The organism is Streptomyces sp. NPDC001410, from assembly GCF_042895235.1.
In the GTDB taxonomy this organism is placed as follows: domain Bacteria; phylum Actinomycetota; class Actinomycetes; order Streptomycetales; family Streptomycetaceae; genus Streptomyces.
In genome coordinates this window covers 261,767-374,497 of the sequence record NZ_JBIAWE010000008.1, presented here as the reverse complement: position 1 = coordinate 374,497, position 112,731 = coordinate 261,767, and the positions used below count along the sequence as shown (strand labels likewise).

Sequence of the window (112,731 nt, the reverse complement as noted above, 5' to 3'; positions counted from 1 at the left end):
GGAGCTACGAACCGATGCTCGTCGCCGGCCTTCTTGTGATGATCGTGCTGACCGTGGTGGCCGCGACGCCTCTGATCCGTCGCCGGCAGAGGCTCGTCAATGACCGTGAGGCGGCGATCGCCCGGGTCTCCGGCCACGTTGCCGACAGCCTCGTGAACATGGAGACCATCCGGGCGTTCGCGGCCGAGCGGCGGGAGGCCGACGAACACCGCAGCCGTGTCGCGGACTCCCGGCGCCTGACGCTGAGGTCGTGGGACTACGGCAATCTGCGCGTCGACACCCTGATCGCCCCCATGTCCGTGCTGACCAACGTGCTGGGCCTGTTGGTCGCCATCGCCTTCGGTGGCCCGGGCCAGGGAGTGGAGGAGGTCGTCATCGCTTTCACCTACTACTCCAACGCGACCCAGATCATGTTCGAGTTCAACCAGATCTACCGGCGTCTGGAAAGCTCGATGACCGAGGCCGCGCAGTTCACCGAGCTGCTGTTGGATCCGCCCACCGTGCTCGACCCGACGGAACCCGAACCGCTCGCACCGCAGGACACCGGCATCCGCTTCGAGGCGGTGACCTTCGCTCACACGGGCGCGAAGCCGATTTTCCAGGGACTCGACCTGGACGTGCCCGCAGGCGCACGTATCGGTCTGGTCGGCAGGTCCGGCGGCGGCAAGACCACACTCACCCGGCTCCTGCTGCGGATGTCGGACATCGACGACGGACGCATCCTGATCGGTGGGCAGGACATCAGCCGGCTGCGCCAGACCGACCTGCGTTCACTGATCGCCTACGTCCCGCAGGAACCCGCCATGTTCCACCGCAGCCTGCGGGACAACATCGCCTTCGCCCGCCCCGGCGCCACCGACGAGGAGATCCACGCCGCGGCCGCGGCCGCGCACGTCACGGAGTTCGCCGACCAACTCCCCGACGGCTTCGGCACTCTGGTGGGGGAGCGGGGAGTGAAACTCTCGGGCGGCCAGCGCCAGCGTGTCGCCCTCGCCAGGGCCATCCTGCGCGACGCCCCGATCCTGCTGCTCGACGAGGCGACCAGCGCGCTGGACTCGGAGAGCGAACTCCTCGTCCAGGACGCCCTGTGGCGGTTGATGGACGGACGTACGGCCCTCGTGGTCGCCCACCGTCTGAGCACCGTCGCCGGTATGGACCGTCTCGTCGTCCTCGACCGCGGAAGCGTCGTCGAGCAGGGCACCCACGAGGAACTGCTCGCGGCGGACGGTGCCTACGCCAAGCTGTGGCAGCACCAGTCGGGCGGCTTCCTCGGCGAGAGCACCGAGTCGGCCCTCGGACGCCCGGTCCCAGAAGCCGGTCCCGGCGGGCTGCCCGGACCGGCCGAGCCGGCGCCGGACGGGGGCCGCAGGACGTCGTCCCACGTTCGTTCGAGCACCGGGTCCACGTGACCGAGTCGGTCACGGAAGACACGTTCACACTGGGCCCTGCGGCGACCAGGAGGGTCGATCAGGCGGGGGAACGTCCGATCGACGCAGGCGTGCGCCCGAAAGGGATGGACCGCCGAGGCGGTGGCCACCGTGGGAGAGAGCGCTGCCCAAGTGGTCGCGCGTCTCGCGGACCCCACTGATGCTGCCGCCTACCAGTCCAAGGGTTTGGTCATCGGTTACGTCCAGTCCGGGAAGACCGCCAGCATTACTGGGGTCGTCGCCAAGGCTGTCGATGCCGGCTACCGATTGGTCATCATCCTCAGTGGCTCTCTCAACATCCTTCGCGCCCAGACACAACGGCGTATCGACAAGGAGTTGGTCGGTCGCGAGAACATTCTGCGCGGAGCCCCCGAAGAGGACTGCGAGTACGCCTTGGACCCGGAGTGGAGGGCGGGAGAGTTCTTGACTCACGGCGGACTTCCATCCCTCCACGGAGCGTTCGACGTTCTCCGACTCACGACCCTGAACAGCGACTACCAGTCCCTGCAACAGGGGATCGCCGCGCTCGAGTTCGAGAAGCGTGACCCCACGCTGCCGCTGTATCACCCGGCCAACCTGCATCGCACGGCCGCCCGGCTCATGGTGGTCAAGAAGAACAAGGCCGTGCTCGGCTCGGTTATCAGGGACTTGCGCAGACTCGGTGCCCAGTTGCAGGAGATACCGGCACTGATCGTGGACGACGAGTCCGACCACGGATCGGTCAATACGCTGCACCCTGGGCATCAACGTGAAGGCCGTGAGCGCAGCGCCATCAACGGACTCCTCTCCGAACTGCTTGGCCTGCTTCCCCGAGCCCAGTACGTTGCGTATACGGCTACGCCGTTCGCCAATGTCCTCATTGATCCGCACGATGCGGAGGACGTCTTCCCAAAGGACTTCGTGCTCTCGTTGCCCCGCCCGGCTGGGTACATGGGGGCGCGCGACTTCCACGACGTGGACTCTGCCATTCCTCCTGAGGAGCGAACGGTCGCCAACTCCCAGGAGATGGCCCATGTGCGCGCCATCCACGAAGCCGAACCGGGCGACGACTCCTCTCTGCAACAGGCCCTCGATGCCTTTGTCCTGTCAGGCGCCATCAAGCTGTACCGCGAAGCCCTCGACCCGAGAAGTGTCGCTTACCGTCACCACACCATGCCGGTCCACGAGTCCGTGCGCATCGCCGACCACCGCGAGCTCATGGATCGTCTCCTTAAGCTCTGATACGTCCCCGGCCCACTTGAGGCCGAGGCTCTTCATCGGCTGAGGGCGCTCTACGACCTGGACTTTGCCCCCGTATCCGCCCACCGGGCCGAAGACCTCGCACGCCCTGTCTCGTTCGACGAGCTGATCCCGTATATCGATGCCGCGCGTGCCCGCATCGCCGACGGCTCAGAGAAGCCTGTGACCATCGTCAACGGCGACAGGGATATCGGGCGCACCAGCGTGGACTTCGACCAGCGCCCCGTATGGAAGATCCTAGTCGGGGGCGCCAAGCTTGCCCGAGGCTTCACCGTCGAGGGCCTCACCATCAGCTACTACCGTCGTGCCGCCTCACAGGCGGACACCCTGATGCAGATGGGCCGCTGGTTCGGCTTCCGCGAAGGCTATGCCGACCTGGTCCGGCTCTACATCAGTCGCGGTGAAGCTGCTGGGAACAAAGAGATCGATCTCTACGAGGCGTTCGCAACGATGTGCCGCGATGAGGAGGAGTTCCGGTCTCAACTCGCCGACTACGCACACTTGGTGGACGGCAAGCCGATGATCACTCCGGCGCAACTCCCGCCATTGGTGGCCCAGTACCTGCCCTGGCTCAAGCCGACGAGTCCCACCAAGATGTACAACGCCGAACTCGTGGAGGTCCGGTCACCGGGGAACTGGATCGAACCGTCGGGCTACCCCCTGGACATCGGCGCGAAGCGCCGAAACACGGAACGGTGGCGCGCGATCCTTGGCACCTTCCAGAGCCCCCTGGTCCCCGTCTCCGTGCCGGCCGACGGCAGCCGGCAGGAGACCTCCTTCTCCGCGTACACGACTGTCATCGGACACACGCAGTTCCTTGAGGTGCTCAGCAGGCTGGAGTGGCTGGCCCCTGGCAATTTTGCACCGCACCTCGCCTATCTGCAGACCGCAAGCACGACGGGGGCAAGCATCGAGGATTGGCTCATCCTCGCCCCCCAGCTAGCTCCGCCGCAGCGCCGGGCCGGATCTGTGCTGGGGTCCCCGGAGCTCTCCCTCTTCGTCCGCAGTCGGCGTAGGGGGCCGCTCTTCGGCGCCATCAGCGGCCCCGCACATCGCCTGGCCGCCCGGGCTCTTCGTGCGAGCCTTCCGGATCGCAGGGGGATCGCATTGCTCTACCCGGTCCTGGAGGCGGGTGACGCCTACCAACACACCGCGTACCTGCCCGGTACACCGGTCGACCCGTCCCTGGTCTCTCTTGCCTTCACCCTGCTCCCGCCTGGCGACTCGAAGGACGAAGCGGCTCCGCAACCTCCTCTGGTCCGATTCCGCGCCAAGGACTCCTCGTTGCCCGATCGCCCCATCATCGACAGGTAGGCGAAAGCGTCTTGTGCGGTTCAGGCAGTCCCGACGGTCCGCGGTCAGCGGCCTGCCGTCTCCGCTCCAGGGAAGACCTTCGCGCCAGGACCCGCCGAACGACGTCACAGTCAGGCAGGGGAGGAGCCTTCGGCTCGGAGCGCTTGTTCGGCAGTGGCAGCGATGCGCTTGACGTACTCGCGGAGTTGATGGAGTTCCGCGGCCTGCTGCTGGCTCCATGAGCCAGGGCAAGGGCGGCGATGACGGTCTCCTGATGGCCGGCGGTCCCGAGCGCGCGTGCCGCACGGTCGAGCAAGGCGATGTCCAGCTCGACGGAGCATGTCGGCTCCGTGACGGCTGGCGACGGGGGGTGAGGACGTGGACGGGGTACGCCACAACACCAATCGCTGTCACGGAAGCCGGTGCGCTCCATGCTCGCTTCGGCTCAGGCAAGCGGTTACTCGAGCCGCCGCTCGGGCTGTTCCTCGTCCTCGTCGAGCAAATGAACATCGCCGACCGCGATGTTGACCTCGACAACTTCCAGACCGGTCATCCGCTCGATGGCAGCGATCACGTTCTCTCTGGCGTCGCCCGCGACATCGATGATGGAGACGCCGTACTCGACGACGATCTCCAGGTCGACCGCGGTCTGTACCTCGCCGACCTCGACCTTCACCCCGCTGGTGACGGACTTCCCGCCGGCACCGGGCATACGTTCACGCATCGCCCCCATGCCACGGGCGAACCCACCGCCCATCGAATGGACGCCCGGCACATCCCGGGCCGCCATCCCGGCGATCTTCGCCACCACGCCGTCGGCGATCGTTGTACGGCCACGCGATCCCGGATCGCTTCCGTGCGGCACCCCCGCACTCTTCCCGCCGCGCTCGCCCAATGATTCCGCGCGAGGGGTCTCGGGCCGGTTCGGCAGTCCGGTATCCGTCATCTTCGGTCACCACTTTCCGACGCACAGGCGGCCTGTCGTGCCCCTTCCTTCACGCTAACGGCGAGTGCCCGACGTCGCTCAGGCAAGTGGCATGCGAGCGATGTCGGGCACGGCGCCAGGAGACGGTGGTACGCCACGCAGAAGGGCAGGTCGGGTGGCCGATCGGGCCGCTCTACCGGACGCGGGGTCGGCGGCTGCGCCCCATGCGCGTTCTGAGGAGGACAAGGTCGGCGATGAGCACCATCACCCCGATGATCAGCAGGTAGAGCGTGTCCCTGCCGAGCGCCCCCATGACGCCGAGCGCAACCGCCACGATGAGCAGCAGAAGAAACAGCACCACGTCAGCCTCCGGGCGTCAGCGGCGGGTCAGTCGTTGTCCGCCGTCCACGTGGACGGCGGACTGATCTCTCGGCCCTTCGGGTCGACGACGTCGCAGTTGCGTCACTCGCGGAGATCGGCCGAGTGGATCACACCTTCTCCCTGTGGCATGGGCCGGTGACGCAACGGCCCCGGCGTATACACACCGGGGCCGCCCTTCCGGGTCGTTGCACGTGAGAGTGCACCGGCCCACTCACCAGGGTATGCCCAGGATGCCATTTCGGTCATATGGGAGGACATAGCCGTTATGCGGCCGGCCGCAGGCCTGAGGTGGCCTGGGCAGTGTCAGTCACTGTCCTTCTCCTCGGTCTCCATGAGCTGGATTCCCTTGTGCGTCAGCGTGACCATCGCGGGTGTGTTTCCTCGGGCCCGGTCGACCTGGATCAGTCCCTCGGCCGCCAAGTACATACAGGCGGCGGCCAGGTCCTCCTCGGGCATGGCGAGATCCTCGCGCGACTGCGTCCCGGTGAGGCCGAGGAGGCGATTGCCTTCGATGGCCTCGTACAGGGTCTTCATGATCGACTCGCGGTAGTGCTGCCGCTCGTGCAGTGTCGCCATGGTCGCCCGCCTCTCGTGCCGGCACCGACGGAAACCCGTACGTCTGGGGCGGTGTCCTCCTCCCCCTCTGAGGGGCATCCTCCTCGGATTTCGTCCGGCTGTGTGTGATCGTCCCGGGAGGACTGGCTGGTCAACAGCCAGGAGCGCACCGGCTCCGCCATGCGTGTGGTGTCCACGGTGAGGTGGAGGCGTGTTCCGCCGTCGGGGCCTGCGGGGTGGCTGCGCGCTTCTGTGGCGGCGAAACAACGGCGGAGAGTCTCCGGCGGCCGGCAGATCCAGACCGTACAGCGCCAGTCCTACGCCCTGCGGAAATCACTGGTTCGGCTCCGTCGCGTGGTCCTGCCCATGCGGGAGGTTGTCAACGCCCTCATGCGCCCCGACCTCGACGTCGTCGACGACCTCTTGCTGCCTTACTGCCGAGATGTGTACGACCACGTGCTGCGTGCCGGCGAGTGGACTGAGTCGCTGCGCGACCTGGTGGCCGTCGGTGATGGAGACCAACTTGTCGGTGCAGGCGAACCGGATGAACCTGATCATGAAGAAGGTGACGAGCTGGGCCGCGATCATCGCCGTGCCCACGGCGATCACTGGCTTCTACGGACAGAACCTTCCCTACCCCGGCTTCGGACACCAGTCGGGATTCATCGTCTCCAGCGCCGGGCATGATTTGGTGTTTCGGCTGTCGGGGTGGCGGGATTTGAACCCACGACCTCTTCGTCCCGAACGAAGGTCACGCATCGGGGCGCCTCAGCGTCGGCACTTGGCACTCGGCATTGCAGCGGCGAATTTATGCCTTGCTTCGGGATCCTGGTTCGAAGCGGAACCTGCGACACCCGCTCTAGGAGTGGGATCGGATCCTTACCGGGGGGTTCCTGGCCGTGCCGTGTGGTGGTGTTCTTCCTGATCAGCGCCACGCGGTACAGGGGGAGGAACAGGTGTGTGACGGCTCGTCCCAGACCGTCCGCTCACGCATTGCTCACGCATGCGGGGCGTTCTCACCTGCGGCGGAGTGGGCGTCTCTGGGCAGGGCGCGAGGGAGGGGCGTACTCATCACACCGCAACCGCCGTTACCTGCGGCGTCGGCAGATCAAGCACATCGTCCCCGAACGCCGTGACCAACAAGCCCACAGCCAACGCCGTGGCAACAGCGGCGGAAGATCCGCCAGCGGCCGCGCTCATCGTCAATGCGCTGCTGACCCAGGCTGGGAGGCTGGTGCAGAACAGTCCCAGGATGCGAAGTCCTGACGAACCGCGTCGGTGTATCAGGGGCAGGCCGGTGTCGCTGGGAGGGAAGTTGTACAGGCGTGCTCTACCAGTAGTGGCGGCGGCCGCCGACCGCGTGGCCGAGGGAGCCGAGGAGGAACAGGACGACTCCGATGAGGAGCAGGATGATCCCGATTGTCCACAGGATGCCGATGTTCAGGACGAATCCGACGACGAGCAGGATGATGCCAAGTGCGATCACGGCGTTCTTCTTTCTCTCCGGCCGGTGTGCCGGCCGCTGTGAGGCGGGATGCCGTTCACTTCCTGGACCCGTTGCGCCTCGCCTCACGGGTGTGTTTGTCAGGTGGTGAGCAGGCGGTTGAAGAACGAGCGATAGTGGCGCAGGGCCCTGCGCAGAGCTTCGGTGTCGACCTGCTCGCCTCGGCTCCACTGCTCTTCGAGGTTCTTCTTGTGCTCGTCGAACGTCGCGGCGAGCGTCTGCATGACCTTGGCGACCAGGTTGTCCGCAGCCTGTACCGCCTGGCGAGGATCGTCAACGAAGGCACCCTGGATGTTCTCCCACTCCTTACGGAAGTCTTCCTCGTCCTGCGATGTCAGCAGTTGCGGCATCTCGTCGGCGTCTGTGGTCCGTGCGCCCGCCGCCTCGTCCGCCGCGGGGGTGGCCCCGTCGCGGGACACGAGGTCGTCGGCCGCATCCGTTCTGTCGTCGCCCTCGCTCGGGTAGACCGGGGGCGGTGGAGTGGTGTTCGACGCTGCGTCGGCCTTGCGGGGCTGGGCGAGGTCCTCCGTGGACAGCCCGCTGTCACGAGTGTGCGGTGTGTCGTCGCGGCTCATGTCTCCTCCGTGTCCGTTCGGTCCCGGCTGCCCGAAGGTCAGGCCGGGGCGTGGCGGGTCTGGCCGCCGTCGGAGAGAAGTTCGTCGAACAACGCCCGGTAGTGCACCATGGCGCCGCGCAGTTGCTCGGTGGTGGCCTTGTGACTCGCGCTGAGTGTGTCGATCTCGTGGGCAGCTCGGTAGTGCTCGAGGGTGCGGCCGTGCTCGACGGAGAGATCCTTGAGCTGCTGGTCGTAGCTTTCGGTGGGGTAGCCGCGGTCCTGCATCAGTGAGGTCACCAGATGGTCCGCGTCGTGTACGGCGTCCTCGGGCCGGTCCACGAACTCGTGCTGCACGTGGTCCCAGTCCCGTGAGTAGCGCTCGCGGAGACGGTCGGGCAGAGGCTTGATGTCGAGTTTGTCGTGCCGTTTCTCGCGTGCGCTGAGCTCCCGCTCGGCGGCGAGCCTGCTGTCGGCGCCGTCGACGGTCCGCTCGTACTCGGGGCCGAAGCGCTGACGCAGAGCCCGGTGCCGCAGGAAAAGAGCCAGGGCCGCGGCAATCAGCACGACGACCACTGCGATGGGAATGACGATCGCCAAAAGCATGCCGGTAGACATCTGACCGACCTCCTCATGGATGGGCGATATCCACTGTGTTCCCAATTTCTGTTAATTGGTGCTTCACAGTCGGGCTTTGGGCCTCCTCCCTGCGGCAGGCGCCGACGCATGAGATCCGGAACGCAAGCCCGGCTTCAGCATCGGACTCTCAAGACCGACCCCAGCAGCTCAGATCCCGCCGGCCCAAACCTCCCTGACAGCGAATGCCGGTCCGCCGCCGGTGTTGCGTGTTCTGGCGACGGCTGCGGTGAGTTGCTGCTGGACCGGGTTGGGCAGGGGCGCGCCTTGGACGGTGGTGACGACGTCCTCGGCGAGGCGGTGCAGTTTCGTGTTGGTGTTCTGGGACGCTGTGACCAGTACCTGCCACGCCTCGTCGGGGTTCAGACCGAAAGAGGCCATGAGGATGCCGCGTGCCAGGTCGATGTCCGGGTGGGTGCGCAGCGCGTGCCTCAGCTGGACGACTTCGGTCCGCAGGAGGTCGTCGTCGGTTTCTTCACGCGGCGGCCCGGGCTTTCGGGCGGGCGGGTCAGCATGCTCGTGGGCGGGGGAGAAGAGGCTGTGGGTGTCGGTATAAGTCAGCAGTCGTTCGACGGCGGGGCTGGCCGTGGTGACGGTGACCGTCTTCCCCGCCGCGGCTGCGTCGCGGCGAGCGGTCAGCAGCACGTTGAGTGCAGAACAGTCCGCGAAGTGAAGTTCGCTGAGGTCCAGGTCCACACCCTCGGCCGACCGCATGATTGCATCACGCAGGGCGTGCCGGAGGCTCTGGCAGTTGTCGAGGCAGATCTCTCCGCTCACGGTGACGGTCACGCGGATCCCGGCCGGCCCTGCCTGCACCGGCAGCGCGCCGGTGGACGGCGGTGTGCGGTCGGCTTCGTCGCTGGCGAGCGGTGTGTCCGGGGACGGTAGCGTCGTCATGCTCGCCTCCTCCGGTCCTCCGGGTTGCTCTTCTCCAGGCTCAGCCGCCTCTACGTGACGCGTCAACCCCTACACGAATCTATCTTCGTGTTTTTGGGTGCGTGAATGTGTGGTCGTAACATGGAGTCGTGACGGAATTCCATGGAGTGCCCGAGCCGCACACGGGGTGGACGTTTCTGACCAACCACGCGCGCGTGCTGGCCAGCATCGCCGACAACCACCACGCGCGGGTCCGTGACATCGCGGCGCGATGTCGGCTCACGGAACGGGCCGTCCAGAAGATCATCGCGGACCTGGAGCAGGACGGATACCTCTCCCACACCCGCCACGGCCGCTCCAATCGGTACAGGATCGACCCGGACAAGGTGCTGCGCCACCCGGCCGAGGAGGGCGTGACCGTGGCCTGCCTGCTGTCGATGCTGGCCAGGGACGAGGACGAACGCCACGGCGCCAGCGACCATGCCCGGCGCGGTTCGTGAGGGGATGCGGTCTGCCGCGACCTACAAGTTCTGCCCGCCGGTCAGGGAATGAGCCGCCGGTTGGTTGTCCGACGACGAGGAGACCGTGATGGAACCTGTAGGCGACGGCGCGACGGCCCACCCGTCGGACACCCCCTAGTACTCCAGTCAGACATCGTGCTCTGAGCTGGTTCTTCTTCCGTATCGGCAGCGGCGGGCGATGGCTTGGTTGATGAGTCCTCGGTTCTGCAGGGCCTGTGCGCTGACCTTGTACGTGCTGTCCGGCCAGACTCCGTCGGGACACCCCTGGTTCACCCAGCCGAGCACGGCCTGCTGCCGCTCGTCGAGGACCTGGTGCATGCGGTCCTCCAACGATTCCCCGGGCGCGCTGACCCGGAGACAATGCCCGTCCCTTCTGCGGGAATTCACGGTGGCTGCGAGGACCCCTCGTTCGGATGAGACGCGCCTGTGTACTTGAGTTGGCGCCTCTCGCCGATTCAAGTGCACAGGCGGGGACATCTTGCAGTGGCCGGCTGACGCGGTGGTGGTCCGCCCCCAGCCGCTCCTTGGTGGCGGCCAGACGCGTTAGGAGATGACGAGACGAACGCGCGCCAGCCAGGCCCTGATGGCGCTGTCCCCTTGTGTGACCTCTTCGCCCCGAATCGCCAGACCATCGGCAAAGGCTGCACCGCGGCATGAGGCTGCGTAGTCGCGGCGCGTGGTGCCCAGGCCGCTCATGGCGTGGGTGGTGAAGGGAATGATCCCGAGCGGCTGAGCACCGAGGCGTCTTTCGCCGCGCTGTGCGGAGTCAGTCCCATCGAGTACTCCTCGGGCGGTCGGAGCTCACGGAGGCTCAACCACGGCGGCGACCGGCAGGCGAATGCCGCTCTGCACCGCATCGTGTTCACCCGGCTGCGCCACGACCCGCGCACCCAGGCGTACTACGAACGCCGCACCCAGGAGGGCAAGACCCGACGTGAGATCATCCGATGCCTCAAGCGATATGCCGCCCGAGAGGTCTTCAACCTGGTCAGGACGGTATCCAGCGTCCCCCCGTTATAGGGGCGTCCGTGACACGTGATGGGTCACTGAGGCCCCTGCCGGGCAGTTGATGGCGGGGGCCTCAGCCTTCCTGAGCAGCGAGCGTCCGCTCCTCGATCCTGCTGCGGCGTCTGCGAACGCCTCCTGAACCAAGATGTCGGTCTCTGTGCCGCGGAATGATCGGCTGACCTGGACGAAAAACACTCCCGTTCTCTGGCAAAGCCCGGATCCCGCCTCGCTTCCCGCCCCCATCTTCCCTACCTGGGCAACCGCGCAACTGGCTGGGATCCAGGTCGAGCGCCAGCCCGCGATTCGCTCCGTCCACACCGCTCTCGGTCTGCCGGAACGCTGGCCGACCGGCGACGCCTTCCCCCGGAGTGACCCGAGATGACGGCAGCGGCACCGTCAATCTCGACAGCGGCACCCCGGTGAGATCACCTCATGCGCACGGCAACGTTCGGTGGGGGCCTCTGCGTGGACTGGGGAGGCCGCTCGACCGGGTTCGGGGAGCATCCGTCGTGCACCGGGTGGACGCCCTGATCGGCCAGCCGACGCTGTGCCGCATCCGAACGAAGTGGCCCGCGGCCGCGGGCCGAAGGCTGGGAGACGGATGTGGCTTGCGGGCGGGTACTCGCCCGCAGGTCCGCGCTTTAGACTGCGACCGCTCCGAAATCTGGCGATCTTTTGGAGGGTGTGCAGGATGAACCGAGCTCTCATCACCGCATTGGTGGCAGCAGCGTTGGTCGTGTCCGGGGGCAGCACCACCGCCTCCGCTTCCGATGCCCCGCCGCGAACCACGCACGGTCCTTGCCGGTACACCCAGACACCGAACGAGCCGGCGGCGCGGCCGGTTCCCTTGCCGCCCGACCCGCGGCACACCCCCAGTCACGGCACGGTCGATATGGCTGTCCCGACCAGCCAGGGCCCGCTCCCGCTGCATCTGGACCGGGCGAAGGCGCCGTGCACGGTCCAGAGCTTCGTGCACCTGGCGCGGCACCGGTTCTACGACCGTACGGTGTGCCATCGGCTGACGGCGTATCCGACGCTGAAAGTCCTGCAGTGTGGCGACCCGACCGGCACTGGCGAGGGTGGGCCGGGGTACGAGTACAAGGACGAGCTGCCGGTGGACCTGCCGCCGGCACCGAGCGATCCGACCGGCGTCCGTCGCCTTTACGGGCGCGGTTTGCTGGCGATGGCCAACGCCGGGCCGAACACGAACGGTTCGCAGTTCTTCGTCGTCTACGGCGACTCCGCGCTGCGACCGAACTACACGGTGTTCGGCACGGTCGGTGCCGCCGGCCTGAAGACGCTCGACAAGATCGCTGCTGGCGGAATCGAGCCAACTACGCAGGACCCGGCGCCTGTCGACGGCATGCCCGTGCTGCGGACCGAGCTGCTCAGCGTCCGGCCGTCCTGCCGGCCCTGATGAACTCTGGTGCGGTCACCGTGGGTCCAGCTATGTGCCTGGTCTGTCTCACGGTGATGTGAAGTAGCCGTTGCCGATGTCCGCCCAGGTGACCTCGCCGATGCTGTCGTAGAAGGTGACCAGGTCAGCTGGGAGGAGGTTCACATGTAGGCCAGGCCGCTGCCGTTCGAGCCGATGACCACTTGCCCTCCAAGGATCTTCGTGGAGCGACTTCTGGGAGCGGAGATGGTGCGGGCCCTACGCCGCCGAGGACTGGTTCACGTGGCCGGCACGGTGGCACCCGCTGCAGCCCCGGCGTCGAGAGTGTCATTCCAAGCGGGCGGCCCTGCCAGCGCAGGGTCGCGGGTGCTGCAGGCCACCCGGATCACGCTGGGCCTGCTGGCATCCCGGATCGGCCAGCTCTCCGAGCAGATCCGTGAGGTGGACGCCCGTCTGACGTGGCTCGTGGAACGTCATGCCCCGCAGCTGCTCGAGGTGGTGGGGGTCGGCCCGGACACGGCGGTCACGTTGCTGATCACGGTGGGGGCAACCCGGAACGGCTGGACAGCGAGGCGTCCTTCGCCATGTTGTGCGGTGTGAGCCCGGTCGAGCGTTCCTCGGGACGCCGGCAGTTCCGTCGTCTCAACCGTGGTGGCGACCGTCAGGCGAATGCCGCGCTCCATCGCATCGTGTTCACCCGTCTGCGGGTCGACCCGCGCACTCAGGACTATTACGAGCGCCGGATCAAGGAGGGCAAGACCCGACGCGAAATCATCCGCTGCCTCAAGCGCTACGCGGCACGCGAGGTCTTCCACCTGGTCAAACAGCTACAGCCAGCACCCCGCTCATAGGGGCTGTGTGTGAGAGCGCCGGTGAGAGCTGCGCTCGACGGCAAGCTCCTACAGGCGCGGCCGGCGGGGGCTTCCGGGCGGGTGTGCTGCAGCTCCGGCGTCGGCACCGCTGCCCCCGGGTTCTCCTCCCTGCGCCCTCGCGTCGAGTGCTCGGCAAAAATCCGGCCGGGGCCCTTGGCGACCAACAGTCATAGCCTTCGCCCCTGCAAAGTCGAACGCTCCGGGAGGCGTCTGAGGCGATGCCTGCCCCCGCCGAGGGGCGCACGGGCTTCTCGTCCGCAGGCTGTTCATGGTCGCGGAAGCTGCGACCTGTTCCGCCTGATGGACGCTGCCGACCGACATCGTCCGCCCCCTGCAGGCCCGCGAGGTGCGGGTGGACCGCGAGATGCTCGCCCTCGGGTACGCGGGCGTGTACTCCGGGTTCCTCCAGCACGCCGTTGCCGCGGCGCGCCGTCACGGCCTGGACACCCGGGCGATCCCTATCGAAGCCGGCCGGCGCAGGATGGTCGGCGGCCAGGCGGGCATGATCACGGACATTGCGCTCGACCTCGCGGCGGCCGGTTGCGTCGACTGACGCGAGTGATCGGTGCGGTGGCTGTGGCGGCCCGGCGGGGCCGGTGCCACCGCCGTCCACGTCAGAGGACGGACGGCGATATCAGCGGCTCGTGTCGGCGTCACCTTCGTCATTCGGAGGGTCTCCCCGTCTCCTGCCGCCCGGAGGGGAGCCGTCCCCGTGCTCTTCTAGCAGCTGGAGAAGCGCGGCGTCCGCTCTCCTCTGATCTTCCTTCGTCAGCTCGACCGGTGCGTTGTTGTAGACGGTGTAGCGACCTGGATCGATGATGTTGGCGGCCCTCAAGATGAACGTCAGCAGGGGGTGCCAACCCTTGCGGTGGCCGACCCGCACCTGTATCTGGGCCTTGTAGTCACGGGCCTCCGGGAGGAAGCCGGAAAACGGTGCCTCGAACTCGAGGAAGAGCTGTTGCGCTTCTCTGCCTGGCACGACGAATCCGGCGGGCAGCTTCACCTCCTCGTCCGGCCCCGGTTGGAGCCGGGACGTGGAGGACACCCACAGGAGGGGCAGATGAGAGGCGGGCTCATCGGGGAAGGTCAGGATGAGGTCCTGCACGACGATCGGCTTGGGACCGGTGTTGTGCAGGACGAGAGGCAGTCGTAGGCGTGCCGTGGAACCGTGGACGATCGCCGCGAAGGAATGAGGTTCCCACGCCTGCAGGCGTCCCTGTCGGGCGTTGAGCCACCAGAACGACGCGACGGTGAAGAGCAGTGCGCAGACTGATACCACACTGGCGCCGGTAAGCGATGAGGACGCGATCCGATCCGCCGCGACCGTCAGCGGAACCACAGAGTCAGTCTGCCAGCCCCGCCGTGGGCTCGCTAACAGGACGAGTAGCCGCCGACAGTCTCCGGGAACGGGTCAGAGGCCGACGAGGAGTGCGAGATACCAGGCGACCAGGGCCGCGCATGTCACCGCGGGGAGGAGTTTGGTCAGCCCGTCGCGTTTGCATACGTGCGTGGTCACGGCACCGGCGAGCAGCATCAGCAGTCCGATGCCGGCCAGACCGCCGCACAGCGGTACGACCGGGCCGAGGGCCACGCCGATGGCGCCGGCCAGCTCCAGGCCGCCGATGACCCGGTAGGCCGCGGTGGTGAAGCCGGCGTGGGCGGCGAGCTCGGGCATCGGACCCAGGGCCAGGATCTTGGCCGCGCCCAGCAGGGCGAAGATCAACGCGATGAGACAGGTCAGCGAGGCGGAGAGGATCAAGAGACGCCCTCGGGGGTGTGCGGGTGACGGGCCTGGCGGCGTTCGGCTCCCAGGTCGGCGAAGTAGGCGATCAGGTCGGGGTTGTCGACGGCGGAGGGGTTGAGGACCTGGTCGGCGGGGGCGCCCTGGAGGAGGCGCTTGACCGGGACCTCGAGCTTCTTGCCGGTCCTGGTGTGCGGGATGGCCGGTACGGCGAGGATCTCGTCGGGGACGTGGCGGGGTGAGGCGCCGGTGCGGAGGGCGTTGCGGATCTTCTCCCGCAGGGCGTCGTCCAGCGTGACTCCGGACGCGGGGACGACAAACAGGGGCATCCAGTAGCCGCCGTCGAGTTCCTCCGCGCCGATGACGAGGGCCTCGGTGATCTCGGGGAGGCGTTCGACGATGTCGTGGATGTCGGCGCTGCCCAGGCGTACGCCGTTGCGGTTGAGGGTGGCGTCGGAGCGGCCGTGCACGATCACCGAGCCGTGGGAGGTGAGGGTGATCCAGTCGCCGTGCCGCCACACGCCCGGGTAGGCGGTGAAGTAGGCGTCGCGGTAGCGGCTGCCGTCGGGGTCGTTCCAGAAGTACAGCGGCATGGAGGGCATCGGGCGGGTGACGACCAGTTCGCCGACCTGGTCGACGACCGGCCGTCCCGCGGCGTCGTACGCCGCGAGCGCCACGCCGAGGTTGGGGGTCGACAGCTCACCCGCCCACACCGGGGTGGTGGGGGCGCTGCCGGCGAAGGCGGAGACGACGTCGGTGCCGCCGCTGGTGGAGGCCAACTGGATGCCTGCGCCGACGTGGTCGCGGACCCAGTGGTAGGCGGAGTTGGGCAGGGTGGAGCCGGTGCTGCCGATGGCGCGGACGGCAGACAGGTCGTGCAGGGAGGGTTCGATGCCCAGCTTGGCCATGGCCAGCAGGTACTGGGGGCTGGTGCCGAAGACGGTGACCTTGTGGCGGGCCGCCAGCGCCCAGAGGACGTCCGGGTGCGCCACCGGCGCGGGGCTGCCGTCGTAGGTGCAGGTGGTGGCGCCGGTCAGCAGGGTGGAGACGACGAGGTTCCACATCATCCAGTGGGTGGTGGTGTACCACAGCAGGCGGTCGCCGACGCCCAGGTCGCTGTGCAGGCCCAGGGTCTTGAGGTGCTCCAGCAGGACGCCGCCGTGGCCGTGGACAATGCCCTTGGGCAGGCCGGTGGTGCCGGAGGAGAAGACGATCCACAGCGGGTGGTCGAACGGCACCGGAGTGATCCCGAGGTACTCGGTGCGGCCGGCCGCGTCCTCCCAGGGAACCGTCAGGCCCGCGGCCCGGGTCGCGGACCACGCACGGCCCAGGTGATCCACGACAACCGTGGCCTTGAGCGTGGGAAGGGCGTCGGCCAGTTCGAGGGAAGCGGCGCGGCGGTCGTGGCGGGTGCCGTTGAAGAGGTAGCCGTCCGCCGTGATGAGCACCGTGGGTTCGAGCTGGGCGAAGCGGTCAGCGGCGGCCTTGGGCGCGTAGTCCTGGCCGCACACCGACCACACCGCGCCCAGGCTGGCCGCGGCGAGGAAGGCGATGACGGCGTGGGGCGTGTTGGGCAGGTAGCCGACCACCCTGTCGCCCTGTCCGACGCCCAGGTCGCGCAGGGTGGCGGCGACGGAGGCGACCTGGGCGCGCAGCTGTCGTCCCGTGATCTCGTAGGCGGCTCCGGTCTCGTCCAGCGCGGTGATCGCGGGTGCGTCCGGGTGCAGGTTGCGCAGGGCGTGGTGGGCGTAGTTGAGGGTGGCGCCGGGGAACCAGCGGGCGCCGGGCATGGTCTCCTCGGCCAGCACCCGCTCGTACGGTGTGGCGGCGTCGATGTCGAAGTACTCCCACACCGCGGCCCAGAAGCCTTCCAGGTCGGTGACGGACCAGTGGTGCAGGGCCTGGTAGGCGGTGGGGTCCTGGATGCCGTCGGTGCCCTGGTGCCGGGCGGCCCAGCGGGCGAAGTCCGCGATGCGGCTGCCGGCGGCCGCTTGGGGGTCGGGCGGCAGGAAGGGCTCCGGATAGGGCGTGGAGTGCGGGGTGGTCATGGTGTGGTGTTCCTCGTCAGGGTGCGGGCCGGGCTTCGGCGGGGCGGCGGGCCGTGTGCAGCAGGGGAGCCCAGGCGGCGGCGTCGGTGAAGTCGCCGGTGCCGGTGGGGACGGTGTCCATCACGACGCGGTCGGGGCGCAGCAGGACGGCGTCCGCCCGGCCGCGTGCCAGCCAGGCGGCCAGCGTGCCGTCGTCGTCCAGGTCGCCGACATGGATCACGGATGCGCCAAGGGCCGTGGCCACGCCCGTCATCCGTGCCGTGGGCGGCACGGCGGTCAGCACGGCGAAGGAGTCCCCGAGGATGTCGTCGAGGCGCTCTCGCCTGCCGTCGACCATCACCCAGGGCTGCGGGCAGAAGGTGCCGGCCAGTGAGCGGCCGGTCAGCCGGGGGCGGCGTCGTACCAGCGGATTGGCGGTCAGTGAGGGACTGAGGTCGCGGCTCACCGCCGCGGTCACACCGGGGATGCGGCAGGCCGCGCCCACCACGGCCCGGCGGATGGCCGCACCGCGGTCCTGTCCGCCGGTCATGGCCCAGCCGACGGCGACCGCGACACGGATCACGTGGCGGGCGTGCGGCTTGCGCTCCTGCTGGTAGGTGTCCAGCAGCCGGTCGTCCGCACCCTGCTGAAGGACGCGGGCGAGTTTCCAGGTGAGGTTGCGGGCGTCGCGCAGGCCCGCGCACAGGCCCTGCCCGATGAAGGGCGGGGTGAGGTGGGCCGCGTCGCCCAGCAGGAAGACGCGTCCCCGGCGCCACCGGTCGGCGAGGCGGGCCCGGAAGGTGTACCGCGCCTGCCGGATCACCTCGAAGTCGTCGCCCCCATGGGCGGCGGACGGCAGGTCGACCCAGGGGGCGACCAGCTCGTGCAGCTGCTCCAGTCCTTCCGGGCCGTCCAGGGACTCGCCCTCGGCCAGCCGGAACTCCCAGCGGTAGCGGTCCTCGCCGACTCGCATGAAGGTGGCCGGGCGGGTGGGGCAGCAGATCTGCTCGGCGCCTTCCCAGGTGCGCACCGGGAGGCTGGTGCGCACGTCGATGACCCGCCAGCTCTCCTCGAAGTGCAGGTCCTCCCACACGGCGCCGATGGCGTCGCGGGTGAGGCTGCCGGCGCCGTCGCAGCCGAGGACGGCGTCGGCCCACACGTGCTCGTCCTCGTCGCTGCCGTCGCGGCGGAAGGTGACCCGGACCGGAGCCGTTCCGTCGGTGTCCTGGGTGACGGACACGACCTCCACCCCGCCCCACAGCTCGCACTCGGGGCGACGAGCCAGGGCGTCGCGCAGCAGCCGTTCCAGCTCCGGCTGGTCGAACATGCTGGTCTGCGGGAAGCCGTGGTGTCCGTGCAGGGACCGAGGGAACTCGGCGATCACGCGGCGCCGGGCGTCCAGCAGCCGCAACCCGGGCGCCGGCCGGGCGAGGGCGGCGAACTCCTCGTGGACGCCGACGCTCTGCAGGATCCGGCGGACCTCGTCGTCCACGACGACGGCGCGCGGCAGGGGGTAGATGTCCCGGTGGCGTTCGAGGAGCAGGCTGGGCACTCCGTGCCGGGCGAGCAGGAGCGCGGCCGTGACTCCGACGGGTCCCGCGCCGATGATCACTACCGGTCTCCGGGATGCGGCGCTCACGTCGCGTCCGCCACAGCGGTCTGCTGCTCGCCGAGGTCGATGCGCCCGTCCGGGGTGGCGATCGAGGCGGTGACGAGGTCACCGTCGCGCAGATACCGGGGGTTCTTGGCCTGGCCGTTGAAGAACGCCTTCCACTTCAGCGCGGGCGGCAGCAGCGCGGCGATCTTCTCGACCGGCTTGGGCGGGGCCTTCAGGGCGGTGCCGCCGGGCGTACCGGTCAGCAGCAGGTCGCCCGGGTCGAGGGTCTGGAAACGGGCGAGCAGGGTGAGCGCCTGCGCGGGCCGCACGATCATGTCGGCCAGTGTGCGGTCCTGACGCGTTACGCCGTTCACCGACAGCCGCAGTCGCAGGTCGATCAGACGGTCGAAGTCCTCCGGCTCCAGCAGGGCCAGGTACGGACCCGTCGGGGTGAAGGTCGGGTAGGACTTGCTCTCGTAGAACTGGGTCTTGGTCAGCTGAACGTCGCGGGCGCTGACGTCGTTGGTGAGGACGAGCCCGGCGACGTACGAAGGAAGGTCCTGCTCCTCCACAAGTGTGCCCACCGGGAGTGTCGCGCCCATGACGAGGCCGAGTTCGACTTCGTAGTCGAGGAAGTTCACGTGTGCCGGGCGGACGATCGTGTCGTGCGGGCCGCTGACCGAGCCGGACGCCTTGCGGAAGAAGGTGGGCGGTATGTCGCCCGTGAAGCCCGAGTCCTTGGCGTGGCTGCGGTAGTTGACCATCTGGGCGACCACCCGGCAGGGGGTGGTGACCGGGGGCAGCGCGACCAGGTCGGCGACGGGTGTGCCGCTCTCGTCGGAGGCGGCGGCCTCCTGGACGGCGGCCCGGTCGGCGAGCAGTTCGGCGGTGGTGACCGCCTTGGTCTCGATGCGGACGGCGCGCTCGTTTCGGACGGCCCACCAGCCGTCGGGGGTGCGCAGCACGTTGGTGCTCATGAGCTCATCGCTTTCATCAGGCCCAGCAGGCGTGCGGGGTCGAGTTCGTTGTCGTCGCGCAGGGCCGTCATGACCTCGCGGAGCTTGGCGGGGGAGGGGCTGGTGCCCAGGAAGTCGCGGGTGACGGGCGGTCCCCACTGGGCCAGGCCGCTCGCCGACATCGGCGCCCATCCGGGTTCGAGGTCGCAGGAGAACAGGTCGCCGTCGGCGAAGTGCTCCAGCATGAAGCGGTCGGGGTCGCGCCAGTAGTCGAAGAGCTGGCTGCCCTGGATGTGCCGGCCGATCCCCCAGCTGCGCTGGTAGCCGCGCTCGGCCAGGTACTCCCCGCCGGCGGCGATCGCGTCGAGGTCGGTGACCTGGTAGGCGGAGTGGACGTAGCCGGTGCCCGGCCCGAGGTGCAGGGCGAGGGTGTGGTGGTCCACGGGCAGGCTGCCCTGGTCGCAGCGGATGAACGCCATGGTCGGCCCGCGCTGGCGCTGCCCGTCCAGGAACAGGAAGTCGGACACGATCATGCCAAGGGTGTCCAGGTACCAGTCCAGGGTGCGGGTGAACGTCCGCGTCTCCAGCACTACGTGGCCGAGGCGCTGGATGCGGGACGGCTCACGGGGCGGGCGCTGGGTGGTGTTCGTACGACGGCCTTCGATGCCGGTGTTGAGGATCAGCGGCTGCTGCCCGGGCAGCGCGGGCAGCGGTTCGGCGCAGTGCACCACCCGGACCGGGAGTCCCGAGGGATCGAACAGGGCGACCGACCGACCGCCGCCGGGGACGTCGATGTCCCGGACGGTGTGCCCGACGGCGGCGGCCAGCCGGTCCACATCGGCCCGCTCGGCCGCACGGAACGCGGGCCCGAGGAAGCGGGAGGCGCGGCCGCGCCGGATGACCATGCAGGGGGAGCCCTCGAACGTGCCGCGCAGCCACAGTTCGTGATCGGTGCGGGCGGCGATCGCGAAGCCGAAGTCACGGGCGAACACCTCGGCCCGGTCCAGGTCCGGCTTCTCGAACTCCAGCCAGGCCAGATCCGCCACTTTGATCACGGGATTGCGGGCTCGTCCGGGGTGTTCACCGCGTAGGGCGCCCTGCTCACTGTGGAGGTCTTGGTGGGGCGTCAGAGGACCGCCCTTGTTAACGGGGATGTGGGACATGGTGTCCTCCAAGCAACACTGCCGTAATGAGGAAATCATCAACTCTGCTGATTCTCGTCGTCAATAGGCGCAGCCCCAATAATTGAGGATCTCATCAGTAATGGCAGTGTCATCGTTGCGACGGTTACACTGGCCCGTATGCCGACGTCAGCCCCGCCCAAGAACCGCTTCGAGCGACGCCGTGCCGAGACCCGCCAGGCGCTCGTCCGCGCGGCCCGGCAGATCCTCGCGGAAACCGGGGACACGAGCGCAAGCATCCAGGCCATCGCCGAGCGCGCCGATGTCGGCTTCGGGTCCTTCTACAACCACTTCGAGTCGAAGACGGAGCTGTTCGACGCGGCGGTGACGGACGCCTTGGAGGAGTTCGGGCAGGTCATCGACGCGCGTGTGGAAGGTATCGACGACCCGGCCGAGCTGGTCGCGGCCGGTTTCCGGCTCACCGCCCGGATGGCCGACTCCCACCCGGAACTCATGCGGATCCTGCGCGACCGCGGCTTGTCCCACATCCACTCCGACAGCGGTCTCTCCCCGCGCGCCCTGCGCGACCTGGAGATCGGCATCGCCTCGGGCCGTTTCTCCTGCGGCAACGCGACCACCGCTCTGTCCGCCCTGGGCGGCACCCTGCTGTCCCTGGTGGCTCTGCGGCTGGACCGCCCGGACCTCGACGGCGACGAGGCCGCCTCCGACCTGGCCGAGATGGTCCTGCGCATGCTCGGCCTCGCTGCGGACGACGCCCACGAGGTCACCCGTCGCCCGCTGCCCGAACTCGCCCGATGACCTCCTGCACCTGAAGCGCGGCCCTCTGTGGTGCTACGCCGGCGGCGACGAGGAACGCGGTGGCGGCGGCCTCACCTTTGGGGTCCGCCCACGGGCATGCGGCGTTCTCCTCGGCGAGGGCCAGCATGAGTGCCTCCAGTGCTTGGGCGAGCACGGGTGCTGGAAGGTGGACCGCGAAGACGCCTTCGCGCTGACCGCGCCGTAGGGTTGCGACGGCTTCTGCGCGGGCCGGTGCCAGGGTGGTGCGGATCTCGTCCTCTCCCTGATGGCGCCGTCCCAAGGCGATGAGCATGCGGTAGTGGTCGCCCACCGTCCATGCCGCCAGCACCATCCGTGTCATCGCCTCGACCGGGTCGGCATCCGCGGTACGGGCTCCGGCGAACGCCTGCCGGAGCTCACGGCCTGCTTCCTGGGTCAGGTCGGCGATCAGCGCATGTCGGCTGGGGAAGTGTCCGTAGAGGGTGCGCCGGGCGACGCCGGCCGCCTGAGAGATGCTGTCGAGACTCGCGTCCGGGTCCTTCCGTAGTTTCCGCCGGGCGGTGGCGAGGATGCGTCGGCGGTTGGAGTGAGCATCCTTGCGCTGCACAGTACGGCCCGGGGTGTCGGTCGTCTGCATGGTTCTTCCTCTCCACGGTTGCCGGAAAGCCGTGGGCGCCGGTGCTCCCTCACGCACCGGCGCCCACTCACCCCTGCCCAGGGTGGCTTGTCGTCCTGCTGACGGGTGTCAGGGGACGAGGATGAGGCGGATCGGGTCGCCGATCTTGTTCTCCAGTCGGTGGACGGCGTCGGCGGCCTCGATGAGCGGGATGTGGTCGGTGATGGAGGGGGCCAGGTCGAGGCGGCCGGCCGCGGTCAGCTGCACCAGCTCGGAGACGGACTCGGGGAAGCCGCCGTAGTGGCCGCGCACCTGCTTCTGCAGGTAGTTGAAGGTCAGGCCCTCGGTGATGGTGAGCGGCCTGGGCGTGATGCCCACCAGGATCAGGGAGCCGCCCAGGCCGAGCACGGAGGCGGCCTGGTCGCGGACGGCGGGTACGCCGGCGCAGTCGAAGGCGAAGTCGAGGCCGCGTCCGCCGGTGGCTGCGCGGACCTGGTCGGCGAAGTCGGGGGCTGCCGGGTCGAGCGCGAGGTCTGCGCCGAAGGCGAGGGCGCGCTCGCGGGCGCTGGGCAGCGGGTCGACGGCGATGATCGGGGCGGCGCCGACCAGGCGGGCGAGACGTACGTTGTGGGCGCCGACTCCGCCCACGCCCCAGACGCCGACGGACTGGGCGGCACGGACGCCCGCGGTGGCCACCACTGCGGCGTAGGGGGTGGAGACCGCGTCGGGGATGATCGCGGCCTGGTCGAAGGGGAGGCTGTCGGGGATGGGGATGAGGGTGTCCTCGCGGGCGACCACGTACTCGGCCCAGCCGCCGTCGTAGTCGATGCCGGCGGTGAGCATCTGGGTGCAGGGGCGGTGGCGCACGCATCCGGCGCACGTGCCGCAGGTCTTGCCGGCCTCCAGGGTGACGCGGGTGCCGACGGGCAGGCCGCGCTTGAGGTCGGGGCCGAGCGTGTGGATCACACCGGAGACCTCGTGGCCGACGGTGATGGTGTCGGAGGTGGCGAACAGCGGGACGAGGGAGCCGTCGAGCAGGTGGACGTCGGAGAGGCAGACGCCGGCGGCCTTGACCTCGATGAGGACCTCGCCCGGGCCCGGTACGGGGATCGGGACCTCTTCCACGGCGAACTTCTTGCTGTCCAGGTGGAAGCGTCCGGCGAGCATGGTGTCCATGGTGATCTGCTTTCTGTGAGCGGCACGGCCTGGTGGTTCGGGCCATGGGTGCCATGGGGTGTCTGAATGGCTGGTGGGGCCGGGAGGCGTGCGGGGGAGGCAGGACGTCCGCACGCCTCCCGGCGGCTGGGGGTCAGCGCGACTTGACGGCGTGCGCCGGTCAGGCGAAGACGTCCTGCTGGTAGCGCTCGTCCGCTTCGAGCTGGGCGAGCCACTGCTGGGCGGTCTCGTCGTCGCTGCCGGTCTTCTGGCGGTGGATGGCTGCGAGGGCCTCGCGGACGGCGGGGGCCATGCGGCGGCCGTCACCGCAGACGTAGACGTAGGCGCCGTCCTCGATGGCCTGCCACACCGTGTCGGCGGCATGGGCGATGGCGTTCTGCACGAACCGGGCCGGGTGGCCGGTCACCGCGGAGAAGGCGGTGTGGACCTGCGCGATCCCGGCCTGCTCCCAGTCCTGCATCTCCTGGCGGTAGAAGTAGTCGTGCTCCGGGTGGCGGCAGCCGACGAACACCTGAGACAGGCCCACCTGGGTGCCGTTCGCGTGCTGTGTCGCCCGCTCCTCCAGGAAGCCGCGCAGCGGCGCGATGCCGGTGCCGGGGCCGATGAGGATCAGGGGAGTGGCGGTGTCGGCGGGCGGTGCGAACGTCGGGGAGGGCACGCGGACGTAGCCGTAGACGACGTCTCCGGGCTCGAGGCTGGCGATGTAGGAGGAGCAGGTGCCGCGGTACTGGCCGTCGCCGGACAGGGCCGGGCCTTCCAGCAGGCCGACGGTCAGGCGCACGTGGCGCGGGTTGGCGGACGGGGCGGAGGAGATGGAGTAGAAGCGCGGGCGGATGGGGCCCATCATCTCCAGGAACACCGCCAGCGGCAGCTCGACGGCAGGGAAGCGCTCCAGCAGGCCCAGGACGGAGATGCGCTTGCCGAGGATCTCCTTCTGGTAGCGCTCCTCGGCTTCCTGGGTGTCGGCGGTGTACGCCTGGAGCTGCGGCCGGGTCCACGGGCACTGGGTGTACTCGGCGAGCGTCTGGATCTGGGAGCGGGTGGCCACGTCCTGCAGCTCCAGGAACTCGGTGAGCAGGATGCCGGCGGTGACCGGGGTGCCGACCGGCAGGTGGGTGCGGCCACCGGCCGGCTGGTCGAGCCGGAGCACCTGGTCGTAGTCGACGCCGAGCCGCCTCAGTGCGCGTTCCACCAGGGCGAGTTCGTTCTTGGCGAAGACGGCCAGGTGGTTGCCGGTGTCGTAGGTGACGCCGTCGGGCAGCTCGAAGGTGATGGACTTCGCGGACGGGCGCGGCGGCTCGATGCTGAAGTCCCACAGTCCGGTCGCGTCGGCCACGAGCTCGTCGTTGGTCACCACGGTGAGCGGGTACGCCTGCTCGGAGACGATGGCGGGGCGCACGTCGGACTCGGTGAGCAGCTGGACCTGGTAGCGGGGGCCGCTGGCCTGGGAGGTGTCGGCGGCGTACTCCTCGGCCAGGGTGGCCCACAGGTTGTCCATCCACCGCGTGGCCATGCCGTCGAAGTCACCGGCGGCGTCCGCGATGCCGCGCTCGACGATGGGGGTGGCGCCGGCGGCCAGCAGACCTTCCTCGATCCGCTTGGGGAATGCCTGGTAGGTGGCCACCCACTGGGTGTTGCCGGCGCCCAGCAGCGCGTACCGCACATTCGCCAGCGAGCCCTCGGGCAGCCCGGCGGCGAGCAGATCGTCGAAGCGCTGGGCGTTGTCGGGAGCCTTGCCGTTGTAGCTGGCGGCGACGACGGCGAGCAGGCCCTCGGAGGGCAGGTTGTCACCCAGCTCGTCCAGGCTGATGAGGGTGGTGCCGAAGCCGGAGCGCTCGCCGCGGTCGGCGATGGTGCGGGCCAGGTCCTCGCACGAGCCGAGGCTGGAGCCGTAGGCGACGGTCAGGTTCACACCGACACCGCTGACCGCTGCCTGGGCCTGCGTGTCGCCGGCCTGCAGGTCCGCGGCGCCGAAGACGGTCCGCTCGTGCTCCTGACGACGGCGGACGATCAGCTCGAAGTTGCCGGGCTTGCGCGTCAACGCCTCCCGCACGTCCATCTTGTAGTCGCTGATGTCCGAGAGCTTGAACTTCTGCAGCACCAGCGCCAGGGCCAGGCGGGCCTCGGTGAGCGCGAACTGCCGGCCGATGCAGGCGCGTACGCCGTTGCCGAACGGCTTGTAGGCGTGCGGGTGCTGCTGGGCGCGGTTCTCCGGCAGCCACCGATCGATGTCGAACTCGTCGGGCCGCTCCCACGCCTTGGGATGGGTGTGCAGCGGGCCTTCGAGAATCATGACCTGCGTGCCCTTCTTGAGCTGGTAGTGGCCGCCGATCACGGTGTCCTCCAGCGGGGCCTTGCCGAACGCCGGGATCGGAGCCCACAGGCGCAGCGTCTCCTCCAGGATCCGCGGGATGACGTCCAGCTGCATGATCGTGTCGTAGTCCGGGACCGTGTCACCCGGCAGCAGGCGGTCCACCTCGGCGTACGCCTGGGCCAGGACGTGCGGGTTGCGCATCAGCGAGTAGGTGGCGAACGACAGCAGACCACTGGTGGTCTCGTGCCCGGCGATCAGGAACGTCAGCACCTGGTCGCGGACGTTGTCGTCGGCCAGCAACTTGCCGGTCTCCGGGTCGGTGGCCTCCAGCATCAGACCCAGCAGGTCCTCCTCACCGGTGCCCTTCCCCTCGCGGCGCTCCTTGATCACGCTCTCGACCAGGTCCTGCATCAGCCGGATGTTGTCGCGGTACTTCCGGTCGTCCGCCTTGCGCAGCTTGGTCATCATCGGAAGTTCCTGCGAGCGCCGCAGCGACTCCACCAGCGCGCCCAGCAGCGCGTTGAGGAAGGGGTGCAGCTCCTCCTTGTCGAAGGACTTGAACCGGTAGCCGAACCCCGACAGGGCGATGGTGTCCAGCGTCAGGCGGGTGTAGTCGTCGGTGATGTTGACCGGCTGACCCTCCCGGCGTTCCCACTTGCCCGCCAGGTCCTGGGCGATCTCCAGCATCTGCCCGTAGTAAGCCCTCATGGCCCGCTGACTGAACGCCGGGAGCAGGACGCGGTGTGCCATGCCCCATTCCTCTTCGTGCTGGTGAGCCGTGAACAGGCCGGCACCGGCGAAGTCCCGGACGTGGTGCAGCGGCGTCTTGTCGATCTGCTTGAAGAACCGCGTCTCGTCGCAGACCTCGGCCACCAGGTCCGGGTCGTAGACGAAGACCTGCTCGATGCCGGCGATGTCCATGCTGTAGATGCCCTCGGGGAACTGCTTGGACAGCTCACCGAAGTACTCCACCGGATTGGTGTCGGGGATCTGCGGCGTGTTGCCGAGGAGAGGGATCCCACGCGGGGACCGGATGGGGCGAAGGTCGTTCGCGGAGTGCGTGGTCATGACTTGCTCCTCTGCGTGGAGGGGAATGGGCAAGGGCGCGCTGCTCAGGTCGATGCCGTGGCGCCGTACGGAAACATACGCCGTATGGAATTAGTACCGTACGACGTATGGAAATGTGAAGCAAGCCCGCTCGCCGTGGTGGGCGCTGTGATTCAGGTCATTTCCATACGGTGTACGAAACTGATACCGTACGAGGTATGGAGAAGAAGGTGAGGCGTCCCCCGCGGGGAACGAGGAAGAGGGACGTGCCTCTGACCGAGGCCGGGATCTACGCCGCCGCCCTGCGGCTGATAGACGCGGACGGTGTCGAGGCGCTCACCATGCGCAAACTCGCCACCGATCTCGACGCGAACCCGATGTCGCTGTACCACCACGTGCCGAACAAGGAAGCGGTGCTGCGTGGCGTGACGAGAATGGTCGGCGCCCAGTTCCGCACCGTGACGCTGGAGGATGCTCCCTGGCAGGAGCGCATCCGCCTGCTCGCAACGGACTTCCGGACCCTGGCGCACCGTCACCCCGAACTGATGGCCTACTCGTTCAGCCATCAGCCCGACTTCATCCAGCCCGACGACCCGTTCTGGACCGCGCTCACCGCGATCGTGGAGGCTGCCGGGGTTCCGCAGTCAGAGGTCTCGGAGATCGCGGCGCTGATGGTCGCCGTCGTCATCGGCGTCCTCACCGCAGAACTAAACGGCGCACTCCACCAGTGGTCGACCCTCAAGCCCCACGGCCCTGAAGCCGACGCAGACGGGGCCACGGACGCACACCCTGGCTCTACGGGTGCGGCCCCCGAAGGCCCTGACCAGGACCACATGTTCCGCCTCGTGATGGACACGCTGATCACGGGCCTGGAAAGCCGCCTCACCGCCGGTCGTGACGGCCGGCACGCCGGCCATTGAGCCAGTCAGCCTGAGACGCTGCGCCCCAGGCACTGGCTGCTGAGGCGCACCCGCAGTCGGGCGATCTCAGGCTGCGACACACGGGAGCCACCCCGTCACATCGGTGAGACCGCCCGGCGGGGTGGTTCCACATCCAAGCTCTACACGGCAGCCGTATGTCGACGCTGAACCGTGAAATGACCATGGTCGTTGGCTTGTTCCTGGTCTCCCTCCTGGAGGGGAACCGTCGGCCTCGTCGAGCTGCCGACTCCAGCAGCACCCGGCCTCACTGCTCGCTGGGGCTGCCGCCACAGCCAGAGCCGCAAGACGATCTGGCTCGAGCAGCGCATCGAACGTTGTTCCTACTGAGCCCCCGAACTCGTGGTCGACGCATCCGCTCACCGCAGAGCTCCGTCCGTCGTCGCGCCTACAGGGAATCCCATGCCGGGGATCCAGCGGACCCCTTTTCGCTCAGCTCGGCTCAGACCGTCTTGACGTGGCGGGCGTGCCGCGTTCCCCAACGCTCGGCGAACTGAGCGACCAGGAGCAGACCCCGTCCCCCCTCGTCGTAGGTGCGGGCCCGGCGCAGGTGAGGTGTCGTGCTACTGCGAGATCTCTTCATCGGGCAGCCGCCCGTCCCAGCAGCCGTCCATGAGTCGAGCAGTTCAGCAGGCTCGGCCAGCACTCCGGCTGACCGGAACTCGGCCGTCGTCCACCAGTGGGCTTGCGAGGCGAGCGCGAAGCGGACAAACGGCGGCCAGACTTCCGCTGCAGGGCGCACCACGACGACGTAGACGCCTTCAGATGCGTCCCTGCGGCAGAGCCTGCCGATGAGCGGCGAGCTACGGAGCGCGGGAAGGTGGGCGACGCGACGCAGGTAGCGGGTTGCCGCGTGGCGGCTGGTCTCACCGGGGCGGGTCGGCCGCGGAGTCGCGGCGAACATCCTGACCGAGGCTGGCTTCGGCCCGACCCTCTCGACGCCACGACTGCTGACAGCCACTCACCATGGCGGTGAACACCGAGGTGCAGACGTCCGTGTGCCTGTCTCAGGTCGCACCCTGACAGGACTCACCTTTCGGCGAGGAAGTGCGCCAGCAAGCGGTCGAAGTCGCTGTGGTCAAGCTCGGCCCCCCGGGGCACCACTGCCTCCGTTTCCTGCAGGAACGCCTTGAATTCCTGCGCTGGGGCCTTGAGCAGGGCCGTACCGGACGGCGGGTTGAGAAGGATGTACAAGTCGCGGCAGCCCTCCTCGCCGGTGGGCCATATGTGAACGTCTCCCTCGCCGACGGGGCCCTCCAGGCCGTCGATCAGCAAATCGCGCCCGATGATCCATTCCACCGACTCGTCGCTGTCGACATCGGTGGTGAATGCGACATGGACCACGTAGGGATCACTCGGCTCGTACCGCAGATTCATGATCATGGGCAAGGACGTCGCATACACGCCGACAAGCTTCACAGGTAGCCCCTGGATCACAGTTCTCAATGACTTCATTGGGTCTTACTCCTGGTGTTTCGAGTCATCCGGGGAGGGCCATCGGAAGGGCTGTCGTCGGATTCAAGGGGGCTGCACAGAGACGCGGTTACTGCGAGGACCGGTGGCGGTCGGCACGAGGACACCCGCAGGAGCAGTTCTTCGTGCCGTCGCAAGGGCGCCCGGCCGACGGGAGCAGGCGAGGCCACTGCCGGCCGGGGCCATCACGGAGATGTGGCCAACGGTGGTTGCCGGACAAAGGGCGCCCTTGCCCTCAGCGATCGACGCTGTACCGGTCGTGGTTGTAGTGAACCGACTCGTCGCGGTCCCCACCTCGACGCCGGCCGTGGTTGCCGGGGCCCGGTCACGCAGTGCAGAGCCGTCCTTGGACCGGTCGGCATGCTGTCCGAGTCCGAGGAGATGCACATGACCGCACAGGCGCCCGCCACTGGTGGGTCGTCATCGACGACACCGGAACCACCATCGCAGGGCCGCCGGATACCGGCCCTTCTGGCCGCCTCACTCGTCGCAGGCCGACCGTCAGCGCAAGGGAGAGTCCACGGTGGGCGTCAGCAGGGTCTCGTCGAGGCCGACGATCTGGCTGATGTCGAAGCCCTCCATGTCCGCGCGGAATTCAGGACTCGACAGGTATGCCTCCAGCCGCTCCTGCACGTCGTCGGCGTCCTTGTAGGAAACGAGGGCGTACAGCCGGGGAGTGTCGCTTCCGGGCGCCGCGGGCACCGTCCAGACGCCGTGGGTGGTGATCCGGTGCTTGGCCATACCGGGAATGTGCTGGGCCCAGATCTTCTCGTAGGCGGCGAGCGCGTCGGAGCTGCGCAGGGTGTAGACGCGAAGCTGGTACTGGGACATGACACTGGTTCCTTTACTTCTGAGCATGGATGGTCGGCGGTCAGCCGTGGGGGAGGAGGTGTGCCAGTTCGGCATCCCAGTCGATGAGTCCGGACTCGGTACCCCGTGGCACCAGAGCCTGGGTGTCTTGAAGGAAGGACGAGATGTCCTGCACGGGCACCTCGAGCAAGGCGGTGCCCGCGGAAGACCCGAGGGCGATGTAGATCGACTGGTCCCCCCGCCCCGCGGCCGACCAGATCCGGACGTCCGCGTGGCCTGCGGAACCCTTCAGACCGTCAGCCAGAAGATCCCGCCCCAAGACCCATTCGACCGGCTCGTCGCAGTCGACGAAGAAGGCGGCACGGACGACATAGGGATCAGCGGGCTCGTAGCGCAGACGTACGCAGAGGGGCAACGAGTAGACGTGCGAGACGACCAGCTGCACGGCCACTCGCCGTTCTACGACCTTCAAGGACTTCTTCATCGGCTTCCGCTCCCGGGTATGGCTCGGCGGTGCCTCACATGGGCCTGTGGCGAAGAGACGGCGCGGGCGGAGGCGGTACAGCAGGGCGCGGGCACCGGACGGCGCTGGCGCACCGCATGATGAGTGGCGCTGCACTCACTCGGCCGGCAGTCGGGGACGTCACCCCCCGACCGCCAGCGGGATCCCCGCCGCCGGCAGGGGCAGGGCCGAGGAGAACTGCTTGCGCCCATGGCCGAGACCCGTCTCACCGGTCGTCGCGGCTCAGGTCGTGGCGGTGCCTGCCCCCGCCGTCGTGCTCGCAGCGGTTCCCGTCGTGGCGGTAGTACCTGTCGGACGTCCAGCCGTGTCCCACGCCGTTCCAGCGGTAGAAGTGACCATCGCGGTAGTAGAGACCGTCGCAGTCGTGCCGGGTCGAATCGGTGCCGTGGCGGTCCTGGTGCCAGCCGCGGGTCTCGTCGCAGGAATAGCCCCGCTCGAGCAGGTAGCCGACACCGTGGTCCCATCTGTAGTCAGCGGCCACGGCCCTGTCGGTCGGGTGCTGGGCGTGCGCGGACGCAAGGGGCGCGGCCGAAGCAGTGCCACCGGCACCGAGAACGGCGGCACCGGCGACCGCGACGGAGGAGACAGTGAGGGCGATGCGCTTCGCGAGCTTGTTCATGATCTTTCCTTCCCGAGGGGGTGATCTGCGCCAACGGCGGTTCTGCCAGGCGATGTATGACGCCCGGTGTGGTCCGAGCGGGCAGTTCCATACGTCGTATGGAAGCACGCTTTCATTGTTACCATACGTCGTATGGAAATGTCGAAGTGACGAAGGTAACCGTTGACCGGCTGGCACAAGCGCCACCAGATGTCGCTCTTCAGCGCGAGCTGCCTGTCGCCGGCCCCCTCTGCACGCTGGCCTTCCTTGCTTTGGCCGCGGCAGTGTGTGTCCACCCGGCGCACGCGCCAGGACGCGGTCGGGTTGGCCGGACGGGCGGGACGGCGGTCGGAGCGGGACTTGGTGATCGGTGGCTTCACCGGCCCGGAGATCGCCGTAGCCCGCGGAGTGAGGTCTCGAAGTCACGGATGCATCCAGTACGCCGCAGCGGCGGATTTGCGATCGTCAGAAGGCGGGACGAGTATTTTTTTGGGGCGTGATGACCGGGGCACCCCCTGATGCCGACACCGTCGATGCAGCGCCCCCGTCTGGTTACGCCCACGCTCACAGCCGACAAGCGTCACCGTGAAGGAAGCGGCGCAGCGAACAGGACCGAACCTGCTCATTCGGTGGCCTGGCCGGGGCGACGGATGGGGCATCCGGCCCCGTCGCCCTGCCGGGAGGCTTGAGAAACCGGCCCGTGGCTTCATGACCGAGGCTGCATGACCGGGTCGATGGTCGCCGTGGGGCGGAGTCGGAGCGGAAGGAGTCTGCCCATGCGGATCGTCGTGGACCTGAATCGGTGCCAGGGATACGCGCAATGCGTGTATCTGGCGCACGAGGTCTTCAGGTTGAACGGCCAGGAGGCGCTCACCTATGAGCCGAACCCCGATGACGAGCGGCGCCTGCAGGTCGAGCGAGCGGCTGCGGCATGCCCGGTGCAGGCGATCGTGATCGACCGCTTGGACGGCGCGAAGCGGGACGAGACGCCATGACTCTGCGGGCAACGGTTGCAGAGCTGGTGCGCGAGTTCCGGGCCAGCGGCCGGATCGTCATCGTGGGCGCTTCCCTGGCCGGGCTGCGGGCCGCGGAGACGCTGCGCGAGGAAGGCTTCACCGGTTCCCTGACCATCATCGGGGACGAGCCGTACGAGCCCTACGACCGTCCGCCGCTGTCCAAGCAGGTACTCAAGGGCTGGGTGCCGGCCGACCACACGAAGCTGCCCCGCATGCGAGAAGTGGATGCGGACTGGCGGCTCGGGGTGGCCGCCGTCGGGCTGGACCGGGTCACCAAGCAGGTGCGCCTGGCCGACGGGGAGCAGGTGCCGTACGACCGGTTGCTGATCGCCACGGGCACCCGCGCGCGGCAGTGGCCGAACCCGGCCGAGGCCGCACTGCACGGGGTCCACACGATTCGTTCGCGTGATGATGCGGAGCAGTTGCAGAAGGCGCTGGCCGAGCCGCCGTCGCGAGTGTTGGTCATCGGCGCCGGGTTCATCGGCTCGGAAGTGGCCTCTGTCTGCCGGGAGCTCGGCATCCCGGTGACCGTCGTCGAGCGGGGTTCGGCGCCGCTGGTCGGGGCGCTGGGCGGGGTGATCGGGGAGATCGCGGCGCAGATGCAGCGTGATCACGGCGTGGACCTGCGCTGCGGGCTGGGCGTGTCGTCACTGGAGGGCGACTCCGGTGGGCACGTGCGGCGTGCGCATCTGTCCGACGGAACCACCGTCGACGCCGATGTGGTGGTGGCTTCGCTGGGGTCGATCCGGAACGTGGAGTGGCTGGAGGGCTCGGGGCTGGCGGCCGGTTTCTGGGGCGTCGGGTGCGACGCCGGTGGTCGGGCCTTCGACATCAACGGTGTGGTCACCGACAGCATCTACGTGGCAGGGGACGTGGCGCGTGCGCCGCATGTGCTGTACGAGTACCAGTTCCTGGCGATGGAGCACTGGGACAACGCTGTATTCGGTGCGGAGGTCGCGGCGCACAACATGGTGAACCTGGAGCCCCACTATCGTCCGCATCTGCTGCTGCCCGGCTTCTGGTCCGGTCAGTTCGGCGTGAACATCAAGTCCGTCGGCGTGCCGCCTTTCGGTGACGAGATCGTCTTCACTCAAGGGTCCGTCGAGGAGCGCCGTTTCGCTGCGGCCTACGGTCACCGGGGCCGCATCGTCGCGGCCGTCACCTTCGATCACGGCAAGTGGCTGGAGCACTACGGGAAGCTGATCGAGCGATCCGGTCCGTTCCCGCCTCCGCCGCCGGGCTGGGACCAGCCGCCCGACATGAAGCCGGTGCCGGCCGAGTTCCCTGACCCGAGGGTCCCGACGGCTGTCCCCGACGTCGTCCTGACCGGACACGCCCCGAGCGAGCGGACGGCCGAGTTCCGTCCGCGGCGTCACTGACACGCCCGCCGGGCCAAGCCTGTAGGCGGACAGCATCGACAGGAAGAAGGAGGGGAGCCTCGTGGTCGAGGAAACCCCCTGGCAGCAGGCCCTCCGGTATGCCAACCGCGCCAACCCGTACCCCTTCTACGAGGAACTGCGCAAGACACCGGTGGCGCGGCAGCCGGACGGCACCTATGTCGTCAGCACCTACCGGGAGATCGTCGCGCTGCTCCACGACCCCCGGGTCAGCTCGGATCCAGGCAAGTGCCCCGTCCCGGCCGCGGCCCCGGCCGAGGGAGCGGTGGAGGCGGAGACCGAGCCGATCACGGAGGCGGTCATCTCTTTGGAGCCGAACATCATCACCCAGGATCCACCCGAGCACGATCGAGATCGCCGGATGATGACGCCGCATTTCGTCGGCCCTCCCCATTCCCCTCACCTGATCTCCGACCTTGAACCCGAGATCCATCGCATCGTGGCCGGGCTCCTGGACGACATGCGGGGCAAGACCCGGATCGACGCCGTCGACGACTACGCCTACCCCCTGCCGGTGACGGTGATCTGCAAGGTGCTGGGCGTGCCACTGGAGGACGAGTCACGCTTCCACCGCTGGATCGAAACGGCCCTGGACGCTTTGGACTTCGGCCCCGAGGCCGCCTCCGAAGAGATGCAGAGCCGGCTGGCCGGGGGGCGGCAGGCCGTGCAGGAGTTCGGGCAGTTCGCAGCGGATCTGCTCGACCGGTACGCCCGGCAGCCCGGCCCGGGCATGCTCTCGGCGCTGGTGAACGAGGACGGTCCGGAGGAACGGATGTCCCAGGGCGTGCTCGCGAGCAACGCCCTGCTCCTGATCTTCGCGGGACACGAGACCACGGTCAACCTCATCGCCCACAGCGTGCTCACCCTGTTGCGCCACCCCGACGCGCTCGAAAGGCTGCGCCACCGGCCCGAACTGATCGTGCCCGCGGTGGAGGAGCTGCTGCGCTTCGAGTCGTCGGTGCAGTTCTGGCACACCCGATCCGCCCTGGAAGACATCGACATCGCCGGCACCACCATCCCGAAGGGAGCGCCGATCTTCCTGGCGTACGGCTCGGCCAACCGCGACCCGGAACGGTTCACCGACCCCGACGTTCTCGACCTCGAGCGCCGCGACAACCAGCACCTCGGATTCAGCCAGGGCATCCACTTCTGCTTCGGCGCCCCGCTCGCGCGACTCGAGGTCCAGCTTGCGGTCGGCGAGTTCGTCCGCCGGGTGCGGAACCCCCGGCTGGTCGAGGACCCGCCGCCGTACCGTCACAACCAGATTTTCCGCGGTCCGCGTCACGTCCTGGTCGACATCGACGGCATCCGCGACTGACCAGCATCGCGTAAAGGATCGCCATGCGGGCTTTTCAACTCGTCGGCTGGCGGCAACCGCCAGAGCTGCGCGAGGTGCCGGTACCCGGGCCCGGCGCGGGCCAGGTCCTGGTGAAGGTCGCGGGTGCCGGTGCCTGTCACTCAGATCTGCACATCATGCAGGCACCCGGACCGCTGCCCGGCTTCACGAACCTTCCCTTCACACTCGGCCACGAGAACGCCGGGTGGGTGGAGCAGCTGGGACCGGGCGTCACTGGCTTCGCGCCCGGGGACCCTGTGATCGTCTACGGCGCCTGGGGCTGCGGAGGGTGCGCCAACTGCCGTGAGGGCAGGGAAAACTACTGCCAGAACCTCGGTGGTGAGGGCCCGGGTCTGAGAGGCGGTCACGACGGCGGCATGGCCGAGTATTTGTTGGTCCCGGCGGCGCGCTACCTGATTCCGCTCGGCGCCCTCGATCCCCGCCAGGCCGCCCCGCTCAGCGACGCCGGACTGACCGGCTATCACGCTGTGAAGCGGTCGCTGCACCTGCTGGGACCGGGCTCGACCGCGGTCGTGATCGGGGCCGGCGGTCTGGGCCAGATGACCATCCAGATTCTGCGCGCGCTCAGCGCGGCGACCACCGTCGTTGCTGTGGACACCGACGCCGGAAAGCTGGAGACCGCCCAGCGCTTGGGTGCCGAGGAGGCTCTGCTCTCGGGCGACGAGGCGATCGCGCGCATCAGGGATATGACGGCGCAGCAGGGCGCCCAGCTCGTGCTGGACATGGTGGGCATGGACGCGACACTGCGGATGGCTGCCCGGGTGGCCAGGGTGCTCGGGCACCTGACCATTGTCGGCCTCGGTGGCGGAACCCTTCCCGTCGACTTCTCCAGCCCGCCGCACGAGTGCTCGGTCGCCTCGCCCTACTGGGGCTCCCTCACCGAACTGATGGATGTGATCACGCTCGCCCAGCAGGAGAAGATCGAGGTGCTGGTCGAGCACTTCCCCCTGCAACGCGCGAACGAGGCTTACCAGCTCCTGCACGACGGCAGGATTCAAGGACGTGCCGTCATCGCCCCCCACGGGTGAATGCGGTCTTCAACGCGAACGGACACCGCGACTGTGTCTGGCCGCCGTCATCCGCGGGGTCCGGCGAAAACGGCCCCGGCTTCCGCAGGACGAAGGGGCTTGCTCGGACTACCTCATGCGCCACGGACCCTCGCCCTCCCCACCGAGCGGCATGAGGCTGATCGGGTGACGATGGACATGTAGTGACGTGACCACGCTGCTCACAGAAGGAGGTAGGTGCCATGACATCTCCTTCCGATTCCCCCGGTTCCGTTCCGCCACGTGGCACCGAGCCACACGAGGGTCCTGCGGCCGTAGGTATCGCCGCCCTGGCGAACGTGGGCTGGCAGATCCTGCTCACCATGGGCCTCGCCACCATCGCCCTGGGCGTCATCGCGCTGGTCTGGCCGGGCGAGACGCTGCGCGTCGTCGGCGTGCTCTTCGGCGTCTACCTGTTGGCCACCGGTGCCTTCCAACTCGCCGCCGCCTTCGGCACCCACGTCCCCCGGCATCTTCGCGTACTGCACTTCATCACCGGCGCGGCCTCCGTCCTGTTGGGACTGATCTGCTTCCGGGGCCCCCTCGAGTCGGTCTTCCTGCTCGCCCTGTGGATCGGCTTCAGCTGGCTGCTTCGGGGCACCTTGGAGACGGTCGCGGCGGCTTCCGATCAGACCATGCCGGCGCGCGGCTGGCACGTGGCCTTCGGCATCATCGGCACCATGGCCGGCATCGTGATGATCGTCATGCCGTTCGCCTCCATTGCGACACTCACGCTGGTAGTGGGCGTCATGGCCATAGTTCTGGGCCTGACCGAAGTGGTCCGCGCCATCAGGACACGCGTCGAGATCGGTCGTCTGGCTGCCGGCACGGCCCCCCAGCGGCGCCCCCTGTTCCACGCACGCCCGCACGCCCAGCACTGAGCGGCGGAGCCGGACCGACCGGGCGCCGGCGAGCGGCGACATTACGCCACCTGCCCGGGCCGTCGGCCGGCGAGCGCTCCTTCGCGGGCATCGAAGTGGGCGCGGTCACGATGACGAAGCCGGCGTCGTGCGGCGCGCCCAACTCGGCGGGGCGATCTGGGGCATCGGCACATTCATCAGGGCCGCACTCACGTTCCGCCCGAGCCGGGGAAGCGGAGAAGCCTCGTCGACCTGAGCGAACTCCTCGTTGCGCTTGGGCTGCCGGATCCCGTGAGGCCGTTATTCGGGGGCGTCGGAACGGTCGGCCTTCTCGGGGCTGTTGTCTGTCCGTGTCGGCAGCCTCAGTGGCCGACCGCCGCGGTGAGCCCAGATGTCACCGAGGACGACCTGGATGATGCCGGTGACGGGAATCGCCAGCAGGGCACCGAGGATCCCGGCGACTTCGGCGGCGATCAGGGTGGCCAGCAGCACGGTGAGGGGGTTGAGTCTCACCGTCCGAGACAGGATGACCGGTTGCAGGACATGGTTTTCGGCCTGCTGGTAGACGATGAAGAAGATGACGGCCGCGATGCCGGCCGGCAGGGAGTGGACGAACGCCACTCCGGAGGCGACGACAGCTCCTATGGTGGCTCCCACCAGGGGAATGAGGTCGGTCACGGCGACGAAGAGGGCCAGCAGCCCGGCGAACGGCACTCCGGAAACCAGCAGCACGACGTAGGTCAGAAGCCCGCAGATGACGCTGATCAGCAAGTTCCCGGTCAGATAGCCGTTGACGGTGCGAGCGCAAGCGGCTCCGACGCGGCGTATGCGGGCCGCGGGCGCCTCGTCCACGAGGGCCAGGGACCGGTCTATGGCCCTGGGACCCTCCAGCACCATCACATAGGCCAGCACGAAAATCGTGACGACGCCTGCCGTGGTGCTCGCGGCGCTGCGAAGGAACCTCATGGCGGGCGTGCTCAGTCCGGTGGCGAACGCGCGGATCTGCGCCTGATGCTGCTGGAGATACTGCAGAGCGTGCGTCCGCTCCAACAGGTTGCCGACTGGTCCGCGGCCGGCCTGGGCGTCCCTGATCATGACGGGCAGACGACCGGCGAACCGGCTTCCCTCCTGGGCCAGGGGGATGACGAACAGGGCGACCACCGCGCCGACGGCCGCGGCCGCGGCCAGGAAGACCAGCAGGGCGGCCACCGACCGTCGGCATCGCGGCAGCCGTCGCTGCAGGGCTTCGACCGCCGGATGAAGGGAGACGGCCAGGAACAAGGCGATGACCGCCCAGATCAGGACCCGGCGAGCCTGGACCACCAGCTCAAGTACGACGTAGGTGGCGAGCACCAGGCCGATGGTGGCGAGGATGGTTCGCACCGGAACCGGATGCGTCGCCATGGGCACCGAGTGCCCAGCCCCGGTCACGGGAAAACGAGGAGCCCTCTTCGGGCCGTGGTGATGGATGCTTCGGCCGTCCCCAACGGATTGCCCCCGAGGCTGCCGTGTCCGTCACGTCCCGGGCGTTCTCGCCTCGTTCGGCTGGCGTTGGAGAAGGCCCCGGCCGGACTCTCATCCGTACGCCGTGAAGGAGACGACGTCGGCTCGGCGGTGGTCAAGGCGTTATGGGCACCGCCGCATCCCAGGTGCGGATCCCCAGGCCGAGCTGCAAGCTGATGCCATAGGCCGTAACCGTCGAAGGAGTGTCATGGTGGCGGTGGCCGCAGACGCAATAGCCGGACCGCCGGTCCGGTGGGGGACGGAGCAGTCAGCTGCGGGCGTGATCGCGGCAAACCTGCTGTCGTCAGTGAGGCGCGCTCGGCTGATGCACGCGGCTTCAGGGTACGCGCCGTGACCGAGAACGCGCCGCGGCCGACGACCGGCGCACGGCGGCCCTGTGTGATCGTGAATCCGCGTTCGGGGGGAGGGAAGGCGAGCCGGTTCCGGATCGCGGAACGCGCCCGCACGCTCGGAGCCCAGGTGTTCCTGATCGATCATTTCCGGCTCCAGGATCTGGCGACGGTCGCCAGACGTGCGGTGGACGACGGTGCGGATCTGCTGGGCGTGGCAGGCGGAGACGGTACACAGGCGCTTGTCGCAGAGGTGGCAGCGGAGAGCAACCTGCCCTTCGTGGTCGTTCCGGCGGGTACCCGCAACCACTTCGCCATGGATCTCGGCCTGGACCGTGAGGATCCCTCGGCCGCGCTGGAGGCCCTCACGGACGGCGTCGAGCTGCGCGTGGATCTGGGGTACGCGGGCGAGCGGGTGTTCGTGAACAACGTCTCGTTCGGTGCTTATGCCGCCTTGGTGCAGGACCCGGCTTATCGGGACGACAAGCTTGGCACGGCCGTGCGCATCCTTCCGGAATTCCTGGCCCGCCACGAGGGCCCGGAGCTGGTGGTCCGTACCGGGCTGCTCACCGTGGACGGGCCGGATGCCGTGCTGGTGAGCAACAACCCCTACCAAGTGGATGACCCGGCCGGGCCCGGCAGGAGGGCGCACCTCGACTTCGGTCTCCTGGGAGTGCTGGCCGTCAGGGCGGAGACGCCCGCCGAGACGGCCACGAGGCTGCGCAGCGGGCAACCGCACGGCCTCACCCGTCTCGCCACGCCTGACGACGTCGTCGTCTACGCCGACGTCCCGGCCCTCCCCGCCGGGCTGGACGGCGAAGCCGTCAGCCTGCCGACTCCCGTGCGGTGCCGCATCAGCCCTCGGGCACTACGGGTATGGGTTCCCCGGCATCGTCCCGGCGCCCAGTCTGCCGGGCGACCGCCAGGGTGGGCTGCCATCCGACGGGTGGTCTGAGCCTCGGGGAGCCGCTCCCACCCGCCGTGCATGCTCCGCGGAACCCGCCGCCCGTCCGTTCACTTGTAGAGCCGTGAGCTGGAGCCCACGCGTCTGAATTTTCGATCACCTGTGAAGGTCTTGACGTCCAAGCCATTACGTCTGATGATTTCATCAGGAATGGGCAATTTGCTCTGATATGACACATGCCGCACCGTGTGCCGGTCACCGGGACATCGTCGTTCACCACCGCTGCACACAGGGTCGCCGGGCCACAGGCCGACGCTCCTACTTCCGCACCGATGGGATGGACCGCGAATGACCAACATTGACCACACCCTCCTCGCCGAGCCGGTGAGCCTCCCTGAGGTGCCCGACGCCGCGATAGCGATGATCGATGCCGAGGGCATCGTCGTGGGGTGGACGCACGCCGCCCAGCAGCTCGTCGGCTATATGGCCGGGGAGGTCGTGGGCCGGTCCGCCGTACACGTGCTGCCGCCTCCCGAGGACGCACGGAGGGCTTCGGCGTTCTCCGAGCAGTGCCGTGCGCGGGGCGGCTGGTCCGGCACTGTCGCGATACGCCACCGCGACGGCCACACGCTCAGGATGACGCTGCGGGTCTCGCTGCTGCGGGGGCAGGACGCCGGCACCCGGTGGCTGGTGTCCGTGACGGACACAGGATCTCTGTCCTCGGGGGCGACCGGGGGACCGGTGCGGGAGTCGCTCCTTGCCCGAGCCCCGATCGGCATCGTCGTTTATGACGCGCAGCTGCGCTGTGTCTGGGTGAACGACGCCATGGAGCGGCACGACGGCGTGCCTCGTCACCGACGCTTCGGGCGCGGTCTGAAGGACTCACTGCCCGCCGTCGAGGCCGAAGCGCTCAAGGTGGTGATGCGACAGGTGCTGCAGAGCGGCACGACGACGGTGCACGAGTACCGTGCGTGGCCGCCTGCGGACCGCCCCCGCGAGCACGCGTTCTCCGCCTCCTTCTTCTGTCTCCAGGGCGCGGACGGCACGCCGCTGGGCGTGTGCTCCATGACCGTGGACGTCACCGGAAACAAGCGGGCGCGCGAGCGCCTCGCCATCCTCAGCGAGGCCAGCACGCACATCGGCAGCTCCCTCGACGTGATGCAGACCGCCCAGGAACTGGCAGAGCTCACCGTGCCCCTGCTGGCCGACCACGCCGTCGTCGACCTGGTGGAGTCGGTTCCGTTCGGACTCGAGCCCGCCGCACGGATCGGCACGACGAGCGGACGCCGCCCTGTGTTGCGCCGTGCCGGGGTGGCCTCCGTCGACCAGGGTGTCCTGGAGATGCCAGCGGTGCGTGAAGAGGTGATCCACGTCCCCCCGACCTCGTCGTTCGCCGCCGTCCTGCGCACGGGCAGATCTCACCTGGAACCGGTGCTGGACACTCATGCCGGCCCCTGGGTCGACCACGATCCGACGCGTGCGCAGAAGGTACGCGACAGCGGCGTCCACTCCTTGATGGTCGTACCCATCCGTGCCCGGCGCTGCGTGCTGGGACTGGCGCTGTTCGGCCGTTCCACGGAACAGACGCCGTTCCAGGAGGACGACCTGCTCCTCGCCGAGGAGCTGGTCACCAGGGCCGCGCTCTGTTTGGACAACGCGCTCCAGTACGCGCGCGAGCGCACCGCCGCTCTCACGCTGCAACGCGACCTGCTCCCTCACCGGGTGCAGGGCGGTGCTGCCCTCGAGGTCGCCTCGCGCTATGTGCCCGCCGACATGGACCACGGTGTGGGGGGCGACTGGTTCGATGTGGTCGAGCTGTCCGGCGCACGGGTAGCGCTGGTCGTCGGCGATGTGGTGGGACACGGCATCAACGCTGCGGCGACCATGGGCAGGTTGCGCACCGCCGTGCGCACGCTCGCGGACCTCGACCTGCCCCCGGACGAACTGCTGGCGCACCTCGACGACACGGTCCGGCGACTGAACGACGAGGACGCCGACGACACCGACCGGGTTCCCGCGGTCGTCGGTGCCACCTGCCTGTACGCCGTCTACGACCCGGTCTCCCGACGGTGCACGCTGGCACGCGACGGGCATCCGCCGCCCCTGGTCGTCGACGCACAGGGCGGAGTCACCGTCCCCGACCTGCCGGCCGGAGCCCCGCTGGGCCTCGGTCTCGGCCTGGTGCCTTTCGAGTCCGTGGAACTGGAACTGCCCGAAGGAAGCGTGCTCGCCCTCTACTCCGACGGCCTGGTGGAGTCCCGCGGCGAGGACATCGACGTCGGCCTGCGGCGTCTGGGCGCCGCCCTGGCACAGCCCGGTGCCGCCCTGGAGGACCTGTGCTCGCGGGCGATGGAGACCTTGTCGGCGCAGGCACCGGCCGACGACGTCACTCTGCTCCTTGCGCGGACGCGCGCCCTGCCACCCGCCCAGGTCGCGTCCTGGGATCTGCCGAACGAACTCGTCACCGTCCCGACGGCCCGGCGTCTGGCCGCCCGTCAACTCCGTGAATGGGGTCTGGAGCCGCTGGTGACGGCCGTGGAGTCGCTCGTCAGTGAACTGGTCACCAATGCGATCCGCCACGGCGACGGCCCGATCCGCCTACGGCTCATTCAGCACCGGGTGCTTACCTGCGAAGTCTCCGACACCAACACCGGTCGGCCACGCTCCCGCCATCCCGGCAATCTCGACGAGCACGGCCGCGGCCTTCATCTGGTCGGTCGGCTGTCGCGCAGGTGCGGTTTCCGCTCCGTAACAGACGGCAAGGTCGTCTGGGCCGAACAGGACCTGCCATCCCCAACAGGTGCCCGCTGAGCGCCGACAGCCGCCACAGGATCCCCATCTGCCGTAGTCGCGGAACCTCGAAATGAAAGCCAGAGACATGGACCCATCGGATGTTGAAAACGCCGACCCGGCAGGCGCCTTTCGAGGTGCGACGAGCGTCTCCGGCCCCGGCGGCTGGCCGCCCGCCTTCGACGGTCTGGCCGCGGCCGTGCTCGACGATCGGGGCACGGTGGTGGGGTGGACCGGCACAGCACAGGACCTGACCGGCCGTGCCGATCCGCAGCTGAGGGAGGAACTCGCCGGGCTGGGCAACGCAGAACTCTTCCGCACCTGCGCCGGGCTCGTCGACGACAGCCCGAACCACAAGGCCGGCGAAGGGGCGGTGCTCCACGCCACCCACGTGACCCTGGGGCTCCTTGCCCGGCGCATCAAGCGGCTCAGCGAAGAGGTCCAGGAGCTGGAAGGCCGCCTGACCCGGCTGGTGGAGCGCCACGCTCCGCAGCTGCTCGAGGTGGTGGGCATCGGTCCGGACGCCGCCGTCACTTTGCTGATCACGATCGGGGACAACCCGGAACGCCTGGGCAGTGAGGCGTCGTTCGCGGCGCTGTGCGGAGTCAGCCCCGTCGAGCGTTCCTCGGGCAGTCGCAAGTACCGTCGCCTCAACCGCGGCGGCGACCGGCAGGCGAACGCGGCCCTGCACCGGATCGTGCAGACCCGCCTGCGCGTCGACCCACGTACCCAGGAGTACTACGAACGCCGCAACAAGGAGGGCAAGACCCGGCGCGAGATAGTCCGCAGCCTCAAGCGCTACGCGGCACGAGAGGTCTTCCACCTGGTCAGACCTGTGCAGCCACAACCCCCGCCATAGGGGCAGTGTGAGACGTGAGAGGGTCTGGGGCGTGAGCGAGACACCACCGAACACCCTGCAATACCGCTTTGACGGGCCAGAAGACGCCCCGGTCCTGATCCTGGGTCCCTCACTGGGTACCACATGGCACATGTGGGACCGCCAGATCCCCGAGCTGACGAAGCAGTGGCGGGTCTTCCGGTTCGACCTGCCGGGCCACGGCGGCGCCCCCGCCCACCCGGTCGGCTCCGTCGGTGAGCTGGCGGCCCGCCTGCTGGTGACCCTGGACGCGCTCGGTGTGCAGCGCTTCGGCTACGCGGGCTGTGCGCTGGGCGGTGCGATCGGCATCGAGCTGGCCCTGCGCCACCCCGAGCGCCTCGCCTCGCTCGCACTGGTCGCCGTCTCACCCCGGTTCGGCACCCCCGACGAGTTCCGCCAGCGCGGGGTGGTCGTTAGGACCAACGGGCTCGACCCGATCGCCCGGACCTCGCCCGACCGCTGGTTCACCGGCGGGTTCGCCGCCGCGCAGCCCGCGATCACCGAGTGGGCCGTACAGATGGTGCGCACCACGGACCCGGGCTGCTACATCACCGCCTGCGAGGCCCTCGCCGGGTTCGACGTCCGGGCCGAGCTGGGCCGGGTCGGCGCGCCGACCCTGGTGCTGGTCGGTTCCGAGGACCAGGTAACCGGACCGGCCGAGGCCCGTACCCTGGTCGCGGGGATACCGGACGCCCGGCTCGCGGTCGTGCCCGGCGCCTCCCACCTGGTGCCGGTGGAGCAGCCCGCCGCCGTCACCGACCTGCTGGTCCGGCACTTTTCCACCGCCTGGCTGCAGCCCTTCGACACCGCTCAGACGGCCCTCCCGGCCGTCCCCGTCAACCCGGCGCTGACGGCGGCGCCCCAGGTCGTGCCGGTCGCCGAGATCGCCCCCGCCGTCGCACCGCCGCAGCCGCTCGATCTGCCCGACCGGTACGAGGCCGGGCTGAAGGTCCGCCGGGAGGTGCTCGGCGACGCGCACGTGGACCGGGCGCTGTCCCAGGCCGACGAGTTCTCCGGGGGCTTCCAGGAGTTCATCACCCGCTACGCCTGGGGCGAGATCTGGGACCGGCCCGGCCTGGACCGCCGCACCCGCAGCTGCGTCACGCTCACCGCGCTGGTCGCCGGCGGCCACCTGGAGGAGCTGGCCTTCCACACCCGCGCCGCCCTGCGCAACGGCCTCACCCCGGACGAGATCAGGGAAGTGCTGCTGCAGGCGGCCGTGTACTGCGGTGTCCCGGCGGCGAACAGCGCGTTCCGGGTGGCCCAGCAGGTCATCCGCGAGGAGACCACCCCCGCCGAGTGAGCCCCGGGCCGCCGCAGACGGCAGGATGGGGAGACATGAAGCTCACCAAGAAGTCCCACGCCTGTGTCCGCCTGGAGAAGGACGGGCGGACGCTCGTGATCGATCCCGGCGGGTTCAGCGAGCAGGACGCGGCGGCCGGCGCGGACGCGATCCTGGTCACGCACGAGCACCCGGACCACTTCGACGAGGGCCGGCTGCGGGCCGCCCTGGAGGCGAACCCGGCCGCCGGGATCTGGACCCTGAAGTCCGTGGCCGAGCAGATCGCGGCGGCCTTCCCGGGCCGGGTGCACACCGTCGGCCACGGCGACACGTTCACCGCCGCGGGCTTCGACGTGCAGGTCCACGGCGAGCTGCACGCGGTGATCCACCCGGACATCCCGCGCATCACCAACGTCGGCTACCTGATCGACGGTGGGCGGGTCTTTCACCCCGGCGACGCCCTCACCGTCCCCGACCTGCCCGTCGAGACGCTGATGCTCCCGGTGCAGGCGCCCTGGAACAAGATCTCCGAGGTGATCGACTACGTCCGCGAGGTGAAGCCGCAGCGCGCCTACGACATCCACGACGCCCTGCTGACCGACCTCGCCCGTCCGATCTACGACCGTCAGATCGGCGCCCTGGGCGGCACGGACCACCAGCGGCTCACTCCGGGGGCGTCGGCGGACGTCTGAGGCGCGCTGTCACACCCGCCGGGTAGGTTGTGAGACATGCGCATCGCCACCTGGAACGTGAACTCGATCACCGCCCGCCTCCCGAGGCTGCTCGCCTGGCTGGAGAGCAGCGGCACCGACGTGCTCTGCCTCCAGGAAGCCAAGATCGCCGAGGAGCAGTTCCCGTTCGACCAGCTGCGCGAGCTGGGCTACGAGGCGGCGGTCCACGCGACCGGCCGGTGGAACGGCGTGGCGGTGCTCTCCCGCGTCGGCCTGGAGGACGTCGTCAAGGGCCTGCCCGGCGACCCCGGCTACGAGGGCGTGACCGAGCCGCGCGCCATCTCGGCGACCTGCGGCGCGGTCCGCGTCTGGTCGGTGTACGTGCCCAACGGCCGCGAGGCGGACCACCCGCACTACGCCTACAAACTCCAGTGGTTCGAGGCCCTGAAGGCCGCCGTCGCCGGTGACGCCTCCGGCAGCCGTCCGTTCGCGGTCATGGGCGACTACAACGTGGCGCCCACCGACGACGACGTCTACGACGTGGCCGCCTTCGAGGGTTCCACCCACGTGACCCCCGCCGAGCGCGCCGCCCTGGTCTCCCTCCAGGAGGCGGGCCTGTCGGACGTGGTCCCGCGCCCCCTGAAGTACGACCGCCCGTACACGTACTGGGACTACCGCCAGCTCTGCTTCCCCAAGAACCGCGGCATGCGCATCGACCTGGTGTACGGCAACGAGCCGTTCGCGAAAGCCGTCAAGGACTCCTACGTCGACCGCGAGGAGCGCAAGGGCAAGGGCGCGTCCGACCACGCGCCGGTGGTGGTCGACCTGGACGTGTGATGCCAGGCTGGGTCCATGAACATTCCGTTCCTGGGCCCCAGGCACCACAAGAACGGTGGCGCGGTGCTGCCGGCCGACCCCGAGGCGATCGCCGCGCTCCTGTCCGAATGTGAACTGCTCCGCTCCCAGGCGGACGAGGCGGGCGTCCGCCTCGACGACACCCCGGCCTCCCTGGAGGCGCTGGACCAACTGGTCCCGCGCTGGCGCGACGACGCGGAGACGCTGCCCTGGCTGGGCAACGACGCGGGGCTGTACCTGGGCACGGTCGTCGTGCGCACCGTGCCCGGGGCCGGCTGGGAGATCAGGTCCGACGGCGAGCCCGTGCTGCGGCTCGCCTCCGGCCGCGAGGTCGAGGTCGTGGACGCCGGCCGGGCCTGGGCCGCGACCGGCGTCCCCGAACTGTCCCAGCTGTACGGGGAGATCGCCGAGGCCTGACGCCGACTACGCCTGGATCGCAGACCTCGACTACGATGAGCCGTTCATCCCTGTGGTGATGGTGATCTCGCCGAACCGCACCGGGATACAAGGGCCAGGCTCGTCCGGCGGCAGCCGATGATCACTGCTCGCGCACGGGGACGGACACGTATGACGGGTCGTCCGGCGGCGAGGAGAAGGTCAGCTGCGCGCCGGACGGGTTGTGCTCGATGTAGAGCGGGTCGACGGTGTCGACGACCAGCGCGAGGCGGTGCCCGGCGGGTACGTCGTAGGCGGTGGAGAACAGGTCCAGGTTCACGTCGAACGGCTCGCCGGGCGTCCGACCGTGCCAGGTGTAGGGCGCGTTGGTGACCAGCTTGCCGAAGCCGAGCGGACCCACGTCGTACAGGTAGGCGATGAGGGTGCCGCTCTCCTTGGTCGGGGTGAGCGTGGTGTGCAGCGTGGCCGTGCCCCGCACCTGCTGGGCCGTGCCGTACCGCTCCGACTGCCACACGGCCGCCCAGCGGCGCGGCAGCAGCGGGATCGAGGCGACGGGCGGCAGTTGGGCGACCTGGTCCAGGATGCTGGAGAGGAAGACGATCCCGCCGTCCGCGCCCGAGTCGATGTTGGCGTGGATGGTGGTGGAGCCCGCGAGCGCGAGCTTGGTGCGGGTCGCGCCGACCGACTTCCAGTCCGGGTAGCCCTCGTATCCCCCCGCGCTACGGGACTTGAGCTGGACGGGCTGCTCGCGGTCGATGCCGTTGTCGGCGCCCTTGAGGTAGTGGTCGAACCAGCGCCCGGTGTCCGTCCACACGTCGTTGGGCAGCCCGAACAGGCCGGTCAGCTCGGCGGTCGCGTGGTCGCCGGGGCGCATCTCCAGCCGCTTCGGGACGGTCAGCTTCTCGTAGAAGTCGGCGTACGAGTTGGCCGGGAAGATCGTGTCGCCCCAGGCGTTGGCCATCAGGACCGCGGCGCCGTTCTTGTTCAGCTGGTCGACGTAGGTCGCGGCGGAACGCTTGCGCCCCCAGTCGACCATCTCCTGTTCCTTGGTCAGGTTGGAGGCGTAGAAGTTGTCGAAGATCTCCCGGAGTTCGGGGCTCTCGCGGCCGGTGATGATGCCCGCACCGTCGAGCAGGGCGCCCGCCTGGACGTGCTGGGTGCGGCCCGAGTAGATCGAGTCGATCAGGTCGGCCCAGCCGCTGAGCGCGGCGACGGCCTTGATGCGCTTGTCGTGGGCGGCGGCCAGCAGGCTGATGCCGGCGCCGTAGGAGACGCCCGCCATGCCGATGTGCCGCGGGTCGGCGGGGGTGTTGGCGAGCGCCCAGTCGATGACCTTGGAGGCGTCCGCTATGTCCGGCGGACCCGCCACTTCTATCTCGCCGCCGGACTGCCAGAACCCGCGCACGTTGTACGTGAGCACCACGTAGCCGGAGTCGGCGAGCTTCTGCGCCTGGGCGAGATACTCCACCTGCGGCAGGCCCCAGCTCGTGGGCAGCACGATGAGCGGGTAGCTGTGCGAGCCGTCGGCGCCCGCGGGCGTGACGACGTTCGCCTTCAGTACGGTGCCGCCGTCGCCCGTGATGTCCACGAAGCGGACGGACGAGGCGGCCTGGGCGGCCGGAGCCAGGCCGACGACGGTCCCCGCGATCAGCGCCGCGGAGACGACTCCTACGGCGGAGGTACGCCAGGTGGTGCGACCATGTCCCATGGGTCACTCCTCACTCGTGTCAGTGCAAAGTGACCCGACGGTAACCGGCGGACCTTACCGTAAGTAACCCGTCGGTAAGTTACGTGCCGGTAAAGTTTGTTGAGCGTCAAGAGGCCCGGTGCGACGTACGCACGGTTTCCGCCGCCGGCAGAGGCGCCTGCGCCGCCCGTGTCACGTCCGCGACCAGCTCGACCAGATCGGGCCCGTACGCCTGGGAGTTGACCACCTTCAGCAGCAGGACGAAGGTGCTGTTGCCGTGCTTGCGGTGCAACCGCTCGTGGTTGCGGGCGAGATAGCGGGTCGCGGCCTGGTTGGTGATGGCCCGCTGTCCGCAGAACAGGAACACCGGCCGGGTGTTCTCTCCGGCGCTGAGCCGGGCGAGCAGGACGTACTCGGACACGCCCGGCTCCAGGCGGTACCGCTCGCCGCCGATCTGGAAGGCACCACGGTCCGGGCCGGGTTCGGGATCGATGTTCACGCGGATGCCCGGGAGCATCGCCGCCATGTGGGCCAGCATCCGCCGGTTCGACGCGGGGCCGCCCACGCAGAACTCGGTGCGCTCGCCGAACCCCTGCTGGGTCGCGTCCTGCGTCACCATCTGCAGGTGCGCCCCGCAGTCCTTGATCAGGGCGGACAGCTCCAGGAGCGCGAAGACGTCGAAGCGGTGCACGGCCGGCTCCGAGGTGGCCGGGTCGCGGTTGACGACGAGCAGCGACTCCGAGTTCTCGGGCAGCCCGAAGAACTCCTGCTTGCGCCGCAGCTTGCGCTGCCACAGGTAGGTGCGGGCCAGCCACCCCAGCGCGGCACTGATGCCGGCCGCTATGAGGCCCAGGACGATATTGCGCACGTCGTCGTTCATGGCCGCGCATGGTAGCGGGCCCGGGCAACGACTACGTACCGGCGTTCGAACTGTGACGGTCGTGGGGCGTGCGGCCGAGGCGTACTGTTGGCCTTACGGCAATCTCGTTACGCTGCGCGGACGGTCCCGACGGGAGGTACGGATGGGTCGCCCTGGCGCGCGGAAACTGGCGGTGATGGCGGTCTCGGCCGCCATGGTGTCGGTGGGAGCGGCGGCCCCGCCCGCCGGGGCGGGAGAGACGCCCACGAAGGTTCCGGTGGCCGTCGGCTACGGCGGAGCCGTGGCCAGCGTCGACGCGGACGCCTCGGCCGCCGGCATCGAGGTGCTCAGGAAGGGCGGCAACGCGGTCGACGCGGCCGTCGCCACCGCGGCCGCGCTCGGCGTCACCGAGCCCTACTCGGCCGGCATCGGCGGAGGCGGCTACTTCGTCTACTACGACGCCAAGTCCCGTACGGTGCACACCATCGACGGCCGCGAGACCGCGCCGCTGAGCGCCGACGCCGACCTGTTCACGGAGAACGGCAAGCCGCTCGCCTTCGCCGACGCCGTCAGCAGCGGCCTGAGCGTCGGCACCCCGGGCACGCCCGCCACCTGGCAGACGGCGCTGGACCAGTGGGGCAGCAGAAGCCTCGGTACGGTCCTCAAGCCCGCCGAGCGGATCGCCCGCGACGGCTTCACCGTCGACGACACCTTCCGCGCGCAGACCGCGTCCAACGAGACCCGGTTCCGCTACTTCCCCGACACCGCCCGGCTGTTCCTGCCGGACGGACAGCTCCCGGTCGTCGGCTCCACCTTCAAGAACCCCGATCTGGCCCGCACTTACCAGGAACTGGCCAGGAAGGGCGTCGGCGCGATCTACCAGGGCGACCTGGGCGACGACATCGTCGACACGGTGAACAAGCCGCCGGTGGACCCGGGTTCGGGCTGGAACGCCCGCCCCGGCAAGCTGGAGGAGAAGGACCTGGCCGCCTACGACGCCAAGCTCCAGAAGCCCACCAGGACCTCGTATCGCGGTCTGAACGTGTACTCCATCGCGCCCTCCTCCTCCGGCGGCACCACCGTCGGCGAGGCGCTCAACATCCTGGAGAAGACCGACCTCTCGAAGGCCGGCGAGGTGCAGTACCTGCACCACTACATCGAGGCGAGCCGCATCGCCTTCGCCGACCGCGGCCGCTGGGTCGGCGACCCCGCCTTCGAGGACGTACCGACCAAGGACCTGCTCTCGCAGCGGTACGCGGACTCGCGCGCCTGCCTGATCAGGGACGACGCGGTCCTCAGCAGTCCGCTCGCACCCGGCGACCCGCGTCACCCCGCCGCCTGCGGCACCGGCGGTACGGCGGCCCCGACGACGTACGAGGGCGAGAACACCACCCACCTGACCGCGGCCGACAAGTGGGGCAACGTCGTCGCCTACACGCTCACCATCGAGCAGACCGGCGGCAGCGGCATCACCGTGCCCGGCCGGGGCTTCCTGCTCAACAACGAGCTGACCGACTTCTCCTTCGCCCCGGCCAACCCGGCCGTGCACGACCCGAACCTGCCCGGCCCCGGCAAGCGGCCGCGCTCCTCCATCTCACCGACCATCGTCCTCGACCGGCACGGCCGGCCGGTGGTGGCGCTCGGCTCGCCCGGCGGCGCGACCATCATCACCACTGTGCTGCAGACCCTGACCGAGTTCCTCGACCGGCATCTGCCGCTGGTCGACGCGATCGCCGCCCCGCGCGCCAGCCAGCGCAACGCGGCCCAGACCGAACTCGAACCAGGCCTGTACAACAGCGACTTGAGGACTCGGCTGGAGGCCATCGGGCACAGCTTCAAGCTGAACCCGGAGATCGGCGCTGCCACCGGCGTCCAGCGGCTGCCGGACGGCAGGTGGCTGGCCGCCGCCGAGAAGGTACGCCGCGGCGGCGGCTCGGCGATGGTGGTCCATCCGGCGGCGCCGTGACCCGCACACCCGTGACCCTCACACCTCGGGAGCGGACGGCTGCGCCTGCTGTGCACGGAAGTCCAGCCGTCCGTCCCTGACGTCCACCGTGACCCGACTGCCCGGGGCGATCGTGCCGTCCAGCAGCAGCCGGGACAGCTGGTTGTCGACCTCGCGCTGGATGGTGCGGCGCAGTGGGCGCGCGCCGTACTCGGGCTGGTAGCCGCGCTCGGCGATCCAGTCGACGGCCGCGTCCGTGAACTCGACCGCGACGCTCTGGCCGTCCAGCAGCCGGCGGGTGCGCTCCAGCAGCAGGTCGGTGATCTGCCGCAGCTGCTCGCTCGTCAGCTGCCGGAACACGACGATCTCGTCGATCCGGTTCAGGAACTCCGGCCGGAAGTGCTCGCGCAGCGGGCGCAGGATCTGCTCGCGCCGCGCCTCCTCGTCGGCCTGCGCGCCACCCGGCCCGAAGCCGATCCCGGCACCGCGCCGGGTGATCACGTCGGAGCCGAGGTTGCTGGTCATCACGATGACCGTGTTGGTGAAGTCGACCGTGCGGCCCTGCGAGTCGGTCAGCCGCCCGTCGTCCAGGACCTGCAGCAGGATGTTGAAGACGTCCGGGTGGGCCTTCTCCACCTCGTCGAGCAGGAGCAGCGAGTACGGGTACCTGCGCACCACTTCGGTGAGCTGGCCGGCCTCCTCGTGGCCCACGTACCCGGGCGGAGCGCCCACCAGCCGGGAGACGGTGTGCCGCTCCTGGTACTCGCTCATGTCGAGGCGGACCATGCGGTCCTCGCTGCCGAACAGGGCCTCGGCGAGCGCGCGGGCCAGCTCGGTCTTGCCGACGCCGGTCGGGCCGAGGAACAGGAAGCTGCCGATCGGCCGGTCCGGGCTCGCGAGCCCGGCGCGGGAGCGCAGTACGGCCTCGGCGACCACGCTCACCGCCTCCTCCTGGCCGACCACCCGCTGGTGCAGATGCCCCTCCAGACCCAGCAGCCGCTCCTTCTCCTCCTGGGTCAGCCGGCTCACCGGGATGCCGGTCTGCCGGGACACCACCTCGGCGATGGCCTCCGCGGTCACCTCCAGGTTCTGCCCCTCGTCGGCCTCGTCCCCGCCACTGGCCTCGGAGATCCGCTGCTTCAGCGCGCCGATCTTGTCCCGCAGCTGGGTGGCCTGCTCGTACTGCTCGTCGGCGACCGCCTGGTCCTTGTCGCAGACGAGCTGCTCCACCTCGCGCTCCATCGTGCGCACGTCGGTGCCCTTCGTCCGGGCGCCGAGGCGCACCCGGGCGCCGGCCTGGTCGATCAGGTCGATCGCCTTGTCGGGCAGGCGCCGGTCGGTGAGATAGCGGTCCGACAGCTCCACGGCGGCCACCAGCGCCTCGTCGGTGTACCGGACCTGGTGGTGGGCCTCGTACCGGTCGCGCAGGCCGCGCAGGATCTCGATCGTGTCCTCGGCGGTCGGCTCGGGCACCAGGACCGGCTGGAAGCGGCGGGCCAGCGCCGCGTCCTTCTCGATCCGGCGGAACTCCTCCAGGGTCGTCGCGCCCACGATGTGCAACTCGCCGCGGGCGAGCGCGGGCTTGAGGATGTTGCCCGCGTCCATCGCACCGCCCTCGCCGCCCGCACCGGCGCCGACGACCGTGTGCAGCTCGTCGATGAAGACGATCAGCTGGTCGGAGTGGGTGCGGATCTCCTCCACGATGTTGTTCAGACGTTCCTCGAAGTCGCCCCGGTAGCGGGTGCCCGCGACGACCCCGGTCAGGTCCAGGGCGACCACCCGCCGCCCGGCCAGGATGTCCGGCACGTCCCCGTCCGCGATCCGCTCCGCGAGCCCCTCCACGATGGCCGTCTTGCCGACACCCGCGTCGCCGATCAGCACCGGGTTGTTCTTCCCGCGCCGGGACAGCACCTCGATGGTCTGCTCGATCTCCTCGTCGCGGCCGATGACCGGGTCGACACGCCCCTCCCGGGCCAGCTCGGTCAGATCGCGGCCGTACTTGTCGAGCGTCGGCGTGGACGTGGGACGCTGGCGCTCCGTGCGCGTCTGGGTGGCCTCAGGGGCCTCGGGCGGCAGGGCGGCCGGCGAGAAACGGGACGCGTGCAGGATGTGCCCGGCCGCCGAGTCCGGGTTCGCGGCCAGCGCGCTCAGCACGTGCTCCGGGCCGATGTACCCGGCACCGGTCGACCGCGCCAGCTCGTGCGCGTCGAGCAGGGCCCGCTTGACGGCCGGGGTGAGCGAGAGCGACGTCGGCGGGGGTGTCTCGCCCGGGGGGTGCTGGACGGGGCCCGCGCGGTCGTCGATCTCCGTAGCGAGCGAGTCGGGGTCCGCACCGGCCCTGCTGAGCAGGGACCGGGTGGGCTCGGTGGCCAGGGCCGCGCGCAGCAGATGCTGCGTGTCCAGGTCCCGGCTGCCGTGCTCGGCGGCGTACTGGGCGGCCCCTCTCACCATCTCCCGGGCCGGCTGGCTGAGCAGGCGGCCGATGTCGATGTGGCGGGGGCGCTCGGGTCCGCCGGGGGTGCTGCCGAGGAAGCGGCCCAGGAAATCACCGAAGGGGTCGGGAGGGTAGCCGTTGGTCATGGCGTTCCGTTCCTTTGGTGTCCGTTCATAACACCTTGGCACGGATGGTCTCCGACGGCATCGCGGCGGAGCCGCAGATCGACAGGATCCCGCGCCCCTAGGGGGTTTCCCTTGCGGTAAGGACGCGAGGTCCCGTTTCCGTGATCGCCACGGTGTGCTCGGCGTGGGCTGCGCGGGAGCCGTCGCTCGTGCGCAGGGTCCATCCGTCGCTCGCTTCGTAGTAGGCGTCCTTGCCGCCGCCGATCAGCATCGGCTCGATCGCCAGGACCATGCCATGACGCAACGGAAGTCCCCGGCCCGCGCGGCCCTCGTTCGGGACCTCCGGGTCCTCGTGCATGTGGCGGCCTACGCCGTGACCGCCGAAGCCGGCGGGGATGCCGTAGCCCGCCGTGCGGCAGACCCGGCCGACGGCGTGGGCGATGTCGCCGATGCGGTTGCCGACGACGGCTGCCGCGATGCCGGCCGCCAGGGCGCGCTCGGCGGTGTCGACGAGGCGCAGGTCCGCCGGGCGGGGACGGCCGACCGTGAAGCTGATCGCCGAGTCGCCGGCCCAGCCGTCCAGGTGGGCGCCGCAGTCGATGGAGACCAGGTCGCCGTCACGGAGGCGGTAGCGGGTGGGGATGCCGTGCACGATCGCGTCGTTGACCGAGGCGCAGATCACCGCCGGGAAGGGGGTCGGGGCGAAGGAGGGGCGGTAGCCGAGGAAAGGGGAGGAGGCCCCGGCCTCGCGCAGCACCTCCCGCGCCACCTCGTCCAGCTCCAGCAGGGAGACGCCGACGGCGGCGGCCTTTCGTACAGCGGTCAGGGCTCGTGCGACGACCCGGCCTGCGGCGTGCATCGCGTCAAGGGACGTGTCCGTCTTCAGTTCCACCATGCCAATTACTATACCGGTATTTGAATGGGGATGGCGGTATGGGCGCGGCAGGGGGGCGGTATTAGAATGGGTGCCATGGTGCGCACCCCCCTCACTCCCGAAGAGCGTGAACGCGGCGAACGACTCGGGCAGTTGCTGCGCGAGGCGCGCGGCGGGCGGAGCATGGCCGAGATCGCGGCGGAGGCGGGCGTCTCGGCCGAGACGCTCCGCAAGATCGAGACCGGGCGGGCGCCGACCCCGGCCTTCTTCACGGTGGCCGCGCTGGCCCGGGTGCTCGGGCTGTCCATGGATGACCTGGTGGCGCAGTGCGTGCTGGTGGGTGTCTGAAACACGCCAGCGGTGCGCCGGTCCGCGCAAGAGTCAAGATCGCGCAATGAGCCGCCCGCACACTCCCGGAAAACTCTGCGTAGCAAGCCCGTAACACAGCTGGTGTTGCCTGGCGGCCGGAGTGCTGGCAGTCGGGCGGGAGTCGGGCATGGCTGTGGATCAACTCCCCGGTCGGGTGCGGGAGTTCGCGAACTACCTGGACGGCCTCCTGGGGCGCCTGGATCAGGGCGGCGGGTGGTGCGGGGTCTTCTGGCAACGTGACCCCGAGGGCATGCAGGCCTGCCTCGACGGGCATGAGGTGCCGCCGTGGGACGTGGTCGAGGCGCTGCTGCAGGACCTCCACGCGGCGTTCGGCCCCGCCGCGGCCGCGGCCGAGCGGGAACGCGCCCGCGTCCTGCACGCCGCCGCCGTCTCGGCGTACGACGCCCGGCCCGGCGCCCGGGACGCCCTGCGCGACCGGCTCGATGTGATGCTCCGCGAACAGCGGTACGCCGCGGAACGCCAGGCCGAACTGAACCGCCTCCTCACCGAGGCACCCTCCCGCGAGGAGGCCGACACCCTCCGCCTGGACCTCGCCTGGGCCCACGACGACCACGAACGAGCCACCGCCCGCTGCGCCGAACTCCAGGCCAGGATGGCGAACCTGGACCGCAGGGCGGTGGAAGTACCGCTCCTGGACGGGTCGGAAGCCCGGGGTGGGGGCGAGGGGGGAGCGCCGGGCCCTGACGGCGCATCGGTGACGCCGGAGCACCATGGGGCTGCTGTCGGGGCCTTCGGCGGCGCCGTGGGGGCGGATGGGGGCGGTGGGTCGCGAGGGGCGCGTGCGGAGGATTTTCCGCGTGCGGAGGGCTTGCGTGGTGGCGGGGCTGTGGGTGGTGTCGGTGGGGCGCGGGCGTCTGGTGCGGAGGGTTTTGGCGGTGGCGGGGCGGTAGGTGACGGTGGTGCGTTGCGGGCGTCGCGTGGTGGCTTTGGCGGTCCTGCGCGGGCGGGTGGCGATGGTGGGCCGCTTGCGCCCGGCGCTGACGGCTACGGCGGGGCCGGGGCAGGTGGCGGGTCTCGTACGTCCGGTGCGGAGGGCTTCGGCGGAGCCGCGGCAGTCGGGGGCGGCGGGGCTGCCGCGCCCGGAGGGGCGGGAGCTCCTGGCGCCGCCTGGCGTGGAGCCGGGTCGGCCCCGTTCCCCTCACACGATGCCCGGGCCGCCGGCCACGACGGACGGTTCGCCGCGTCTGCCGGTGACGGTCAGGACTCCTGGTTCGCCGGGCCGGTCGCCGACCACGCCCCACGGCCCGCCGCGCCGGACGCCGGCCCTGTGGCCCGTCAGGCCGGGTCCGTGATGGGTCCTTCCTCTTGGCCTGCCGCGTCGGGTGCTGGCTCTGTGGTTGGTCGGGCGGAGTCTGCGGTGGATCCGGCCGCACGGCCCGCCGCGCCGGACGCCGGCCCTGTGGCCCGTCAGGTCGGGTCCGTGATGGGTCCGTCCTCCTGGCCCGTCGCGTCGGATGCCGGCCCTGTGGTTGGTCAGGCGGAGTCCGCGCCGGGTCCGGCCTCGCCGCCCGCGATGTCGTACGCCGACCCTGTGGTTGGTCAGGGGGGTCCGTCGATGGATCCGGCCCCTTGGCCCACCCGGGCGGACGCCGGCCCGGTGGCGCGCCCGGCAGGGGCCGTCGCCGACCCGGCAGTTCCTCCGCCCGCCGCGCATCCCACCGCAGCCCCCGCCCACGAGGTAACCCCTGTGCCCGCCCCTGAGGCGCCCACCCCCGCCAAGCCCCGTAAACGGCGCCGCGGTAGTGCCCGGTTCGCTGGGATGGTTGAGGACGAGGGCGCCCCGGTCGTCGTGCCGCAGGCTCCTGTTGCTGCCGTACCCGAGGTGGCCGTCGGGCGGCGTACCCCGCGTGGGGCGCGGTTTGCCGGGGCTGCGGAGGGGGGTGAGGCGGTTGAGGCGCCCGTGGAGGTGGTGGTGGATGCCGAGGCGGGGGCGGCCGTCGCAGGGGTCGTGGAGGAGTTGGTGCGGCTGCGGCGCGAGGGGCGTACCGGTGAGGCGCACGTGCTGTTGGTCGAGATCGCGCGGTGGCCCGCCGCTCGGTTCCCGCTGCTCGCGGACCGGCTGCAGCGTGCCGGGCTCGGTGCCGACTGGGCCACGCTGCTGTGGGAGGCCGCCTCACTGCCCGCCGAGCGGCTGGTCGCCGCCGCCGACGCGCTGGAGGCGGCCGGGCGGGTCGCGGACGGGCAGCAGATGCTGCGGCAGGGCGTGGCCAGGCCGGCCGAGGAGATAGGCGCCGCCGTGCTGGGGCTGGACGCGGAGGGGCGTGGCCGCGAGGTACGGGCCCTGCTGGACGCCTACGTGAGCGTCCGGACGCCGGAGGAGGCCGCCCGCAGCGCCGGAGCCGACCCGAGCCGCCTGGTCCCGCTCCTGCTGGAGGCCGCCCGAGGTGTCTCGGAGGAGCGCCACTGGGACCTGGTGCACGCCCTGAGGGTCGCCGGATTCACCGCCTGAGCGTCCTTCTGCTCACCCTAAGGAGTGCGAAACGTGATCGACTCAGCGGGTTAACGACGATGGTCTTGGCAAGGACTTCATCGAGGCTTACTTTCGACCCTCTACGGGCCGTTTCTACGGGCGTAGAGGCTCGGACGTCGCGTCGAAGGAGCAGCTCATGGCCAACGTCGTACGTGCCGCACTGGTTCAGGCCACCTGGACCGGCGACACCGAGTCCATGGTGGCGAAACACGAGGAGCACGCCCGCGAGGCGGCCCGTCAGGGCGCGAAGATCATCGGGTTCCAGGAAGTCTTCAACGCCCCCTACTTCTGTCAGGTCCAGGAGCCGGAGCACTACCGCTGGGCCGAGCCGGTGCCCGACGGGCCCACCGTGCGGCGGATGCGGGAGCTGGCCCGCGAGACCGGCATGGTGGTCGTCGTCCCCGTCTTCGAGGTCGAGCAGTCCGGCTTCTACTACAACACCGCGGCCGTGATCGACGCCGACGGCACCTACCTCGGCAAGTACCGCAAGCACCACATCCCCCAGGTCAAGGGCTTCTGGGAGAAGTACTACTTCAAACCCGGCAACCTGGGATGGCCGGTCTTCGAGACGGCCGTCGGCAAGGTGGGCGTCTACATCTGCTACGACCGTCACTTCCCGGAGGGCTGGCGGCAACTGGGGCTGAACGGCGCACAGTTGGTCTACAACCCGTCCGCCACGCACCGAGGTCTGTCCGCGCATCTGTGGCAGCTGGAACAGCCCGCCGCGGCCGTCGCCAACGAGTACTTCGTCGCCGCCATCAACCGGGTGGGGCAGGAGGAGTACGGGGACAACGACTTCTACGGGACGTCGTACTTCGTCGACCCGCGCGGCCAGTTCGTCGGCGACGTCGCCAGTGACAAGGACGAGGAACTCGTCGTCCGGGACCTGGACTTCGACCTCATCGACGAAGTGCGGCAGCAGTGGGCCTTCTACCGCGACCGCCGTCCCGACGCCTACGAAGGGCTGGTGCAGCCGTGAACGACCTCTACTCCCGCCACCGGAATGTCCTGCCCGACTGGCTGGCCCTCTACTACGACGAGCCGCTGGAACTCACGCACGGCGAGGGCCGCCATGTCTGGGACTCCGCCGGCAACAAGTACCTGGACTTCTTCGGCGGCATCCTCACCACCATGACCGCGCACGCGCTGCCCGAGGTGACCAAGGCGGTCAGCGAGCAGGCCGGCCGGATCCTCCACTCCTCGACCCTCTACCTCAACCGGCCGATGGTCGAACTGGCCGAACGCATCGCCCAGTTGAGCGGCATCCCGGACGCCCGCGTCTTCTTCACCACCTCCGGGACCGAGGCCAACGACACCGCCCTGCTGCTCGCCACGACCTACCGGCGCAGCAACACCGTCCTGGCCATGCGCAACAGCTACCACGGCCGCTCCTTCAGCGCGGTCGGCATCACCGGCAACCGCGGCTGGTCCCCGACCTCGCTGTCCCCGCTGCAGACCCTGTACGTCCACGGCGGCGTCCGCACCCGGGGCCCGTTCGCCGAGCTGGACGACCGCGGGTTCATCGACGCGTGCGTGGAGGACCTGAAGGACATCCTCGGGCACACCCGCCCGCCGGCCGCGCTGATCGCCGAGCCCATCCAGGGCGTCGGCGGCTTCACCTCCCCGCCGGACGGGCTGTACGCGGCCTTCCGCGAGGTGCTGAACGAACAGGGGATCCTGTGGATCGCCGACGAGGTGCAGACCGGCTGGGGCCGTACCGGCGACCACTTCTGGGGCTGGCAGGCGCACGCCCAGAGCGGCCCGCCGGACATGGTCACCTTCGCCAAGGGCATCGGCAACGGCGCGTCCATCGGCGGGGTGATCGCTCGCGCCGAGATCATGAACTGCCTGGACGCCAACAGCATCTCGACGTTCGGCGGCACCCAGATCACCATGGCGGCCGGCCTCGCCAACCTCACCTACCTCGTCGAACACGACCTCCAGGGCAACGCCCGGCGCGTCGGCGGACTGCTCATCGAGCGGCTGCGGGCCGTCGCCGCCCAGCTGCCGGGCGTGCGGGAGGTGCGCGGGCGCGGACTCATGATCGGCGTCGAACTGGTCAAGCCGGGCACGGACGAGGCCGATCCGCAGGCGGCCTCCGCCGTCCTGGAGGCGGCCCGCGAGGGCGGCCTGCTGATCGGCAAGGGCGGCGGCCACAACACCAGCGCCCTGCGCATCGCCCCACCGCTGTCCCTGACCGTCGCGGAGGCCGAGGAGGGCGCGGCGATCCTCGAACGCGCGCTGAGGAGCACGCACTAGAGAACGGGTGTACCGCCATGACCACCACCTCGGTGACCTCGCACACCGGCTTCGAACCCGCCCTCTCCGTCCGCCAGGTGCTCACCCTGGAGCGGGTGCAGGCCGGGGAGCCCGAGGTGGTGGCCGGAGCCGGGCAGCTCGACCGGCCCGTGCGCTGGGTGCACGTCGCCGAGGCCGCCGACGTCGGAGTGATGCTCAGCGGCGGCGAGATGGTGCTCACCACCGGTGTGCTGCTCGCCGGTGACGAGGCCAAGCAGGTCGAGTACATCCAGTCCCTGCACCGGGCGGAGGCCGCGGCCGTCGTACTCGGGCTCGGCCGGGCCTTCCCCGCGCCGCCCGAGGTGATGCGCCGGGCCGCCGAGCGGTGCGGGCTGCCCATGGTCGTCCTGCACCGGCCCTTCCCCTTCGCCGAGTTGACGGAGGAGGTCCAGTCCCGGCTGGTACGTCGGAAGTTCGCCGCCGTGAGCCTGTCGGAGACCGTACGGACCGCCCTCACCGGGCTGATCACCGCGGGCGCTCCGCTGCAGCGGCTGCTCGACGAGGTCGCCCAGCACAGCGGCTGCCCGGTCGTCGTCACCAACCTCGCCCACCGTGTCCTCGCCACGGCGGGGGAGCGGCCCGCCGTGGACGACGTGCTGCGCGACTGGGAGCGGATCGCCCGGCAGGCCGGCGGCAGTGTGGGCGACGGCTGGATCCACGCCGAACTGGGCGGCCGCGGGGAGCGCTGGGGCCGGCTGCTGCTGTGCGGCTACCGGGGCGACACGGCCACCGGGCGGCTGCTCGCCGACCGGGCCGCCGAGGCCCTGGTGCTGCACCGCATGCTCGGCGGTGGCTCCGCCCACACCTGGGAGGAGCAGTCCGCGCAGAGCCTGGTGACCGACCTCGTCTCCGGAGTCGTACCGGCCAGGCAACTGCTGCCCCGGGCGCGGGCGGCCGGGCTGCCGGTGAACCGGCGGACCTTCGTGCCCCTCGTCGTCCCGGCCGGGGAGCCGGACCAACTGGAGCGGATGCTGCGGGTGTTGGGCCTGTCCGGGCTGGTCGCCGAACTGGCCGACGGCGCCACCGCCGTACTCCTCAGCCTCGCCCGCGACCAGCAGGCCGACGCGCTCACCGCGCACTTCGCGGCCCGGCTGCGGACCGAGACCGGCCTGCCGAACACGGTGGTCGCCGCCGCCGATCCGCGCACCGACTGGGACGACGTGCCGGCCGGGCTGCGCGAGGCCCAGCATGTCGCCGACGCCGTGGCCGACTCGGCGGCCGCCCTCGACCTGCCGGCCGTCGTACGCCTGCGCGACGTCCATCTGCGCGGCCTGATCCGGCTGCTCAGGGACGACCCGCAGGTGCAGTCCTTCGCCGAGCGCGAGCTGGACGGACTGCTGTGCGGGGCCGACCAGGAGCTGCTGAACGTGCTGCGCACCTACCTGGCGACCGGGCGCAACAAGTCCCGTACCGCCCAGCTCCACCACGTCTCGCGGCCCGCCCTCTACCGGCGCCTGGAGGCGATACAGACCCGGCTGGGCGTCGACCTCGACGACTTCGAGCAGGCGGCCTCCGTGCACATCGCGCTCCTCGCGCACGACGCGCAACAGGGGTGAAACATGCTACGACCTGGGAAAACGGCGGTGAAACATGGGCTCGCAGACGCGTGACACGGTGGCACGCCGACCGCCCGCAGACGTGACACGCTGCCACTCAAAGGCTCCCTCGCGGCTTTCTAGGCTCACCGGACACCGAGCTACCGGAGGTCCCGATGAGCCGAGTGATCCGTGCCGCCCTGTTCCAGACGGCCTGGACCGGCGACAAGGAATCCATGATCCAGGTCCACGAGCAGGCGGCCCGCGACGCGGCCGCGCAGGGCGCCCAGGTGCTGTGCTTCCAGGAGCTGTTCTACGGCCCCTACTTCTGCCAGGTCCAGGACAAGGCGTTCTACGAGTACGCCGAGCAGATCCCGAACGGCCCCACCGTCAAGCGCTTCCAGGCGCTCGCGAAGGAGCTGGGCCTCGTCCTCGTCCTGCCGATGTACGAGGAGGAGCAGCCGGGGGTCCTGTACAACACCGCGGCCGTGATCGACGCGGACGGCTCCTACCTGGGCAAGTACCGCAAGACCCACATCCCCCAAGTCCAGGGATTCTGGGAGAAGTTCTACTTCCGCCCCGGCAACAGCGGCTGGCCCGTCTTCGACACGGCCGTCGGCAGGATCGGCGTGTACATCTGCTACGACCGCCACTTCCCGGAGGGCTGGCGGGCGCTCGGTCTCGGCGGTGCCGAGATCGTCTTCAACCCGTCGGCCACCTCGCGCGGACTGTCCCGCTACCTGTGGCAGCTGGAGCAGCCGGCGGCGGCCGTCGCCAACGAGTACTTCGTGGGCGCGATCAACCGGGTCGGCGTGGAGGACCTGGGCGACAACGACTTCTACGGCACGACCTACTTCGTGGACCCGGAGGCCCAGTTCGTCGGCGAGGTGGCGAGCGACAAGGAGACCGAACTCGTCGTACGCGACCTGGACCTGGCCAAGCTCCGCGAGGTCCGCGACCGCTGGCAGTTCTACCGCGACCGGGCCCCGGGGGCGTACACGCCGCTGACCGCACCCTGACCCCACAGTCCACCCTGGCAGGAGAGGGACCATGAGCAGCCGTACCGTCATCCGCGGTGGTCTCGTCATCACCGCGTCCGACGAGATTCACGCCGACGTGCTGATCGAGGACGGCCGCATCGCCGCCCTCGCCGCCTCCGGCACCCCCGCCGCCGAGGCGTTCACCGCCGAGCGGGCCATCGACGCCACCGGGAAGTACGTCATCCCGGGCGGCGTCGACGCCCACACCCACATGGAGCTGCCGTTCGGCGGCACCTTCGCCTCCGACACCTTCGAGACCGGCACCCGCGCCGCGGCCTGGGGCGGGACCACCACGATCGTCGACTTCGCGGTGCAGAGCGTCGGCCGCACCCTGCGCGAGGGCCTGGACACCTGGCACGCCAAGGCCGAGGGCAACTGCGCGATCGACTACGCCTTCCACATGATCGTCTCCGATGTGAACGACGAGACGCTCAAGGAGATGGATCTTCTGGTCGAGGAGGGCGTGACCAGCTTCAAGCAGTTCATGGCCTACCCGGGCGTCTTCTACTCCGACGACGGCCAGATCCTGCGCGCCATGCAGCGCTCCGCCGACAACGGCGGCCTGATCATGATGCACGCCGAGAACGGCATCGCGATCGACGTCCTCGTCGAACAGGCGCTGGCGCGAGGCGAGACCGACCCGCGGTACCACGGAGAGGTGCGCAAGGCCCTCCTGGAGGCCGAGGCCACCCACCGCGCCATCCGGCTCGCACAGGTCGCCGGGGCGCCCCTGTACGTCGTGCACGTCTCGGCCATGGAGGCGGTCGCCGAGCTGGCGCGGGCCCGGGACGAGGGGCGACACGTCTTCGGCGAGACCTGCCCGCAGTATCTGTTCCTGTCCACCGACAACCTCGCCGAGCCCGACTTCGAGGGCGCCAAGTACGTCTGCAGCACGCCCCTGCGGCCCAGGGAGCACCAGGCCAAGCTCTGGCAGGGCCTGCGTACCAACGACCTCCAGGTGGTCTCCACCGACCACTGCCCCTTCTGCTTCGTGGGCCAGAAGGAGCTGGGCCGCGGCGACTTCTCCAAGATCCCCAACGGTCTGCCCGGCGTCGAGAACCGCATCGACCTGCTGCACCAGGCCGTCGTCGACGGGCACATCTCCCGCCGCCGCTGGATCGAGATCGCCTGTGCCACCCCGGCCCGTATGTTCGGCATGTACCCGAAGAAGGGCACCATCGCCCCGGGCGCCGACGCCGACGTCGTCATCTACGACCCGCACGCCGAGCAGGTCATGTCCGCACAGACGCACCACATGAACGTCGACTACTCGGCGTACGAGGGCAGGCGGACGACCGGCCGGGTCGAGACCGTTCTCTCGCGCGGCGAACCCGTCATCACCGAGCGGGAGTACACCGGACACGCCGGACACGGTGTCTACACCCCGCGCTCCACCTGTCAGTACCTCACCTAGGAGTGGCGCACCATGGACTTCGGACTCGTCCTGCAGACCGACCCGCCGGCCTCCCGCGTCATCAGCCTGATGCAGCGGGCCGAGCGCAACGGCTTCACGTACGGGTGGACCTTCGACTCCGCCGTGCTCTGGCAGGAGCCGTTCGTCATCTACAGCCAGATCCTCTCCAACACCTCGAAGCTGACGGTCGGCCCGATGGTCACCAACCCGGGAACCCGCACCTGGGAGGTCACCGCCTCCACCTTCGCCACCCTCAACGACATGTTCGGCAACCGCACGGTCTGCGGCATCGGCCGCGGTGACTCCGCGATGCGCGTCGCCGGCCGCAAGCCCAACACCCTGGCCCGAATCAGCGAGGCCATGAAGGTCATCCGGGCCCTGGGCCGGGGCGACGAGGCCGACCTCGGCGGTACCGTCGTCAGGTTCCCGTGGATCAAGCCGGGCGCCGAACTCCCCGTGTGGATGGCCGCGTACGGACCCAAGGCGCTCAAGATGACCGGCGAGGAGGCCGACGGGTTCATCCTCCAGCTGTCCGACCTGTACCTGACCGAGTACATGGTGAAGGCCGTGAAGGACGCGGCCGTCGCCGCCGGCCGTGATCCGTCCGAGGTGACGATCTGCGTGGCCGCCCCGGCGTACGTCACCGCGGACGACTCGCCCGAGGCGCTCGCCCACGCGCGGGGCCAGTGCCGGTGGTTCGGCGGCATGGTCGGCAACCACGTGGCCGACCTGGTCGCCAAGTACGGCGAGCACTCCGGCCAGGTCCCCGACGAACTCACCGACTACATCAAGGCCCGCGAGGGGTACGACTACTCCCACCACGGGCGCAGCGACAACCCCGACACCGAGTTCGTGCCCGACGAGATCGTCGACCGGTTCTGCATCATCGGGCCCGCCGAGAAGCACATCGAGAAACTCACCGCACTGCGCGAACTGGGCGTCGACCAGTTCGCGGTGTACGACATGCACGACGCCCAGGAAGCCACCATCGACGCCTACGGCACGACGGTGATCCCGGCCGTCAACGCCTGACCGCAGCACACCGGTTGATCCACCTTTTGATCTCCCCCTTCCCGCCGTCCCGGGGAGGGGGCCAGGGCGCTTTCCCCTCGCCAGAGGTCGGGGCGCACCCCCCTCGGAGCCACCCGCACGGCCTATCCCCGTCCCACCCCTCTGTTCGATTGGCCTGCTCATGACCGACACCGCTCCCACGGCCATACCGCCGACCGCTCAAGTCACCCGCGCCGACGGCCGGGTGGAGATCGCCCCTGGTTCGCCGCAGCCCAGCGGCCCCTACGCCAACGCTGACCTGCTCCCGGTCCCCGTGGCGAAGCGCACCTGGACGACGTACAACTTCTCCGCGCTGTGGGTCGGCATGGCCCACAACACGGCCTCCTGGACCCTCGCGTCCGGGCTGATCGCGGTGGGCATGGACTGGAAGCAGGCCGTCTTTACCATCGCCCTCGCCAACCTGATCGTCCTCGTCCCCATGCTGCTCACCGGGCACGCGGGACCCAAGTACGGCATCCCCTTCCCGGTCTTCGCCCGCGCCTCCTTCGGCGTGCGCGGCGCCAACCTGCCCGCCGTCGTACGGGCGTTGGTGGCCTGCGGCTGGTTCGGCATCCAGACCTGGATCGGCGGCGAGGCCATCTACTTCCTGGCCGGCAAGCTGATCGGCGACAGCTGGGCGAACGCCTCGCACATCGGCGGCTACGCCTGGACCATGTGGCTGTCGTTCGCGATCTTCTGGGTGATCCAGGTCGCCATCATCTACCGGGGCATGGAGACCATCCGCCGCTTCGAGAACTGGGCCGCGCCCTTCGTGCTCGTCGGCGCGTTCGTGATGCTGTGGTGGATGAGCAGCAAGGCCGGCGGCGTCGGCCCGCTGTTCGACCAGCCCTCCAAGCTGGGCTGGGGCGGCGAGTTCTGGAAGCTGTTCTGGCCCTCGTTGATGGGAATGATCGGCTTCTGGTCCACTCTGTCGCTGAACATCCCTGACTTCACCCGCTACGGCAAGAGCCAGAAGGCCCAGACCTGGGGGCAGGCCCTCGGTCTGCCGACCACGATGACCCTCTTCGCCTTCCTCTCCGTGCTCGTCACGTCCGGCTCGCAGGCGGTCTACGGCCAGCCGGTCTGGGACCCGGTCCAGCTCGCCGCCAAGACGGACAACGTGGTCGGTCTGATCTACGCCCTGGTCACCGTGCTGGTGGCGACCCTCTCCGTGAACATCGCGGCCAACCTGGTCTCCCCGGCCTTCGACTTCTCCAACGTCGCGCCCCGCAGGATCAGTTTCCGCACCGGCGCCCTGATCACCTCGGTCCTCGCCGTGCTGATCTTCCCGTGGAAGCTGTACTCCGACCCGCAGGGCTACATCTTCACCTGGCTCGGCCTGGTCGGCGGCCTGCTCGGCACGGTCGCCGGCATCCTCGTCGCCGACTACTGGATCCTGCGCCGCACCCGCCTCGCCCTCGCCGACCTGTACCGCGCGGGCGGCCGCTACTGGTACGCCGGCGGCTGGAACTGGCGGGCGGTGGTCGCCTTCGTGACCGGCGGCGTCCTCGCGATCGGCGGCGCGGACTTCCACCCCCTGATCGACGGCCGCCCCATCCCGGCACTCAAGTCCCTCGCCGACTACGGCTGGGCGGTGGGCCTCGGCACCTCGCTGGTGCTGTACGTGGCGCTGACACTGCTGACCGGGCGGAGGGAGGAGACGCCGGGGACGCCGGAGCCGGCAGAAACCGCTTGAGCGAGGGCCCGCTCCGGCGCCCTGTCTGACCGACGCGCCGTTCGGCCGGTGGGTGGTCCGACGGCGGCCGGTGCGAGCGGGGCCGGTCCGGCCGGTGGCCGGTCTGCCGGGTGCTGTTGGCGGTGGGGCTTACCACCGGGAAGCAACCCGTCCTGCCGCGGCCCGCCCTGCTGGGGCCAGTTCCGCTGACGCGCTGACCAGTCGGAGGGAGCACGCGGCGGAGGCTGCCTGAGCGAGGCGTGGCCGCCGACGGCCCGTCCGGGTGCCTGGTCTGACCGGTGCATGGTCCGGCCGACCCCCGTTCCTCCGGCGGCCGGTCCGGCCGTGCCCGGTTCGACGGGTGGCCGGTCTGCCGGGCGCCGTCGGCGGCGGGGCCTGCCACCGGGGGCCGCCCCCGCTGCGGCTCGTTCCGCTGGCGCTGCTGATCGGTGGAGGGAGGACGCGGCAGCGGTCGGTTGAGCGAGGCGCTGCCGCCGACGGCCCCTCCGGGCGCCCGGTCGACCGGCGCCCGGTCTGACCGACCTCCGTTCGTCCGGTGGCCAGTTCGGCCGCGGTCGGTTCGATGGGCGGCCGGTCTGTCGGGCGCCGTCGGCGGCGGGGCCTGCTACCGGGAGGCGGTCCGCCCCCGCTGCGGCCCGTTTCGCTGGCGCTGCTGATCGGTGGAGGGAGGACGCGGCGGAGTCGCTTGAGTGAGGCGTTGCCGCCGACGGCCCGTCCGGGTGCCTGCTCTGACCGGCGCATGGTCCGACTGACCCCCGGTCGCCCGGTGGCCGCGGTCCGACAGTGGTGGTTCGACGGGTGGCCGGATTGCCGGGCGCCGTCGGCGGCGGGGCCTGCCACCGGGAGGAGGCCCGCCCCGCTGCAGGTCGTTCCGCTCTGCCCCTGCCCGCTCCGGTGCCCGCGGTCACTCGGAGGACGCGCCCCCGGGACAGGTGTCGACCGCAGCCACGGCCTCGGCCTGGGCGAGTTGCACCGTGACCTCGCCGGTGTCCGTCTTCACGAGCAGGCGTCCGGCGTCCGTGCGCACCGGCTCGCCGCACACCTCTCCGGAGGGAGTGCGCACCAGGATCCGGGGGCCGTCCTTCTCGGGGCCGTACCAGGTCAGGGCCACCCCCGTGACGAGCATCGCCCCGCAGGCGATCGTGAGTAGGACCCCACGGGTGAGGGCCCGTACCGTGCGGCGGGTCTCCATGTGGTCGCCCAGGTGCAGCGCGGCGGCCGCCGCGGGTACGCCGGTGGGCAGCCGGACACCGGTGGGTGCCCCGTGCGCCGCCCGGAGCAGCAGCAGCGCGCCGAGCGTGCCGAACACCAGGCACAGCAGGAGCGCGCCGCCCACCAGGGCGTCGTACGGGGAGGCCAGTTTCCCCACGTCGGTGCGGCCCTTGATCAGGCCGAAACTGAGCAGTCCGACGAAGAGGGCCGCGAGCCCGTTGCGCCAGGCGAGCGCCGCCTCCCGGGCACGGGCCAGCTCACCGGCGAGCAGCTGCCTGGTCAGCCGCCCCGCCTGCCGGTCGGCGGGGGTCGCGGGAGGACCCGGCCGTACCTGCCATCCCGGCGTCATGTGCGCCCCATGAGGACGTTCCAGTAGGCGCCGCACCCCTTCTCCTCGGGCGGACGCCCAGGGTGTTCGGCCTGGCACTCGCAGAGCACCGGGACGTGCGTCGGCCGGGGCGTCCGGCGCAGGGAGCGGAAGACCCGGTCGGTGTGCGTGTAGGTGAACGTGCAGCCGCAGCGCGGACATCGGCCGTGCAGCACCGCCACCCCGTCGTCCGCGGCCTCGACCCGCAGGCCGGTCGTGTAGCTCGCCGCGTAGTCGTCCCGAGTCGTCTCCACGTACGGTTCGAGGGCGCCCGGCGCCGGTGCGGAGTCCGTCACCGCATCCTCTCCTTCCCGGATTCTTCCCGGGCACCCAGCATGGCGACTTCCCTTGTCCGGCGCCACGGCCGGAGCCGATCACGCCCCGAACACGCCCACCCGGGACTCCCGTCGACCCTCAACACCCCATGGATCGGGCGGAATCCGTCCGGGAACCGGGCGTTGTCCGGCAGGATGCCGAGGAGGCGCGCGACAACCGGCCGCCGGACCGGGGGGAACGGGCACCATGACGGCGGAGGGGATGACGCATGAGTGATGCCGGGGACGTACCAGCTGCCGACCGCGCCGCCGACGTGCTCGGGCGCACGGCCGGGATCTCCGTCCCGCTCGACCCGGACGAGTACGAGGGGACGCGAGGGCCGGGGCTCGATGGGATGGTCGAGGAACTGGAGTCGGTTCACGCCGAGTTGACGCAGCAACAGGGGTGTGAGGCGACGGCCGCGGTGGTGGAGGCACGTCTCGGGAGGTGCCTCGCCCTGAGGTTCGCCCTGGAGTGCGCCCCTGCCGACCGGGAGCGCGCGGTGCGAATCCTGGACGGGGCCCGTACGTCGGCCCTGCTCGGCGACGAGGACCGGGAGGCCGCGCGCCGGGACCTCGTGTTGGTGCTCGGCTCGCGACTGGTGCGGCTGAACCGCGAGGCCTCGCCCGGAGCCGAGAGCCACTGGACCATCGACCAGCTGATGTCCATGCTCGCGGTCGGAACCCCCCTCGCACACGGCGGTTCGGGCATGGTGGAGGACACCGGTCTGCTCGTGCGGCTGCTGCTCGAACGTCACCAGGAGCGCATGACACCCGAAGAGCGTGACAATCTGCAGGGTCTGGGCGCGTTGACCGATGCGCTGCTGAAGGGCGAGACGGACGCGGTCGTCAGAGGGGTCCGGCACCTCCTCGCCACCATGTCGGGCAGGGCGCTGCCGCCGCCGCTGCGCGTCCTGATGCCGGTGATGAACTCCATGCTCGAGGACGGCCTCGCGGCGCTCCCGGAGACGGGGGCAACCGGCGTCGCGCCGTTCGACGACCCCGACGAAGCTCGGGAAACCCAGCACGTCCGAACCCAACTCCTCGCCCTGGCGGAGGTGATGTCACCCGGAACCGTCGCGCCGCACGAACTGCCCAGGCTGCTCGCCGAACTGTCCGGAGAGGGGGATCCCACGCAGGGGGAGGACGGCAGCACCCCCCTGCCGTCCAGGATGGTCGCCGCCCTCTTCCATGCCACCCTCGCCGCCCGCACCGGGGACTTGGAGGGGTTCCGGGAAGCGTTCCGGCTCATGCACGAGGCTCATGCCAAGGGGGAACTCGACAGCCGCGTGCACGCCGAATGGCTCCGCACAGTGGTACCCGGACTGCTTCTCGCGGCCGCCCTCACCGGTGGCAGCCTTCAGGACGAGGACATGGCCCGGGCCCTGCTCGAAGCGCAGCAGTGGGACGACGACCCCGCGAGCCGCACCGCCGCCTCGCTGCGCCTGTGCGGGGAGACCATCCGGCTGAACGAGAAGCTGATGTCCGCCCTGGACAGCGGCGACGACGGGGCGGTGGAGGACGTCATCGACGCCCTGTGCGAAGTGGAGCTGGACGAGACCTACGACGGCGCCGAGGAATGGACCGGCGCCCTGCTCGGCTTCGTGCTCGGCAGCGCCTATCTGGGCCGCGTCGTGCTCGCTCCGTCGGCGCACGACAGGACGGACCACCTGCGCGCGGCCGCACACCACCTCCAGCGGGCCGTGGAGACTTCGGTGGAGATGCCCGCCCTGCGCGGCGTCCTCGACGGCACCTGGGCCCCGCTGATCACCCTGACGGCGATCGCCGAGTCGGACCCCAGCCGTATCGCCGAGGGCGTGCGGCGCACCAGGAAGGCCCTGGAGAGCCCCGGATTCACCCCCGACTGGCGGCCCAGGTCGCGTGGCGGCATCGCCATCGCCCTGGACACCCTGCACATGCTCACCGGAGACCCCGAGCCGCTGGACGAGGCGATCGCGGAGCTGGAACAGGCCCTGGCGGAACTGCCCGACGGCACGCCCAGCGGCGCCCGCCTCACCTGGGACCAGGCCGTGCTCCGGGCCAAGCGCGCCACCCTCCGGGCGGACACGCCCGACGCCGACGAGCTGCGTGCCGCCGTCGGCCTTGCCCATACCTCCCTCAGGCTCGCCGCCGACGACGTACTGCTCCAGCAGGGCGTCCGCCGTGGCCTGCGCATCGCGCGCGCGGCAGCCGACCGGGGCCGCAGCGCGGCCTTCTGGGCGGTGCGAGCCGGGCTCGCCGAGGAAGCGATCGCGTGTCTGGAGGCGGGCCGTTCCCTGGTGCTCGGCGCGGCGGCCGTCTCGTCGGGCGTCGCCGACCGCCTGACGGCCCTCGGCGAGACCCGACTGGCCGAGCGCTGGCGCAGCGCCGCCGCGGCCGACCGCGCGTGGGACCGGACCGACGACCGCTCCCTGCTGGAGCTGTCGGCCGCGGCGGGCACGGGCACCGGCCTCCCCGGTGACCTGCGGGACCGCTCCCCGCTGGAGGTGCTGGCCGAAGCGGGCGCGGGCGCCCCCGATCTCCCCGGTGACCTGCGGCGCCGCTCCCTGGACGTGCTGCGCGGGCAGGGCGACGCCGACGTACAGCCGGTGTTCGCCTCCGTTGGCGACCTGCGCGCCGGGCTGGGGGAGACGGGAGCGGACGCGCTGCTCTACCTGGTCCCCGGCGTCGACGGCCCGGACGGGGCCGTCCTGGTCGTCACCCGCGACGGCCCCGTCGAGGCACTGCCCCTGCCCGGCCTCGCCTCCGCCGGCCGCGCGCCCGTGGCGGAGTACCTGGAGGCCGGTGCGCACCGGCAGCGCCTGGAGGCCGCCGCCCTCGACAGCCCCGACACCGTCAACCCGAGGGACACCCGGCGCGCCGAGCGGCGCTGGCTCGGCGCCCTGGACCGGATGTGCGAGTGGGCCGGCGACGTGCTCGGCCCCGCACTGGACCACCTCGGGGTCTGGGACCGCGCCCTCGGCGAGGCCGGCTTCCTCGGCGCCTCCGCCGATGCCGTCGGCTGCCAGGCCGTACGGCTGGTCCTGGTGCCCTGCGGTGAACTCGGGGTCGTGCCCTGGCAGGCGGCCGTCCTGCGCCCGCCCGCCTCGTACGACGCGCCGCGCGCCGTGCGGGCCTGCGAGGTCGCCGTCCTCACGCACGCCGCGTCCGGCCGGGAGTTCCTGCGCGCCGCGGCCCGCCGGCGCATGGACCCCGCCGACCGGCCGGCCCTGGTGTTCCACGGGACGGACGACCTGGAGTGGGCCGAGGACGAGATCGAGACGCTGGCCGAGGTCTACTACCCGCGGGCTGTGATCCACCGCCCCGACGACGCCCCCGCCACCCCGGAGACGGTGCTGGCCCTGCTGGGCGGCCGGGCCGCCGTCCCCGCCTCCCTGGTGCACATCGCCTGTCACGGGCTCGCGGGTCCTGACCCGACCCGGTCGGCCCTCCAGCTGGCCGCGCCGGCCGAGGCCGCCTCCGGTGGGGCCCTCACGCTGAGCACCCTGCTGGAGACGCCCGCCGAGGGCGACGCCTTCCGGTCGGCCGGGCCGCTCGTCGTGTGCGGCGGCTGCGAGACGGACCTCACCACCCGCGATCACGACGAGGCACTGACCGTCACCTCGGTCATGGTGCACCGGCTCGCCGCCGACGCCGTCGGCTCCCGCTGGAAGGTCGACGACAAGCAGTCCGAGGTGCTCATGCTCGTCCTGCACGACGCGCTCGCCCAGGGACTCGCCCCGCCGGACGCGCTGCGCGCCGCCCAGCGCTGGATGCTCACCGCGCCCGGCGAGCGGCCGACCGTGCGCGGCCTGAAGGGCATCTCCGCCCGCCGCCTCACGGAGGACTTCCGGGACCGGCCCGACACCTGGGCGGCCTTCGTCCACCACGGCAACCCCGCACCGGCGGCGCGTTCCGCCCGGCCCCAGGAAGGAGAGCGCGTATGACGTCGGAGGAGCTGCTCAGGCTCCTGGAGAGTCACTGGACCACCGTCATCACCGGGCTCGACGACGACGACCTGCATCTGCTCTCCCGCACCTTGCGGGAGATGAAGGAGGAGGCCGCTGCCGGGAACCCGCCGGGTGTCGCACGCGCCGTACGCCGGCTGAGGCGGACGTTGTCCGCGCTGCCGCCCGACCACGCGGTGTCCGAGGCGCTCGGCGGCCACCGCTACGCCTCCGGCACCCACGAACTGCCCAGCCTCACCACGATCGACGCGGTGATCGACGTGCTCGGCACCCCGCCGCCCGACCCCGGTGAACTGCTGCGGGCGGCCCGCCGGCGGCTCCTCGCCGCACCGGCGCTGACCGAGGACGAGCACGCCGCGCTGCACGGCGGTGCGGACACACCTGCCGGTCTGATCCGACTCCGCGATCCGGACCGCGGAATCCGCTATCCACGCTTTCAGTTCAGGGCCGGCACGGGCGAACCGCTGCCCGTCGTCCGCCGGATCAACGAACTCCTCCGGGCGGACCGGGACCCGTGGGGGGCCGCCGACTGGTGGCTGGGCGGCAACCGGTGGCTGGGTGGCGTCCCCGCGGACCTGCTGGGCGTCCTGCCCGACGAGGAGCTGGAACGCGCCGCCGCCGAACTCGTGGGGGCGCTCTGATGGTGGGTCAACTTCCGCCCAGGGGCGCCGTGATGAAGCCGTTGGTCACGGTGGTGCCGGCGAGCACCCTCGTCTGGCGGTGCCATGAGGAGCAGTACGCGGCCGGCGAGTTCAACCCGAGCGTCGCGCACGAGTTCTTCAAGGGCAGCCGCTTCGATCCCACCGAGAAGGATCCGTACCCCTACCTCTACGCGGCCCTCGACCCCGTCACCGCGCTGTCCGAAGTGCTTCTGAGGTCGGTCGAGTTCAGCGACGGCAGCGGGGTGCGGCAGATTCCGTGGGCGCAGGCGTCCCGGTACGTCCTCTCGGCGGTCCGCACCACGGCCGACCTCACCCTGGTGGACCTCACGACCGCCGAGGGGCTGGCCGCCGTCTGGCAGGACGGCTGGCTGATCGACACCGACGAGTACGCGGGTACCCGCTACTGGGTACGGGTGATCCGTGAACGCAGCAGCGATGTGCAGGGCCTGTGGTGGACGTCCAGGCGCTGCAGGCCCCGCCCGGCGCTCCAGCTGTTCCAGGACCGCTGCCCGGCCGGCCCGCTCGACCCCAGCCCGCAGGAGTGCCTCCGGCTGGCGTCGACGGACGACGTGCGCGAGGTCAACCGGCTGCTGGCACCGCTGCACGCGGTCATCTCCGTGCCGGAGGAGTGACTGGAGGAGTGAGCGGACACCGCGACCGCAGGTGACGGAACGCAAAGGCCCCGACCCACATCAGCGGGTCGGGGCCTTTGCGTGACCGGCGCACCGGTCCGGCGTCCACCGGCCGTTCAGCGGTCCCGGGCCGGTTCGCGGCGGACCGACGGCGGCAGCAGTGGCCAGTTCCGCGACAGGCGCATCGCCGACTCGGTCACGGCGGGATCCTTCGACGCCGTCATGACCTCGCCCAGATACCTGGCGGCGGCGGCCTCGTACAACTTGCGGGCCGAGGCCATCCGCTCGTTCGCGGCCTCCAAGCGGGCCTGCCGCCGGTCCTCGGCCGTCTCCTGGGCGGCCCGGGCCCGCTCGGTGGCGGCGATGCTCTCCTCGTGCCGCCGCAGCAGCCCCGTACGCCGCTCCACCGCCGTGCGGAAGGCGTCGAGGAAGGGGTGTTCCCGGAACAGGCCGAGCATGAATCCGACACCGCCCGAGAGCAGGAGCAGCGCACAGAACAGCCAGGTCACCGTCTGGGTCGACAGGTGCAGCCGGTCCACCAGCGTCGTGGTGTCGCCGGCGGAACCGCCGATCCCGCGGAAGCCGCCGGCCGCCTTGGCGGGGCCCGGACTGTCGTGCTGGGTCACGAACTTGGCGCGGAGCAGGCCCAGCGCCCAGGTCAGGCCGCCCCACACGCCGAGCAGCGACACCGCCGGTATCCACCCGCGGCGCGGCGATCCCGTCGCCGCGCGCCACCGCAGCATGAGCCCCGACAGGTGCGGCAGGATCAGCATGATGACGGCGGACGAGACCGCCAGCCCGCCGGACATGAAGTCCCCGCCCGTGCTGCCGACCCCGTGGAAGGGCTGGTACGCGACCCAGTAGATCGGCACCTCGACGGCCATGATGACGCCGAGCAGGGCCCAGGTCATCCACCGGGGCAGACCGGGGCGGGTCTGCAGCCCCTCCCAGCCGTGGGCCGACGCGCTGTCGCGGGTCTCGGCGCGCGCGGCACGGTACACCTCCCCTATCGCCGCGGACGCGCTGCCGTCCGGAGCGGCGCCGGTCGTGGACACCGACTGCCAGTCGTCGCCGCCCGGATCCGCCGCCGCGTCCTGGCCGGCCGCGGTCTGCTCCGGTTCGTCCTCCCGGATGCCGGGTTCCGCCGCGCTCCGGGAGCCGGCGGTCCGTGGCTCGGCCGCCTCCGGGAAACGGGCCCGGAGCCAGCGCTCCTCCACCCGCTCGCGCAGACTGTCCCGGAAGCGGAGCCAGCGGGCCGAACGGACCGCCAGCAGATCGAGCTGGCGGCGGGCCGTCTCGATCTCCTGCTGGGTCTCGCGCAGGCGCTCGACCAGGATCCTGGTCTCGGCCTCCCCGGCGGTCACGTCGGAGCCCGACTGGGCGTCCAGGAGGCGTGCCGCCTCCTCCTGGAGGTTCAGCTCCTCCTCGATCCGGTGGACGACGGCGTCCCGCACGGACGCCAGTTCCGCGAAGTACGGCACCCGGTCGCCGCTGTTCAGCACCCACGGGTCCAGCGTCCTGCGCCGGGCGTCCAGCCGGCCCCTCTTCTTGGCGTCCTTCAGGAGTCCGCGTTCCCCCCGGTCGTCGATGACCAGGGGCAGCCGGCTGGTGCGCGCGCCGGTGGCGGCGGGCCCGGGCCGGGTCCCGGTGCCCGGCTGTGTGGTCCGGCCCGTGAACGGCAGATAGCGGGCGATCCGCCGCCGGCGCGGTTGCGGCTCGTCAGCGCTTGTACTTGTTGTCGACATGTGCCTTGGCCCTCCCCTCGAGTGCCTCGGTCCAGAAGGACTCGAAGTCGTCGGCCTCGCTGGGCTTCGCCTTGTACTGCATGCCGAGCCCGACCGGGAAGACGTCCATCCCCTTGAGGCCGGGCAGGCCGCGCTTGTTCACGAGCGAGTCGATGACCTTGTTGCGCGCGGACTTGGTGGAGATGTCCTGCCGCGACAGATGGAACTCCGGGTCGGCCTGGTCGAAGTCGCTCACCACGAGCAGCTTCGGCGCCGGGCCGTCGGTGGGGACGGACTCCCCGATGCGGGTCAGCGCCCCCCACACGTCCGAACCGTTCTGCGTGCGCGCGCACTTGAGCTCGGCGAGGGCCGCGACGGCCGCGGCCGTCTGGGCGTTGGCACGCTGGACCTTCTGGTCGGTGGTCGCGTCGTGCGGCGGGTCGAGGTCCACCTCGTCCTGCCGGCAGGACGAGCTGCGCGAGGAACGGGTGATGGGGGCGAAGTCGAGGGTTCCGCACTTCTGGTCGGTGAGGAACCCGATGAGGCTGTCCTTCAGCTTGGCCTCCGAGTCGAATCCCTCCTTCACCGCGGCGGCCGACCCCGAACCGTCGACGACCAGCCCGCAGGGGGTGGTGAGGGCTTCCTCCTGCTTGCTGCAGGACACGAGAGCGCCGAGCGCGCACACCAGCGGGACGAGGACGGTGAGCCGGCGGGCGGCGCGGACGGTGGACCGACGACCGGTCCGGGCCGAGTGCTGCACGATGATGGTCCTTGGCCTTCCTGGAAGACGATGAGCGGTGATCACCTGCGGACGCCGTTCGAGGCATCGCCGTGCCGCGCCGGGCCCGAACGGCCGCGCGCGGACTGGTGGTCGAGGATGTGCAACGCCTGTGCGACCGCCGACGGGTCGGCGTCGCGCCCCGGCGCGTCCGGGACGTACCAGCGGTCGCTCAGCAGCCCGTCGTCGAGGCGGGCCCAGGTGCCGTCCAGGGCGATCTCCCCGGGCAGCCAGCCCGTGGGCCGCCGCCCGCTGACCTGGTCGTCCTTCCGGGCACGGGCCCAGGCGGCGTCCCAGTAGCAGGCGAGCAACTGGTTTGCCTCATCGGCGAGTTGCTGGGCCTGCTGACGGCAGACGGCGGCGGCCGTGCGCCACTCCCCGACGCACTCTCCGAACCGGGCGAGCGCGGCCGGAGCCGGATCCACGGGCTCGGTGTACCGGGTCACCACCCGCACCGACTCGCTCTGGATGCGGACATGCAGCGCGCGGTGCCGTGCCAGCGTGCGGGACCGCAGCCGTGCGGTGCTGTGCCGAACCTGTGCGCGAAGCCCCAGGACGTAGGGCGGCAGACTGTCGTCGGAAGGCGCGCTTCCGGCGAACGCGTCCGCCAGTAATTCCCGCAGACCGTCCGCGTCCCGACGGCCATGGAACCGGGCGCGTACCGAAGACAGGTACCCGGCTCTCAGTCGTCGGACCCGGACACCTATTCGACTTTTGCTGATCATTTCGAAGGTCCCCCATTCCTCGCGCGCGGTCCGGGTGGGAAGGCGCCGCGATGGGGGAGAGAGTAGCGGAGCAAAACCCCCGGAGGGATGCGGATTTCAAGGAAATCGATCACTCTCTTCGGGAGTTCCGGAAAACAACCGGATCTCGCCCGGCGGACAGCCGGATGAGCGCCTTCCGGCAATTGCGGGCGCACATCGCCGCGCTGGATACTCCAAGCCGGTGCGAAGAGGAGATGCCGTGGAAATACGCCTCGACGGGACCCACTACCCGTTGGAAACGCTGGGCCCGGGAAGGCGGCTCGGCATCTGGTTGCAGGGCTGCTCGCTGGCCTGCGCCGGGTGCATGTCCCGGCACACCTGGGACCCGGAGGCCGGGACGGTCACCACAGTCTCCGAGGTGCTCGCGCTGTGGCAACAGGCCCTCGCCGACGGGGCGGACGGCCTCACGGTCAGCGGCGGCGAGCCCCTGCAGCAGGCGGCGGCGCTCGCGGAACTCCTGGCCGGCGCGGCACGGCTGAGGGACGAGGCCCGGCGGCACGAGGGGAGCGCCGGGCCCCGCTCCACCGACCTGCTCGTGTACACGGGGTACGAGCACGAGGAGTTGACGCCGCAGCGGCGCCGGGCCCTCGTCGGCGCGGACGCCGTGATCACCGGCCGGTTCCGGGTCGCGGAGCCCACCCCGCTGGTCTGGCGCGGCTCGGCCAACCAGCGGATCGTCGCCCTGACACCGCGCGGCGCCGCCCGCTACGCCCCCTACCTGGCACAGGAGTCGGCCGGACCGCGCCTGCAGATCGGCGCCGGCGAGGACCGGGAGCTGCGGCTCTACGGAGTGCCGCTGCGCGGGGAACTCGCCGAGATGGAGCGCCTGCTCAGACAGGCCGGGGTGGCCTTCACCGAGCGGAGCTGGCGGCCATGAGCATACGGGCGTGGCTCTCCTCGGGCGTGACCACCAGCACCGACCAGGACGGGTCCCGGCGCAGCTCCTGCCTGATCGCGCCGAGCAGTGCGCGGGCCGCGGTCTCGACGGACAGGCCGCCCCGGCCGGTGCCCATCAGCGGAAAGCAGATCGAGGACATCGGCAGTGACAGGAAGTCGGCCTCGTGGCGCGCCAGTTCGAAGGACGCCCGCACCGCCTCGGCCAGCACGGCGGGTGTCACGTGGTAGCGCTCACCGTCGCCGACCGGGGCCGCGATCGCCGCGTGGTGGATACGCCGTACCCCCTGCGCGGCCAGCGCGCCGGAGGACGTGGCGACGACCGTGCCCGGCCGCACGGGCACGCCCGACCTGCCGTGCGTCCGCAGCCACGCCCCCAGTTCGCGGGCGAGGACGTCGTCCACGATCTCGCCCGAGGCGTCCCGCAGCGCGGCGGCCCGCCGCAGGGATCCGGACACCGTGGAGCGGAAGGTCTTGGACATCTCCAGAAACGTGTTCTCCGAGGAGACGAGGATGTCCACGTCCCGCACCAGCTCGATCGGGCACACCCGGACGGTGATCCGGCCCGCCGGTGCGGCGGCTCCCGGCCGGGCGCCCGGGTGAGCGGGGCGCTGGGGCGGGACACCGGCGGCGGCAGGTGCGGCGTGCACCGGGGGTGTCGTCGGCGGCAGGGTCACCAGCTCGGGTCGGCCGCTCGCCCAGGAGTCACCTGTCCGCGGGCCGGCCGTCTCCCGTACGCACGCCTCCCGGGCCACGACCAGGACCGCCGCCGCGAGTTCGGCGATGACGTCGCGCTCCTGGCTCTTGCGGAAGCGCTCGGTCGTCACCCCGTAGACTCCCGCCGCGGCCTTCCTCCGGTCGGTGCCGGGGACCCCGCGGCGGGAGGGGAAGATGCCGAAGGTGTGGGCGGCCGCGCGGGCCAGCGGATCGCAGGAGTCGTCGTCCCGCACGGGGTGCCCACCGGCCAGCCGGCGCACCGCCGCGCCCAGCAGGTCCTCGATGCCGCTCTGTTCGTCCTGTTCCCCGCTGCACAGACCGGCCGCGACGGCCGCCTCGCGCAGCGAGTCCCTGGGGCAGTGGCGCAGCCCGGGCAGACCGCGACGCCGCAGTTCCCGAAGTTCGTCTACGAGACTTTCGTGCGAGGGCAACGGGTGCATGATACGCATCGTAGTCCCGGCGGGTTAATCGCTGAAGATCCGGGAAACTCCCCGTCGCACGAAGGGATTTCGGATATCTTCATCGTCCCGCGACTTGCGCATCGGGCCGATTCGTTCCGCGCCGTGTCCCTGTGGCGTACCCAGCGCGTTTCCTGGAAGGTCGGAAGTCGATGAGCACGCCGCCCACCCGAGTCGTCGATCCCGATGACGGCGGGTTCACCAATGCCCGGGCCGTGGAGACACGTCCAGTCCTCTCCGACGTGCCGCCTGAACTGGCGGACAGGTTCCCGCTCGTCGCCGTGCTGTCCGGCGCACGGCGGCCCGCCGAGGCCGTGGTGCTGAGGGTGCGCGACCAAACGGCCCGTCACGGAGCGGCCGAGATACCCCTGGTACTCAAGTGGTACCACCGGCTGCACGCCCCCGGGCCCGACATCGAGCAGGAGTTGAGGGAACTCGCTGAGCAGTCCGCTCCCCACCTGGAACGGCTCCTGGAGACCGGCGAGGCGCACGGACACCCCTGGCACCTGTACTGGTCGCACGGCGAGGAGACCCTGGAGAGGTACCACGCCGACCACCCCCGCGGGTTAGGCCCCGAGGGCGTGAAGAACATGGTGAGCCAGCTGTACGACGCCGTCACCGCCCTCCATGAACGGGGCGTCGTGCACCGGGACATCACCCCCGACAACATCATGGTGCAGACCCGCCGCGCCGACACGGCCGACCTCGTCCTCATCGACTTCGGCGCCGCCGTCCACCGGCCCGACGAGGCCGAGGAGCCCCGCACCGACTGGCGTGGCAAGCCCCTCTACCTCGCGCCGGAGGCGGGGCTGCTGCGGCAGACCGTCTCCGAGGCCGGCGACTGGTGGTCGCTCGGCATGGTGATCGCCCAACTCGCCCTCGGCAAGCACCCCATCGACTTCCGCCGCGACGAGGAGGTCCTGCGGGAGATCGCCACGCACGACCCCGACCTCGGCGGCATCAAGCACCGAGGGACCCGCCGGCTCTGCGAGGGCCTGCTCACCCGGGCGCCCGAGAATCGCTGGGACGCCGAGAAGGTGCGGGACTGGCTGGACGGCAAGGACCCCGACGTCGCCCCGCGCACCGACGAGCGGATCTTCGGCGCCGACACGACGCGCCCCGTGATCCAGCCCTTCCCGTTCATGGGCCAGGAGTTCACCGGGACCGACGCTCTCGCCCTCCATCTGGACCAGAACCACGTCTCCGCGGCACGCATGCTGGCCGCCGACGACGACCGGGCCCGACTCGTCGTCTGGCTGCGCCAGTTCGAGACCACCGGCGACCGCAGCCCCGAGGAGCTGCGCCGGCTCAAGGCCCTGCTGGACGAACTGGCGCAACCGCCGTCCGCCGCCGGTCTGGTACAGCTCCTGAACTGGCTCGGTCCCCTCCTCGACGTCTCCTGGCACGGAGCGGACCTGGACGTACGGAGCATGCGCCTGCTGTGCCAGGGGGCCAGGGACGGGAACGCCGACGCCGTCGCCCTGATCCGGCACCTGGCGGACCAGCCCGCCGTCCTGACCGGACTTGCCCAGCGGCCGGGCGGCAGCGGACTGGACGAGACCGGCCGCGCGTGGCGCACCCTGCGCGCCCGGTGGGAGCCCACCGTCCGGGAGCTGCTGCGCGGCCACGAGATCGGCCGGGTCCGCGGAGCCCGGGCGGCCCTGCGGCAGACCGTGGCGGTGGACGCCTGGCTCCTGCAGCTGGCGCGCGAACCGGAACGCACCAGGAGCCGGCTCACCGACGCGGTGCTGCGCAGGCGGGCACAGTTCCTGGAACGCGTTCCCTGGTTCGACGCGCTGCTCGACGCCCAGCAGGACGACCTGCGCCTGCTCGCCGCCCACCTCCTCTGCGGCCACGCGGAGACCGCGGCGCAAGAGCTGAGGCAGCGGCGCGTCGTCGAGGAGAGCGCGCGGATCTTCGCGGCGGACCAGGACGGGCTCCGCGACGTACTGCGGCGGATGGACCGCCTGCCCACCCTGGGCTGGGCCCTGCTCGGCGCGACGGTCGTCACGGCCCCGTGGACCTTCGTCATCGGCCTCGCCGACGTGCTGGGCCGCGCCTCCCAGGATGCCGTGGTGACGGCCTGGCTCGAGGCGCTGCCCGCGGCCGCGTTCGTCTTCGGGGTGGAGCTGTGGACCGCGGTGTACATCGGCCCGCCGTTCTACCACCCGGAAAGGTCGTTGGCAGGCCTCCTGATCCGCAACGCGGAGCGCCCCGGCCGGCTGGCACGCACCCGGGCCGGCCTCTTCATCACAGCGGCGCTGCTCATGCTCGCCGGCTTCCTGGGCTTCTACGCGATCACCCACGCACCCTGGGTGTGGCCGCTCGCCTCGGCCGTCGCCGTCGCCGTGTGGAGCGTGCGCCGCTGCCGGGCCTGGTGGCGTCTGCGGCACCCGCGCGACCCCGAGACCGAGTGGAGCCTGCGCCGCCTCCTGGCCTGGTGGCGCGGACGTCATGAGCGCCGGAGGCTGCGGGCGGGTCGGCGGCCGCCTTGGTGGAACCTGCCCCGTCTTCTGGCGTGGTGGTGGCACGGACGTCATGAGCGCCGGAGGCTGCGGGCCGGTCAACTGCCGCACGACCCCCGGCCCGAGTGGAGCCTGCGTCGTCTTCTGGTCTGGTGGTGGCACGGGCGCCATGAGCGCCGCAGGCGGCGGGCGGGCGACCGGTGGTACCGGTGGAGCCCGCACCGATTCCTGGACCGGTGGCGCAGGCTCCGTGAGCACCGGACACGGCGAGCGGGCCGCCCGCAGTCCGCGACGACAGCCGAGACGAAGTCCGAAAGCACAGGAGGACAGGCATGAGTTCGGGTCTCGCCTTCCCGACGGTGACTGCGGTGGCACCCGCCGTGACCTTCCCGCCGCCCCCGCCGCCCATCGACCCCCAGGCGGTGCCGCACACCGGCATGCTCCACCTGCACGACCCGGTCGCCCACGTCTCCTCCCACGTCGCCGACGCGGCCGGGCACGCGGTGCATCAGGCCGCCGACGCGGCGCTGCAGGTCCTCGGCTCACTCAGCGGCGTCCTGCTCGCCGGCCGGGCCGCCCTGCTCACCACCCGTGTCCTCGCCGCTGCGGCGGTGCGGGCCGCGGAGGAGCAGCGCTGCCTGGAGCGGCAACAGGAGCTGGCCGCGACGGCCGCCGAGCAGTGGCAGGCCGCCGCGTACGCCGTCGTCCGGATCAACGCCCGCAGGCGCGCCCTGCTGGCGCGGGTGGCCCGGGCCACGGCCGCGGGCGGCCCGGCCGGAGCCCCGCCGCGCCCCGACCTGCCACCGCCGCTGGAGCCCGTCGGCGAGCGACTGTGCGACCTGCGGCAGGAACTGGCCCGCAGCGAGGAGGCCGTGCGCCGGGCGGAGGAACGGCACGCGGCGTGGGAGCAGCAGCGGCTCAGCGCGGAACTGCGGCTGGACGAGGAGGACGACGCCTTTCAGCGCGCCCTGCGCGAGAGCCGGCAGCGGGCACTGCGGCGGTTCTCCACGGAGCGCACCGCCGAGGCCGAGGGACGACCGACGTCCCGGACGGCCCCCGGCCCGCGCCCCCAACCCGGCCTGGACGTGGAGGAGGTCCGCCGGACCGGGGCGGAGATCCTCGGAGAGCTGGACCCGCACGCCGTCTCGGAGGCCGCCGAACTCGCCGCGGGGGCCGTCCGGCACGCCGTGCGCCGCGCGGCCGACGACCCCCGCCGGGCGCGCATCCACCTCAACGAGGCGCGCAAGTACGTCCGCGACGCCAACAAGGACGCGCGCCTGACCCGGGAGGCCCAGGAACGCGCCGCGCTGCACTACGACTTCCTCGTCTACGAGACCCCGAAGGGCGCCGAGGACCTCGCCCCGGCACCGGAGGCCGTGGAACTGCTCCGGCGAACCCTGGAGGACGGCGTCCAGCTGAGCAAGGACGAACGAGACCTGGTCGAACGCGCCGTGGACGAGCGCCGCTGCGCACTGGAGGCCCTCTACGTCAGGGAGCAGTGCGCCGGCGCCGTCGAGGAACTGGCCAGGAGGTTCGGCGGGCACACCGAGGCCGGTCGGCCCGAGGGGCAGGAGATTCGCCTCGACTGGACGCCGGACGGCTGGGAGCCCGATCACTGGCTCAGGGCGACCCTGGTCGACGGCGAGCTGAGCGTGGCGACCATGTACCACGGCGACCCGGGGGAGCGGACCCCCGAGCAGCGCGCCCTCGACGACGTCCGCTGCGCGGAGACCCACGAGCGGCTCGCCGAGTTCCAGCAGATCACCCAGGGACTGGGACTGGGCCTCGAGTTCGAGGTACGGACCGAAGGAGCGCTGTCGGGCGTGCTGGGGGAGGGCGCCGTGACGCTCGGCGAGCTGCCCCAACAGGACACCGGCAGCCCGGCGGACACGCGCTGGGAACCTCCACGACACAAGACCGTCGACGGCGACGAACGCCGCTGAGACCGCCACTGAGCACCATGCCCGCACGCGGCCCGCAACCGCGTGCAACGGGGAGGAACGATGGACCTGTCCAAGGAAGACCGGCTCCCGCCCTTCGTGGAGGAGCTGATCGGAACACTCGGAGTGCACGCGCAGTACGTCCTGCACGGCAACATCCGTGACCTGCACCTGGTGGGCCGGCGCGGCCGGGACAGGTTCTACCCGCTGCTCGACGTGCTGTGGAACCCGCTGCGGGAGATCGGCTACCAGGCGCTGGTGCTCTGCGACCAGGTGGGCGGCTTCCGCGTGGCGGCGGTCGCTGACGGCGAGACACAGACCGCCCTCGAGGAACTGCTGCAGGGGCCCCGCGAGTTCCCCGGCCAGACGGCGGCGCAACGCCAGGCGGTGCTGGACCAGCTGCGGAACATCACCACCGGGTGGGCGGAGCAGCGCGAGGAGATGATGCGGGACGGACGTCGGCTGCGGCCGCTGCGGGTGGCGCTGGTGATCGACCACGCCTCCCGTCTCGTCACCGACCCGTCCCGGGTGACCCCGGACGAACGCGACTTCTTTCTCGCCTGCCTCAAACTCGCCCAGGAGGCCAAGCCCCTGGAACCCTGGACCGGCACTCCCGTCGTCCCCAGCGAACCGGGCCGGTTCAACCCGGTGATCTGGCTCGCCGAGGGGGAGCGGGACATACCCGGATGGCTGATCTCCGGCAGTGAGCGGATCCGAGCCGTCGCCGTGCCCGAGCCGGACGCGGACGAGCGCACGACGATGGCCCGTCTCCTGCGCGAGCGCTACGAGCGGTACGCCGGAAAGGGATCGGGCGGCGGTTCGGCCTCGCCCGCCGGCGCGGACGCGGAGGAGACGGCGCGGTACGTCGGCGCCTTCGCCCGGGCGGCCACCGGCATGAGCCTGCAGGCCATGGAGGAGAGCGTGAAGCTCGCCCGCTCCCGCGCCATGCCGTTCGCCGCCATGCCCGACGCCGTACGGATCTACCGGCTGGGCGTGGAGAAGAACCCCTGGAGCCGGGGCGAGATACGTCAGCGCATCCTCGACGGGGAGGACCCCGACAACGAGCGGTCCATCCCCCGCCGGGTGCTGGGGCAGGAGGCGGCCGTGGCGATGACCCTGGACATCCTCAAGCGTGCCGCGCTGGGGCTCTCCGGGGCGCAGGCGACCAGCCCGGGACACCGGCCGCGCGGTGTGCTGTTCTTCGCCGGCCCGACCGGAACCGGCAAGACGGAACTGGCGAAGGCCGTGGCCTCCGTCCTCTTCGACAGCGACCAGGCGTATCTCCGCTTCGACATGAGCGAGTTCTCGGCCGCCCACTCCGCCGACCGGCTCGTCGGCGCGCCCCCAGGCTACGTCGGCTACGAGGCGGGCGGCGAACTGACCTCCGCCGTACGGGAGAACCCCTTCCGCGTCATCCTCTTCGACGAGATCGAGAAGGCCGACAAGGGCATCCTCGACAAGTTCCTGCAGGTGCTGGAGGACGGCCGGCTCACCGACGGACAGGGGGTCACCACCTACTTCAGCGAGTGCGTGCTCATCTTCACCTCCAACCTCGGTGTCCAGCGCACGGACCCGGAGACCCAGGAACGCAAGTGGATCGTCGAACCGGGCACGCCTTACAAGGAGTTGGAGGCAACGGTCAAGGACAACGTGAAGAAGCACTTCGAGAACGTCATAGGCCGGCCGGAGCTGATGAACCGGATCGGCGGCAACGTCGTCGTCTTCGACTTCATCTCCGACGCGGTCGCCAAGCAGATCTTCGATCTGCAGTTCGGCAACATCCAGCGCCAGCTGGCCCAGGGACACCGACTGGCTCTGGAGATCGAGGACAACGCCCGCAGCGAGCTGCTGGACCACTGCACCCGGGACAAGTGGAACGGCGGCCGTGGCATCGGCATGGTGCTGGAGACGCATCTCATCAACCCGCTCGCCCGGGAGCTGTTCGCGGCGTCCGACCTCGGGCCGGACACCACGGTCGTGGTGACGGACGTGCGGGAGAGCGAGAGCGGACGGGTGGACACGACGGTCGTGCTCAAGAAGGGAGACGCCGGTGACGGAGGCATCTGACTTGGATGACGACGATTGGGATTCCGTCGACCAGTTCGCCCCACCCCCACCCCCACCCCCGCCGCCCGTCGGTACCAAGTGCGGGCGATGCGACGCGATCGTCCCCGTCGGCATGGCCGCGTGTCCGAGATGCCGCACCCCGGTCGGCTCGGGCCGGCCGAGGATCCGGATCCCGGGGGGCGCAGTGCGGCTGGTCTTCCGCGGCGGCGGCCGGCACCTCGACGTGCCGCGCGGCTCGGAGATCCGGCTGGGGCGCAGCAGCAGTTGGGCCCCCGAGGCGTCCGAGCTGCTGGTCGACGAGGACACGGTCTCGGCCCAGCACGCGACCCTCGTCCACGCCTCGGACGGGGCGGCCTGGCTGACCGAGGTCCCGTGGGGCGCAACCAACGGCACCCGCGTCAACGACCGTGTCCTGGTGCCGGGTTCCCGGGTCCGCCTGCGCGACGGCGACCGGGTCGAACTCGGGCCCGGGGTCGAATTCATCGTCCGGGGGATCGCGGAGGAGCCCAGGGAGGCGGCGTCCTAGCGGTGGGCGGCCCGGGAGCCGCCGGGCGCGTCAGTGGCCCTGGGAATCCAGGCAGTGCGACCGCTGCGTGATGGGGGCGACGGCCTTGGACAGGTCGATCAGCACCGCGTCGATGGCCCGCACGCCGGGCGAGATGGTCACCTCCACGGCGGGGGTGCGGCCGTAGGAGACGAGGACCTTCTTCCCCGACTGCCGGGACCGTGCCAGTTCGAGCAGCCAGTCCACGCCGTTCACGCTCATGCACGGGTCGGGCGACGGGCCGGGCGAGACCAGCCCGCACCGGGCCGTGACGGCGCCACCGCCCCAGGCCTCGGCACCGGTCACCCCCACCCCTTCGCGGTCGTGACCGTCCAGTCGCCCGGGCCAGCGCCCGGCCAGGCCCGTACACGCCGGCCCGGACGCCCGCTCGGCCGCGCGCAGCCCGTACCGCGCACCACTGCCCTGCCCGGCCCACCATCCCCAGCCGCCCGCGGCCACCAGGACCGCCAGCGCCCCGGCCCCGACCGCGTACCGCATCCTCACTACAGCCCCCGTGTGTCGTGGTTCCGGCACCAGCCGGTGATCAGTCGCCTCGGAACCTACCGCACCCCAAGATCCGTCACGCATGGGGCGGTTGAGATACTCCTTCCTCGTGAAGACGCGACCGTTGCTGTGGACCGCAGCCTGCCTGCTGCTGGCCTCCTGCCATGCCGGCATGGCCACCGCCGACCCTTCCGAGGAGAAGAGCGGGCCCGTTCCCGCCGGCCGGCGTGCGGCCGCGCCCGACCTCGCGGGCGACAGCCTGGACGGCAAGCCGCTGCGTCTGTCCGACTACCGCGGCAAGGTCGTGGTGCTCAACGCGTGGGCCTCCTGGTGCGGCCCCTGCCGGGCCGAGGCCCCCGAACTCAACGCGGCCCAGAAGCACCTCGCCGCCGAGGGCGTTCAGGTGCTCGGGCTGAACACCGACACGGAGCCCGTCAACGGCCGGTCCTTCCAGCAGGACCACCACCTGACCTACCCCAGCTTCAGCGACCCCTCCGGCCGCAAGGTGCTGACGTTCCCCAGGGGTTCGGTGCCGCAGGGGGTGCCCTTCACGGTCGTCATCGACACCCGCGGCAGGATGGCGAAGGTGCACACCGGGCCCGTCACCGAACGGGACGTGCGCGACCTGGTACGGCCGCTCGTACGGTCCTGAAGGGGCGCCGGCCCGGCTCCGTCAGCCGGACCCGCCGCTCTGCAGGGCGGCCACGGCGCTCTTCGCGGCCTTGATGGCCCCCTTGTTGATCTCGTCCGTGCTCGGGGCCTTCTTCGACTCGAAGTCGCTGCCGTTGTAGGTGACGATCACCAGCGCGTTGGAGACGCGGGCCAGCACCACGCCCTCGCGGGTCTCCTGCTTGTCCTCGGTGGTGAGGTTCACGATGGAGTACGCCGTGTCCCCGAGCCCCGGGACCGTCCCTCCGCCGCTCTTCTCGGCGACGCGCTGTTCGTACTCCTTCTTCGCCTCCTGCTCCGACCCGGCGACCTCGAAGGAGACGTCGAGCCAGCGGTAGTCGTAGCCCTGCAGGGCGTTCCAGGAGCAGGTGCGGCGCAGCGAGGTGTCGGTCGAGGGGATCTCCTTGCCCGCCGTCTTGGCCCCGGGCACCAGCGACTTGACGGTCGCCACGGGCACGCTGGTGCAGGGGGTGGGCGCGGTGTCGTACGACTTCGACGCCGCGGTGGAGGACGGAGCGGACGCCGAATGGGTGGGCGTCTCCTGGCCCGACCGGTGACTGTCGGCGGACGGCGTGGCCGGGCCCGACGACATCGCCCAGCCGGCGCAGGCCAGCACGGCGACCGGCGTCAGACGCGCGGTGAGGGCGAGCGGCAGAGGAAGAGAACGCACGGCTCACTTCTCGTGGGGGAGGGGGCGCGGAGGGCGGTCCGCAGGGTGGACTGCGACGACAGTGTCACACGACTCCCTGTGGGGCGGAAGTGCCAACTCGCTGTGTGCCCGCGTGGTGACGGAGCCCCATGATCGACATCCCGTATGTCCATTTTTGTCGGCGAGTTGGGTGTGGGCCGCGCGAGGCGGATCCGGGTCAGCTCTCCCGGCTCGCGCGGGGACGGATCAGCCCGCTCTCGTAGGCGAGGATGGTCGCCTGCACCCGGTCACGCAGGCCCAGCTTGGACAGCAGGGCGTTCACATGGGTCTTCACGGTGCCGGTGGTCACGCCGAGTTCGGCTCCGATCTCGGCGTTGGTGAGGCCGGAGGCGATCTTCAGCAGTACTTCCCGTTCCCTCGGGGTGAGTCGGCCGAGGGCGCCGGTCGCCGCGGGGACCCGCGGGGCGCCCTGGGCGAAGGTGTGGATGAGCCGGCCGGTCACGGCGGGCGCCAGGATGCCGTCGCCCGCCGCGACGATGCGGATCGCGGTCAGCAGGTCCTCGGGCCGGGCGTCCTTCAGCAGGAACCCGGACGCTCCGGCGCGCAGGGCCTCGTACACGTACTCGTCGAGGTCGAAGGTGGTGAGCACCAGCACCCGGGGCCCGTTCTCGGGCGCGGTGATCAGGCGGGTGGCGGTGAGTCCGTCCATGCCCGGCATCCGGATGTCCATCAGGACGAGGTCGGGGGCCTCGGCGGCGGCCAGCGACACCGCCGCCGCCCCGTCTCCCGCCTCGCCGACGACGGTGAGGTCGGGTTCGGCGTCCACGATGGCGGCGAATCCCGCCCTGACCACGGCCTGGTCGTCGACGACGATCACGCGTACGGCGACGGGGACACCTCCTGGACGGGGACCGGAGTGGGTCCGGCCGGCAACGACACCCGCACAGTACCGGTCGGTTCGAGCACGATGTGTCCCTCGCCCGCGGCGGCCTGCACCCGCAGGCGTTCGGCCACCGGGACGACGACGGCGAGCGGTACGCCCGTCACCGTGATGGACACGGTGCCGCGACGCCGCCCGAGGGTCACCCGGGCCGGCCCACGGTCGCCCGCGCCGAGCGCCGCCTCGACGATCCGGTACGTCGACACGTGCACGGACGGCGGAAGGTCCCGCGCGGCCTCGGGCAGGCCCCGCAACCGCACGTCGCGGCCCGCGGCGCGCAGGGTGCGGCACAGCGATTCGAGGTCGGCGGCGGTCGGGGACGGAGCGAGGCGGTCGGCGACGTCTCCGGCGTCGCCGAGGCCGTGCAGCATGTCCCGCATGGCGGCGAGGGCGGCCCGGGCCGTGGTGGCCACGTCGTCGAGTCGTCCCTGCCGGGCCAGGGCGACCAGCGACGCCGTGTGGTGCAGTACGGCCTCGCGCAACGTGAGGGCCAGCCGGTGCCGTTCGGCCTCGGCGGCCTGCTGCGCATGCCACATCGAACTGGCGAAGGCGAAGTCGTCGTGCGCCAGCACGCGCAGGCGCCGGCGTCGCAGGACGAGGCCCGCACCGCACACGGCGGCGAAGAGGGGGGCCAGCAGGACGCACAGGACGATCACCATCACCCCGATGAGCCCGTCGACCGGGTCGCCCTCGAGCGAGCCGTCGGCAGCGGCCGTGGCCGTGATGACGGAGGCCGTGCCGAAGGTCGTCGCGATCAGTGCCGGCCAGGCGGTGGAGGGCCCCCGCCCATAGGCGGCGAGCGCGTACACCGCGAGCAGCTCCACGAGGGCGCCCCCGGCGAGGAACTGCGACACACGTGACGGCAGGGGCACCGCCGCGACGGCCACGGGCCACAGCCAGGCCGTGGCCAGCACGGCCACGAGGCAGGCCACAGGGGCACGTCTGCGCCACAACAGCGGCAGCGCGTGCAGGACCAGCAGCACCGTCACGACGATCAGCTCCGGCATCGAGGCGCGCCTGGTCCGCTCCGGCCAGTCCTCCGTGGCCCCGAGAGAGATGACGACCGGCAGGATCATCGCGGTGAGGGCGAGGGCGGGATCGGCGAGCCGCTGCTCCCGCAGGACATGGCGCCGCCAAGCGGGCCCGGGCGGCTGCTGCGGCCCTCCGGCGTCCGGCAAGGTGGCGCGGACCAGCCATCCGCCGTCGGGGCCGGGACCGGCGGTCAGCTCGCCGCCGGCCGCTGCGGCCCGCTCCCGCATGCCGGCCACGCCCCGTCCCGCGCCGAGGCCGCCGGTGTCGTGCGGTGCCGGGGTGCGCGGCGGCGCGTTCTCCACCGTCAGTTCCAGCAGGCCGTCCGCCCGGCCGACGTGGACACGGGCGGCGGCGCCGGGGGCGTGCCGCACGGCGTTGGTGAGGGCCTCACGGACGATGCCGTGGATCGCCTCGGCCGCGGGACCGGTCAGGTCGTCGGGGACATGAGCGGCCACGGGCCGGCCCAAACGGCCGAATCCCGCGACCAGTTCCTCGATCTCGGCACTCGTGACTGCCGGGCCCGGACAGTCGGTGTCGCGCAGGAGACCGACGAGCCGCTGCAGCGATGCCATGGTCTCGGTTCCGGTGCGTTCCGCGAACGACAGTGCCTCGGGGGCCAGTTCCGGCCGGCTGTCCTGGAGCCTGCGCGCGGCGTCCACGGTGACGACGACCGAGGTGAGGTGATGGGCACTCACGTCGTGCAGTTCGCGCGCGAGTCGCCGGCGCTCCTGGTCGCCCGCCGTTCGACGGGCGTGCTCCGCCCCGGCCAGCCGGTGGGCCGCGGTGAGCCGTCCGCCGAGCCACTGGCGCCGCGCTTCGCCGAGTCCCGCGCACAGGGCGTACACGGACAGGGAAAGCGCCAGGATGAGGAACGAGACACGGAAGCCGTCCTGTACGGCGGACATCACCCACTCGACGCCCACGAGCCCGGCGACGGCCCGGACCGTCACCGGCAGGGGACAGCGGACGGCGACGGAGTACAGGGCGACCAGCGTGCCGAGGCCGACGTAGCCGTCCGGCCAGGCGACCATGCCCAGGACGTAGGCACCCAACGCCACCGCCAGAGCCCGCACGGGCGCCTGCCGACGCCGGCCCAGCGCGGCCGTCTCCACGAGCAGGGCGCAGCCGACGGCGATCAGGCCCGGCACGCCGGGCGTCTCGTCCGGGCCCAACCCGGGCCACATCAGGGCACCCTGTACGGCTGCCAGCACCAGGGGCAGAAGCCAGTTGCGTATCGTCTCCATCTCGCCGACGAGCGTAGAGCGCGGCCCGGACGGCGGGCACCGGCCCTGAGATCGAGACCGGTCCCCACCCAGCGATAGAGGCACCGTTCCTGCGGCAGGTCGATGTCCGGGCCGGGCGCCGCCGGAGAGAGTGGGGCCATGACGATGCCACCGCTGCCCGACCCCGTGCCCGAACCCCTGCCCTACCACCGACTCGCCCGGCTCTCGGTGCGCCACCGCTGGTGGCGCCCGCTCGTGGGGACCCTGGTCGTGGCCGTGGTCTACGTGATCGTCGTGGCCGTCCTCTACGGCGTCGCCGACGAGTGGGGCTCCCGGCGGGGATACCCCAAGGACCCCGACGGATTCGTGGAGTTCGGCGCCGTCCCGGGCACCGCCCTGGACCTGCTGGCCATCGCCGCTGGAATACCCGTCGTGCTGCTGGCCGTGCGCTGGATCGGACAGCGCCCCGCGGGCACGCTCTCCTCCGTGACCGGCCGACTCAGATGGCGCTGGCTGGCCCTGTGCGCGCTGACGGCCCTGCCGATCCTCGCCCTGTCGACGGGCGGCATGCTCCTGCTGCCCGACGGCGGCGGCGGCGAGGAGTTCCGGTGGGCGGGATGGACGGTCTTCGGGCCCGCCCTCGCCATGCTCGTCTTCCTGGTCCCGCTGCAGGCGGCCGCCGAGGAGTACGTCTTCCGGGGCTGGCTGACGCAGGCCGTCGGCGGCTTCGTGCGCTCGCCCTGGTTCGCGCTCCTGCCCCAGGCCGTCCTGTTCGCAGCCGCCCACGGCTGGGGCACGCCCTGGGGGTTCGCCGATCTCGTGGTGTTCGGGGCGGCGGCGGGCTGGCTGACCTGGCGGACGGGCGGTCTGGAGGCGTCCATAGTGCTGCACACGGTCAACAACCTCTTCGCCTTCGCCGGCATGGCGGCCACCGTCGACGGGCTCAAGAGCGACGAGACCGCGGCAGACGCGACCTGGCAGCTGGTCCCCCTCGACGTCGCGGGCATCGCGCTGTACACGGCAGCGGTGGTGTGGCTGCTGCGCCGCCGCCCCCAGGTCCGCACCGCTCCTGCTCCCGCGCCCCTCCCGCCCGGCCCCCCGCCCGCCTTCGCCACCCCGTACCCGCCCGTCGCGGGCTTTCCCGCGCCGTCCCCGTGGGCAGGCCGTCCGGCACCGGGCACACCGGATCCTGCGGCCCACCAGGGTCCGGACCAGGGGGAGATCCCTCCGTGGAGCGGAACCGGGTCCGCTCGATAGCCTGCTGACCGACCGACCTGCTCGAACAGCGAGGTGACCCGTGCAGTTCACCACCCGGCCCACCCTCCAGGGCACCTTCGGCATGGTGTCCTCCACCCACTGGCTGGCCTCCCAGTCGGCGATGGCGGTCCTGGAGGACGGCGGCAACGCGTTCGACGCGGCCGTGGCCGGAGCGTTCGTGCTGCACGTGGTGGAACCTCACCTGAACGGGCCCGCCGGCGAGGTGCCGATCCTGCTCGCCCCGGCGGGCGGCGAGGTGCGCGTGCTCTGCGGGCAGGGCGTGGCCCCGGCCGGTGCGACGGTCGCGCACTACCGGGGGCTCGGTCTGGATCTCGTACCCGGTACCGGACCCCTCGCGGCCGCCGTGCCCGGCGCCTTCGACGCCTGGCTGCTGCTCCTGCGCGACCACGGCACCAAGGCCCTCGACGACGTCCTGAAGTACGCCATCGGGTATGCCGAGCACGGGCACGCGCCCGTGGAGAACGTCGGCGCGACCGTGGAGAGCGTCCGGGAGCTGTTCGAGACCGAGTGGACCTCCTCGGCCGAGGTGTACCTGCCGGGCGGCAGGGCGCCCCGGCCCGGGGAGCTGCTGCGCAATCCCGCGCTCGCCGCCACCTGGAAGCGGCTGCTCGCCGAGAGCGCCGGGGCCGGCGACCGCGAGGCTAGGATCGACGCCGCGCGCGAGGTGTGGCGCTCCGGCTTCATCGCCGAGGCACTGGTACGGCAGTCCCGGCGGCCCACCCTGGACACCAGCGGCGAACGGCACACCGGCACCCTCACCGCGGCCGACCTCGCCGGCTGGTCGGCGAGCTACGAGGCGCCGGTGACGTACGACTGGAACGGCTGGTCCGTGTGCAAGGCCGGCCCCTGGAGCCAGGGCCCCGTCCTCCTCCAGCAGCTCGCCCTGCTCCCGCCCGAGCTGCCCTCCTACGGCTCGGCCGACTACGTCCACCTGCTGATCGAGGCCTGCAAGCTCGCCATGGCCGACCGCGAGGCCTGGTACGGGGACGCGGCCGAGGTGCCGCTCGCCGAGCTGCTCTCGGACGGCTACAACGCCGGGCGGCGGGCCCTGGTCGGCGCCAAGGCGTCGTACGAGCTGCGCCCCGGCAGCCCCGGCGGACGCGCTCCGCGCCTTCCCGCACAGGCACGCGCGCGCGTGGAGGCCGGTCAGGACACCGGCTTCGAGCCGATGGGCGTGGGCGAGCCGACCGTCGCCGAGCCCCGGGTCGCCGCCGACGGCAGCACTCGGGGCGACACCTGCCACCTGGACGTCGTCGACCGCTGGGGCAACATGATCGCGGCCACGCCCAGCGGCGGCTGGCTGCAGTCCAACCCGGTCGTGCCGGAGCTGGGCTTCCCGCTCGGCACCCGGCTGCAGATGACCTGGCTGGAGGAGGGGCTGCCGAACTCCCTCACCCCCGGCCGCCGCCCCCGCACCACCCTCACCCCGTCCCTGGCCCTGCGCGACGGCGTTCCGGTGCTGGCGTTCGGCACGCCCGGCGGCGACCAGCAGGACCAGTGGCAGCTGCACTTCCTCCTCGCCGCCGTCCTGCGCGCCCCGGTCCGCGGCGGCCTCGACCTGCAGGGCGCCATCGACGCCCCGAACTGGCACAACGACAGCTTCCCCAGCTCCTTCTACCCGCGCGGCCGCCGCCCCGGCAGCGTGACCGTGGAGTCCCGCACGGACCCGGACGTGATCGAGGAGCTGCGGCGGCGCGGCCACGACGTCACCGTCGGCCCCGCCTGGTCGGAGGGCCGCCTGTGCGCGGTGGCCCGGGACCCGGAGACCGGCGTGCTCTCGGCCGCGGCGAACCCGCGCGGGATGCAGGGATACGCGGTCGGCCGGTGACGGGAGGTCCGGCACCCGCTTTTCATCCCGATTCCACCTGGCATCCACCGGACGGGCGGGGATTGTCAGTGGCGCGTGTTCTCATGGGGGCATGATCCAAGACACGGAAACCATCGACGAGTTTCTCACCCGCTGCTCGGCAGACGTCGAGGAAGCGGTCCGCAAGGCCGCCGCCACCGAGATCCTGCCCCGCTTCCGCCGCCTCGCCGAGCACGAGGTGGACCAGAAGAGCGGACCGCACGACCTGGTGACCGACGCCGACCGGCTCGCCGAGCAGCAACTCACCGAAGCCCTCGGGGCACTGCTGCCCGGCTCGGTGGTGGTCGGCGAGGAGGCGGTGCACGCCGACCCGGCGACGTACGACGCGATCCAGGGCGAGGCGCCCGTCTGGATCGTCGACCCGGTCGACGGCACCCGGCAGTTCGTGCACGGCGACGACGGCTTCTGCACCCTGGTCGCACTGGCCCACCGGGGCACCGTCCTGGCCTCCTGGACCTACGCCGCCGCGCGCGACCAGCTCGCCACGGCCGTCCGCGGCCGGGGCGCCTTCCTCGACGGCGAGCGGCTGTTCGCGGGCCCGGCCGCACCCGGCCGTGACCTCACCGTCGCCACCTCCCACCCCGACTACACCACCGACGAGCAGAAGCACGCGCTGCGCGCCCTGTGGACCGACGGCCTCGCCCCGCGCCCCTGCGGCTCGGCGGGCCTGGAGTATCTCGCCATAGCCCGGGGCGAGTTGGACGCCGTGGCGTTCTCCTGGGAGGCCGCCTGGGACCACGCGGCGGGCCTGCTCCTGGTCGAGGAGGCGGGCGGCATCCACCTCACCCGCACCGGCGAGCCGTTCCGTGTGACCGGTGCCAACGCGCTGCCGTTCACCGCCGCCCGGGACGCCGGCACCGCCCGCCGGATCGTGGACCTGCTGCGCACCGGAGCCTGAGCCACCCGGCCCCGGGGCGTGTCAGTCCCCCGGCATATCCTGAACCTGAGTGGCCATCGGCTGACGAAGGGGTCCGAAGGTGCCGTCGATGCTCGATGCGGTCGTGGTGGGTGCGGGACCGAACGGACTGACCGCTGCCGTGGAGCTGGCCCGCCGGGGCTTCTCCGTCGCCCTGTTCGAGGCACGGTCCACCGTCGGCGGCGGCGCCCGCACCGAGGAGCTGACCCTGCCCGGCTTCCGGCACGACCCGTGCTCGGCCGCCCACCCCCTCGGCATCAACTCGCCCGCGTTCCGCGCACTGCCCCTGGAGCGCTACGGCCTCCAGTGGCTGCACGCCGACCTGCCCATGGCGCACCCGTTCCCGGACGGCACCGCGGCCGTGCTGGCCCGTTCCGTCGCCGAGACGGCCGCCTCCTTCGGCCCGCGCGACGCGGGTGCCTACCGCAGGCTGGTCAGGCCGTTCCTGCCCAGGTGGGACACGCTCGCCCGGGACTTCATGTCCCTGCCGCTGACCGCGCTGCCGCGCGACCCGGTCACCCTCGCCCGCTTCGGCCTGGCCGGGCTGCCGCCCTCCACCGTGCTGATGCGCCGCTTCCACGACGAGCGGTTCAAGGCCCTCTTCTCCGGCCTCGTCGCCCACGTCATGGCCCCGCTGAACGGCCTCGCCACCAGCGCCATCGGCCTGGTCTTCGCGCTGGCCGCGCACGCCCGCGGCTGGCCCGTGGCCCGCGGCGGCTCCCAGGCGATCTCCGACGCCCTCGCCGCCTACTTCCAGGACCTCGGCGGCGCCGTGCACACCGACTACGAGGTCAAGCGCCTGGACGACCTGCCGCCCGCCCGCGCGTACGTCTTCGACACCTCGCCCGCCGCGCTCGCCCGCATCGCCGGCTTCGGCGGCTACTACGACCACTACCGCTACGGCCCCAGCGTCTTCAAGATCGACTACGCGCTGGACGGCCCGGTCCCGTGGACCGCACCCGAGGCCCGGGTCGCCGGCACCGTGCAGATCGGCGCGAGCAAGGCCGAGATCGGCACCGCCCTGCGCGCCGCGTCCCGCGAGAGCCGCGCCCCCGACCGGCCGTTCATGATCACTGTGCAGCCCAGCGTGGCCGACCCCACCCGCGCCCCCGAGGGCAAGCACGTCTTCTGGACGTACGGCCACGTCCCCAACGGCTGGACCGGCGACCTCACGGACGCCATGGAACGCCAGCTGGAGCGGTTCGCCCCCGGCTTCCGCGACCGGATCCTCGCCCGCGCCACCACGGGCCCGGCCGAGATGGCCGCGCGCAACGCCAACTACGTCGGCGGCGACATCGCCTGCGGCGCGGCCTCCGGACTCCAGCTCCTGCTGCGCCCCAGACTGTCCCTGTTTCCGTACCACACCCCCCATCCGGCCGTCTTCATCTGCTCCTCGGCCACCCCGCCGGGACCCGGCGTGCACGGCATGTCGGGGCACAACGCGGCGAAGGCCGTCTGGAGAAGGCTGAGGCAGGCATGACCACCATCACCCTGGCCCAGGGCGACATCACCGCGCAGAGCGCCGACGCGATCGTGAACGCGGCCAACTCCTCACTGCTCGGCGGCGGAGGCGTGGACGGCGCGATCCACCGCCGCGGCGGCCCCGCGATCCTGGAGGAGTGCCGCAAACTCCGGGCCTCCCACTACGGCAAGGGCCTGCCCACGGGCCGGGCCGTCGCCACCACGGCGGGCAACCTGGACGCCCGCTGGGTCATCCACACGGTGGGCCCCGTCTGGTCCGCCTCCGAGGACCGCTCCGGCCTGCTCGCCTCCTGCTACCGGGAGTCCCTCCGCGTGGCCGACGAGCTGGGAGCCCGTACGGTCGCGTTCCCGGCGATCTCCACCGGTGTGTACCGATGGCCGATGGAGGATGCGGCACGGATCGCGCTCGACACGGTGCGGGCCGCCCGGACAGCCGTGGAAGAGGTGCGGTTCGTCCTCTTCGACGAGCGGGCCTTCGAGGTGTTCACCCGAGAACTCGGCTGACGGAACGCCGTCGCCGCGCGGCCCTCGCCGCTTCGCTCGCCACAGGACCGGTGCACGGGGCGGGCAGGCGTAGGGGGAGTGCGCCTGCCCGCCCCGGCGTGCGATACCCCGCCGGGAGGTCAGGGGCGGAAGAGGTACCGCGGGCCCCACACAGGAGCCATCCCGTACAGCGCAGCGGGTGCGCAGGGTGTCACCCCTGCCGGGTCGGCGTCATCCGCTGCCCGTGTGCAGCAGGTCCCCATCAGCGCGTTCGCCGTGTTCGCGCAGCGCGATCCGGGCCAGCTTCGTCAGCATCATGCCGTTGCGGATTCTGACGACGTAGTCGACGGGGAGTCCGTGCATCCGGGTGCCGGGGCCGCGGAGCGGGTGCCAGTCGAGGACGAAGAGCGTGTGCTCGCCCCAGGGGATCAGGTTCATGGCGATGCGGGCCGCACCGAAGGGATCCGCCTTCGCCTCCAGCTCCAGGCGGTGCCGCGGCTCGCAGATGCGGACGACACAGGTGTCGTCGAGGGTCAACGGGCCGGCGCCGACCCGGACTTGCAGGCGTGCGCCCACGGCGGGCCAGTGCGGGTCCGCGGCGAGCACCTGCTGGGTTCCGGTCACCCACTCCCCGTAGCGATGGCCGTCGGCGAGCAGGCTCCAGACCTCGGACGGCGAGCTGAGGATCAGACGGCGGTTCCGGGCCAAGCCGACCACACTCCTTCCGGGGATGCCTTCTGGAGGACGGAGGACGGGAGACGAGGGAGGGGGGCTTCTCGACAGTAGCCGCGCGGTACACCTGGGGCATCCGGAGGAACCGTGGTGGCGACCGCCCCGGTCGTCCCGCAGGCTGGAGCCGGATGTGAACGCGCCGTCGCACACCGTGCCGCCAGGGTTCCGGGAGGACCGCATGACCGCTTCGTCGCCCGCCACCGACACACCGCCGGCCCGCTACGACGACCTGCGGGCCATGGTGATCAACTGCACCCTCAAGCGCTCGCCGGAGGTCAGCAACACCCAGGGGCTGATCGACCGGAGCACCGCCATCCTGGGCGCGCAGGGCGTGCACGTCGATGTCGTACGGGCTGTGGACCACGACATCGCCACCGGCGTGTGGCCCGACATGACGGAGCACGGCTGGGCGAGCGACGCCTGGCCGGACCTGTACCGGCAGGTCATGGCGGCGGACATCCTCGTGCTGGCCGGCCCCATCTGGCTCGGCGACAACAGCTCGGTGACGAAGCGGGTGATCGAACGCCTCTACGCCTGCTCCAGCCTGCTCAACGACGCCGGTCAGTACGCCTACTACGGAAAGGTCGGCGGCTGTCTGATCACCGGCAACGAGGACGGCGTCAAGCACTGCGCCATGAACGTGCTCTACAGCCTGCAGCACCTGGGATACACCATCCCGCCCCAGGCGGACGCCGGTTGGATCGGCGAGGCGGGCCCCGGCCCCTCGTACCTCGACCCCGGCTCGGGCGGTCCGGAGAACGACTTCACCAACCGCAACACCACCTTCATGACCTGGAACCTGCTGCATCTGGCCCGGTCGTTGAAGGATCTCGGTGGCATCCCCGCCTACGGCAACCAGCGCACCGCCTGGGACGCGGGTTGCCGCCGTGACTACGAGAACCCCGAGCACCGGTAGGGCGGCGCGGCCGGTCCGGGACATCGCGCGGGGACGCGGACATGCTCGTACGGTGAAAGAAGGACGCCCTTGTTCACCCGTACGGGCGTGTGTTCCAGGAGGTTGAACCGATGACCACCGCCGCAGAGATCATGCATCCCGGGGCCCAGTGGATCCCGGCGACCGAGACCCTCGACCGGGCCGCGCAGCTGATGGCCCGTCTGAACGTGGGTGCGCTGCCCGTCAGCGACGCCAACGAACGACTGTGCGGCATCGTCACGGACCGTGACATCGTCGTGAAGTGCGTGGCCAAGGGGCACGATCCGTCGAAGGTGACGTGCGGAGACCTGGCCCAGGGCACGCCGCGCTGGATCGACGCGAACGCGACCGTGGAGCAGGTGCTGGACGAGATGTCCACGAACCAGATACGCCGGCTGCCGGTGATCCAGGAGAAGAAGCTCGTCGGCATCATCAGCGAGGCCGATCTGGCCAGGCACCTGACGGACCGGCAGATCCACGACTTCGTCGAGAGGGTCTACGCCTGACGCCGACCGAGGTCAGCCACCCAGGAGCCGGCGCTTCTGGTTCTCGAACTCCTCTTCCGTCAGAACCCCTTGTGCCTTCAGGTCGGCCAGCTGCTTGAGCTGATCGATCCGTTGGGTCATCTCGTCGGGGGCGGCGGGCTGCGGTGCGGGAGGAGCGACAGGAGCGGGCGGCGCCGGCTCTTGCTGTTGCGCAGAGGCCTGCTGCTGTTCGTAGTCCTGCTGCGCCCATCGCCCCGCCTGCCGTCGCGAGACGCGGTTGGACACGGCGGTGGCGGTTCCGGCGACGACGGCGGTGCGTGCGACGCCCCGAAGCAGTCCGGGCATGTGCGGTCATCTCCCATGATTCGGTCCGGCCGTTCAGGCGACCGGTGTTCGGTCCCGTAGCTGGGGCGAACGGTGTCGGCGCGGCCGTTCAGGCGACCGCGGAGCCGCCGGGGGGAGTCGTCTCCTCCGTGGCGTCCAGGGACGCCAGCAGGGCCTGCACCGGGATACGGCCGCTCGCGACGAGCTGGGCCCCGCTTCGCCTGAGCGCGCGGGCGAGGGGCGCGGCCCACACGTTCTCGTACACCAGCACCGCGGCCGAGTTGCCGGGCTCCAGCGCGTTGCCGGCCTCCTCCAGGTCGCTCTGGTCCAGCACGCCGGCCGAGGCGCCCTCGAAGACGGTCAGATCGACCTCGTCGCCGAGGTCCTGCAACTCCAGTGCGACGACCGAGCCGTCGGTGTCCTTGCGCAGGAAGGCGAGGTCGATGATCCGGACGAGGCCGCGCTCGACCAGATCCACCAGCAGGGGGAACGCCTCGCCCGTGAAACGGTTGCCGGGGAACTCGATGACCAGGTAGTCGACCGGGCCCATTTCTTCGATGCCGTTCATGGCCACTCCTCGGGAACAGGGGAGGGGGCCGTCCGCGGCTCCGTGGCAGCCCACCCGCGTCGGCGGTCGTCAGCCCTCCTGGCCATTGCAGCACGCGCCCCAGAGCCTCGCACATCCGCGCACGAACCCCCTCCGCCCCGGCCTCCGGGTGCCGCCGGGTGCCCCCGCCCCCACTCTGGTCGGAGGGAGAGGAGCGCCGGAGGGAGAGGAGCGCCGGAGGGAGAGGAGCATCGAACGGAAAGGCGCGTCGAAGGGAAGGCGTGTTGAAGGGAAAGGCGTGTTGAAGGGACAGGGGAAGCGGCGTCCCGGGCCGGGGTGGTGGAAGCGGCGCAGCACCGAGTTCGCGGCCCGGGCGAAGGCGCTGCACCGAGAGGCGGAGACCCGGTTCCCGGTCGTCACCCATCTCGTGGACCGCATGGTGTCCGTGAACATCTTCGACTCCGCCACCCGGCTGGCCGCGCAGTGCTTCCTCACCGTCATCCCCCTGCTGTTCGTGGTCGCGGCCTACGCTCCGCCGTGGCTGAGGCAGCAGCTGGTCAGGTCCGTGCACGCGGTGCTGGGCCTGAATGGTGACGCTCAGACCGAGCTGGAGAAGGTGCTCCAGCCGACCACGGAGGACCTCCGGCAGGCCACCGGCCTCGTCGGCGGGCTGATGGTGCTGGTCTCGGCCACCGCCGTCAGCCGGGCCCTGCAGCGGCTCTGCAAGCGCGCCTGGGAGATCCCCAGAGCGGGCACCCGCGTCGCCCCCTGGCGCTGGCTGGCCTGGCTCCTCCTGTGGCTCGGGGCGATGATCCTGCAGGGCCCGATACGCGACGGGTTCGGCCTGGGCGCCTGGCTGGGCATCCCCCTCACCCTGGCGACCCAGATGGGCCTGTGGTGGTGGACGCCGCATCTGCTGCTCGGCGGCCGGATCACCTGGATGCCCCTGCTGCCCGGCGCCGTCATCACGGCGGTCGTCCTGACCGTCCTGACGAGCACCGCGCCGCTGTACATGCCGAAGGCCATCAACCGGGCCCTGGCCGACTACGGCTCCCTCGGCCTGGTGTTCCTGCTGCTGTCCTGGATGATCGTGGTCTCCGTCGCGGTCGCCATCAGCCTCAGCGTGGGCGCCGTCGTCGCACAGGAACCCCCGCTGGCGAAGCGCCTGGGCAGCCCGCCTCCGCGCTGGAGCCAGGAGACATAGGGACCTGTCCGACTGTTCCCGCCTGCCGCGCGGCGTCGGACAGGTCCGGGCGTCCTCCATTCGGCCTGCCCAGCGCGCGCGGTGCCCGTGCGGCTGACGCAATGGGGGTTCAGGCACCCCACCGCGCCGGAGGCACCGTGACCGAGCCGCCCGCCCCGCAGCCCCCTAGCCCGGACCACGAGCCCACGGCCGGCGGCGGAGCAGGGGCGCGCCGGAGCGGGGGCGGGGCGGCCGCGCGTGCCGCGCGCGGTACCGCCTCGGCCGTGCTGATCGTGCTGACCTGCATCCTCGTCCCCGTCGCCCTGCTCGCCGTCTGGGTGAAGGACATCGCACTCGACACCGACCGGTACGTGTCCACGGTCGCGCCGCTGGCCACGGACCCCGCCGTCCAGGACGCGGCGGTCCACCGGATCACCGAGGCCGTGGGCGCCCGGGTGGACGGCCCGCAGGTCGCCGCCGACATCGCCACCTGGCTCCAGTCCCAGGGGCTGCCGCCCCGCGCCGCCGACGCGCTCAAGGGCCTGGGGCCGCAGATCGACTCCGCCGTGAACCAGGCGGTGACCAAGATCGCCACCCGGGTCGTCGACAGCGACCTCTTCGCGACGACCTGGCGCACCGCCAACCGCGCCGCCCACCAGGCCGTCGTGCACGCCCTGACCGGCGAGGGCCGCGGTGCCGTCGGGGTCAGCGACGGCACGGTCACCCTGAACGTCGGTACGGCCGTCGAAGAGGTGAAGAAAGAGCTGGTCGACGCGGGCCTGAAGCCCGCCGAGAAGATCCCGGACGTGGACAAGCAGCTGGTGCTCTTCCACTCCGACGAGCTCGCCAAGGCCCGTAAGGGCGCACACCTGCTCAACGTCGTCGGGAACTGGCTCCCCGTCCTCGTCGTCCTGCTCGGCGCCCTGGGCGTCTTCCTGGCCCGCCACCGACGCCGGGCCCTGGCCCGCACCGCCCTCGGCGCCGCCTTCGCCTGCCTGGTGGTGGCCATCGCCCTGGTCGTCGCCCGCCGCTACTACCTGGACCACCTGCCGCCCGAGGTGCAGTCGAAGGCCGCCGCCGCGGCCGTCTTCGACACCCTCCTCCGCTTTCTCAAGGTCAGCCTGCGGACGGCCGTCGTCCTGGGCGTGGTCATCGCCCTCGGCGCCTACCTCGTCGGGCCGGGCCGCCTGCCCGTGGCCATCCGGGGCGCCTCCGACAACACCGCGGACTCCGCCGCCCGGTGGGCGGCCGCCCACCACGTCCACGCCGGGCGCGTCGGCACCTGGACGCTGGCCTACCGCAAGGGCCTCACCCTCGCCGCGCTGCTGGTCATCGCGCTCGTCTTCGCGCTCTGGAACCACCCGACGGTGCTCACCATCCTGCTCCTGGTCGTCGTCCTGCTCGCCGTCCTGGCCGTGCTCGCGCTGCTCGCGGCCGGCGGCCGCACCGAGCAGGACGCGGCCCGAGCGGTGCCGCAACCGCCCACCGACCAGCCCTGACGGCAAGCGCGGGGGCTGCCGGACCCGCGTGAACTGCGCGGGAGCGCGAAGGCTGAGATTCTGATCGAGTGGAGCGCCGTCCACTGCCTCACAGACCGTGGTGGTGACCCGATGGCCACGAGGAAAGAGAACACCGGGGGACCGGCCGACGTGTGTGCCGATCCCCTGGGCGAGCCGTTCCTGCAGACGCGGTTCGCCCCACCGGCCAGACCGGCCACCTTCCTGCGCCGCCCGCGGCTGGTCGAACACCTGGACAGGGCCCTCGGCACGCCGCTGACGATGGTCAACGGCTCGGCCGGGGCCGGCAAGACCCTGCTGGTCGCGGACTGGGCCGCCGGGCTCGGGCGGCCGGTCGCCTGGTTCACCAACGAGGCCGGGGACCAGGGCGCCGGCATGTTCTGGGCCTACGTACTGCACGCCCTGCGCGCCGCCGGCGTACCGCTCTCCGCCGACATCGGCTGTCCCGCGGACGCGAGCCGCGTGGACCACAAGCTGCTGGCACGCCTGGCCGACGAACTCAGCGGCCATGACCGGCCCGCGATCCTCGTGCTCGACGAGTTCGACCGCCAGAGCGCCCCCCAGATCGCCGAGCAGCTGGAGTTCGTCCTGCACCACGCCGGGCCCGGACTGCGGCTGATCCTCGTGACCCGCACCGAACCGCTGCTGCCGCTGCACCGCTACCGGGCGGCCGCGGCCATGACCGAGATCCGGGACGCCGAGCTGGCCTTCACCCCCGACGAGGCGGCCGACCTCCTGGAGCTGCACGGCCTGCGGCTCCCGGCCGAGGCCACCCGGGCGCTGGTCGAGCGCACCCGGGGCTGGGCCGCCGGACTGCGCCTGTGCGCCATGGCTGCCCAGGAGAGCGAGGATCCCGAGGCCTACCTCAGGGAGTTCGAGGCGGGCCGGAGCACGGTCGCCGACTTCCTCCTCGCCGAGGTGCTCAAACGGCAGACGGCCCGCACCCAGGACCTCCTGCTGCGCGTCAGCGTCCTGGACCGCTTCTGCCCCGCGCTGGCGGAGGCGCTCACGGGCCGCAGCGGTCTCGAACCGGTCCTGGCCGGGCTGCACCGGCAGAACGCGTTCGTCGAGGACGTCGGGCACGGCTGGTACCGGCTGCATCCGCTGTTCGGCGAGATCCTCCGGGCCCATCTGCGGGCCCGCCATCCGGGCCTGGAGCCGGAACTCCACCGGCGGGCCGGGCAGTGGCTGCGGGCCACCGGGTCCCTGCCGGAGGCGCTGGCGCACGGCGCCGCCGCCGGCGACTGGGAGTTCACCGCCGGCGCCCTCGTCGACGACCTCGCGATCGGGCAGCTCTTCACCGGCCTGCGCGCGGACGACCTCGGCGAGCTGTTCGCGCGGATGGGGCCCGAGGCCGAGGGCGCGGCCCCGGACGTGGTGCGGGCCGCCCGCGACCTGGCCGAGCACGATCTCGAACGGGGCCTGAACCATCTGCGCCAGGCCGAGGAACAGCTCGCCGAGGAGGAGCCCGATCCCGCGCTCCGGCTGAGCTGCGTGCTGCTGGAATCCCTGGCGGCCCGGCTGACCGGCTCTCCCTCCCGGGCCGAGAAGGCCGTGGCGACGGCCGAGGAACTGCGCCACGAGGTCCCGGCCCGCCTCCTGGACAAGCACCCCGAACTCACCGCCCTGCTGCTCACCCATCTGGGTTCGACCCGGCTGTGGGCCGGCAGCTTCGACGACGCCCGGGCCGCCCTGTCCGAGGTGGTCGGCTGCCCCAGCGGCGTCGCGACCGCACTGCCCCGCCAGGACTCCCTCGGACACCTGGCGCTGATCGACTACCTGAACGGCTGGCTCGGCCGGGCCGAACGCAAGGCGCTGGCGGCGCTCGGCGAGACCGAACAGTTCGGTCTCGACCGGCCCTCCGGCGCGGATCTCGGGCGGCTGGTGCTGGCCGCGGTGGCCGTCGACCGCGACGACCTCGCGCAGGCCGAGGCCCTCCTGGAGGAGGCGGCGGACTCCGGCCCCGCAGCGCTCGACCCGGTGACGGCGGCGGGCAGGTCCCTCGTCACGGCCAGGCTGCTGCTGGCGCGCGGCGACCCACGGGCCGCCGCGGAGGCCGCCGACCCCGCGATCCCGGCCGATGTGACCTCCCCGTGGGCCGAGGTCCACACGGCGCTGGTCACCTCCGCCGCCCATCTGGCCGAGGGCCGGCCGGACACCGCCGCGAAGGTGCTGGACGAGGTGGCCTACGGCACCGAGCCCGCGTACGCGGCGGAGCTGGCGTGGGCCCAGCTCGCCGTGGGCAACCGGGACGCGGCCCTCGACCTGGTGGAACAGCTGCGCACCCGGAGCCGTACCGGCCCCGCGGTGAGCGTCTGTGCCGCGCTGGTGCGCGCCCGTGCCGCGCAGGACGCCGGGGACGTCGCCACCGCCCGCAAGCTGCTCGCCCGGGCCCTGCTGGAGGCCCGGCGGGAGCGGCTGCGGCGCCCGTTCCTGGAAGCCGGACCGCGCATCCGGCAGCTGCTGGACACCCCGCCACTGCAGAGCCTCGCCGCGGGCTGGCTCACCCCCGGCGACCCCGCTCCGCGCGTGGCCGAGGAGCGGGCGCCGCTGGTCGTCGAGGAACTGAGCGGACGCGAGCTCGAAGTGCTGCGGCGCCTCGGCCAGCTGATGTCCACGGAAGAGATCGCCGCCGACCTGTACGTCTCCGTGAACACGGTCAAGACCCACCTCAAGAGCGTCTACCGCAAGCTCGGTGTGAACCGGCGCGGCGAGGCGGTGCGGCGGGCCCGTGAACGCGGACTGATGTGAGCCGAGGTGGCGGCGTGGCACATTGGCGAGCCCTGATCGTTCTCGGGACGGCCCAGTTCCTGATGGTCCTGGACACGTCCGTCATGAACGTGTCCATCAGCCAACTGGTCGAGGACTTCCACACCGAGGTCACCTCGATCCAGGCGGTCATCACGCTGTACGCGCTGGTGATGGCCGCATTCATGATCATCGGGGGCAGGCTCGGCGACATCCACGGCCGCCGTCGCCTGTTCCTGCTCGGCCTGGTCGTCTACGGCATCGGGTCCGCTCTGACCGCGCTGGCGCCCACCCTGTGGGTCCTCGCGCTGGGCTGGTCCGTCATCGAGGGCCTCGGCGCCGCGATGGTGCTGCCGGCCATGGCTGCCCTGGTCGCCGAGTCCTACCGGGGCAGGGACCGCGCGGTGGCCTACGGCGTGATCGGCGGGCTGGCCGGTGCCGGCATCGCCGTCGGACCGCTGCTGGGCGGCTGGGTGACGACGTATCTGACCTGGCGGCTGGTCTTCGCCGGCGAGGTCGTGGTCGTCGTCGCCGTCCTGTGCTTCCACCGGGTGATCGGCGAGTCCGCGCGGACCGGAGAGCCGCCCCGGCTGGACGGGATCGGCGCGGCGCTCTCGGCCGCCGGACTGGGCCTTGGCGTGCTCGGGGTGCTGCAGAGCAGCACCTGGGGCTGGGTGAAGCCGCGCAACCCGCCCTTCACCGTCCTCGGCTTCGCGCCCACCCTGTTCGTCGTCGCCGCCGGGGTGGCCGTGCTGGCCCTCTTCGTGCACTGGGAGCACCGGCGTCAGGCCACCGGCGCCGACCCGTTGACGCACCTGTCCCTGCTCGGCGTGCCGCCCCTGCGATCCGGTCTGCTGACCCTGCTGAGCCAGAACCTGATCCTGCTGGGCCTGTTCTTCGCCATCCCGCTGTATCTGCAGGTGGTGCAGGGCTTCGACGCCTTCCAGACGGGGCTGCGGCTGCTGCCGGTGTCCGTCACGATGCTCATCACCTCCCTGACCGCCGCCCGGCTCGGCCGTATCGTGGGGCCGCGCCGGGTCGTACGGCTGGCCCTGCTGATGCTGGCGGCGGCCATCGTGTGGCTGCTGGCCACCATCGACCCGGTCATCGACGACGCCCAGTTCGCCGGGGCCATGGCGGTGCTCGGCATCGGCATGGGACTGCTCGCCTCGCAGCTGGGCAACGTCGTCCAGTCCAGCGTGGGCGAGGTGGAACGCAGCGAGGTCGGCGGCCTGCAGTTCACGGCGCAGAACCTCGGCTCGGCGCTGGGCACCGCACTCATCGGGTCGATCCTCATCGGCGCGCTGGCACACGCGTTCACGGTGCAGGTACGGGACAACCCCCAGCTGTCGGACGAGGCGCGCCGGCAGACCGGTGTCGCCCTGGAGGCGGGCGTCACCTTCGTGCCGACCGACCAGGTGCGCTCGGCGGCCGAGCAGGCCGGACTGCCGCCGGCCGAGGTCGACACCGTCACGGAGTCGTACGCCGCGGCACAGCTCGACGGCCTGAAGGCGGCCATCTTCGCCACTGGCGGGATCACCCTCGCGAGTCTCCTCGTCACGCCCCACCTGCCGACCGCACCTGCCCGGCGCCCGCGGCCGTCGAAGGGTGGCGCCCCGACCGGCGTCGCCGACACCACCGAGTGAGTACGAAAGGCCACGGCGATGTCCTCGACCGACGACACCACAGCACGGGCAGGGCGTGCCGGGCCCCGCGCCCACGCCGACTACACGGGCGCGGTCTACGGGTCGATGCTCGCCACGTCCGTGGTGGTCGGCGCCGGCAGCCTCGGTCCGTTTCCCCGGCTGCAACTGGTGGTGCTGCTGGTGCTCACCGGCGTCGTCTTCTGGGTCGGGCACGTCCATGCCCAGCTGTTCGGCGCCCGCCTCGCGCAGCGGCCCCTGGACCGCCCGACGATCCTGCGGGTGTGCCGCGAGGAGTGGCCGATCGTCAAGGCTGCCGTCCCGCCCGCCCTCGCCGTCGCCGTGAGCCCGCTGCTGGGCCTGGACCTGGCGGGTGCCGCCTGGCTGGCGGTCGCGGTGGCCGTGGCCGGGCAGGTGGGCTGGTCCGCGGCCGGGGCACGGCAGGCGGGAGCCTCCTGGGGGCTGGTGTCGGTCACCGCCGCGATCAATCTGCTGCTCGGCCTGGTGATCATCTCGTTCAAGATCGCCCTGACGCACTGAACCCGGACCCCGGATCACCTGTGCTGGGTGAGGCCTGGCGCCGCCGCGCGGAGCAGCATCGCAAGAAGACCGCAGCAGGCCCGCGGCGGGAGAACGGCACATGCGCTACGAGATCCGTGTCGATGGACTCATGTCGGAGACGCTGACCAAGGCCTTCCCTGAACTGGACCATGTGAAGATGTCCGGTCAGACGGTGCTGTTCGGACGCATCATCGACGAGGCGCACCTCTACGGGCTGCTGACCCGCTTCCAGTCGCTGGGGCTGCGGGTCGTCGAGATGCGGCAACTGCCGGAGTGACAGCGGCACTCACAGCACCGCCGCCTTGATCCGGCCCGAACGCGCCGCCTCGCCCAGGGCCGCGAAGTCCCGCTCGTTCTGGTCCGCGTACGCCTGCGCGAAACCGGTCAGCGCACGGTCGAAGCGGTCGTTGCCGCCCAGGTACGCGGCGATGGCGACGGGATCTCCGGAGCGGGCGTGGGCCCGGGCCAGGGAGGCCCCGCACACCCGGCCGAACAGGTTCAGCAGGGGCGGGTCCATGGTGTCCGGCCGGGCGATGCCCTTCCAGTCGCGCAGCTGGCGCACGTAGAAGTCCCGGCCGCGTCCGTCGAAGCCCAGCACATGCGTCCAGCCCAGGAAGATGTCGCTGGTGGTCTGGATGAGCCGCTGCCCGGTCACCACTCTGCGGCCCTGGTTGTCGTACCGCTCGCCGCCCGTGTGCGCCGCGAGCACCGACTCCTGCGCCTCCTTGGCCTGCAGCAGCAGGGGATCGTCGTCGTCCCGGCCGAGCAGCAGCAGGATCCAGCACCGGGTGCCGACGCTGCCGACGCCCACCACCTTCCGGGCCAGGTCCACCAGCCGGTAGTGACGCAGCAGGTGCCGCCGGTCCGAGGGCAGGGTGCGCGCGTAGTCCTCCAGCAGCGTCTGCAGCTCCTTGTCCTCGTTCTGCTGGGCGGCCGGGTCCTGCAGATCCCGCAGCGGGATGATCAGCGGCGGGTCCGGGGTGATCCGCCGGCCCTCGGGCGTGCGCCGGGTGAGCTTGGCGAAGGCCTCCATCGAGGTGCGGGTACGGGCGCGCGCGGTCGCCTCGGCCGTACGGCGCCTGCCCTCCTTGTCCATCGCGGAGGCCAGCAGCGCGCGCAACTGGTCGGCGTCGTCCTGGGCGTACCAGATGTCCAGCGTGCGCATGCCGGCGAACTCCCGCATCCGCTCCCGGTAGGCCCCCACGCACGTGCGCACCGCGTCGTCCTGCTGTCTGGCCGGGAAGCCGTTGGCGCGGGCCGCGATGACGAAGCTGGCCGCCAGCCGCTTGACGTCCCACTCGAACGGCCCCGGAAAGGTCTCGTCGAAGTCGTTGATGTCGAAGACCAGATGGCGCTCCGGCGAGGCCAGCAGCCGGAAGTTCAGCAGATGGGCGTCTCCGCACAGCTGCACCTGGAGCCCGGTGTCGGGCAGCGGGCCGAGGTCCGTCGCCATCACCGCGGCCGCGCCCCGGTAGAAACGGAACGGGGATTCGAGCATGCGGCCGTAGCGGATCGGCACCAACTCGGGCACCCGGGTGGCCGACTGACGCTCCAGCACATCGATCACGTCGGGCCGGTCCGGCGCGGGCTCGAACACGTCGTGGCCCGAACGCGGGGCGCGGGTACGGGCGTCGCGGCCGTAGGCCGCTCGGTCGGCCAGTGACGAGGAGCCGGTGAAGGCGCTCGATGCGGTCATGATCCACTCTCCGGTTCCGGCGGCCGACCGGCCGTCCGCTCCCGGATCCGGCTGCCGCGGGGGCGGCAGGACCGCGAACGGCCCGCCCGCCCGTGCACCCACCCCACCGCCGCGGCCCGGCGGAGGGATCACCCGTGGTGGGTGACCCGGCACACCGGCCCCGCGCGGCACCCTGTTCCGGTGAGGGGTTGCGCACGCCGCCCCCGCCGGCGGTCCGGAGGCGACCCGTTCGATCGCGCGAGGAGGAGCCATGACCGAGTCGCGTGGTCCGGTACCGACCGGACCGCCGCACCCGTCCGACGGGACGACCGCCGGCCCCAACGACGCCATGACGGCGCTCGCCGGGTCGTGGACCTGGATGCTGGGGTCGGCCGTCGTGACGTTCGTACCAGGCGTGCTGATCCTCGTCTGGCCGGACGAGACGCTGCACGTCCTGGCCGTTCTCATCGGCCTCTACCTACTGCTCGCCGGAGCGTTCCGGTTCGTCATGGCCTTCGCCCGCGAGGAACACGGCGAACGGTTCGCCGGAGTGCTGATCGCGGTGCTCTTCGTCCTGGCGGGCGTGCTCGCTCTGCGCAACCCGCTGCAGACCATCACCGCGCTGTCGCTGATCGTCGGGCTCGCCTGGCTGGCATCCGGCATCGTGACCCTCTACACCGCGATCTCGGCCAAGGACCTCCCGCACCGCGGCGCCCTGCTGGCCGCGGCGGTGCTCGGCATCGTCGCCGGGATCGTGGTGCTGGCCCTGCCCACCGAGTCGGCGCGGGTGCTGACCCGGCTGCTCGGCCTGTGGCTCGTGCTGCTGGGCCTGGCCGAGGCGTGGGTCGCCTTCTCGTGGCGGTCCGCGCTGCGCCGGAGCGGCGTGCTGCAGGGCACTTCGGACCGGGCGGAGTGAGCGGGCCGGGCCTCCCGCCCGCCGTCCTCACCCGCCACGATCACCCGCCTCGGGTGAGGACCATCCCGCCTCGCCGTGTGCACGCTGACAACGGCAGAGACCGGCCTGAGAGCTTCAGGAGCTCTTGCGGGCCGGTGCCCCGGACGGAGGAGAGAGCATGAGCGCGACGAACTACCTCGCGTACGACTATCCGTTGCTGAGCGCCTTCTGGACCATGCTGTGGTTCTTCCTGTGGATCCTGTGGTTCATCCTGCTGTTCCGGGTCATCGTCGACGTCTTCCGTGACGACGACATGGGCGGCTGGGCCAAGGCCGGCTGGCTGATCTTCGTGGTCGTGGTGCCCTTCCTGGGCGTCCTCGTCTACGTGATCGCCCGCGGCAAGGGCATGGGGAAGCGGGAGATCGCGCAGGCGCGCGCACAGCAGGCGGCCTTCGACTCCTACGTCCGGGAGACCGCGAAGGGCGGCGCCCCGACCAGCAGCGTCGACGAACTGGCCAAGCTCTCCGAGATCCGGGCCCGCGGCGACATCACCGAGGACGAGTACCGCAGGGCCAAGGAGCTGGTTCTCAGCGGCGCCGGACCGGCGCAGCGCCCCGGCTCCACCCCCACCACGTCCGGACACTGAGCACCACCCACGAGAACGAATCGAGGCAGCCGCATGGCCGCGACACACCCCACACGTCCCAGCCGCACCACACGTGCAGCAGGCCAGCGCACCGCCAAGCAGGCGTGGGCGGGCGGCCTGACGGCCTTCGCGGGCGTCATGCTCCTGCTCGCCGGACTGCTCGGTGTGTTCCGGGGCATCATGGCGATCGCCCACGACAACGTCTTCGTCACGACGCCCAACTACGTCTTCAAGTTCGACCTCACCAGCTGGGGCTGGATCCACCTGGTCCTCGGCGCGCTCGCCGTGGTCGTCAGCTTCGGCCTGGTCCGGCCGGCACCCTGGGCACGCGTCGCCGGCGTGGGCATCGCCGGGCTGGTCATCATCGCCAACTTCCTGTCCCTGCCCTACTACCCGGTCTGGTCGGTCGTGATGATCGCGATGTCCGGGTTCATCATCTGGGCCCTGTGCGTCGTCCAGGGGGAAGAGACCACCATGAGCCCCTAGGGCACCGACCCGTTCGCAGGCGAACCCGCAGCAGCACCCGGCCGTAGGAGAACTCATGGACCGGTGTCCGCCCATCGCCGACCACGGCATGGACGGCGACCTCCAGACAGCGGCCCTGGTGTCGTCCGGCGGGAACGTCGACGGGTGCACTCCCCGCTTCGACTAGCCCAGTGTGTCCGCCGCGCTCCTCGACAGTGAGCGCGGCGGACACCGCCGTCCGGCGGCGAGGCTCGAACCCACGGGCGGGGGCACCGGAGATGGCTGACCGGACAGAGCCGACGAAGGCGCCGCCGGAGCAGCGGCTTGTCCTGGCCGCGCCGGCCCTCGCCCAGTTCATCTGCAGCTTCGCTCCATCCTCGAGGGAGTCGGCACCGCCCTGCTCATCCCGCCGGTCTACATCCTCACCACGCTGCTGTACCCCGACCTGACGTCCCGCGCCCGGGCGTTCGGGATCATCATGGCGCTGGGCGGCATCGGGGCCGCGGCGGGACCGCTGATCGGCGGGCTCATCACGACCGGCATCAGCTGGCGCGCGGCCTTCGTGTTCCAGGCGCTGGTCATCGCGGTGATCGTCTGGCTGAGCCGCGGTATCGAGGACCCCCTGCCCCCGGACCCGACCCGCTCCTTCGACACCGGCGGAGCGGTCCTGTCCGCGACCGGCCTGGTCCTGGTCGTCATGGGCATCCTGGCGGCGGACAACAACATCTGGCTGCTGATCGCCCTGATCGCCCTGATCGCCCTGATCGTCCTCGGCGTCCTCGTCCTCGGCTGGTCCTTCCGCTCGTAGCGGGCCAAGGAACAGGCCGGCCGGGAGCCGCTGCTCTCGCTCTCCCTGTTCCGCAACCGCACTCCAACCTCGGGCTGGTCACCCAGAACGTGCAGTGGCTGCTGCTCATGGGAACGTCCTTCACGGTGGCCGCCTACCTCCAGGTCGTCCGCGGCTACGACGCCATCCAGACCGGAGTCGTCTTCACGGCGGCCACGCTCGGCCTGCTCATGTCGTCGCTGTCCGCCGAGGGCCTGGCGCGACGGCGGTCCCAGCGGACGCTGATCACGACCGGCTTCAGGGGCTCCGTCGCGGGTGTGGCGGTGCTGGTCGGCCCGGTCGGCAGCACCTCCACGGCCTGGGCCTTCGTCCCCGGGCTCCTCCTGATCGGGCTCGGCCTGGGCGTGATGCCGACCCCGTCGGTGAACGTGGTCCAGTCGGCCTTCCCGGAGGCACAGCAGGGCGAGATCTCCGGCCTGTCCCGCAGCGTGTCCAACCTCGGCTCGTCCTTCGGCACGGCGATCGCCGGCACCATCCTGGTCGCCGGCCTCAGCAAGGGCGCGTACGCCGCCGCGATGATCACGCCGGCGGTGATCGGCCTGGGCGGCCTGGCCGCGGCGGCCCTCCTCCCACGGGCACCGGGCGGCCCGACGCCCCACGGCACACCTGCCACGGCACCGGGCACGCACGCCTAGGGACGGACGACGGCGTGGAGCCTCGCGTCGCCGACGTGAGACGTGAGACGTGAGACGTGAGCCAGAAGACACTTCCCAGCCCCTCTCCCGGGTGCTCTGCCCGCGGGTGCGCGTGGCATCATCGGCCCAGGTAAGGACCGAAGCCGTACGTAGCCGATGACGGGCGTGCGCGGTCGCCGGCAGCCGTACGAGGAGCACGATGAACCCCACCGCCACCGTCCCGCCCGCGGTGGGCACCTCGCTGCTGGACGACTTCTCCCTGGAGATGACCGGCAAGGATGTGCCGAAGCTGGAGGAGGCGCGCGACAGCATCCCCCGGGGCAC

General features: G+C 71.1%; 99 protein-coding genes and 6 pseudogenes (2 of these 105 only partly in view). 64 read left to right on the top strand and 41 right to left on the bottom strand.

Annotated features, from left to right (window positions below; translation table 11 throughout):
* The 3 genes and pseudogenes from ACFY3C_RS19995 to ACFY3C_RS19985 form a co-directional block, all read left to right on the top strand.
* Positions 1-1,409: the 3' portion of an ABC transporter ATP-binding protein gene (locus ACFY3C_RS19995; RefSeq protein WP_386576236.1), read on the top strand. Its footprint begins 511 nt before the window's first position; 1,409 of the gene's 1,920 nt are visible here — the last part of the coding sequence; the start codon falls outside the window, past its left edge; the stop codon is at positions 1,407-1,409.
* Positions 1,410-1,529: 120 nt separating this feature from the next.
* A complete protein-coding gene (locus ACFY3C_RS19990; RefSeq protein WP_390771686.1) occupies positions 1,530-2,648 on the top strand; it encodes a hypothetical protein in 1,119 nt (372 codons plus the stop codon).
* A 33-nt stretch (positions 2,649-2,681) separates the two neighbouring features.
* Positions 2,682-3,980, top strand: a pseudogene (locus ACFY3C_RS19985) (Z1 domain-containing protein); the annotation flags it as partial.
* A gap of 436 nt (positions 3,981-4,416) precedes the next feature.
* Here ACFY3C_RS19985 and ACFY3C_RS19980 read toward each other — a convergent pair.
* From ACFY3C_RS19980 to ACFY3C_RS19970, 3 genes are all read right to left on the bottom strand, one after another.
* Positions 4,417-4,905, bottom strand: coding sequence for an Asp23/Gls24 family envelope stress response protein (locus tag ACFY3C_RS19980; RefSeq protein WP_390771685.1), 489 nt, complete (start codon positions 4,903-4,905; stop codon positions 4,417-4,419).
* A 172-nt stretch (positions 4,906-5,077) separates the two neighbouring features.
* Positions 5,078-5,245: a hypothetical protein gene (locus ACFY3C_RS19975; RefSeq protein ID WP_167357509.1), complete on the bottom strand. Its 168-nt coding sequence runs from the start codon at positions 5,243-5,245 to the stop codon at positions 5,078-5,080.
* 323 nt (positions 5,246-5,568) lie between these two features.
* Positions 5,569-5,841 carry a hypothetical protein gene (locus ACFY3C_RS19970; RefSeq protein WP_390771684.1) on the bottom strand — a complete coding sequence of 91 codons (273 nt, stop codon included), beginning with the start codon at positions 5,839-5,841 and terminating at the stop codon, positions 5,569-5,571.
* 159 nt (positions 5,842-6,000) lie between these two features.
* On the opposite strand from ACFY3C_RS19970, the pseudogene ACFY3C_RS19965 reads away from it, so the two are divergent.
* The 3 genes and pseudogenes from ACFY3C_RS19965 to ACFY3C_RS19955 form a co-directional block, all read left to right on the top strand.
* Positions 6,001-6,261 (top strand): annotated as a pseudogene (locus tag ACFY3C_RS19965) (hypothetical protein); the annotation flags it as partial.
* 1 nt (position 6,262) lies between these two features.
* Positions 6,263-6,745, top strand: a complete 483-nt coding sequence (locus ACFY3C_RS19960) for a CorA family divalent cation transporter (RefSeq protein ID WP_390771752.1) — start codon at positions 6,263-6,265, stop codon at positions 6,743-6,745.
* A 137-nt stretch (positions 6,746-6,882) separates the two neighbouring features.
* Positions 6,883-7,005 (top strand): annotated as a pseudogene (locus ACFY3C_RS19955) (IS5/IS1182 family transposase); the annotation flags it as partial.
* 145 nt (positions 7,006-7,150) lie between these two features.
* Here the strand turns inward: ACFY3C_RS19955 and ACFY3C_RS19950 are convergent.
* From ACFY3C_RS19950 to ACFY3C_RS19935, 4 genes are all read right to left on the bottom strand, one after another.
* Positions 7,151-7,306: a DUF6131 family protein gene (locus ACFY3C_RS19950; protein WP_099053157.1), complete on the bottom strand. Its 156-nt coding sequence runs from the start codon at positions 7,304-7,306 to the stop codon at positions 7,151-7,153.
* A 98-nt stretch (positions 7,307-7,404) separates the two neighbouring features.
* Positions 7,405-7,899 carry a hypothetical protein gene (locus ACFY3C_RS19945; protein WP_390771683.1) on the bottom strand — a complete coding sequence of 165 codons (495 nt, stop codon included), beginning with the start codon at positions 7,897-7,899 and terminating at the stop codon, positions 7,405-7,407.
* 38 nt (positions 7,900-7,937) lie between these two features.
* Positions 7,938-8,495, bottom strand: coding sequence for a hypothetical protein (locus ACFY3C_RS19940; RefSeq protein WP_390771682.1), 558 nt, complete (start codon positions 8,493-8,495; stop codon positions 7,938-7,940).
* Between the two features lie 168 nt (positions 8,496-8,663).
* Positions 8,664-9,410, bottom strand: coding sequence for an ANTAR domain-containing protein (locus tag ACFY3C_RS19935; protein ID WP_390771681.1), 747 nt, complete (start codon positions 9,408-9,410; stop codon positions 8,664-8,666).
* 128 nt (positions 9,411-9,538) lie between these two features.
* Here ACFY3C_RS19935 and ACFY3C_RS19930 point away from each other — a divergent pair, with 128 nt between their 5' ends.
* On the top strand, positions 9,539-9,889 hold the full coding sequence (locus ACFY3C_RS19930; RefSeq protein ID WP_390771680.1) for a helix-turn-helix transcriptional regulator: 351 nt from the start codon (positions 9,539-9,541) through the stop codon (positions 9,887-9,889).
* 147 nt (positions 9,890-10,036) lie between these two features.
* Here ACFY3C_RS19930 and ACFY3C_RS19925 read toward each other — a convergent pair whose 3' ends face one another.
* Positions 10,037-10,228 (bottom strand): hypothetical protein, encoded by a 192-nt coding sequence (locus tag ACFY3C_RS19925; protein WP_390771679.1) that lies wholly within the window; start codon positions 10,226-10,228, stop codon positions 10,037-10,039.
* A gap of 393 nt (positions 10,229-10,621) precedes the next feature.
* On the opposite strand from ACFY3C_RS19925, the pseudogene ACFY3C_RS19920 reads away from it, so the two are divergent.
* From ACFY3C_RS19920 to ACFY3C_RS19900, 5 genes and pseudogenes are all read left to right on the top strand, one after another.
* A pseudogene (locus tag ACFY3C_RS19920) lies at positions 10,622-10,930 on the top strand (transposase); the annotation flags it as partial.
* A 679-nt stretch (positions 10,931-11,609) separates the two neighbouring features.
* Positions 11,610-12,335, top strand: a complete 726-nt coding sequence (locus tag ACFY3C_RS19915; protein ID WP_390771678.1) for a peptidylprolyl isomerase — start codon at positions 11,610-11,612, stop codon at positions 12,333-12,335.
* A gap of 345 nt (positions 12,336-12,680) precedes the next feature.
* Positions 12,681-12,914: a hypothetical protein gene (locus ACFY3C_RS19910; RefSeq protein WP_390771677.1), complete on the top strand. Its 234-nt coding sequence runs from the start codon at positions 12,681-12,683 to the stop codon at positions 12,912-12,914.
* Positions 12,911-13,165, top strand: coding sequence for a transposase (locus tag ACFY3C_RS19905; RefSeq protein ID WP_386576219.1), 255 nt, complete (start codon positions 12,911-12,913; stop codon positions 13,163-13,165). The genes ACFY3C_RS19910 and ACFY3C_RS19905 overlap by 4 nt, the downstream gene beginning before the upstream one ends.
* 303 nt (positions 13,166-13,468) lie before the next feature.
* Positions 13,469-13,739, top strand: a pseudogene (locus tag ACFY3C_RS19900) (4-hydroxy-2-oxovalerate aldolase); the annotation flags it as partial.
* An 81-nt stretch (positions 13,740-13,820) separates the two neighbouring features.
* Here ACFY3C_RS19900 and ACFY3C_RS19895 read toward each other — a convergent pair.
* The 6 genes from ACFY3C_RS19895 to ACFY3C_RS19870 all read right to left on the bottom strand — a co-directional run bounded on the left by ACFY3C_RS19895 (position 13,821) and on the right by ACFY3C_RS19870 (position 20,670).
* The gene (locus tag ACFY3C_RS19895; RefSeq protein ID WP_386576218.1) at positions 13,821-14,525 is read right to left on the bottom strand and encodes a hypothetical protein; all 705 of its coding nucleotides are present in this window, start codon (positions 14,523-14,525) and stop codon (positions 13,821-13,823) included.
* 72 nt (positions 14,526-14,597) lie between these two features.
* Positions 14,598-14,945, bottom strand: a complete 348-nt coding sequence (locus ACFY3C_RS19890) for a DoxX family protein (protein ID WP_390771676.1) — start codon at positions 14,943-14,945, stop codon at positions 14,598-14,600.
* The gene (locus tag ACFY3C_RS19885) at positions 14,942-16,975 is read right to left on the bottom strand and encodes an acetoacetate--CoA ligase (protein WP_390771675.1); all 2,034 of its coding nucleotides are present in this window, start codon (positions 16,973-16,975) and stop codon (positions 14,942-14,944) included. Before ACFY3C_RS19885 ends, ACFY3C_RS19890 begins: the two co-directional genes overlap by 4 nt.
* Positions 16,976-16,991: 16 nt before the next feature.
* On the bottom strand, positions 16,992-18,593 hold the full coding sequence (locus tag ACFY3C_RS19880; protein ID WP_390771674.1) for a bifunctional 3-(3-hydroxy-phenyl)propionate/3-hydroxycinnamic acid hydroxylase: 1,602 nt from the start codon (positions 18,591-18,593) through the stop codon (positions 16,992-16,994).
* Complete coding sequence (locus tag ACFY3C_RS19875) at positions 18,590-19,528, bottom strand: fumarylacetoacetate hydrolase family protein (RefSeq protein WP_390771673.1); 939 nt, start codon at positions 19,526-19,528, stop codon at positions 18,590-18,592. The genes ACFY3C_RS19880 and ACFY3C_RS19875 overlap by 4 nt, the downstream gene beginning before the upstream one ends.
* A complete protein-coding gene (locus ACFY3C_RS19870; RefSeq protein ID WP_390771672.1) occupies positions 19,525-20,670 on the bottom strand; it encodes a VOC family protein in 1,146 nt (381 codons plus the stop codon). The genes ACFY3C_RS19875 and ACFY3C_RS19870 overlap by 4 nt, the downstream gene beginning before the upstream one ends.
* A 138-nt stretch (positions 20,671-20,808) precedes the next feature.
* On the opposite strand from ACFY3C_RS19870, the gene ACFY3C_RS19865 reads away from it, so the two are divergent.
* A complete protein-coding gene (locus ACFY3C_RS19865; RefSeq protein WP_386576210.1) occupies positions 20,809-21,447 on the top strand; it encodes a TetR/AcrR family transcriptional regulator in 639 nt (212 codons plus the stop codon).
* Here ACFY3C_RS19865 and ACFY3C_RS19860 read toward each other — a convergent pair.
* The 3 genes from ACFY3C_RS19860 to ACFY3C_RS19850 all read right to left on the bottom strand — a co-directional run bounded on the left by ACFY3C_RS19860 (position 21,413) and on the right by ACFY3C_RS19850 (position 26,600).
* Complete coding sequence (locus ACFY3C_RS19860; protein WP_390771671.1) at positions 21,413-22,063, bottom strand: TetR/AcrR family transcriptional regulator; 651 nt, start codon at positions 22,061-22,063, stop codon at positions 21,413-21,415. The two genes, ACFY3C_RS19865 and ACFY3C_RS19860, sit on opposite strands and share 35 nt — an antisense overlap.
* Positions 22,064-22,171: 108 nt before the next feature.
* The gene (locus tag ACFY3C_RS19855; protein ID WP_390771670.1) at positions 22,172-23,218 is read right to left on the bottom strand and encodes a zinc-binding dehydrogenase; all 1,047 of its coding nucleotides are present in this window, start codon (positions 23,216-23,218) and stop codon (positions 22,172-22,174) included.
* Between the two features lie 160 nt (positions 23,219-23,378).
* On the bottom strand, positions 23,379-26,600 hold the full coding sequence (locus ACFY3C_RS19850; RefSeq protein ID WP_390771669.1) for a bifunctional cytochrome P450/NADPH--P450 reductase: 3,222 nt from the start codon (positions 26,598-26,600) through the stop codon (positions 23,379-23,381).
* Between the two features lie 245 nt (positions 26,601-26,845).
* On the opposite strand from ACFY3C_RS19850, the gene ACFY3C_RS19845 reads away from it, so the two are divergent.
* Positions 26,846-27,499, top strand: a complete 654-nt coding sequence (locus ACFY3C_RS19845; RefSeq protein WP_390771668.1) for a TetR/AcrR family transcriptional regulator — start codon at positions 26,846-26,848, stop codon at positions 27,497-27,499.
* A 460-nt stretch (positions 27,500-27,959) separates the two neighbouring features.
* Here the strand turns inward: ACFY3C_RS19845 and ACFY3C_RS19840 are convergent.
* The 5 genes and pseudogenes from ACFY3C_RS19840 to ACFY3C_RS19820 all read right to left on the bottom strand — a co-directional run.
* A pseudogene (locus ACFY3C_RS19840) lies at positions 27,960-28,085 on the bottom strand (protein phosphatase); the annotation flags it as partial.
* A 461-nt stretch (positions 28,086-28,546) separates the two neighbouring features.
* Complete coding sequence (locus tag ACFY3C_RS19835) at positions 28,547-28,936, bottom strand: SsgA family sporulation/cell division regulator (RefSeq protein WP_390771667.1); 390 nt, start codon at positions 28,934-28,936, stop codon at positions 28,547-28,549.
* A gap of 555 nt (positions 28,937-29,491) precedes the next feature.
* Positions 29,492-29,821 carry an NIPSNAP family protein gene (locus tag ACFY3C_RS19830; RefSeq protein WP_030645456.1) on the bottom strand — a complete coding sequence of 110 codons (330 nt, stop codon included), beginning with the start codon at positions 29,819-29,821 and terminating at the stop codon, positions 29,492-29,494.
* Between the two features lie 40 nt (positions 29,822-29,861).
* Positions 29,862-30,284: an SsgA family sporulation/cell division regulator gene (locus tag ACFY3C_RS19825; protein ID WP_384470099.1), complete on the bottom strand. Its 423-nt coding sequence runs from the start codon at positions 30,282-30,284 to the stop codon at positions 29,862-29,864.
* A 244-nt stretch (positions 30,285-30,528) separates the two neighbouring features.
* The gene (locus ACFY3C_RS19820; protein ID WP_390771666.1) at positions 30,529-30,942 is read right to left on the bottom strand and encodes a hypothetical protein; all 414 of its coding nucleotides are present in this window, start codon (positions 30,940-30,942) and stop codon (positions 30,529-30,531) included.
* Positions 30,943-31,697: 755 nt separating this feature from the next.
* Between ACFY3C_RS19820 and ACFY3C_RS19815 the strand changes: the two genes are divergently transcribed.
* The 5 genes from ACFY3C_RS19815 (at position 31,698) to ACFY3C_RS19795 (ending at position 36,618) form a co-directional block, all read left to right on the top strand.
* Complete coding sequence (locus ACFY3C_RS19815; protein WP_390771665.1) at positions 31,698-31,916, top strand: ferredoxin; 219 nt, start codon at positions 31,698-31,700, stop codon at positions 31,914-31,916.
* Positions 31,913-33,316 carry an NAD(P)/FAD-dependent oxidoreductase gene (locus ACFY3C_RS19810; protein ID WP_390771664.1) on the top strand — a complete coding sequence of 468 codons (1,404 nt, stop codon included), beginning with the start codon at positions 31,913-31,915 and terminating at the stop codon, positions 33,314-33,316. The genes ACFY3C_RS19815 and ACFY3C_RS19810 overlap by 4 nt, the downstream gene beginning before the upstream one ends.
* A gap of 61 nt (positions 33,317-33,377) precedes the next feature.
* On the top strand, positions 33,378-34,652 hold the full coding sequence (locus ACFY3C_RS19805; protein ID WP_390771663.1) for a cytochrome P450: 1,275 nt from the start codon (positions 33,378-33,380) through the stop codon (positions 34,650-34,652).
* A 23-nt stretch (positions 34,653-34,675) separates the two neighbouring features.
* Entirely contained in the window at positions 34,676-35,719 is a 1,044-nt protein-coding gene (locus tag ACFY3C_RS19800) for an NAD(P)-dependent alcohol dehydrogenase (protein ID WP_390771662.1), read from the top strand.
* A gap of 221 nt (positions 35,720-35,940) precedes the next feature.
* Positions 35,941-36,618, top strand: coding sequence for an HdeD family acid-resistance protein (locus ACFY3C_RS19795; protein WP_390771661.1), 678 nt, complete (start codon positions 35,941-35,943; stop codon positions 36,616-36,618).
* Between the two features lie 279 nt (positions 36,619-36,897).
* Here the strand turns inward: ACFY3C_RS19795 and ACFY3C_RS19790 are convergent, their stop codons facing one another.
* Entirely contained in the window at positions 36,898-38,001 is a 1,104-nt protein-coding gene (locus ACFY3C_RS19790; RefSeq protein ID WP_390771660.1) for an AI-2E family transporter, read from the bottom strand.
* Between the two features lie 450 nt (positions 38,002-38,451).
* On the opposite strand from ACFY3C_RS19790, the gene ACFY3C_RS19785 reads away from it, so the two are divergent.
* From ACFY3C_RS19785 to ACFY3C_RS19755, 7 genes are all read left to right on the top strand, one after another.
* Entirely contained in the window at positions 38,452-39,405 is a 954-nt protein-coding gene (locus tag ACFY3C_RS19785) for a diacylglycerol/lipid kinase family protein (protein WP_390771659.1), read from the top strand.
* A 297-nt stretch (positions 39,406-39,702) separates the two neighbouring features.
* Entirely contained in the window at positions 39,703-42,165 is a 2,463-nt protein-coding gene (locus tag ACFY3C_RS19780; protein ID WP_390771658.1) for a SpoIIE family protein phosphatase, read from the top strand.
* A gap of 67 nt (positions 42,166-42,232) precedes the next feature.
* On the top strand, positions 42,233-43,003 hold the full coding sequence (locus ACFY3C_RS19775) for a transposase (RefSeq protein WP_390771657.1): 771 nt from the start codon (positions 42,233-42,235) through the stop codon (positions 43,001-43,003).
* Positions 43,004-43,034: 31 nt separating this feature from the next.
* The gene (pcaC, locus tag ACFY3C_RS19770) at positions 43,035-44,324 is read left to right on the top strand and encodes a 4-carboxymuconolactone decarboxylase (RefSeq protein WP_390771656.1); all 1,290 of its coding nucleotides are present in this window, start codon (positions 43,035-43,037) and stop codon (positions 44,322-44,324) included.
* Between the two features lie 35 nt (positions 44,325-44,359).
* Positions 44,360-44,995 carry an MBL fold metallo-hydrolase gene (locus tag ACFY3C_RS19765; protein ID WP_390771655.1) on the top strand — a complete coding sequence of 212 codons (636 nt, stop codon included), beginning with the start codon at positions 44,360-44,362 and terminating at the stop codon, positions 44,993-44,995.
* 36 nt (positions 44,996-45,031) lie between these two features.
* On the top strand, positions 45,032-45,811 hold the full coding sequence (locus ACFY3C_RS19760) for an exodeoxyribonuclease III (RefSeq protein WP_390771654.1): 780 nt from the start codon (positions 45,032-45,034) through the stop codon (positions 45,809-45,811).
* Between the two features lie 15 nt (positions 45,812-45,826).
* Positions 45,827-46,246 carry a DUF6278 family protein gene (locus ACFY3C_RS19755; protein WP_390771653.1) on the top strand — a complete coding sequence of 140 codons (420 nt, stop codon included), beginning with the start codon at positions 45,827-45,829 and terminating at the stop codon, positions 46,244-46,246.
* A 121-nt stretch (positions 46,247-46,367) separates the two neighbouring features.
* On the opposite strand, the gene ACFY3C_RS19750 is transcribed toward ACFY3C_RS19755, so the two are convergent.
* The gene (locus ACFY3C_RS19750; protein WP_390771652.1) at positions 46,368-47,933 is read right to left on the bottom strand and encodes an alpha/beta fold hydrolase; all 1,566 of its coding nucleotides are present in this window, start codon (positions 47,931-47,933) and stop codon (positions 46,368-46,370) included.
* Positions 47,934-48,039: 106 nt separating this feature from the next.
* The gene (locus ACFY3C_RS19745; RefSeq protein WP_390771651.1) at positions 48,040-48,792 is read right to left on the bottom strand and encodes a hypothetical protein; all 753 of its coding nucleotides are present in this window, start codon (positions 48,790-48,792) and stop codon (positions 48,040-48,042) included.
* A gap of 142 nt (positions 48,793-48,934) precedes the next feature.
* Here ACFY3C_RS19745 and ggt point away from each other — a divergent pair, with 142 nt between their 5' ends.
* Complete coding sequence (gene ggt / locus ACFY3C_RS19740) at positions 48,935-50,737, top strand: gamma-glutamyltransferase (RefSeq protein ID WP_390771650.1); 1,803 nt, start codon at positions 48,935-48,937, stop codon at positions 50,735-50,737.
* An 18-nt stretch (positions 50,738-50,755) separates the two neighbouring features.
* On the opposite strand, the gene ACFY3C_RS19735 is transcribed toward ggt, so the two are convergent.
* Together ACFY3C_RS19735 and map are read right to left on the bottom strand one after the other, a co-directional pair.
* Positions 50,756-53,296 (bottom strand): ATP-dependent Clp protease ATP-binding subunit, encoded by a 2,541-nt coding sequence (locus ACFY3C_RS19735; protein WP_390771649.1) that lies wholly within the window; start codon positions 53,294-53,296, stop codon positions 50,756-50,758.
* Between the two features lie 97 nt (positions 53,297-53,393).
* Positions 53,394-54,170: a type I methionyl aminopeptidase gene (map, locus tag ACFY3C_RS19730; protein WP_390771648.1), complete on the bottom strand. Its 777-nt coding sequence runs from the start codon at positions 54,168-54,170 to the stop codon at positions 53,394-53,396.
* Positions 54,171-54,245: 75 nt separating this feature from the next.
* On the opposite strand from map, the gene ACFY3C_RS19725 reads away from it, so the two are divergent.
* From ACFY3C_RS19725 to ACFY3C_RS19685, 9 genes are all read left to right on the top strand, one after another.
* Positions 54,246-54,497 carry a helix-turn-helix domain-containing protein gene (locus ACFY3C_RS19725; protein WP_386576170.1) on the top strand — a complete coding sequence of 84 codons (252 nt, stop codon included), beginning with the start codon at positions 54,246-54,248 and terminating at the stop codon, positions 54,495-54,497.
* Between the two features lie 1,801 nt (positions 54,498-56,298).
* Positions 56,299-56,988 carry a hypothetical protein gene (locus ACFY3C_RS19720; RefSeq protein ID WP_390771647.1) on the top strand — a complete coding sequence of 230 codons (690 nt, stop codon included), beginning with the start codon at positions 56,299-56,301 and terminating at the stop codon, positions 56,986-56,988.
* A 157-nt stretch (positions 56,989-57,145) separates the two neighbouring features.
* The gene (locus ACFY3C_RS19715) at positions 57,146-57,988 is read left to right on the top strand and encodes a nitrilase-related carbon-nitrogen hydrolase (RefSeq protein WP_386576168.1); all 843 of its coding nucleotides are present in this window, start codon (positions 57,146-57,148) and stop codon (positions 57,986-57,988) included.
* Entirely contained in the window at positions 57,985-59,268 is a 1,284-nt protein-coding gene (locus ACFY3C_RS19710) for an aspartate aminotransferase family protein (protein WP_390771646.1), read from the top strand. The genes ACFY3C_RS19715 and ACFY3C_RS19710 overlap by 4 nt, the downstream gene beginning before the upstream one ends.
* A gap of 17 nt (positions 59,269-59,285) precedes the next feature.
* Complete coding sequence (locus ACFY3C_RS19705; protein ID WP_386576166.1) at positions 59,286-60,863, top strand: PucR family transcriptional regulator; 1,578 nt, start codon at positions 59,286-59,288, stop codon at positions 60,861-60,863.
* A gap of 155 nt (positions 60,864-61,018) precedes the next feature.
* On the top strand, positions 61,019-61,861 hold the full coding sequence (locus ACFY3C_RS19700; RefSeq protein ID WP_386576165.1) for a nitrilase-related carbon-nitrogen hydrolase: 843 nt from the start codon (positions 61,019-61,021) through the stop codon (positions 61,859-61,861).
* A gap of 31 nt (positions 61,862-61,892) precedes the next feature.
* Positions 61,893-63,296: a dihydropyrimidinase gene (gene hydA, locus ACFY3C_RS19695; RefSeq protein WP_390771645.1), complete on the top strand. Its 1,404-nt coding sequence runs from the start codon at positions 61,893-61,895 to the stop codon at positions 63,294-63,296.
* Between the two features lie 12 nt (positions 63,297-63,308).
* The gene (locus ACFY3C_RS19690) at positions 63,309-64,328 is read left to right on the top strand and encodes a TIGR03842 family LLM class F420-dependent oxidoreductase (RefSeq protein ID WP_390771644.1); all 1,020 of its coding nucleotides are present in this window, start codon (positions 63,309-63,311) and stop codon (positions 64,326-64,328) included.
* Positions 64,329-64,488: 160 nt separating this feature from the next.
* Positions 64,489-66,042 carry an NCS1 family nucleobase:cation symporter-1 gene (locus ACFY3C_RS19685; RefSeq protein ID WP_390771643.1) on the top strand — a complete coding sequence of 518 codons (1,554 nt, stop codon included), beginning with the start codon at positions 64,489-64,491 and terminating at the stop codon, positions 66,040-66,042.
* 904 nt (positions 66,043-66,946) lie between these two features.
* Here ACFY3C_RS19685 and ACFY3C_RS19680 read toward each other — a convergent pair.
* On the bottom strand, positions 66,947-67,603 hold the full coding sequence (locus tag ACFY3C_RS19680) for a hypothetical protein (RefSeq protein WP_386576160.1): 657 nt from the start codon (positions 67,601-67,603) through the stop codon (positions 66,947-66,949).
* On the bottom strand, positions 67,600-67,917 hold the full coding sequence (locus ACFY3C_RS19675; protein WP_386576159.1) for a hypothetical protein: 318 nt from the start codon (positions 67,915-67,917) through the stop codon (positions 67,600-67,602). The genes ACFY3C_RS19680 and ACFY3C_RS19675 overlap by 4 nt, the downstream gene beginning before the upstream one ends.
* 248 nt (positions 67,918-68,165) lie before the next feature.
* Between ACFY3C_RS19675 and ACFY3C_RS19670 the strand changes: the two genes are divergently transcribed.
* The 3 genes from ACFY3C_RS19670 to ACFY3C_RS19660 are packed head-to-tail and all read left to right on the top strand — an operon-like array spanning position 68,166 to position 73,176.
* The gene (locus ACFY3C_RS19670; protein ID WP_390771642.1) at positions 68,166-71,861 is read left to right on the top strand and encodes a CHAT domain-containing protein; all 3,696 of its coding nucleotides are present in this window, start codon (positions 68,166-68,168) and stop codon (positions 71,859-71,861) included.
* Positions 71,858-72,523 (top strand): hypothetical protein, encoded by a 666-nt coding sequence (locus ACFY3C_RS19665; RefSeq protein WP_386576157.1) that lies wholly within the window; start codon positions 71,858-71,860, stop codon positions 72,521-72,523. The genes ACFY3C_RS19670 and ACFY3C_RS19665 overlap by 4 nt, the downstream gene beginning before the upstream one ends.
* 32 nt (positions 72,524-72,555) lie before the next feature.
* Positions 72,556-73,176: an RES family NAD+ phosphorylase gene (locus tag ACFY3C_RS19660; RefSeq protein WP_390771641.1), complete on the top strand. Its 621-nt coding sequence runs from the start codon at positions 72,556-72,558 to the stop codon at positions 73,174-73,176.
* Positions 73,177-73,292: 116 nt separating this feature from the next.
* Here the strand turns inward: ACFY3C_RS19660 and ACFY3C_RS19655 are convergent, their stop codons facing one another.
* Genes ACFY3C_RS19655 through ACFY3C_RS19645 form a run of 3 tightly spaced genes read right to left on the bottom strand, consistent with a single transcriptional unit; the run spans position 73,293 to position 76,403 of the window.
* Positions 73,293-74,921: a hypothetical protein gene (locus ACFY3C_RS19655; protein WP_390771640.1), complete on the bottom strand. Its 1,629-nt coding sequence runs from the start codon at positions 74,919-74,921 to the stop codon at positions 73,293-73,295.
* Complete coding sequence (locus tag ACFY3C_RS19650) at positions 74,896-75,660, bottom strand: hypothetical protein (RefSeq protein ID WP_390771639.1); 765 nt, start codon at positions 75,658-75,660, stop codon at positions 74,896-74,898. The genes ACFY3C_RS19655 and ACFY3C_RS19650 overlap by 26 nt, the downstream gene beginning before the upstream one ends.
* Positions 75,661-75,701: 41 nt before the next feature.
* Positions 75,702-76,403 (bottom strand): hypothetical protein, encoded by a 702-nt coding sequence (locus ACFY3C_RS19645; protein ID WP_386576153.1) that lies wholly within the window; start codon positions 76,401-76,403, stop codon positions 75,702-75,704.
* Between the two features lie 238 nt (positions 76,404-76,641).
* Between ACFY3C_RS19645 and ACFY3C_RS19640 the strand changes: the two genes are divergently transcribed.
* Positions 76,642-77,319 (top strand): 4Fe-4S single cluster domain-containing protein, encoded by a 678-nt coding sequence (locus ACFY3C_RS19640; RefSeq protein WP_390771638.1) that lies wholly within the window; start codon positions 76,642-76,644, stop codon positions 77,317-77,319.
* Here ACFY3C_RS19640 and ACFY3C_RS19635 read toward each other — a convergent pair.
* Positions 77,294-78,493 (bottom strand): macro domain-containing protein, encoded by a 1,200-nt coding sequence (locus ACFY3C_RS19635; protein ID WP_390771637.1) that lies wholly within the window; start codon positions 78,491-78,493, stop codon positions 77,294-77,296. The two genes, ACFY3C_RS19640 and ACFY3C_RS19635, sit on opposite strands and share 26 nt — an antisense overlap.
* Before the next feature lie 170 nt (positions 78,494-78,663).
* Here ACFY3C_RS19635 and ACFY3C_RS19630 point away from each other — a divergent pair, with 170 nt between their 5' ends.
* The 4 genes from ACFY3C_RS19630 (at position 78,664) to ACFY3C_RS19615 (ending at position 85,509) form a co-directional block, all read left to right on the top strand.
* Complete coding sequence (locus ACFY3C_RS19630; protein WP_390771636.1) at positions 78,664-81,312, top strand: protein kinase; 2,649 nt, start codon at positions 78,664-78,666, stop codon at positions 81,310-81,312.
* Positions 81,309-82,919: a hypothetical protein gene (locus ACFY3C_RS19625; RefSeq protein ID WP_390771635.1), complete on the top strand. Its 1,611-nt coding sequence runs from the start codon at positions 81,309-81,311 to the stop codon at positions 82,917-82,919. The genes ACFY3C_RS19630 and ACFY3C_RS19625 overlap by 4 nt, the downstream gene beginning before the upstream one ends.
* Positions 82,920-82,979: 60 nt before the next feature.
* Positions 82,980-84,983, top strand: a complete 2,004-nt coding sequence (locus ACFY3C_RS19620; protein WP_390771634.1) for an AAA family ATPase — start codon at positions 82,980-82,982, stop codon at positions 84,981-84,983.
* Positions 84,984-85,167: 184 nt separating this feature from the next.
* Positions 85,168-85,509: an FHA domain-containing protein gene (locus tag ACFY3C_RS19615; protein ID WP_390771633.1), complete on the top strand. Its 342-nt coding sequence runs from the start codon at positions 85,168-85,170 to the stop codon at positions 85,507-85,509.
* Between the two features lie 30 nt (positions 85,510-85,539).
* Here the strand turns inward: ACFY3C_RS19615 and ACFY3C_RS19610 are convergent, their stop codons facing one another.
* The gene (locus ACFY3C_RS19610) at positions 85,540-86,025 is read right to left on the bottom strand and encodes a DUF3515 family protein (protein ID WP_390771632.1); all 486 of its coding nucleotides are present in this window, start codon (positions 86,023-86,025) and stop codon (positions 85,540-85,542) included.
* A gap of 115 nt (positions 86,026-86,140) precedes the next feature.
* On the opposite strand from ACFY3C_RS19610, the gene ACFY3C_RS19605 reads away from it, so the two are divergent.
* Positions 86,141-86,683, top strand: a complete 543-nt coding sequence (locus tag ACFY3C_RS19605) for a TlpA family protein disulfide reductase (protein ID WP_390771631.1) — start codon at positions 86,141-86,143, stop codon at positions 86,681-86,683.
* A 21-nt stretch (positions 86,684-86,704) separates the two neighbouring features.
* On the opposite strand, the gene ACFY3C_RS19600 is transcribed toward ACFY3C_RS19605, so the two are convergent.
* The 3 genes from ACFY3C_RS19600 to ACFY3C_RS19590 all read right to left on the bottom strand — a co-directional run bounded on the left by ACFY3C_RS19600 (position 86,705) and on the right by ACFY3C_RS19590 (position 90,565).
* Entirely contained in the window at positions 86,705-87,370 is a 666-nt protein-coding gene (locus ACFY3C_RS19600; RefSeq protein WP_390771630.1) for a hypothetical protein, read from the bottom strand.
* A gap of 196 nt (positions 87,371-87,566) precedes the next feature.
* Positions 87,567-88,226, bottom strand: a complete 660-nt coding sequence (locus ACFY3C_RS19595) for a response regulator (protein WP_390771629.1) — start codon at positions 88,224-88,226, stop codon at positions 87,567-87,569.
* The gene (locus tag ACFY3C_RS19590) at positions 88,223-90,565 is read right to left on the bottom strand and encodes a histidine kinase (protein WP_390771628.1); all 2,343 of its coding nucleotides are present in this window, start codon (positions 90,563-90,565) and stop codon (positions 88,223-88,225) included. Before ACFY3C_RS19590 ends, ACFY3C_RS19595 begins: the two co-directional genes overlap by 4 nt.
* A gap of 138 nt (positions 90,566-90,703) precedes the next feature.
* Between ACFY3C_RS19590 and ACFY3C_RS19585 the strand changes: the two genes are divergently transcribed.
* The 5 genes from ACFY3C_RS19585 to ACFY3C_RS19565 all read left to right on the top strand — a co-directional run bounded on the left by ACFY3C_RS19585 (position 90,704) and on the right by ACFY3C_RS19565 (position 96,591).
* Complete coding sequence (locus ACFY3C_RS19585; RefSeq protein WP_390771627.1) at positions 90,704-91,801, top strand: CPBP family intramembrane glutamic endopeptidase; 1,098 nt, start codon at positions 90,704-90,706, stop codon at positions 91,799-91,801.
* Between the two features lie 82 nt (positions 91,802-91,883).
* Entirely contained in the window at positions 91,884-93,650 is a 1,767-nt protein-coding gene (locus ACFY3C_RS19580) for a gamma-glutamyltransferase family protein (RefSeq protein ID WP_390771751.1), read from the top strand.
* A gap of 91 nt (positions 93,651-93,741) precedes the next feature.
* Positions 93,742-94,587 carry an inositol monophosphatase family protein gene (locus ACFY3C_RS19575; protein ID WP_390771626.1) on the top strand — a complete coding sequence of 282 codons (846 nt, stop codon included), beginning with the start codon at positions 93,742-93,744 and terminating at the stop codon, positions 94,585-94,587.
* A gap of 88 nt (positions 94,588-94,675) precedes the next feature.
* The gene (locus ACFY3C_RS19570) at positions 94,676-96,085 is read left to right on the top strand and encodes a phytoene desaturase family protein (RefSeq protein ID WP_390771625.1); all 1,410 of its coding nucleotides are present in this window, start codon (positions 94,676-94,678) and stop codon (positions 96,083-96,085) included.
* Entirely contained in the window at positions 96,082-96,591 is a 510-nt protein-coding gene (locus ACFY3C_RS19565) for an O-acetyl-ADP-ribose deacetylase (RefSeq protein WP_390771624.1), read from the top strand. Before ACFY3C_RS19570 ends, ACFY3C_RS19565 begins: the two co-directional genes overlap by 4 nt.
* A gap of 210 nt (positions 96,592-96,801) precedes the next feature.
* Here ACFY3C_RS19565 and ACFY3C_RS19560 read toward each other — a convergent pair whose 3' ends face one another.
* On the bottom strand, positions 96,802-97,278 hold the full coding sequence (locus ACFY3C_RS19560; protein WP_386576133.1) for an SRPBCC family protein: 477 nt from the start codon (positions 97,276-97,278) through the stop codon (positions 96,802-96,804).
* A gap of 202 nt (positions 97,279-97,480) precedes the next feature.
* On the opposite strand from ACFY3C_RS19560, the gene ACFY3C_RS19555 reads away from it, so the two are divergent.
* Positions 97,481-98,218, top strand: a complete 738-nt coding sequence (locus ACFY3C_RS19555) for a flavodoxin family protein (protein WP_390771623.1) — start codon at positions 97,481-97,483, stop codon at positions 98,216-98,218.
* A 110-nt stretch (positions 98,219-98,328) separates the two neighbouring features.
* Complete coding sequence (locus ACFY3C_RS19550) at positions 98,329-98,742, top strand: CBS domain-containing protein (protein WP_386576132.1); 414 nt, start codon at positions 98,329-98,331, stop codon at positions 98,740-98,742.
* 12 nt (positions 98,743-98,754) lie between these two features.
* On the opposite strand, the gene ACFY3C_RS19545 is transcribed toward ACFY3C_RS19550, so the two are convergent.
* A complete protein-coding gene (locus tag ACFY3C_RS19545) occupies positions 98,755-99,066 on the bottom strand; it encodes an SHOCT domain-containing protein (protein ID WP_386576131.1) in 312 nt (103 codons plus the stop codon).
* Positions 99,067-99,154: 88 nt separating this feature from the next.
* Entirely contained in the window at positions 99,155-99,613 is a 459-nt protein-coding gene (locus tag ACFY3C_RS19540; RefSeq protein ID WP_386576130.1) for a DUF6325 family protein, read from the bottom strand.
* A gap of 277 nt (positions 99,614-99,890) precedes the next feature.
* On the opposite strand from ACFY3C_RS19540, the gene ACFY3C_RS19535 reads away from it, so the two are divergent.
* The 6 genes from ACFY3C_RS19535 (at position 99,891) to ACFY3C_RS19510 (ending at position 107,521) form a co-directional block, all read left to right on the top strand.
* On the top strand, positions 99,891-100,796 hold the full coding sequence (locus ACFY3C_RS19535) for a YhjD/YihY/BrkB family envelope integrity protein (RefSeq protein ID WP_386576129.1): 906 nt from the start codon (positions 99,891-99,893) through the stop codon (positions 100,794-100,796).
* A gap of 137 nt (positions 100,797-100,933) precedes the next feature.
* Positions 100,934-102,274, top strand: a complete 1,341-nt coding sequence (locus tag ACFY3C_RS19530; protein WP_390771622.1) for a hypothetical protein — start codon at positions 100,934-100,936, stop codon at positions 102,272-102,274.
* 111 nt (positions 102,275-102,385) lie between these two features.
* Positions 102,386-105,043, top strand: a complete 2,658-nt coding sequence (locus ACFY3C_RS19525; protein ID WP_390771621.1) for a LuxR C-terminal-related transcriptional regulator — start codon at positions 102,386-102,388, stop codon at positions 105,041-105,043.
* 14 nt (positions 105,044-105,057) lie between these two features.
* Entirely contained in the window at positions 105,058-106,686 is a 1,629-nt protein-coding gene (locus ACFY3C_RS19520) for an MFS transporter (protein WP_390771620.1), read from the top strand.
* Positions 106,687-106,704: 18 nt separating this feature from the next.
* Positions 106,705-107,223, top strand: a complete 519-nt coding sequence (locus tag ACFY3C_RS19515; protein WP_390771619.1) for a hypothetical protein — start codon at positions 106,705-106,707, stop codon at positions 107,221-107,223.
* A gap of 100 nt (positions 107,224-107,323) precedes the next feature.
* Positions 107,324-107,521, top strand: a complete 198-nt coding sequence (locus tag ACFY3C_RS19510) for a hypothetical protein (RefSeq protein WP_386576123.1) — start codon at positions 107,324-107,326, stop codon at positions 107,519-107,521.
* Between the two features lie 9 nt (positions 107,522-107,530).
* Here the strand turns inward: ACFY3C_RS19510 and ACFY3C_RS19505 are convergent, their stop codons facing one another.
* Positions 107,531-108,940, bottom strand: a complete 1,410-nt coding sequence (locus ACFY3C_RS19505) for a DUF2252 domain-containing protein (protein WP_390771618.1) — start codon at positions 108,938-108,940, stop codon at positions 107,531-107,533.
* Between the two features lie 250 nt (positions 108,941-109,190).
* On the opposite strand from ACFY3C_RS19505, the gene ACFY3C_RS19500 reads away from it, so the two are divergent.
* The 6 genes from ACFY3C_RS19500 to ACFY3C_RS19475 all read left to right on the top strand — a co-directional run.
* Complete coding sequence (locus ACFY3C_RS19500) at positions 109,191-109,835, top strand: HdeD family acid-resistance protein (RefSeq protein WP_390771617.1); 645 nt, start codon at positions 109,191-109,193, stop codon at positions 109,833-109,835.
* Positions 109,836-109,992: 157 nt separating this feature from the next.
* Entirely contained in the window at positions 109,993-110,460 is a 468-nt protein-coding gene (locus tag ACFY3C_RS19495; RefSeq protein WP_390771616.1) for an SHOCT domain-containing protein, read from the top strand.
* A 33-nt stretch (positions 110,461-110,493) separates the two neighbouring features.
* On the top strand, positions 110,494-110,946 hold the full coding sequence (locus ACFY3C_RS19490) for a hypothetical protein (RefSeq protein WP_390771615.1): 453 nt from the start codon (positions 110,494-110,496) through the stop codon (positions 110,944-110,946).
* A gap of 337 nt (positions 110,947-111,283) precedes the next feature.
* Positions 111,284-111,733, top strand: a complete 450-nt coding sequence (locus ACFY3C_RS19485) for an MFS transporter (RefSeq protein WP_390771750.1) — start codon at positions 111,284-111,286, stop codon at positions 111,731-111,733.
* 107 nt (positions 111,734-111,840) lie between these two features.
* Positions 111,841-112,407, top strand: coding sequence for an MFS transporter (locus ACFY3C_RS19480; RefSeq protein WP_390771614.1), 567 nt, complete (start codon positions 111,841-111,843; stop codon positions 112,405-112,407).
* A gap of 199 nt (positions 112,408-112,606) precedes the next feature.
* Positions 112,607-112,731, top strand: the beginning of a protein-coding gene (locus ACFY3C_RS19475) for a methylenetetrahydrofolate reductase (RefSeq protein ID WP_390771613.1). Its footprint extends 751 nt past the window's final position; only the first 125 of its 876 coding nucleotides appear in the window; its start codon is at positions 112,607-112,609; its stop codon lies beyond the right edge, outside the window.

What these genes read in the sequence shown, in the direction of transcription:
- ACFY3C_RS19980 (WP_390771685.1), bottom strand. Translation starts at nt 4,905, where the DNA reads ATGACGGATACCGGACTGCCGAACCGGCCCGAGACCCCTCGCGCGGAA.
- ACFY3C_RS19970 (WP_390771684.1), bottom strand. Translation starts at nt 5,841, where the DNA reads ATGGCGACACTGCACGAGCGGCAGCACTACCGCGAGTCGATCATGAAG.
- ACFY3C_RS19960 (WP_390771752.1), top strand. Translation starts at nt 6,263, where the DNA reads ATGTGTACGACCACGTGCTGCGTGCCGGCGAGTGGACTGAGTCGCTGC.
- ACFY3C_RS19945 (WP_390771683.1), bottom strand. Translation starts at nt 7,899, where the DNA reads ATGAGCCGCGACGACACACCGCACACTCGTGACAGCGGGCTGTCCACG.
- ACFY3C_RS19940 (WP_390771682.1), bottom strand. Translation starts at nt 8,495, where the DNA reads ATGTCTACCGGCATGCTTTTGGCGATCGTCATTCCCATCGCAGTGGTC.
- ACFY3C_RS19935 (WP_390771681.1), bottom strand. Translation starts at nt 9,410, where the DNA reads ATGACGACGCTACCGTCCCCGGACACACCGCTCGCCAGCGACGAAGCC.
- ACFY3C_RS19925 (WP_390771679.1), bottom strand. Translation starts at nt 10,228, where the DNA reads ATGCACCAGGTCCTCGACGAGCGGCAGCAGGCCGTGCTCGGCTGGGTG.
- ACFY3C_RS19915 (WP_390771678.1), top strand. Translation starts at nt 11,610, where the DNA reads ATGAACCGAGCTCTCATCACCGCATTGGTGGCAGCAGCGTTGGTCGTG.
- ACFY3C_RS19885 (WP_390771675.1), bottom strand. Translation starts at nt 16,975, where the DNA reads ATGACCACCCCGCACTCCACGCCCTATCCGGAGCCCTTCCTGCCGCCC.
- ACFY3C_RS19875 (WP_390771673.1), bottom strand. Translation starts at nt 19,528, where the DNA reads ATGAGCACCAACGTGCTGCGCACCCCCGACGGCTGGTGGGCCGTCCGA.
- ACFY3C_RS19870 (WP_390771672.1), bottom strand. Translation starts at nt 20,670, where the DNA reads ATGTCCCACATCCCCGTTAACAAGGGCGGTCCTCTGACGCCCCACCAA.
- ACFY3C_RS19865 (WP_386576210.1), top strand. Translation starts at nt 20,809, where the DNA reads ATGCCGACGTCAGCCCCGCCCAAGAACCGCTTCGAGCGACGCCGTGCC.
- ACFY3C_RS19860 (WP_390771671.1), bottom strand. Translation starts at nt 22,063, where the DNA reads ATGCAGACGACCGACACCCCGGGCCGTACTGTGCAGCGCAAGGATGCT.
- ACFY3C_RS19855 (WP_390771670.1), bottom strand. Translation starts at nt 23,218, where the DNA reads ATGGACACCATGCTCGCCGGACGCTTCCACCTGGACAGCAAGAAGTTC.
- ACFY3C_RS19850 (WP_390771669.1), bottom strand. Translation starts at nt 26,600, where the DNA reads ATGACCACGCACTCCGCGAACGACCTTCGCCCCATCCGGTCCCCGCGT.
- ACFY3C_RS19830 (WP_030645456.1), bottom strand. Translation starts at nt 29,821, where the DNA reads ATGTCCCAGTACCAGCTTCGCGTCTACACCCTGCGCAGCTCCGACGCG.
- ACFY3C_RS19825 (WP_384470099.1), bottom strand. Translation starts at nt 30,284, where the DNA reads ATGAAGAAGTCCTTGAAGGTCGTAGAACGGCGAGTGGCCGTGCAGCTG.
- ACFY3C_RS19820 (WP_390771666.1), bottom strand. Translation starts at nt 30,942, where the DNA reads ATGAACAAGCTCGCGAAGCGCATCGCCCTCACTGTCTCCTCCGTCGCG.
- ACFY3C_RS19815 (WP_390771665.1), top strand. Translation starts at nt 31,698, where the DNA reads ATGCGGATCGTCGTGGACCTGAATCGGTGCCAGGGATACGCGCAATGC.
- ACFY3C_RS19810 (WP_390771664.1), top strand. Translation starts at nt 31,913, where the DNA reads ATGACTCTGCGGGCAACGGTTGCAGAGCTGGTGCGCGAGTTCCGGGCC.
- ACFY3C_RS19800 (WP_390771662.1), top strand. Translation starts at nt 34,676, where the DNA reads ATGCGGGCTTTTCAACTCGTCGGCTGGCGGCAACCGCCAGAGCTGCGC.
- ACFY3C_RS19795 (WP_390771661.1), top strand. Translation starts at nt 35,941, where the DNA reads ATGACATCTCCTTCCGATTCCCCCGGTTCCGTTCCGCCACGTGGCACC.
- ACFY3C_RS19790 (WP_390771660.1), bottom strand. Translation starts at nt 38,001, where the DNA reads ATGGCGACGCATCCGGTTCCGGTGCGAACCATCCTCGCCACCATCGGC.
- ACFY3C_RS19780 (WP_390771658.1), top strand. Translation starts at nt 39,703, where the DNA reads ATGACCAACATTGACCACACCCTCCTCGCCGAGCCGGTGAGCCTCCCT.
- ACFY3C_RS19775 (WP_390771657.1), top strand. Translation starts at nt 42,233, where the DNA reads ATGGACCCATCGGATGTTGAAAACGCCGACCCGGCAGGCGCCTTTCGA.
- ACFY3C_RS19765 (WP_390771655.1), top strand. Translation starts at nt 44,360, where the DNA reads ATGAAGCTCACCAAGAAGTCCCACGCCTGTGTCCGCCTGGAGAAGGAC.
- ACFY3C_RS19760 (WP_390771654.1), top strand. Translation starts at nt 45,032, where the DNA reads ATGCGCATCGCCACCTGGAACGTGAACTCGATCACCGCCCGCCTCCCG.
- ACFY3C_RS19755 (WP_390771653.1), top strand. Translation starts at nt 45,827, where the DNA reads ATGAACATTCCGTTCCTGGGCCCCAGGCACCACAAGAACGGTGGCGCG.
- ACFY3C_RS19750 (WP_390771652.1), bottom strand. Translation starts at nt 47,933, where the DNA reads ATGGGACATGGTCGCACCACCTGGCGTACCTCCGCCGTAGGAGTCGTC.
- ACFY3C_RS19745 (WP_390771651.1), bottom strand. Translation starts at nt 48,792, where the DNA reads ATGAACGACGACGTGCGCAATATCGTCCTGGGCCTCATAGCGGCCGGC.
- ggt (WP_390771650.1), top strand. Translation starts at nt 48,935, where the DNA reads ATGGGTCGCCCTGGCGCGCGGAAACTGGCGGTGATGGCGGTCTCGGCC.
- ACFY3C_RS19735 (WP_390771649.1), bottom strand. Translation starts at nt 53,296, where the DNA reads ATGACCAACGGCTACCCTCCCGACCCCTTCGGTGATTTCCTGGGCCGC.
- map (WP_390771648.1), bottom strand. Translation starts at nt 54,170, where the DNA reads ATGGTGGAACTGAAGACGGACACGTCCCTTGACGCGATGCACGCCGCA.
- ACFY3C_RS19725 (WP_386576170.1), top strand. Translation starts at nt 54,246, where the DNA reads ATGGTGCGCACCCCCCTCACTCCCGAAGAGCGTGAACGCGGCGAACGA.
- ACFY3C_RS19720 (WP_390771647.1), top strand. Translation starts at nt 56,299, where the DNA reads ATGGTTGAGGACGAGGGCGCCCCGGTCGTCGTGCCGCAGGCTCCTGTT.
- ACFY3C_RS19715 (WP_386576168.1), top strand. Translation starts at nt 57,146, where the DNA reads ATGGCCAACGTCGTACGTGCCGCACTGGTTCAGGCCACCTGGACCGGC.
- ACFY3C_RS19705 (WP_386576166.1), top strand. Translation starts at nt 59,286, where the DNA reads ATGACCACCACCTCGGTGACCTCGCACACCGGCTTCGAACCCGCCCTC.
- ACFY3C_RS19700 (WP_386576165.1), top strand. Translation starts at nt 61,019, where the DNA reads ATGAGCCGAGTGATCCGTGCCGCCCTGTTCCAGACGGCCTGGACCGGC.
- hydA (WP_390771645.1), top strand. Translation starts at nt 61,893, where the DNA reads ATGAGCAGCCGTACCGTCATCCGCGGTGGTCTCGTCATCACCGCGTCC.
- ACFY3C_RS19690 (WP_390771644.1), top strand. Translation starts at nt 63,309, where the DNA reads ATGGACTTCGGACTCGTCCTGCAGACCGACCCGCCGGCCTCCCGCGTC.
- ACFY3C_RS19685 (WP_390771643.1), top strand. Translation starts at nt 64,489, where the DNA reads ATGACCGACACCGCTCCCACGGCCATACCGCCGACCGCTCAAGTCACC.
- ACFY3C_RS19680 (WP_386576160.1), bottom strand. Translation starts at nt 67,603, where the DNA reads ATGACGCCGGGATGGCAGGTACGGCCGGGTCCTCCCGCGACCCCCGCC.
- ACFY3C_RS19670 (WP_390771642.1), top strand. Translation starts at nt 68,166, where the DNA reads ATGAGTGATGCCGGGGACGTACCAGCTGCCGACCGCGCCGCCGACGTG.
- ACFY3C_RS19665 (WP_386576157.1), top strand. Translation starts at nt 71,858, where the DNA reads ATGACGTCGGAGGAGCTGCTCAGGCTCCTGGAGAGTCACTGGACCACC.
- ACFY3C_RS19660 (WP_390771641.1), top strand. Translation starts at nt 72,556, where the DNA reads ATGAAGCCGTTGGTCACGGTGGTGCCGGCGAGCACCCTCGTCTGGCGG.
- ACFY3C_RS19655 (WP_390771640.1), bottom strand. Translation starts at nt 74,921, where the DNA reads ATGTCGACAACAAGTACAAGCGCTGACGAGCCGCAACCGCGCCGGCGG.
- ACFY3C_RS19645 (WP_386576153.1), bottom strand. Translation starts at nt 76,403, where the DNA reads ATGATCAGCAAAAGTCGAATAGGTGTCCGGGTCCGACGACTGAGAGCC.
- ACFY3C_RS19635 (WP_390771637.1), bottom strand. Translation starts at nt 78,493, where the DNA reads ATGCACCCGTTGCCCTCGCACGAAAGTCTCGTAGACGAACTTCGGGAA.
- ACFY3C_RS19630 (WP_390771636.1), top strand. Translation starts at nt 78,664, where the DNA reads ATGAGCACGCCGCCCACCCGAGTCGTCGATCCCGATGACGGCGGGTTC.
- ACFY3C_RS19625 (WP_390771635.1), top strand. Translation starts at nt 81,309, where the DNA reads ATGAGTTCGGGTCTCGCCTTCCCGACGGTGACTGCGGTGGCACCCGCC.
- ACFY3C_RS19620 (WP_390771634.1), top strand. Translation starts at nt 82,980, where the DNA reads ATGGACCTGTCCAAGGAAGACCGGCTCCCGCCCTTCGTGGAGGAGCTG.
- ACFY3C_RS19610 (WP_390771632.1), bottom strand. Translation starts at nt 86,025, where the DNA reads ATGCGGTACGCGGTCGGGGCCGGGGCGCTGGCGGTCCTGGTGGCCGCG.
- ACFY3C_RS19590 (WP_390771628.1), bottom strand. Translation starts at nt 90,565, where the DNA reads ATGGAGACGATACGCAACTGGCTTCTGCCCCTGGTGCTGGCAGCCGTA.
- ACFY3C_RS19585 (WP_390771627.1), top strand. Translation starts at nt 90,704, where the DNA reads ATGACGATGCCACCGCTGCCCGACCCCGTGCCCGAACCCCTGCCCTAC.
- ACFY3C_RS19580 (WP_390771751.1), top strand. Translation starts at nt 91,884, where the DNA reads ATGGTGTCCTCCACCCACTGGCTGGCCTCCCAGTCGGCGATGGCGGTC.
- ACFY3C_RS19575 (WP_390771626.1), top strand. Translation starts at nt 93,742, where the DNA reads ATGATCCAAGACACGGAAACCATCGACGAGTTTCTCACCCGCTGCTCG.
- ACFY3C_RS19570 (WP_390771625.1), top strand. Translation starts at nt 94,676, where the DNA reads ATGCTCGATGCGGTCGTGGTGGGTGCGGGACCGAACGGACTGACCGCT.
- ACFY3C_RS19565 (WP_390771624.1), top strand. Translation starts at nt 96,082, where the DNA reads ATGACCACCATCACCCTGGCCCAGGGCGACATCACCGCGCAGAGCGCC.
- ACFY3C_RS19555 (WP_390771623.1), top strand. Translation starts at nt 97,481, where the DNA reads ATGACCGCTTCGTCGCCCGCCACCGACACACCGCCGGCCCGCTACGAC.
- ACFY3C_RS19550 (WP_386576132.1), top strand. Translation starts at nt 98,329, where the DNA reads ATGACCACCGCCGCAGAGATCATGCATCCCGGGGCCCAGTGGATCCCG.
- ACFY3C_RS19545 (WP_386576131.1), bottom strand. Translation starts at nt 99,066, where the DNA reads ATGCCCGGACTGCTTCGGGGCGTCGCACGCACCGCCGTCGTCGCCGGA.
- ACFY3C_RS19540 (WP_386576130.1), bottom strand. Translation starts at nt 99,613, where the DNA reads ATGAACGGCATCGAAGAAATGGGCCCGGTCGACTACCTGGTCATCGAG.
- ACFY3C_RS19525 (WP_390771621.1), top strand. Translation starts at nt 102,386, where the DNA reads ATGGCCACGAGGAAAGAGAACACCGGGGGACCGGCCGACGTGTGTGCC.
- ACFY3C_RS19515 (WP_390771619.1), top strand. Translation starts at nt 106,705, where the DNA reads ATGTCCTCGACCGACGACACCACAGCACGGGCAGGGCGTGCCGGGCCC.
- ACFY3C_RS19510 (WP_386576123.1), top strand. Translation starts at nt 107,324, where the DNA reads ATGCGCTACGAGATCCGTGTCGATGGACTCATGTCGGAGACGCTGACC.
- ACFY3C_RS19505 (WP_390771618.1), bottom strand. Translation starts at nt 108,940, where the DNA reads ATGACCGCATCGAGCGCCTTCACCGGCTCCTCGTCACTGGCCGACCGA.
- ACFY3C_RS19500 (WP_390771617.1), top strand. Translation starts at nt 109,191, where the DNA reads ATGACCGAGTCGCGTGGTCCGGTACCGACCGGACCGCCGCACCCGTCC.
- ACFY3C_RS19495 (WP_390771616.1), top strand. Translation starts at nt 109,993, where the DNA reads ATGAGCGCGACGAACTACCTCGCGTACGACTATCCGTTGCTGAGCGCC.
- ACFY3C_RS19490 (WP_390771615.1), top strand. Translation starts at nt 110,494, where the DNA reads ATGGCCGCGACACACCCCACACGTCCCAGCCGCACCACACGTGCAGCA.
- ACFY3C_RS19480 (WP_390771614.1), top strand. Translation starts at nt 111,841, where the DNA reads ATGGGAACGTCCTTCACGGTGGCCGCCTACCTCCAGGTCGTCCGCGGC.